Genomic DNA, 115,343 nt, shown 5'->3' with positions numbered 1-115,343 from the left:
TGCTCGCCTCCATCTCGCGTGCATACCAGTCGAAGAACTGGGTGGTCACGACGGTCTGGAGCCCGCACTGGCTGTGGCAGAAATGGAAGATGCGCTATCTGAAGGACCCGAAGGGCGCGCTCGGCGGCGAAGAGCAGGTGCACGGCTTCGCATCGAAGCAGTTCGCGACGAAGTTTCCCCGCGCCGATGTCTTCTTTCGCCACTTCAAGCTGACGCTGGCGGACGTGGAGTCCATCGAATTCGAAGGCAACACGACCAACGACTGGCCCGGCGCCGCGAAGAAGTTCGTCGAGGCGCACCCGGAAAAAGTAAAAGCGTGGCTCGAGCAGTGAGAGCCGCAGGCGCTTTCTTCGACCGATGCATCCACGAAGAAAGCGCTGCCATGTCTTGTCAGGAAGGTGTCGGAGTCGCATACATGAATCAAACAGCACGCTTTTTCGCGGAGACGCTTCAGGACCGCGATCCGGTCATTGCCTCGGAAATTACGCTCGAGACGCGCCGCCAGCAGACGCAGATCGAGTTGATTGCGTCGGAGAATATCGTCTCGGCAGCGGTCATGCAGGCTCAAGGGACGGTGTTGACCAATAAGTATGCCGAAGGATATCCGTCGCGTCGGTATTACGGCGGATGCGATCACGTGGATCGCATCGAATCGCTTGCCATCGATCGCGTCAAGGCGCTTTTCGACGCCGAATTCGCGAACGTGCAACCGCATTCCGGCGCGCAGGCCAACGGCGCGGTGATGCTCGCGCTGCTCGAGCCCGGCGACACGGTGATGGGCATGGCGCTCGATGCGGGCGGTCACCTCACGCACGGCGCACGTCCCGCGTTGTCGGGGAAATGGTTCAACGCGGTGCAATACGGTGTGAGTCCCGATAGCTATCGCATCGACTTCGAACAAGTCCGGCGCCTGGCCGAGGAGCATCGCCCGAAGATGATCATCGCGGGTTACTCGGCTTATCCGAGGGCGCTCGATTTCGCGAAGTTCCGCGAGATCGCCGATAGCGTCGGCGCATTGCTGATGGTCGACATGGTGCATATTGCGGGCATCGTCGCGGCGGGGCGTCACGAGAATCCGATCCGCTTTGCGGACGTGGTGACGTCGACGACGCACAAGACGTTGCGAGGCCCGCGCGGCGGCTTCGTGCTGACGAACAACGGCGACATCGCCAAGAAAATCAATTCGGCGGTATTTCCCGGCTTGCAAGGCGGGCCGTTGATGCACGTCATCGCGGGCAAAGCGGTGGCATTCGGCGAGGCGTTACGGCCCGAGTTCAGGACGTACATCGATCAGGTGTTGAACAACGCAGTCGCACTCGGCGACGCTTTGAGCGCAGGCGGCGTGCGTCTCGTCACGGGCGGAACGGACAACCATCTGCTGCTCGTCGATCTTCGCACGAAAGGTCTCACCGGCACCCAAGCCGAGAAAGCGCTGGAACGCGCGGGCATCACCTGCAACAAGAACGGCATTCCATTCGATACCGAGAACCCGACGGTGACATCCGGCATTCGTCTCGGTACGCCAGCCGGCACGACGCGCGGATTCGGACCGAGAGAGTTCGAGCTGGTCGGCGAGATGATTCTCGAAGTGCTGAATGCGCTCGAAAGCGATCCGCAGGGCAACGACGCCGTCGAACGTTCAGTGCGCAGCCGCGTACGCGATCTTTGCAGCCAGTTCCCGATTTACTCGCCGGCCGACGCGCTCGTCTGAGTCGAGTGCCGCATCGCCCTTAACCGAAAGTTCATAACCGAATCGAGAGAGAACACGATGGTCAGCTTCGAAGGAGTTCATGCACCGCTCGTCACGCCATTCACTGCGGACGGCGAAATCGATCATGCGCTGCTCGCAAGGCACGCGAAAGGACTCGTGGGCCGGCTAAGCGGCCTGGGTGTCGGTGGCACGACGGGCGAGTATTACGCGCTGACGCTGGACGAACGCGTGAAGACGTATCACACGGTCGTCGATGCAGTAGGCGGCAAGACGGTGCTCTCAGCAGGCATCAATGCGACGACGACAAAGGACGTGATCCACCTTGGTCTTGCTGCGAAACAGGCGGGCATGTCGGCGCTGCTGATGGCCACGCCTTACTACGCACAGCCGACGCAGGAAGAGCTTCTGTCGCACTTCCTGAAGGTCGATGACGCCGTCGATCTTCCGGTCATGCTCTATAACTTCCCCGCGCGAACAGGCACGGAAATCAGCGACGCGGTCCTGGAAAAGCTGCTCGAACGCCCGAATTTTCAGGCAATGAAAGAAAGCACGGGCGACATCGGGCATTTGCACCATCTCGCAACTCACTTCAAGGATCGACTCGTCCTCAGTTGCGGCATGGACGATCAGGCGCTCGAATTCTTCGCGTGGGGCGCCAAGAGCTGGGTGGGCGCTGCGGCGAATTTCATTCCCGAATCGCACGTCGAGTTGCTTGAAGCATGCACGCAAGGCGACTTCGTCAAAGGGCGCCAATTGATGGGCGCATTGCTGCCGGTGCTCGAACTGCTCGAGCGCAGCGGCAAATTCATTCAGTACGTGCGATACGGCTGCGAACTGGCTGGCCTGCCCGTCGGGAATGCGCGCGCGCCGCTCGGCACGCTGACGGACGAAGAGCGCAAGGCATTCGCATCCGTCGTTCAACCCTTGCTGCGCAACGCACAGTAACTCGTGAATCGTATGAGCTCCAAACTGGACTTCGGGCGCGTACCAACCCCCGACGGCGTGAATGGCTGGTGGGAGAGTCTTCCGCCCCCCGCCCAAGCGGCGAAAGTCGCCTCAAACCTTCAGTTCGATTGGGTCGTGATCGGAGGAGGCATTACGGGACTCTGCGCGGCCCGGCGTCTTGCGGAGCTTAGTCCCGATTCATCGATTGCACTGGTCGAGGCTGACCGGATAGGACGCGGAACAGCGGGGCGCAACTCGGGCTTTTTCGTGGACCTTCCGCACGATATCAGCAGCGAAAGCTATTCGCGCAGCGTCGAAGCCGATAAGGCCGACATACGCTTGCAGCGTCATGGTATCGACTATGTGCGGTCCGCCGTCATCGAACACAAGATCGATTGCGACTGGCGCGATGACGGCAAGTATCACGCCGCCGTCAACAAGCACGGCAAGGCGGCGCTCGAGCACTTTGCGAAGGGACTGGAAACCATCGGTGAAAACTTCGAACGGCTCGATGAAGCAGCGATCCAGTCAGTGACTGGCAGCGGCTTCTATAAGGCCGCGATTCTTACGCCGGGATGCAGCACGGTGCAGCCTGCCGCGCTGATGCGTGGACTCGCCGCTGCACTGCCCGACAACGTCAGGATATTCGAGCTAAGTGCAGTCAAAGGCATCGATTCCGGCGCGGGCGTGAAGACGCTTACGTTCGCTGAAGGAAAAATCGTCGCAAGGCAAGTGATTCTCTGCACGAACTCTTACGCTGCGACGTTCGGAAAGGACGCCAATGGCTTGCTGCCGGTGTACACCTTTGCATCCATGACGCGTGTGATGAATCGCGAGGAAGTCGCGCGGCTCGGCGGCCTGCCGTCGTGGGCGCTGATTCCGGCAGACCCTGTCGGGTCGACGGTGCGCAGGCTGATCACCGATCGTATCTGTGTGCGCAATCACTTCGCTTTCCGGCCGGGCGTAACTATTTCGGATGCCGATATAAGTAAAGCGAAGGCAATGCACCAGCGATCCTTCGACCGGCGGTTCCCGATGTTGAAGGACGTCGAATTCGAGTACACGTGGGGCGGCGCATTATGTTTGTCGGCCAATAGCGGATCGCTTTTCGGAAAGCGCGACGACGGTGTTTTCCAGTCGATCGGCTGCAACGGGCTCGGACTCAGTCGCGGCTCGTCGGCCGGAAAGCTGATCGCGGAATATGCGCTAGGCCAGTCGAACGAACTCGTGCAGCAAGTCCTGAAGCATCCGAGGCCGCGTCCGCTACCGGGCCGGCCGATTTCAGACATCGCTGTATCGACAGCCATTTGGTTCAAGGAACTTTCGGCAGGCGCCGAACTTTGATTTCGCGAGGTCAGACATGAGCACATACGAAGAATGGAAACAGATGGCGGCGAACGCATCGCTCGATGGCCTTGCGTTCATCGGCGGCAAGCGTTGCGCGGCGGCATCGGAAGCGACGTTCGAAACGTTGAATCCCGCGACGGGCAAAGTACTGACGAAGATTGCCCGATGCGAGCAGGCCGACGTGGACCGCGCGGTGATCGCGGCGCGCGAGGCTTTTGAAAGCGGGGTCTGGTCCAGGGCCGCGCCGTCGCATCGAAAGGCAGTCTTGTTGCGGCTCGCGCAACTCATCGACGATAACGCCGAGGAGCTCGCGCTGCTCGAGGCGCTCGAAGCGGGGAAGCCCGTTAGCGAGTGCATGGGCCTCGACATTCCCGAATCGGCAGCGTGCATCCGTTGGCATGCCGAAGTAACGGACAAGCGCTATGACGCACTGTCGCCCTCGGGCGCGGGTGTCGTGAGCATGATCACGCGCGAGCCCATCGGCGTCGTGGCGGGCGTGTTGCCGTGGAATTTTCCGGCGCTCATGCTTGCGTGGAAAATCGGCCCGGCGCTATCGGTCGGCAATAGCGTGATCATCAAGCCTGCAGAACAGACATCGCTTTCCACGCTGAGAATTGCGGATCTCGCTGCTGAAGCGGGGCTGCCGGCAGGGGTGTTCAGTGTGGTCACGGGCTTCGGCGAAGGCGCAGGCCAGGCGCTGGGCCTTCATCCGGATGTCGATCTCGTCGCCTTCACGGGTTCGACAGAGACGGGCAAGCGATTTCTTCGCTATTCGGCTGATTCGAATCTGAAGCGCGTCGTGCTCGAATGCGGCGGCAAGAATCCGCAGGTCGTCTTGCCCGATGTCGCCAATCTCGACCCCGTCGCGGAAAACGCGGTTGCCGCTGCATTCTGGAACATGGGCGAGAACTGCAGCGCGGGCTCGCGGATCATCGTTGCATCCAGCAAGAAAGCCGAATTGCTGGAGAAAGTGCTTGCAGTTCTTGACGGCTGGAAGACCGGTGATCCGCTCGACCCCGATGTCAAACTCGGTGCGCTCATTGAATCCGGCCACTACGACAAGGTGCTTTCTCACATCGAGAAGGCAAAGAAGGAAGGCGCAAACCTCGTGTGCGGCGGGAGGGCGGTTCAGAGCGAATCGGGCGGCTGGTTCGTCGAGCCGACGATCTTCGACAAAGTCACGCCAGAGATGAGCATCGCACGCGAAGAAGTGTTCGGGCCGGTGCTTTGCATCATCGAATACGACGATGTCGAAGACGCGGTGCGCATCGCCAACGACACATGCTATGGCCTCGCCGCGTCGCTCTGGACGGACAACGTCAATCACGCGCACAAAATCGCTGCGCGGATTCGAGCGGGCACGGTCACGGTGAATTGCTTCGGCGAGGGGGATTTGTCGACGCCGTTCGGCGGATTCAAGCAATCCGGATTCGGCGGGCGGGACAAGTCGGTTTATGCACACGACCAATACTGCGAACTCAAGACCACCTGGATCAAGCTTGAAGACTAGCCGAAAGGATGAACAAGAAGATGCGAATCGGATTCATTGGATCAGGCGGGATCACGCGCGCGGTCGTCACGGGTCTTTGTCATGGCGACGCGAAGCATGACATATGGCTCTCGCCTCGCAACGCAGAAGTGTCCGCGCAACTCGCGCAGCTCGACGATCACGTGCGTGTGTGCGAATCGAATCAGCAGGTGGTGGATGCAAGCGATGTCGTGTGCATCGCGGTCGTCCCGGATATTGCCGAAGAGGTGTTGCAGACGCTTACGTTTCGTCCCGGTCAGCTCGTCATCAGTTTCGTGGCGGGCCTGACGGTCGACCGTTTGCAGCGTCGCATGGGCGTCGAGGCAGAGATCGTTCGCGCGATTCCCTTGCCCGCAACGGCGCATCGAAGCGGCAGCACGGTCATCTACCCTCGCAACGCCGAAGCCAAAGCAATATTCGATGCGATCGGCGCGACAGTCGAAGTGACGGAGGAAGCGCAGTACGACCTGTTCTCCGTGGCGACGGCCACGATGTCGACCTACTACGGCTTCGTCGAGGCACAGGCACAGTGGCTTGCGCAGAAAGGCGTTCCTTACGAGGGCGCGCGAACGTTTCTCGCGGGCTATTACTCGGGATTGGCGAAGCTGGCTCAAGTTAGTCACGACTCGTTCGACGAATTGGCGAAGCAATGCACGACCGAGGGAGGCATCAACGAACTGATGCAACGGAAGCTGGAATCCGAGGGCTTCTTCGAGCAGGTCCGGACCGCAATGGACGCCGTTCAGAAGCGACTCATGAACGGTAGATAAGCGGGCGCTTTCGCATTGCTTTATCGGCGCGCGCTTCAGAGCGCGCGCCAGGGAGCGAACTCCCCATAAAAAGAGCTGCGCGGTAAGATAATGAAGGCGCCGACCTGTCGGCACAATCATCGAGCGCTATCGCTCGCCGCGCGACAAGAGGTTTCAGACCATGCAGAAGAAGCAAATCTTCACTGACCGGTTGCTCGCGCAAATGCCATCGCTGCGCGCCCTGAAATGCTTCGTGACCGCAGCGCGTTATGAGAACTTCACGCAGGCGGCCGAGGTGTTGTGCGTCACTCAGGCGGCCATCAGCAGACAAATCAAGGAACTCGAAGACTCGCTCGAAGTCGCGCTGTTCGATCGTTCGGGGAAACATATCGCGCTGACGGAGGCGGGGCGTCTCCTCTACAACGCGTCGTACCTGTCGATCATGAACATTGCGGAGACGGTAGAGACGGTGCGCCGCGCCGGCCGGTCCGCGCTGACCATCTGCGTGTCGCATACGTTTTCGGCATTGTGGCTCACGCCACGATTGCAAGCCTTCAGAAAACAGTTCCCGGATGTGAAGCTGCATGTGATCGTCACCGATCACTTCATGGAATTCGACAGGCTCATCGATCCCGACATCATCATCACGAAGAACCCGCCGCGCGAAGCGGAGTACGAAGTCGAACGCCTGTTTCATGACGTCGTGTACCCGGTCTGTAGCAAGCGCTTTTTCGACGAAGAGTATCGCGGCAGGAAATTGTCCGCGCTGGACTTGCTCGTTCATCCGACGCTTAACTTATCGCCTCTCGGGCGCACGCAAGTGTGCGAACACGTCGACTGGCGTGTATGGCGCAACTGGTTTCAACAAGGCGAATCCGGCGAGCGGCTGATGGAGACGGATCATCTGGAAAGCAATGACTATCGCTTGCTCGTCTCGCAAGCCGAGGAAGGCGAGGGCACTTTGCTTGGATGGCATCACCTCGTGCATCGGCAAGTGCAACAGGGCGTGCTGGTGCGTCCGGTGGAAGAAAGTCTCGTGTTCCGCGATCGTTACCACTATCTCATCACGCACAAGAATGCAGTCGAGCGCCCTGAATACAAGCTATTCCGCACCTGGCTCGTCGGCGAGGTCAAGGACATGATGGCGAGCTGGCGTGAAGACGCGGAAGAACGCGCGATCTCTTGATAAGCCCTTTCTCTTGTAATGCAAACGACGCCTATGACCGTTAAAGACATCGCCTTGGATGAAGCGCCGCCTGGCCGGCGGGTTCACACCGTCGCGGAAGACGCATGGACTCCCATGCTTATCGAGGGAAAGCGGCATCCCGGCTTTTCGATAATTCCCATAGTCGACGATGAAAGCGGCGCATGGACGAGCTACTGGATGCGGCTCGACGCGGGGGCGAGGTCATTGTTCCATACGCATACGTCGACAGAACTGCTGATCGTCATGGACGGTGTCTACACCGATCAGGACGCTACGGACTTCACTGCGGGCCAGGTGGTGACTTTTCCCGCAGGCACGTCGCACTGGTCGTATTCGCGCGAAGGGTGCACGGTGCTCGTCGTGACGAATAGTGAATCGGCGCTATAAGCCGAATGGTTTCCGTAAGGACGGCCGCTTCTGGTGCTTTTTGTCGGATGAATGCGAGGTCACGCACTTAAAGCGTGCGGGCGGTGAGGTACGGTAGCGCAACAGAAAACAGAACAGGTCAGTTGCGCCATGAACCTTGTCAAGATTGCCCCACACGAACTGAAAATCGGAACGCCTCTTCCATTCGCGGTTTATTCCGCAAGCGGCAAGTTGCTTCTCACTCGAGGCTATTGCGTGCGATCGGAAGGCCAGCGCGACAAGCTTCTCACGGCGGGCGGCTTTCGCGATGAAGACGCGTCGGCAGAACGCGATGATGCGACCTCCGCGCCGTCTAATCTGCTCATCTCGACTGCAAAGCACGAGGCGTCGGCAGCGGAAAGCGCCAATCCCCTTGCCAGCATCGCAGGCACATTGCCCAAGGTGATCGACGCGATGCAGTTGTCCCTTGTCGGGCAGACGCACGCACCGTTGCAGACGGAATACGTCGGCTCGATTGCTGGACAGGCGCTTTTGCTGACTTGCACGACCGGGCACGACTTGCTTCAACCGGGCGCGGAAATCGACTGCAAGGCGCTTCGCGGACGAAAGGTTTATATGTTCCGCAGCACCGTCATCGGGCGGAGCGAGACACCGGTAAGCCTTGTGTATCTTGCTCAACCCGACACCGTGCGCACGCATATCGTCCGAAAGCACGTGCGGGTCTCGACGGAACTGGCGGGAAGACTCATTCGAAACGACTGCATCGCGGCGGGGTTCGACGTGACCGTCGTCAACGTGAGTCTTGGCGGCGTTGCATTGAGCGCCGGCGATGCCGTTGTCAACGTGGGCGAGCACTTCAAGCTCGCGTTGCGTCTGCGCGCCGACGGCAAGCTGCATGCGGTCGTGTTGAACTGTATCGCTCGCAGTCTCAGGCATGTCGACGGCGCCGTGCTGGTCGGTGTCGAATTCAGCAATCGCACTGCGGACATAACGGCTTTGCTAAGGGCGCATTTGTTCGAAATGGCAACGGGCAGCGGGGCTGATTAAATCGTTTCGGTGCTTGGCGGGAATCGCGCGTCGTCAACATGCAATAGGCGCCTGCAGGTCCGGGCGCTGCATTAGCCGGGTTTGAACCGACTGGCGAGACGTCCGGGTTCGACTGCTGTCATCACGCGTCCACATCTCTCACCACAGACGGCGAGTTCCATCACGAAGTAGTTCTGCAGGACGAAGCCAGAGTCTCGGCTTCGAGCGAACGCTGGATAAATGCGCTTCGACATACTTCACTTCCTAGTGGGCGCGGCCCATTCAATAGCCGACATCCGAGTGAATCGGCTGCAACTAACTGTCTGCCGCTACAACCCACTTAAATACCGCGCGCTTGAATTGTTTAGCGATTCAAGCCTGCACTAAATTGGCTTCTTAGCCCGTAAGGAAATCGTCAAGTCAGCTTGATTTCTTAAGCGGCGCTACAATCCCGAAGCCTTGCAATGCACCGCCGCCGGTGCCATCGCGTCAAGCGGCGGTCGAAGCAATAACGAATCGACTCCGCAACGCATGTCGCCGCCAGGCCGTTGGCTGCCGCCCCACGCAGCCATCCATTTGCGCTACCGCTTACACCAACGCACAAGCCCGGAGCCGCTCATGACCACGCTTTCCATCAATGGCCAGTCGCATTCCGTCGATGCGCCGCCCGATATGCCGCTGCTTTGGGTGCTTCGCGATATCGTCGGCCTGACCGGCACCAAATTCGGCTGCGGTATCGCGCAATGCGGCGCTTGCACCGTGCATCTCGATGGCGTCGCCGTGCGCTCTTGCGTACTGCCGATCGCGGCTATCGGTGATCGCAAAGTGACAACGATCGAAGCTGTCGGCGCGACGCCCGCTGGAAAGAAAGTGCAAGATGCATGGAATCAGCTCGACGTCGTGCAGTGCGGTTATTGCCAGTCGGGACAGGTGATGTCGGCGGCTGCATTGATCGCGACGGTCCCGAATCCAAGCGATGCGGACATCGACGCGGCAATGGCCGGAAATATCTGCCGCTGCGGAACGTATAACCGCATTCGTGCGGCGATCAAGCAAGCAGCCAAGGAGGCGTGAGATGTCGCGAGGATTACTCGAAGCGGGACGTCATCGGGCTTCCAAAGGTTTTTCACGCCGCGCATTCCTGAAGTTCGGACTGACGGCGAGCGTCACGGCGAGCGGCGGATTTCTTATCGGCTTCAGCGTGCCGGCCGCGAGTCAGGATCAGGACAAAGGAAAGTCGGTGATCGGCGGCGATGGCATCGAGTCGCCGCAAGACGGTGTGTTCGCGCCGAATGCGTTCGTGCAGATCGACAAGAATGGCAAGGTCGTGCTGATCATGCCGAAAGTGGAAATGGGGCAGGGCGTCTATACCGCATTGCCGATGTTGATCGCGGAAGAACTCGAGGTGCCGCTCGACAGCGTCACGATCGACCACGCGCCGCCCAATGAGAAGTTATTCATGGACCCGCTGTTGGGCGGGCAATTAACGGGCGGTTCCACGTCGGTTCGCTATGCGTGGGAGCCGATGCGCAAGGCGGGCGCCGCGGCGCGCATGATGCTCGTTGCGGCAGCCGCACAGCAGTGGCAATGCGATGCATCGGCGTGTCGCGCGGAGAATGGGAAGGTCGTTCATGCAGCGGATGGCCGCAGTGCCGGTTATGGAGAGCTCGCGCAAGCGGCAGCGGCTATGCCGGTGCCCAAGGATATCAAGCTGAAAGACCCTAAAGACTTTCGCATCGTCGGTACACCGGTCAGGCGCCTCGATTCACCGGAGAAATCTAATGGCACAGCGGTCTTCGGCCTCGATGTGCGCTTGCCCGGGATGGTGTACGCGGTCATCGTGAATTGCCCGGTATTCGGCGGCACGCTCGCTTCCGTCGACGACACGCACGCCAGGAAAATTCCAGGCGTGCGTCAGATCGTCAAGTTCGATAACGGCGTAGCGGTCGTCGGCGATCACACCTGGGCCGCGAAGCGCGGGGCCGCAGCCCTTGCGATTCAATGGAACGAAGGCGCGGGTGCGAACGTATCGACTCGAATGCTCTTCGATGAGATGGCGAAGGCATCGGAAAAAACGGGCGCAGTCGCGCGCAAGGACGGCGATGTAGGCAAGGGCTTCGCCAATGCAAAGACGCGGGTCGATGCGGTGTATCAACAGCCGCTCCTCGCTCACGCGACGATGGAGCCTGTCAATTGCACGGTGCACGTGCGTCCGGACGGATGCGACATCTGGATCGGCACGCAAGTGCCCACGCGAATTCAGGGGGCCGGCGTTCTGGCAACCGGATTGCCGCCCGAAAAGGTCTTTGTGCATAACCATCTCTTAGGCGGTGGCTTCGGCAGACGGCTCGAATTCGATATGGCCACGCAAGCGCTCAAGATCGGCAAGCAACTCGGCGTGCCTGTGAAGGTGACGTACTCGCGCGAAGAAGACATTCAGCACGACATGTATCGTCCGTGCTACTACGACAAACTCTCTGCGGCGCTCGACGCAAACGGCAAGCCGATAGCGTGGACGCATCGCATCGTGGGATCGTCGGTGCTCTCGCGATTCGCGCCGCCTGCCGTGAAGAACGGGCTCGATCCGGATGCGATCGAAGTCGCGGCCGACCTCCCGTACGACCTTCCCAATCAGGTGGTCGACTATGTGCGTCAGGAACCGCGCCATGTGCCGACCGCGTTCTGGCGCGGTGTCGGGCCTACGCGAGGGACTTTCGTCGTCGAGAGTTTCATCGACGAACTCGCCGCGCAAGTGAAGGTCGATCCGGTTCAATACCGGCGCGATCTGCTAAACAAGACGCCCCGTGCGCGCAACGTGCTGGATGTCGCGACGCAAGCTGCAGGCTGGGGCAAGCAATCCATGCCACAAGGACAGGGACGCGGCGTGTCGGTGATGCACGCGTTCGGCAGTTACTTCGCGATGGTCGCGGACGTGACCGTCGACAAGGAGGGCGGCGTGCGAGTGAATCGCGTCGTCTGCGCGGTGGACTGCGGCATGGTGGTGAATCCGAATACCGTGGAGGCGCAGGTGCAGGGCGGCATCATCTTCGGCATCACGGGTGCGCTCTACGGCGAAATCACCATTAAGAATGGCCGCGTCGAGCAGAGCAACTTCACCGATTACCGCATGCTGCGCATCGATGAAACACCGCCTATCGAAGTGCATATCGTCAAAAGCACAGAGGCGCCGGGCGGTATTGGCGAGCCGGGTACGGCCGCGCTTGCGCCTGCCATCACGAATGCGATTCATGCGGCAACCGGCAAGCGGCTAAGGCAATTACCCGTCGGCAATCAATTGCGCAGCGCCTGAGGAGGCCAGTCATGAAAAACAAGTCTCTCAAGGTTGCGATGGCCGTAGCGACCGTCGCGCTGGCATCGGCTCCCCTGTTTGCGCGCGCCGATGCCGCCAGCGATGCGCTCGTTTCGCGTGGCGCTTATCTCGCGAAGGCCGGCGACTGTATCGCTTGCCATACCGCCCCGCGCGGCAAGCCAATGGCAGGCGGCTTGCCGATGATGACGCCGCTCGGCGCAATCTACACCACGAACATCACGCCGGATGCGGATACGGGCATCGGCCGCTATAGCCAGGAGGACTTCTCGCGTGCCGTGCGCGAAGGCGTCGCGAAGGATGGCCACAATCTTTATCCCGCAATGCCATACCCGTCGTACGCAAAGATCAGCGACGAGGACATGCAGGCGCTTTACGCCTATTTCATGCGTGGGGTATCGCCTGTCAAGCAGGCGAATCGTGAGCCCGGCATGAAATGGCCGCTCAACATGCGCTGGCCGCTCAAGATATGGAACGTGTTCTTTCTCGACAAAGGCGTCTATAAGGAAAAGGCCGGCAAGGACGTCGCGTGGAATCGCGGCGCTTATCTGACGCAAGGACTTGGACACTGTGGCGCGTGTCATACGCCGCGTGGCGTTGCATTCCAGGAAAAGGCACTCGATGAAAGCGGCGGCGCCTATCTGACCGGCGGCGTGCTGGATAACTGGTTCGGCTCGAATCTGACTGGCGATCACAACACGGGGCTCGGCCGCTGGTCCGAGCAGGAAGTCGCGACCTTCCTGAAGACGGGCGCGAACGCTCATGCAACGGCTTTCGGCTCGATGACGAGCGTCATCAACAACAGCACGCAAGCGCTCAGCGACAACGACATCGCGGCAATGGCGCGCTACCTGAAATCGCTGCCCGCAGCTGGCGGCAATGGCAATCCGCCTTATTCGTACGATCCCAAGGCAACCAAGGTGTCATTGGCACGGCCTGCGCCCAACGATTCCGGCGCACGCGTCTACGCGGCCTTCTGCATGCACTGTCATGGCATCGACGGCCGTGGCTTTGCACCGATGCTCGCGCCGCTTGCCGGCAACCCTAATCTGCTGGAAAAAGACGCGTCGTCACTCATCAACGTGACGCTCAACGGCACCGAGGATCTCGTGATCCAGGGCGTACCCGCGCCTTACCCGATGCCGCGCTATGCGCCGGTACTGAATGATCAGCAGATAGCGGACGTCGTGACGTTCATTCGCGGCGCATGGAACAACAACATGCCGGCGGTGAAGGTAGAGGACGTGGCGAAGATGCGGAAGTCGACGGAAGCGGCGCGCTGACGCGTGCCGCTTTTTTCCGGTCCGACGGCGTTCAAGAAGAAAAATCGATGACGTCGAGGTGGATCGAATTCGACGGATGCGCCAGAAATTTCCGGTGCACGCGGGCGCTGATGCGCTCGTAGCCATCACTTAGCGCTTTGAGCAGGCGCTCGTCGCTAGCCCCGGCGGGCGCCCAGAAACACTGCTCCAATGCCTTGCGCGTGATATTGCATTGAATCTCCCGTTCCCGCGTAAAGGTGACAAAGCTGACCGAAGCGCGGTCCGCCGAAATGGTGGCATTGATGGAGATCTTGGTTGTCATGATTCGACAGATATATCCGGTTCGCTTCATTTTATTTTGTCAGAATTCGGCGATTTTGCGCATCCTTCTTGCCGCGTCCAACGTGCGAAAGCAGGCACAAGTTGAACGTTTGCGAGCCCGCCCGTTAAAAAACGATCGTTCGTTATTCGGCTCGATGTTGAACGCCGTTGGCTTGAACTCGACAAAACACGGGCAAGAAAAACGAAACGAGACTTGCTCAGGTGTACTACTCTAGGAACCGACAACCGAAGCCGATCAGCAGGAGGAAGCATGAAGCATCCATCGCTGATGGACCCGTGGAGCCGTACTTTCGCCATGCTCGACGACGGTTCGCGCCGCCATGCTCAATGCAGCGACATGCGTGGCAGGCGCAGTGACGCTCGCGAGGCGCGGTCGGTGAGTATCCGGCTGCTGGAGCGTCTGAGTGAGTCGACGCTCGCGCTATCGTGGCACGACCCGACGTCTTTCAATTACTCGGAACAGGTCTGGGCGCTCTGCACCGCACGCAAGCGGGGCGTATGCGCGCTGAGCGGTCAGACTATCCGGCGCGGGCAGCCGGTCTATCGGCCACGACGGGTAGGCAGTTCGGTTCCGCTCAATAGCGGAGCGATGATCCTCGCGTTTGCGCTTGCGCCGTGCGAGCAGGAATCGCATGAGGAGTCCGACTAATGCTCATCGACAGCGGTCGCTTTGACGAATCGGATGGGCGCACTAAGCGCGCCATATGCCGTTCGGGTAAAGCGTTGTCATATCGAGTCGGAGCGTGCGGATTCTAAACGTAATCTTTTGCGCGATTACGTGTGCCAAACGCACGTCGCTCTAAGATGCCCCGTGGCAGACACGCGCGCATGATTCGATAACCAGGCATTCGCCTGGTTCATGGTGGCATTCCCAAGCGCTGCCCGTTAGAGACCACGGAACGTTGGGGAACAGAATGGCGACACTGAGTGAGTTGGAAACGCAGATCAGAAAGCTGCAGCGCCGCGCGGATACATTGCGTGAGAAGAGATCGCGGGAAATCATCGCGACTATTCAGTCGTTGATGCAGCAATACGGGCTGACAATAGCGGATCTCACCGCCGATGTCGAAGCGGGTGCTGTCAAGCGCGGTCGTCCGCTGGGCTCGAAGAACCGGGCAAAGCCGCAAGGTAGCCCGGTCGGCTCCAGGTTGCCGCCGAAATACCGCGATCCATTATCGGGCGCGACGTGGAGCGGTCATGCACGTCCGCCATCGTGGATCAAGAACGCAGCGGACCGCAGTGTGTTCCTCATCGACAAGCCGAATAGCAAAAGTGTCGCCAAGAAGGCTGACATGAAAGTGAGACGGTCATTCGAGTAATGGACTGCGCACGCTCGAATAACCACTCACGCGATCATAGGCGAGTCCCATCTGCAGCACTGCGAGGTCCATCTGTGCCGGTCCGATGATCTGCAGCCCGGCCGGCAAACCATTCGCGCCAAAGCCGGCCGGGGCGCATAGCGCCGGCAATGAAGCCATCGTCGCTGGAATTACCGCTTCCATCCAGCGATGATAACTATCCATAGCCCGGTCGGCGATCTTGTCGGGCCAATGGAGCGTTGCGTCGAACGGAAAGACTTGCGTCGCTGGCATGACGAGAAAATCATGGCGATTGAAGAGCGCGTTCAGTGTCTGATACCACGCGGACCTGTCGCGTGCGGCCCGCGATACGTCTTCGCCCGACAAACTCAAGCCCCGTTCGATTTCCCACACCGCTTCTGGCTTGAGCTTGGCCCGCTTGGCGTCATCGCGGTATAGCGGCGCATGACTTCCCGCGAAAGTAAAGCTCCGCAAGTCCAGCCACGCTTGCCATAAGCGCGCGAGATCGAAAGCCAATGTAATCGGCTCGACGATACAGCCTGCCGCTTCAAAATGCTTCAGCGCCGACGCACAGGTATCGAGCAAGCCGGCTTCCATCGGCAAATGGCCGTTCAGATCGCCGAGCCATGCAACGCGCGCGCCTCGCATATCGCGTTCTAGCGAGCGCGTGAAGTCGGCGGGCGCATCGCTTCTGCGCGAGAGTGGCGCGCGTGCGTCGAAGCCCGCTTGCCTCGAAAGCAATAAGCCGAGGTCTTCGACCGTGCGGGCAATCGGACCGACGACGCTGAACTGCTGAAAGAAGACATCGTCGGCTGGCGCATAGGGCACGCATCCTGGCGACGTGCGAAATCCGAATACGTTGTTGAACGCGGCGGGTGTGCGAAGCGAGCCCATCATGTCCGATCCATCGGCGAAGGGCAGCATGCGCAATGCGACGGCAACTGCCGCGCCTCCGCTGCTGCCGCCTGCTGAGCGCGAAGGATCGAATGCGTTGCGCGTGGTGCCATAGACCGGGTTATACGTATGCCCGCCCAAGCCGAATTCAGGCGAATTGGTACGCCCGACAAAAACCACGCCCCCGCGACGCATGCGCTCGTGAACGACGGCGTCCGCCTGACTGATCTCGCCCGCATAGATTGGCGATCCCTTGGTCGTCACCATGCCGGCAACGGGCAAGATGTCCTTGGGCGCTTGAGGGAAGCCGTGCAAAGGTCCGCGACTTTCTCCGCCCGAGAGTTGCTCGTCGCATTGTCGAGCTTTCGCGATGAGCGCATCGCGGTCCTGCATGGCGACGATCGCATTGACTTGCGGATTGAACCGATCGATCTGAGCAAGATAAGCCTGCATCACTTCGACGCACGATACGTCGCGCGTGTGAATCGCTTTCGATAGGGCGACCGCATCGAGTGACACGATATCGTTCATGGCCTTAGCGCTTTGCCGCGCCGAGTTGTGCATCAGGAGTCTGTCACGCTTCCGACGACGGCTTCTCGAAGGTAACACCAAGCTCGTTCGCCATGCGTTCCACCATACTGCGCAACTGTGCGACTTCATGCACGAGGCGCTTCTGTTCAGCTTTGAGCGCCTCGAATTCAGAGGGCGCGTAGGGCTCCGCAGCCGTCGATTCGCGCACGGGCGCATCGCTCACACTCGCTGCGCCGCAAAGAAGATGCATCCAGCGGCTTTCGCGTTCTCCGGGCGTACGCGGCAGCTTGACGACGCGGGGCGGATCGTTCGTCGCGAGTTCATCGAGAAAACTCTCCACCGACGATATATCCGCAAACCCATGCAGCCGTGCGCTGTTAGCGCGCAATTCGGCGGCCGTTTGCGGACCCCGCAGAAAGAGTGTCGCAAGCAACGCGATCGATTGACTCGGCAAGCCAAGCACGCGATTGATGTTGTGCTCGAAACGCGGCACGCGACTGCTACTGCCTTCGATCACGAGAGAGAGTCGCTTGAGCCCGTCGATGGTGGCGAGAACTTCGTCCTCGCTGACAGTCATCACCGGCGAGCGTGCTGTTTTTTGATTGCATCCCGCGGTCAGGGAGTTCAGCGACAGCGGATAAGTATCCGGCACGGTCTGCTGCTTCTCGACGAGCACGCCAAGCACGCGTGCTTCGAGCGGAGTCAGTTCCCGCAGGGCGGGGCGGGGTGCGGCTTCGGAAGGTGTATTCATCGTATTCGAGGGTAATGCGCTCAAGGTGCCTATCATACCGATGTGGCGACGCCTCAGATCGCCTGTGCACCGTCATGCGGCATACCCAGGGACTCGTTCGTGTGCAAACGGCCGGGCTGCCGCGCTCTTTCGGTGCAATACCGGCGCTTGCGATCAGCATTGTGTGAATTAAATACGCTGCCTGACGTGGCATCGATGTTGCTCTATCTGCTTTGGCACTGGGCTGCCCGCGCGAGCGATGCAAACTACGTATGCATCGCGCATGGAGGTCGCCTAAAGAAAGGACGCATGCAGCGTCGTCGGGCGCTTCGATTCATTGCGAGTGCAACCAGAATGACTAAACCAGAGGGATTGCGGTCCCCGGCCCGCACTTGATATGGAAGTTCGTCCATGACGCAAGCATTCTTCAACGAGATGTTCGAACGCAATGATCTGGAAGCCCGCGGAGTGCCGCCCTCGGCGTTCCGGGGTGTCGGCGACCCCCGGACGCATTACCGGGAGTTCATGGATTGGCTGAGCGCGCAAAGCGAGCAGCAGATCGACCTCAAGCGCGCGGAGGCAGACCTTAACTTTCGCCGCGTCGGCATTACGTTCGCCGTCTATGGAACGAGCGATCTACCGGGCATCATTCCCGAGCGGACCATTCCATTCGACGTGATTCCGCGCATCTTTCCTGCAGACGAATGGCGGGCGCTGGAGCGTGGTCTGAGGCAGCGCGTCAATGCGTTGAATCGTTTCATTCACGACATCTATCACGATCAGGACATCGTCCGCGCGGGCATTATTCCCGAAGCGCAGGTCGTCGGTAATGCACAATACCGGCCGCAGATGCGCGGCGTCGACGTGGCTCGCGACATCTATGCACATATCGCGGGCATCGATATCGTGCGGGCGGGGCAAGGCGAGTTCTACGTGCTCGAAGACAACCTGCGCGTGCCGTCCGGCGTGTCGTACATGCTCGAAAACCGCAAGATGATGATGCGGCTCTTTCCCGACCTCTTTGCGCGCAATCGCGTCGCACCCGTCGCGCATTATCCGGACTTGCTGCTCGACACCTTGCGCGCGGCCGCGCCGGCCGGTGTGGACAACCCGAACGTCGTCGTGATGACGCCCGGCATGTACAACTCCGCTTACTTCGAACACGCCTTTCTGGCGCAGCAGATGGGAGTGGAACTGGTCGAAGGACAAGACCTGTTCGTCGACGGCGGTCACGTCTACATGCGTACGACGCAAGGGCCGCAGCGAGTCGACGTCATTTATCGCCGCGTCGACGACGACTTTCTCGACCCGCTCGTATTTCGCGCGGACTCGGCCTTAGGAGTCGCGGGACTCATTTCCGCGTATCGGGCGGGCAAGGTGTCGCTTTGCAATGCAGTAGGCACGGGCATCGCTGATGACAAGTCGATCTACCCGTACGTGCCGGACATGGTGCGCTTCTATCTTGGCGAAGAGCCGATACTGAACAACGTGCCTACGTGGATGTGCCGCAAGCCCGATGATCTCAAGTACGTGCTCGCGCATTTGCCGGAGTTGGTCGTCAAGGAGACGCACGGCGCGGGCGGCTATGGAATGCTCGTCGGGCCTGCATCGACGGCCGCGCAAATCGCAGAATTCCGCGCAGTGCTCGAGGCGAATCCGGAGAAATATATCGCCCAGCCGACGCTTGCGCTTTCGACTTGCCCGACTTACGTCGAGACAGGCATCGCGCCGCGGCATATCGACTTACGACCGTTCGTATTGTCAGGCACGGAAGTACGCATGGTCCCCGGCGGACTGACGCGCGTCGCGTTGCGCGAGGGGTCGCTCGTAGTGAATTCTTCGCAAGGGGGTGGCACTAAAGACACGTGGGTGCTGGAACGCTAAGAACGCTAGCGCGCTAAAGGCGCATAGACCATCAAGACACAAAGCGAGTAAACCCATGCTTAGCCGCACCGCGGATCATCTGTTCTGGATGGCGCGTTATACCGAGCGCGCAGAAAACACCGCGCGCATGCTCGACGCAAATTACCAGCTCTCGCTCTTGCCGCAATCGGACGAATACGCGGAGCTAGGCTGGCGCGCGATGCTCTCTATTTCCGAGTTGAGCGGCAGCTATTCGGCGGTGCATCGCGGCATGAAAAGCCGCGAGGTCATCGACTTCATGGCGCGCGACATGACGAATCCCTCGTCGATCCTCAGTTGCCTGCGCGCCGCACGCGAGAACGCACGCGCGGTTCGCAGCGCGACCAACAGCGAGCTATGGGAAACGCTCAATACGACATGGCTCGACTGCCAGCGCCTGCTTGCGGACGGGATTCTCGATCGCGAGCCTTATACGTTCTTCGAATGGGTGAAGTTCCGGTCGCATTTGTCGCGCGGCGTTCAGCTCGGCACGCTCGTCAAGGACGATGCGTTCTATTTCATGCGGCTCGGCACGTTCATCGAACGCGCGGACAACACGGCGCGCATTCTCGACGTCAAGTTCGAAATGATGGAACAACGCGCCGATACGTCCGCGCAGCCCTTCGACTATCACCACTGGACAGCGGTGCTGGGTTCGGTCTCCGGCTTCGAGGTGTATCGCAGGGTGTATCGCGATGTCATCACACCCGAGCGCGTCGCTGGCTTGCTGATTCTTTATCGTGACTGGCCGCGCTCGATGGCCGCGAGCATCGCGGAAGTGGAGCAACTCGTCGGCCAAGTGACTAAGGGGCGTAGTTCGGACGCCGCTCGCTTAGCCGCGCAATTGAGCGCCGAGCTCAAGAACGGCGATATCGGCGCGATCCTGCAAGGCGATCTGCATGCCTATCTGGTGCATTTCCTTGCGCGAGTGAATGAACTCGCAAGCCGGATCAGCCGCGAGTTTCTCTTGCCTATTGCGCCGGAAATTCCCGAGACATCGGAAACGTCCGGGGCTTCGCAGACACAAACCCAGTCGCAGTCGCAAAGCGCGCCGAGTTGAACGTGCTATCAGCGCCGGGCCGCCGCTGCGACGACACGATGCACGAAACGCAACTTGTCGATGACAGGCGGCGCGAGCGCGAACGGATATCCATCCGGCATGCCGAGACTGCGATTCAAGCTGTTCAGCACATACGTGAGTGGAAACCAGCGATCCATGAGGTTATCGAACGAGGTTTCCTCCACAGGCGTCTGGTCGGTAAGCATGGGCTCGTGCGGACTGTCGGGTACGAGTACGAGTCCGCAGGACACGGCCGTATCGACCGTATCGACGATATGCAGATAGTGCGCCCACGTCTCCGCCCAGTCCTCCCAGGGGTGCATCGTCGCATAGGCGCTGATGTAGTGGTCGGCCCAGTCGGGCGGCGGACCTTTTTTGTAATGACGGTCGAGCGCAGCCGAGTAGTCCTGCTGTTCGTCGCCGAAAGCCGTGCGGAACGGTTCGATGCGAGGCGTTTCCGCGATCAGGCGATCAAAGAAATAGTGCCCTGTTTCATGGCGGAAATGGCCAAGCAGCGTGCGATACGGCTCGTGCAGCGAAGAGCGGACCTTCTCGCGATGCGCGTCGTCAGCCTCTGCAATGTTCAGTGTGATAAGGCCGTTGTTATGGCCCGTCATCACGCCTTTGCCTTCGGCGTCGCCTTCGAGGAACTGGAATTCGAGTCCGTGTTCCGGATCTTCCTGGCGAGACTTCACATCCAGCCCGAGTTCGTCGAGCGTATAGAGCAGGCGGCGCTTCGCGTTTTCCAGCCGATACCAGTAAAGGCGGTTATCGGGCGAGGTGAGATTCGGAATGGTGCTCGTCAATTGACAGGAACAACACAGCGTATCGTCGGACTCCGCAGGAATCATCCAATTGCAGACGTTCTCGACGGAATAGTTGTGGCAAGGCCTGAACAATGCGCCTTCAGCGAGCGGATGCAGGCTTTTCCAGCGACCGTCTTCATCCTCCTCGAAGGCGCTGATCTGACGCAGCTCGGGCACATATCCAAGGCGTGCGCCACACTTCTCGCAGTGAGTGTTTTCGAAGAACACGAGTTGATTGCATCGATTGCAATGGAAGGTCTTCATGTCGGGGATCGGAAGGAGGGATCGGGGCGAATGGTGCGGGGTGGGCCAGCGCGACCGTTGCAAGGAGCGTGCCGCGCGCGCCGTGCCCAAACCCGTTTGCAGCATTAATATTGACCAAGGAGTTGTTTGTGTCCATTCGCGTCGCGTTGAATCATGTCACGCATTACCGCTACGACCGCCTTGTCGGCCTTTCGCCGCAAGTGGTGCGCTTGCGGCCTGCACCGCACTGCCGCACGCCGGTGCTTTCCTATTCGATGCGCGTTGAGCCGGAAGAACACTTCGTCAACTGGCAACAGGATGCGTTCGCCAACTATCAGGCCCGGCTCGTTTTTCCCGAGAAGACACGGGAATTCAAGGTGACCGTCGACCTCGTCGCCGAGATGGCCGTCTACAACCCGTTCGATTTCTTTCTCGAACCGTCTGCGGAAACGTTTCCCTTCAGCTACGCGCCCGACCTGCTGCACGACCTCGCGCCCTACATGATCAAGCGTGAGCTGACGCCGCGCTTTGCGGCTTTTATCGAAAGCATCGACCGGTCGTCGGCGCGGCCTACGGTAAATTTTCTCGTCGAACTGAATCAACGCTTGTCGCAGGACATTCGTTATCTGATCCGCATGGAGCCGGGCGTCCAGACGCCGGAGGATACGCTTGCGCATGCCGCGGGATCTTGCCGCGATTCGGGGTGGCTGCTTGTCGAAACGCTGCGGCATTTAGGGCTTGCGGCGCGGTTCGTGTCGGGATATTTGCTGCAGCTCGCACCCGATACCAAATCGCTCGATGGTCCGAGCGGCGCCGAAGCCGACTTTACCGACCTGCATGCATGGTGTGAAGTCTTCCTGCCTGGGGCGGGCTGGATTGGCTTCGACCCGACCTCGGGACTGCTGGCCGGCGAGGGGCATATCCCCGTTGCATGCACGCCGGAGCCGGATAGCGCAGCGCCCGTGTCCGGCGCCGTCGAAAAATGTGAAGACGAATTCACTCACGCGATGTCCATCGAACGCGTGCTCGAAACCCCGCGCGTCACGAAGCCGTACAGCGATGACGAGTGGAACGCGGTGCTGCGCATGGGGGCGCAAGTCGATACGCAACTGGACGCATCCGATGTTCGCCTGACGATGGGCGGCGAGCCGACCTACGTCTCGATACGCGACCGCGATGCACCGGAGTGGAACACTGACGCCCTCGGCCCGACCAAGCGCGCGTACGCCGTGTCGCTCATGAACAAGCTGCGCGCGCAATACGGCAGTGGCGGCTTTCTGCATATCGGTCAGGGCAAGTGGTATCCGGGAGAGCAGTTGCCGCGCTGGGCTTTGTCGTTTTACTGGCGCGCGGATGGCGAGCCATGCTGGACAGACCCCGCGCTTTTCGCCGACGAGCGCCATCCCGCGAACTACACATCGGAGGATGCGGCCCGCTTCATCGGGCATCTGGCCGGCAACCTGTCGCTGAATGCAAAATACATTCAACCCGGCTTCGAAGACACGTGGTACTACCTTTGGCGCGAACGCCGTCTGCCTGTCAACGTCGATCCTTTCGACTCGCGCCTCGCCGATGAACTGGAACGCGTGCGCCTGCGCCGCGTCTTCGATGCGGGGCTGTCATCGGTGATCGGCTATGCGCTGCCGATTGCGCGCGCCGAAGCCGATGCTATGCATCCGGCACGGTGGACGAGCGGCCCGTGGTTCCTGCGCGACGAACGCATGTACCTGGTTCCGGGCGATTCGCCGATGGGCTACCGCTTGCCGCTCGATTCGTTGCCGTGGGTCGCGGAGGGTGACTATCCGTGGCAGCACGAGCACGATCCGTTTGCGCCATCGGTCCCGCTCCGACGGGCTGCCGAGCTTCGCATGCAATACGCCGAGTCGCATCCTGCATTCGGCATGCAACATGCGCAAGGCAGGATGCAATCCGAGTCCGAACCGGCGAACACGGACCGCATGCCTGAGCGCGGCGAGTCGGCGGCATGGGTTGCGCGAACGGCGGTCTGCGTCGAAGCACGCGATCCCGCGCGCGCTGCAGGCCCTAAGGTCGAGGAGCAAGCGCTGCGGAACGGAGGCGAGGGCAGCAAGCTCGTGCATGTCTTCATGCCGCCGCTGGCCGGTATCGACGAATACCTCGACTTGCTCGCGGCCGTCGAAGCGACCGCCGCCGATCTCGCGATGCCCGTCATCATCGAAGGTTATCCGCCGCCGCGCGATGCGCGACTGAAAGTGCTGCAGATCACGCCCGACCCCGGGGTGATCGAAGTGAACATACATCCGGCATCGAACTGGAAGGAACTCGTCGACCACACGGAGTTTCTCTACAACGCAGCGCACGAGTCGTATCTCAGCCCCGAAAAGTTCATGCTCGACGGGAGGCACACCGGCACCGGAGGCGGCAATCACTTCGTGCTCGGCGGCGCAACGCCCCCGGACAGCCCGTTTCTGCGACGCCCCGATCTGCTCGCGAGCCTCATCGGCTACTGGCACAACCATCCGTCGCTGTCGACCCTATTTTCTGGCCTGTTCATCGGTCCGACGAGCCAGGCGCCGCGCGTCGACGAAGCCCGCAACGATCAGGTCTACGAGCTCGAGATTGCATTCACCGAACTTCAGCGACAACTCGACCTGCTCGGCGGACGCGGCAGCGCGACGGTGCCGCCGTGGCTCATCGACCGCATTCTGCGCAATATCCTCATCGATGTGACTGGCAACACGCATCGCGCGGAATTCTGCATCGACAAGCTGTATTCGCCGGATGGTCCCACGGGCCGCCTCGGCCTCCTGGAACTGCGCGGCTTCGAGATGCCGCCGCATGCGCGCATGAGTCTCGTCCAGCAACTGTTGCTGCGTGCGCTCGTCGCCCGCTTCTGGCAGACGCCGTACACGGCGCGTCTCACGCGCTGGGGCACCGAGTTGCACGATCGCTTCATGCTCGGCACGTTCGTGCAAATGGACTTCGACGACGTGCTGACCGAACTGCGCGCTGCGGGCTTTGCGTTCGAGCGCAAATGGTTCGATCCGCATTTCGAATTCCGTTTTCCGCTTGTGGGTGAATACGTTGCCAACAGCATTTCGCTCACCATCCGCAATGCGCTCGAGCCGTGGCACGTGCTGGGTGAAACGGGCGCGATCGGCGGCACCGTGCGCTACGTGGATTCGTCCGTCGAGCGGCTCGAAGTGCGGGTCATCGGCTTGAACGACAGCCGGCATGTGGTGACGGTCAACGGCGAGCGACTCCCGCTGCAACCGACGGGACGCGCGAGCGAGTATGTCGCCGGCGTGCGCTTTCGTGCGTGGGGCCAGGCCCAGTCGCTGCATCCGACCATCGGTGTGCATGCGCCGCTTACATTCGATATCGTCGATACATGGGCCGGGCGCGCGATCGGTGGCTGTCAGTATCATGTCGCGCATCCGGGCGGTCGCAACTACGAGACGTTTCCGGTCAACGCGTATGAAGCGGAAAGCCGCCGGCGTGCGCGCTTCTTCGCGAGCGGGCATACGCCGGGACGTATCGAGACCGAGCCGCGTGAACGCAGCCTCGAGTTCCCTTTCACGCTCGATCTGCGGCGTACCTGAACGCAAGCACATTACCCCGACGAGACGACCTTGACGTTTCAATCGACACTGCCGTTCGACGCTTCCGCCGCGCGCATCGACCCGCTCGCGATGTTGCGTGCGTTGCCTGCTCGCGAGGGCCGATGGGACGAACTGCGCGATGCATCCGGCCAGTTGCGCGAGCCGTGGCGCCATTTCTTCGCACTGCTCGGCGAACAGGGCATCGCGCGCCTCGATGATGGCGTCGCCGCCGTGGCGCAACAGGTGCGCGACAACGACATCACCTATAACGTCTACGCAGACAATGGCGAGCCGCGAGCATGGTCGCTGGATCTGCTGCCACTCGTGATCGATGAAGACGAGTGGGCCATCATCGAACGCGGTGTCGCGCAACGTGCACGTCTGATGGAAGCCATCGTCGCCGATGTCTATGGTCCTCAAACGCTGCTTCATCGCGGGCTGTTACCGGGTGCGCTGGTGTACGGGCATCCGGGCTATCTGCGCTCAGTGAAAGGCTTCGTGCCGCCGAACGAGCGCTTTTTGCAGATCGTGGCGGTCGATCTTGCGCGTTCGCCATCGGGTGCATGGACGGTCATCGCGCATCGCACCGAAGCGCCTTCGGGACTGGGCTACGCATTGGAGAACCGGCTGATCGTCGCGAGTCTCTTCACCGAGCCATTTCGTGCCATGCGGGTGAGCCGCCTTGCATCGACTTATTCGCAGCTCGTCGCCACGCTCGCACAAGCCGCACGTGCAACCATGCACGGCGACGAAGGAGCGCGCAACGATGCCCCCCACATTGCGTTATTGAGCCCGGGCCCGTTCAGCGAGACCTATTTCGAGCATGTGTTTCTCGCGCGCTACCTTGGCGTGACGCTCGTCGAAGGCAAGGACCTGACCGTGCGTCAGGACAAGCTCTACCTCAAGACGCTGGCAGGGCTGTCGCGCGTACATGCGGTGCTGCGACGTCTCGACGATGCGTTCTGCGATCCCGTCGAACTGCGTGCGGATTCGAGCATCGGCGTGCCGGGCCTGTTGCAGGTGATGCGTGCGGGCAACGTGGCGATATCGAATGTGCCGGGCGCGGGGTTCACCGAATCCCCCGCGCTGAATGCGTTTCTGCCGGGCATCGCCGATGCCTTGCTCGATGAAGCCCTTCAGTTGCCGACCGTGCCGACATGGTGGTGCGGCGAAGAGGCCGCGCGCCGCGAAGCCTTCGAACGCGTCGATGATGCGTTGCTCGTGCCGACGTGGCCGGGTATGCAGGCGCATCATGCACCGGGCATCGAAGCGGGCGTGCAGAAGCTCGCGGACTGGCAAGAGCGCATCGAGCGTGCGCCCGATGCTTTCACGGTGCAACAAAGCTTGCCGTTCTCCTGCGCGCCGCGCTTTCATGATGGCGCGCTCGGCGCTCGCCCATGCGTGTTGCGAGCTTATGCAATAGCCGATATGGACGGAGCATGGCGCGTGATGCCCGGCGGCTTCACGCGTCTTGCAGGCGACAAACGCGCGACGGTATCGATGCAGCTGGGCGGCAGCAGTGTCGATACGTGGGTGCTGTCGAGTCATGCCGCGCCGCCCGCACCGTTGCGCCCGACGATAAAGCCCGGCGATTTGCGCAAGCATCGCATCGTGTCGAGCCGTGCCGCCGAGAACTTGTTCTGGGCGGGACGCTATGGCGAGCGTGCGGAAAACAACGTGCGCCTGTGCCGCCTGTTGCTCGGCTCCCTCGATACCAGCGATGCCGATGCCATGTTCAGCACGCTCGTCGAACTTGCGAGGCAATGCGGACTCATTCCGTCGATCGACACGCTTGCGCGCAGTTCGCCGCATGCGTTCGAACGTGTGCTCGTCGCGGGACTCGCGGAAAGCGCGATAGCGACGAGTATCGGCGGCAATCTCGCGGATCAGACACGCGCATGTGGCGAGATACGCGACAGGCTTTCCACCGATCACTGGCGCACCATCCTCGCATCGCGCAACGATTTCCGCGATGCGCTCGCGCGCCTGGGCCTAGCATCGCCGGAAGCGGGCTTCGATTATGACCGCGTCATGCTCGCCGGCGCGCTCGAGCATCTCGCGACGCAGCTTCTTGCCATCAGCGGCGCGCAAGGCGACCGCATGACGCGCGACGAAGCATGGCGGCTCATCTTCATCGGGCGCATGATCGAGCGCGTATCGACGATGGCGACGTTTCTGCGCGTGGCGGCGGAGCGCAACACGCTGGGTTCGCCCGCGGGCTTCGAGCTGCTCTTGCAACTCTTCGATAGCACGCTGACGTATCGCTCGCTCTATCCGGGACGCATGGAAGTGCCCGCGCTCATCGATCTGATCGTGGTGGACGAAACCAATCCACGCGGGCTTTATGGCGTCTACGCGCGCTTATGTGCGAAGCTCGATGACATCGCGGCTTCGGCAGGCGGGAGACGTCACGCCGATCTATCCGGAATCCTGAGCAAAGCCGACGCCTTGCCTCAGCTGGATGCACTCTGCGAAACGGCCGACGACGGCCGCTATGACAAGCTCGTGCGCCTGTGCAACGCGATGATCGCATCGGTGAGTACGGCGTCCGGCGAAGTCAGCGCCCGCTTCTTCAGTCACGCCAATACGCTTGCCGCGCAGGTCTCGTCATGATCCCGACGCTCGACGCCAGCGATAAATCGACGACGCTTGCAATCACGCATCGCACGATGTATCGCTATTCGACGCCTGTCGAGATTGCGCAGCATCTCGCGACCATTCGACCGCTGCATTGTCCGTGGCAGCAGGTGATCGCACATACGGAGCGCATTGAACCGCCGCCGTCGTATGTGCATAGCCGCGTCGATGCATTCGGCAATGACCTGCTTTACTTCTCGCTCGATGCCCCGCACGAACGTCTTTCGATGACGAGCGAAACCACGGTGCGCCTGAGTCCGCGATGGAACGCGCTCGATCCGCATGCGACGCCGCCGTGGGAAGAAGTCGCGCACGGACTGCGCTATCGTGCGGGCGCGGCGTTCCTGCCGCAGAGCGAATTCTGCTATGCGTCGCCCAACATCGCGATGAACGATGCACTGCGCAGTTACGCACGCGAGAGCTTTGCGAATGGCACGCCGCTGATCGCCGGCGCGATCGACCTCATGCATCGCATTCATGCGGACTTCGAGTACCGGCCTTCGTCCACTGCCTTCGATACGCCCGCCACGCGTGCGTTCGAACTGAAGCACGGCGTATGTCAGGACTTCGCGCAAGTGATGATCGGATGTCTGCGCGCGCTGGGCTTGCCCGCGCGCTACATCAGCGGCTATTTGCGCAACGATCCGCCGCCGGGACACCCTCGTCTGATCGGCTCGGACGCATCGCATGCGTGGGTGTCGCTGCATTGCCCGCAAAGCGGATGGATCGACCTCGATCCCACGAACGATGTGCTGGCCGACCTCGATCACGTGACGCTTGCGATGGGCCGGGACTACAGCGATGTGTCGTTGTTGCGCGGCATGATACTGGGCGGTGGCTCGCATCATGTCGACGTAGCGGTGAATGTGCTCGCGTTATGAACGTGCCACACATTAGGACGATGCGGCTCGGCATGCAAGGTAGACTTGCCCGCCAGCCTTAGTCGCCTAACCGTAGTGGAGAGACATGACGTGCAGACTAACAAGACGCTTGGCGTGATGATTTACGTCGACAATAGTGCGACCATGTTGCAAGAATTCGAGTGGATCTACAAGAGCTGGATTTTCAGCGGCAACTGGACCACGTCCGACTTGATCGTGGTTCATCATCCCGACGTTGCGCATGCGCTTCCTCTCGATGACGAAGGCATTGTCGGCGTGCCCTGTCTGCCTGTTGCGGTGCCGGGCAGCCCGTTCGAAGGCTACCACTTCATGAATTCCATCGGTTGCGTGTCGGGGCCTCATATCGATGACATCGCCTTGCGCTATCCCTTCCTGCTGCGCACCGACGCCGATGTGTTTCTGACCAGCAATCTTGTTGACTTCAGGCCAAGCTATCCGGTGCATGGGCGCGGTCACTATCACCGCAGGCCGGACTTCCGCGAGAAGATGCTCGACTTCTGCAAGCGGCATGGCGTGATACATCACAATCATTTCGGCTGCGGCAGTTCGCTGCTCGCGCAGTCGCAGCTGGTCGTCCCTTTCCTGCGGAGGCAGACGTATTGGTGCGAGAAGCTGCTGCGTGACTTCGGCGACGATCCGGCGAACTGGGGCACATGGCCCGACTGGTTTCGGGGGGTGTCGAGCATGTATGCGGCCGAGATTGCCGCAGCGGAAGCGGGCAACGCGTTTCTTCGCCTGGGACGCGAGCGCATTCTCGATGTAGAGAGCTTCTGCGACGAGAAGATCGACAGCCTCGTGTTCCACATTCATGCGGTGCATACGGACACTTATTTTTCGAAGTTCGAGTACCGCAACGGCGCGTACGATGACGTCGATATCAATGCGCTCGATATCAGCTACATTGATCAATACTGCCATTGGCTGGCGGCTACGCCTTTGGAAGACATCAAGCGCCGCGCCGCGTATCCGCAATAAGCGGCTACGCTTCAACTCTGCGCGCGCCGCAATCGCTCGCGGCTGTTGATGAGATGCAGGCGCATTGCGGTGCGCGCGGAATCGGCGTCATTGCGCTCGATGGCATCCGCAATCTGCTCATGCTCACGATTCACGCGCAGCAGGTAGTCGGCGTAGTCGTCGTGGGGTATCGCCGTGGCTGTCAGTCGCGTGCGCGGAAACATGCGCAATCCGAGATGCTCCATGATCTCCACGAAATAGCGATTCCCCGTTGCGTGCGCAATCTCGAGATGGAAGCGAAAGTCGGGCGACACCGTGTCTGCGGCGGTCCCGACGCTGCCCGCGAAATCGTCGAGCGCAGAGCGCATCCTCGCGAGCCTCGCGGCATCGCCCCGCATCGCCGCAAGCCCCGCGCATTCGGTCTCCAGACTGATGCGCAGTTCGAGGATGGCAAGCGCGTCCATCGAGCCGGCCACATCGGCGGGATCGAGTTGCAAGAGCGGCGATGCAGCCGCTTCGCACACGAACGTGCCGATGCCATGGCGCGTCTCGACGAGCCCGGCTGCCTGCAACCTCGACAGCGCCTCGCGCACGACAGTCCTGCTCACGCCATAGCGTTGCACCATCTCTGCCTCGGTGGCGATTCGGCTGCCGGCCGATAACACACGCGATTCGATCTGCGCGCGCAGCGCATCGACGAGTTGTGTCGTCAGACTGCGCCTCGCACCGGGCGCGGGTGAGACAGCATTCACGAAGGCGAACGAATCGGGCGGTGGCGTCACGGCGCTCCTGTTTGGTTTTGACAAGCGTTGACAAAACGTCCGGTAAGTGATGATATGCGCCATGTTGTGATATGACAACGTACAAGAACATGCGCGCAGGGTAATCCCTAGGCGTGAATGCAGGAGACAAAATTCGCATGGCATACCAAACGGACGCACCCGCGCAGGGTGGCGGCTTCACACGCTTGCTGTTGACGGGCGCGGCAGGCGGCATCGGGACCGCGATTCGGCGCCGCGTAGCCCAGTTCGCACAAAGCGTTCGAATCTCGGATCTGCCGGGCGCGATCTCGAACGAGGCCGCACCGCACGAGGAAGTCGTGCCCTGCGATCTTGCCGACCGCCAGGCAGTGGACGCACTCGTCGCCGGCTGCGATGCGATCGTCCATCTGGGCGGCGTATCGGTCGAGCGGCCCTTCGAGGAAATTCTGGAAGCGAACATCAAGGGCGTCTTTCACCTCTACGAAGCCGCGCGCCGTCACGGCGTGAAGCGCGTGGTGTTCGCGAGTTCCAACCACGTCACCGGGTTCTATCGGCAGGACGAACGGATCGATGCGAGCGCGCGGAAGCGGCCCGACGGCTATTACGGCTTGTCGAAATCCTTCGGCGAAGACATGGCGCAGTTGTACTTCTACCGCTACGGCATCGAGACGGTGAGTATTCGCATCGGGTCGGTGTTCCCCGAGCCGAAGGACCGCCGCATGATGGCGACGTGGATGAGCCATGACGACTTCCTCGAACTGCTGCGGCGCTCGCTTTTCACGCCTGACGTCGGGCACATGATCGTCTTCGGCATGTCCGCCAACGCGTACACATGGTGGGACAACCGCGAAGCCGCGCATCTCGGATTCACACCGCGGGACTCGTCCGAGCAGTTTCGCGAGAAGGTGGAAGCGACGCCGCCTCCCGCCGCCGACGACCCTGTCGCGGTCCTGCAAGGCGGCGTATTCACGACGATAGGTCCGTTCGATCCGCTGCCGCCGGTTTAATGCATGCGGCATGCAACATGATGAATGCCATGTAGCGTAGTCAGTCGTCATACGTCAATTGCGCTTAATGGTACAGCCGGTTTCCAGGGACATCGCTGCCATGTTTTCTCTCGACTTCTCTCCGTTGCTGCCGTACTGGCCGACGTTTCTCCTCGGCGCGTGGCTCACGCTCAAGATGACGTGCGTGGCCGTGTTCTTCGGCCTGATACTCGGCATGCTCGTGGCGTTCGCGAAGCGCGCCAGGGTGCCCGTGCTTTCGCGCGCGTGCATCGTCTATATCGAGGCGGTGCGCAACACGCCGTTCCTCGTGCAGATCTTCCTGTTGTACTTCGGACTTGCGAGTATCGGCTTGCGCATGCCGACCTTCGCAGCCGCCGCGCTCGCGATGACCATCAACATCGGCGCCTACGCAGCCGAAATCATCCGCGCAGGTCTCGAATCGGTGCCTCGCGGACAGATCGAAGCCGCCGAATGTCTCGGCTTGCCGAAGTGGCGAATCGGCTGGCATGTGATGCTGCAGCCGTCGATCGAGAAGGTCTATCCGGCACTCACCAGCCAGTTTCTGCTGATGATGCAGGCGTCCGCAGTCGCATCGCAGATTTCGGCTGAAGAGCTCACGGCTGTGGCCAATACCGTGCAGTCCGATACGTTCCGCTCGCTGGAAACCTACATAGTGGTCGCGGCGCTTTACCTCGCCTTGTCCTTGCTCATCAAGCTGATTGCCTGGGCAATCGGCGAGCATGTGTTCAAGCGCCGTCGCGCGATCCGTCTTGCAGCCAAACGCGCGGGCAAGACGCCGCCGGATCCGCAACGCATCGATACGGTCATTCCCGGAGGCGCGGCATGAGCGGCGGATTCACGTACTCGCACCTCGTCTATCTGGTGCAATCCATCGGCTGGACGCTTGCGCTCTCCGTGCTTGCGTTCGTGCTCGGCGGATTAGGCGGCTTCGTGGTGATGCTCGCGCGCATCTCGCCGCGCCGGTGGCTCTCGCGCGCGGCGCTCGTGTTCATCGAAGCGATTCAGGGCATTCCGTTGCTGATTCTGCTGTTCATCGTGTATTTCGGGTTGTCGGTTTATGGCTATCAGGTGCCCGCACTCGTCGCGGCGGGGATTGCGTTGATGGTCTATTCGAGCGCCTATCTCGGCGATATCTGGCGCGGCTGTATCGAAGCGATGCCACGGCCGCAATGGGAAGCCGCCGAATGCCTGTCGCTGTCGCGCTGGCAGAGCCTGCGGCTCGTGATCATTCCGCAAGCCATGCGCCTCGCCTTGCCGCCGACGGTCGGCTTTCTCGTGCAGCTCATCAAGATGACGTCGCTTGCTTCGGTGATCGGCTTCATCGAATTGACGCGCGCGGGCCAGATCATCAACAACTCGATCTTCCAGCCGTTCCTCATCTTCGGTTTGGTCGGCGTGTTCTATTTCCTGCTGTGCTATCCGCTCTCGCGCTGGAGCCAATCGATGGAGAACAAGCTCAATGTCAGCAATCGTTAAGGTCGGCGATATTCACAAGAGCTTCGGCTCCAATCACGTGCTCAAGGGCGTGTCCTTCGAAGTCAACAAGGGCGAGATGATTGCGGTGATCGGCGCGAGCGGCTCGGGCAAGAGCACGGCCTTGCGTTGCATCGACCGGCTGGAGACAGTGGATCAGGGGCAAATCGAAGTGTGCGGCATTCGTGTCGACGATCCCAAGGTGGACCTGCATCGCTTGAGGCGGGAAGTGGGTATCGTGTTTCAGAGCTACAACCTCTTTCCGCACCTGACGGTCGAAGAGAACATCATGCTCGCCCTGCGGCACGTGAAGAAGATGTCGCGCGACGAAGCGCGGCGCATTGCGCTCAGGGTGCTCGAGCAAGTCGGACTCGCGCAGAAGGCCGAGTCGTATCCCGAGCAGTTGTCGGGCGGACAGCAGCAGCGAGTCGCGATCGCGCGTTCGCTCGCCATGTCGCCCAAGGTCATGCTGTTCGACGAAGTGACATCCGCGCTCGATCCGCAACTTACAGGCGAAGTGCTGCGCGTGATGGAGGACCTCGCGGCGGACGGCATGACCATGCTGCTCGTCACGCATGAAATGGCCTTCGCCAAGCGCGTGGCGGACCGGATCATCTACATGCATCACGGCAAGGTCTGGGAAGTCGGCGATGGCGGCATGCTCGACGCCCCGCGCACGCCCGAATTGCGAGCGTTCCTCGATAACGGTCTTTAACCCCGCTTCAACTTCTGTACATTCATAACGACGGAGACACCACTTGAAAGCCAGCAAATTCATTGCACGCGCTGCCCTGGCAACCTTCATGTTCGCGGGCGCGGTGCATAGCGCGATGGCCGATCAACTCGACGACATCAAGAAGGCCGGCGTGGTTCGCGTCGCCATTGCGATGGGCACGCCGCTTTTCAGCTATGCCGACGAGAACCTCAAGCCTGCAGGCTCGGACGTCGACACCGCCGCGGCCCTTGCCAAGGATCTCGGCGTGAAGCTGGAGCTCGTGCAAATCACCAATGCGGCGCGCATTCCGACCCTGCAGGCCAAGCGCGCGGACCTGGTGATCGCCGATCTCTCCATTACGCCCGAGCGCGCCAAAGTGGTCGATTTCTCGACGCCGTATGCGGTCATCACGATCATCGTGGGCGGCATCAACAGCGCCAAGGTCAAGGATTATGCGGATCTCGACGGCAAGACCATCGGCCTCACGCGTGCAACCGTCAACGACACGCTGACGACGCAGCAAGCCAAGGGCGCGCAGATTCAGCGCTATGAAGACGATGCAACCCTCATCACGTCGATGGTGACGGGCCAGATCGATATCTTCTCGAGCACGCCGTCGAACCTGCAGGAAATGCAGCGCCGCGCGCCGCAACGTCACATCGAAATGAAATTCGAGCAGAAGAATTTCGATCTCGGCATTGCAATGAACAAGGACCAGCCGCGCCTCAAGGACTGGGTCAACAACTGGGTTCACACCAACATGCAGAATGGCAACCTGAACACGATTTACAAGAAGTATCACGGTCGTGACTTGCCGGATGCCGTCCGCAAGAGCTAAGGCGCTTCAGAAGCGGCGGATCATCCGCCGCTTCTTCAGGGAATCAGCCCTTGCGGGTGTAGCGCAGCCACACAACATCGCTCTCTAGTTTTTCGACTGACTCCAGCTTCAGATACGCCGGCGTTTGCCACTTTTCCATTCCCACTTCAAAGGATGACGGGTGGGCTTCGCGTCCGTCGACGAGCGGCATCAGCAGTACGCTTATTTCATCGGCTAACCCCGCATTGACGAACGCGCCCGAGACGTGGCCGCCGCCTTCCACGATCAACTTATCGATTCTTAATTCGCGCTCTAGCGTCTCGACGACATGCTCGAGATCGATGTCTTCTTTGCCGCCGAATAAGTACGATGCGCCGATGGATTGAGATAGGCGAGGTAGTCGTCCTCAACGGTTTCGGCGAGGACTTCGACGATATGCGAGTCGAGTGCCGTGCTGCTTTTCCATGCGACGCGTCCCTTGGGGTCAATGGAAATCGCGTATTGACTGGCATCGCGCGCGGCGAAATGATTGGTGCGCGCAATCGGCTCTTTAGCCAGTCCGCGCGGATAATCGCGGTCCTTGCCGTGCGATATTTCCTGCATTGTCACGCGCCCGCATGCCCAGGCGTCCGCCTTGAATGTCGCGGCGGTGTCTTCATAGCAGGGGGAGGCAAAGCCGAGATGCCAGCCGTCGGTGAGGCTGCGGCCGTCGACCGACGACATCATGTGGCAAACGATATGCATACGTGCTCCAGCGCCGAAAAAGTGGACGCTGGCGCAAAGCACATGCCCGACGCGCTACTTTTCTTCCTTGCTGTCTGGCGGAAGCGGCCCTTCCTGATCGATGGTGCTTCCCTGGCGCCAGACGTCCTTGCCCGCTTCGGACAACGCTCCGCTGCTTGCGTTCTTTCCCGCTTCGGTGCCTTCGACCGCCATGTCGCCGCCCGCCTGCTCCTGCGACGGCAATTTCTCCCCTTCGCGCGCTGAAATGCGATCTTCCTGCGACCTGCCTGCATGCGTGGACATAAGCCCTCCATGAAATTAACGATTCCGCGGAAGACGCAGCAAGCCGCAAGCCAAGTTCACATGCGAGCGCTTAAGAGACGATTCATGTCCGGGTTGTGGTCGATAGTTGTAGGCATTCAACCGTAAAGCGCTTCAAACATGACTTTCTTGTCGCCAATCGCGGAGCAGGCCGAAGACTGCTGCGAATACCATCCACCTGACGATGTTCGAACACTGCTGCTGCTATGGACCAAGCGCGCTCGCGAGGCGCAGATACGCCACTATGCAATGGCGGACCGGCTATCTGCATACGGAAGGCGGCTCGGGCTTGCCGTAATCGGAATGACCGCGCTCACGGGCACGTCGTCGTTCTTATCGCTTGTGACGGCTGCGGTTTCGCCCGAGTTACGCATCGTCGTCGGCATGGCGAGCATGGGTGCGGCCGTTATGGCTTCGTTGCAGACCTTTCTTCGCTATAACGAGCGCGCCGATCTTCATCGAAGAGCAGGCGCTCTCTATGGCGCGGTCCGGCGACGACTCGAAGCGATGCACGCGCAAGGCAGCAGCGGCGAGGCCGTGAGCAACACGTGCGACATGAGTGCCGTGCGCGACGAACTGGATCGCATCGCGCAGGCGGCGCCGCACGTCTCGCTCAACTCATCAACCGGCCCCATTCATAGTCGACGGCATCCGGACGCATCGGAAACACGCCGGCCCCCGGCGTGAACGTCAATTCGCCGAAATAGATTTTGTCGCCGGGTGCGTACAGGTCGACGCGCACATATTCGAAGCCTTCGGCGAGCGCGGTCGCAATCGACAGCAGCTTGTCGAAGTTGTCCGGCCGTGGCAGCGGCACTTCACTGCGTGCGTAATGGCCGATTGCAATGTCGAGGCGGTTCCAGTTGCCGTCGTACATGTCGCCGCGCGGATGCTCGCCGAAGCGATCCGAGATCAGCGCGGTAAAGACGGTCGGCTTGCGCTCGCCCGCGCGGAAGAAGCAATGCATCTTGATGTCCGCGGGCACGATGCCGGTCTGTTCGAGCAGCAGTTCCTCAAAGAAAATGCGCGGGCTGATGGTGCGGTAATGACGCTCGCGCGCCACGCGGTAGAAGTCCGTGGCGAGCCACTGCTGCGCCAGCGCATGGAGTTCCTCGAACGTGGTCTGCGACTTGTCGCGCACGAGCTTGACGAAGCCGCTGCCGTGATTCGCCTTCATCACGAAGCGATCGGGCAGGGCGTCGAAGACATCGCGCGTGAACTTGTCCGGAGCGGCATAGAGCTTCGGCAGATGCTCTTCGCCGATCTTGCTGCGAACGTAGTCGCGCACGGTCAATTTGTCTGTCAGATCGACGAACCTCGGGTCCGGATACAGGCAGCGGTAGAGAATCTTTTCGTTGAAGGTCTTTGGCGCTTTGATATTAGGAAAGCGGCCGACCTTGTGCAAATGGGCGATGCGCAAAAATACGCTATCGGGCAGCCAGTCCTTGGCGCCGTCGACCAACCTTTTGGAAAGCGACATTCTTTCTCCCGGATAGGACGCGGTGTGTCGTTGTGTCAGTGAGCGAACAAATGATACTTACGTTTGTAAAATAGGCAACGGTCTAGTTCCATGAAAATGCTTCCACTGACGCCGTGCGCGGTATCGCACAGACATGGACTGTTCGTCTGGGCTTGCGTGAAATGGACGTTCGTGCGTTAGGACCAGAGCCATCGAATGATGGTTGTTGTGCAGATCGTAGCCCATGACGGGGTTTCGCGGTCTTTAACACACGCGATACTTAATGTCGTTCCAGCGAAATGCGATCGATTGCTGCTTCGATACTGCAGTTGATCAATTCGACGAGTATCTCCATCAACGGGTTAATGGCAAGTACAGCCGTTGATTAGCGGAAATGTCAAGGACAACGATGAATGGCAGGAAAATGGCACAAACGACAACTTCCCGCCCAAACAAGATTTTCTTGCGCCGCTCCGCATGAAAACCCTTGACGGAATTTCGCAGCGCGAATAGAGCGCGCAAGGCTCCGGTCAATTTTGCGCTCGTTTCTCAATCCTCAACGATTGCACCGCGCGATTGGTCTCCGTCGGGCGTTTGCGTCGATTCCATTGCCGCGAAGGTTTAGCACACGTTATTTGAGGCAGCGTCCGTCCACTTAGGAGGACGCATCGATACAGTCGATTTACGGAGAAGTCCGTAAAGCGTTTTCACTCTTTTTTGACAAGCGTGTGAAACGAAATGACAATTCGTAAGGCTGTGTGCGGAGCCGCACATTGTGGACTATCGTGTGTTTATAGAGTTTGGCTCCAGATGCCTACGCCAATGAAACAACGATTGCCCGGGCTGCGCGGTAAAAAAGACTGAGAGCTTGGAAATAGCCCCACAAAAACGCGTGCGAGATTAGTGATGCTAACGATCGTCATAAAGCGGGAGGCGCGCGGCAGCGAGGCGGGCATTCGTGCGAACGTGCGGTTTCAGCGAGAAGACCGGTCGTTCGTTCTCATGTTGCAAAGGGCGGGACTTTGGTTCGTTGTCGCGATGATCGCGTCACTCGCGGCTGTCCTGCCACGTTTCGCCGAGGCTGCGTCGAGCGCGGCGCAAGCATCGCCCACGGAAGCCGCGCCCGCGAGCGACGGCAAGGTTCACATCCCGTTCTCAGCGCTCGGCGCATATCGGACACTCAGTCTGCGCGGACTCGAAGACGTGCGCACGGTCAACGTAGGCGTGAGGCGCGACCGCATCGTCAAGAGCGCGCGTCTGCGGCTCGTCTATTCGTACTCGCCCGCATTGCTGTTCCCGATGTCCCATCTCAAGGTGTCGATCAACGACCAGGTCGTCGCGACGCTGCGGTTCGCACCGGAAAGCGCGGGGCGGACCGTGACGCAGGACATCGAAATCGATCCGCGCCTCATGACCGACTACAGCGCGCTGCAATTGAAGCTGATCGCGCATTATTCGATGGAGCATTGCGAGGACCCGGGCAACACCGGATTGTGGACCGATATCAGTTCGAGCAGCGAGATCGTGCTCGATGAAGTGCCGATCACGCTGCCGAACGAACTCGCGCTTCTGCCCGCTCCGTTTTTCGACGAGCACGACGTCAATCCGTTGCGCCTCACGTTCGTACTGCCATCGAACGCGAGCGATGCCAGTCTGCGCACCGCCGCGGTGATTGCTTCGTGGTTCGGGTCCCTCGCGGATTACCGCAAGGCGCGCTTTCCCGTCACGCCCGACTTGCCGAAGAACGACCACGCCGTGATCGTCGGCCGTCTCGACGACTTGCCGCCGAACGTTCGTCCCGCCGGCATCAGCGGACCGGCGCTCGTCATCGCGGAGAATCCGGCCGCGCCCGGACACAAGCTGCTGATCGTGACGGGTGCGAATGCCCAGGATGTCGACAGTGCGGCCTATGCACTGGTGCTACGCACGCCGGGCCTCTCGGGGCCGGTCACGAACATCGGCCGCCGCGATCCCGAACCGGAACGCAAGCCCTACGACGCGCCGCGCTGGACGCCGGTCGACCGCCCCGTGCGGTTCGCGGAAATCGTCAAGCGTCCTGAACAATTGCAATCGCTCGGTGGTGCGCTTGAAACCATCAGCCTGGATTTGCGCGTGCCTGTCGACTTGACGTCGTGGAACGAAGTCGGCGCGCCGCTCGATGTGCGCTACCGCTATACCGCGCCGAGCGTCCAGAACAACTCCGCGTTGTCCATCGAGATGAACAAGCAGTTGATCAAGTCGTATCGCCTGACGCCGAACGGCGAGGCGGCCGGCGCGAAGTCGTCCGGTGCACGCGGCTCGACCGCCGAGCTCGAAGTGCCGGCCTATCAGCTCGTCGGCGATAACCAGCTCGATTTCCGCTTCAATCTCGATTCCGAAAAGAGCACGCTATGCGCCAGTGCAACCGGCAATCCGGCGCGCGCGTCCATCGATCCCGATTCGACGATCGACTTCAGCCGCTTCGTGCATTACGCGTCGATGCCCAACCTCGCGTATTTCGCCAACAGCGGCTTCCCGTTTTCCCGCATGGCCGATCTGTCGCAGACGGTCGTCGTCGTGCCTGTTCACCCCGCGCCTCACGAACTCGAGACCATGCTGACGATGCTGGGCCGCATCGGCAAGTGGACCGGTTATCCGGCATTGCGCGTGCAGGTCGCGCGTCCATCGGACACCGCGCGCCTGGCCGACAAGGACGTGCTGATGATCGGCGGTTCGCCCGCGACGCCGCTTGTGAGCGCCTGGAGCGAGTCGATCCCGCTTGCCGTCGATAGCCGCGTGTCCGATGTGAAGCGCGTCGGTTTCTCGAAGGCGACATCGCCGCAAGCCGGAGCCGGCGCGCTGCGCCTGAATCCCGACGCGGCGCTGTCGGCGGTGTACGGCTTCCAGTCGCCGGTCGCGAAAGGACGCTCGGTCGTCGCGCTGGTGGCGAGCGACGCCGCCCACGCGCGCGAGCTGCTCGATGCGTTCGACGATCCGCAACTCGTCGGCCTCATTCGCGACGACGTCGCCGTGATCCAGCGCGACAGCGTCGAGAGCGCGCGCATCGGCGAACGCTATGCCGTGGGCCATGTGCCCTGGCGCGACCGGGTGCTCGGCTTCGCGTCGCGGCATCCGGTGCTGCTCGGCATCCTCGGCGTGCTGGCGGGGCTGCTGCTCGCGGTCGGCGCGTTCAACTTGCTGCAGCGCCTGGCGCAGCGTCGACAGGGATTCTGACCGATGATCCGCCTCGTGTCCGCCCTGCGTTTTCGGCTCATCATCGGCGTGGCCGGACTCTGTGTCGCGCTCGTCCTCATGCCCGCCGCGCGGGTCGAAGCGGCCGAAGGCTGCGGCCCGTGGCCCGCGTGGGAGCAGTTCAAGCGCGATTTCGTGTCCGACGATGGCCGCGTGATCGATCCGAGCGAAGCCGACCGGCGCACCGTGTCGGAGGGGCAGTCGTATGCACTCTACTTCGCGCTCGTGGCGAACGACCGCGCCGCCTTCGACCGGATCATGCACTGGACCGAGAACAATCTCGCGCAAGGCGATCTGACGGGGCATCTTCCGGCATGGCTTTGGGGCCGCGCGAGCGATGGCTCATGGAGCGTGCTCGATTCGAATCCCGCCTCGGACGCGGATTTGTGGATCGCCTATGCGCTGCTCGAAGCCGGCGTGCTGTGGGGCGAGCGCACTTATTCGCTGCGCGGCGCGCGCCTCGCAGCCCGCGTGCTGGATGACGAGACGTTCCCCGTCGCGGGCGTGGGGCGGTTTCTGATGCCGGGCACGGTCGGCTTTCATCCGTCAGAGAACACGTGGATCGTCAATCCGAGCTATGCGCCTTTGCAGGTGCTGCGCGCACTGGCGACGCGTTTCCCGGCGGAGCGACGCTGGCAGCAGCTCGTCGATGGCAGCGCCGTCATGCTGAGGGACTCCGCCCCGCGCGGCCTCGCGCCGGACTGGGCGACGTATCGCGTGGGCCATGCCTTCGACCGCGAGGCGAGCGCAACGGACGATACGACCGGGTCCTACAACGCGATCCGCGTCTACCTGTGGGCCGGCATGCTCGATGGCGGCGATCCGCACGGCGCGGCCTTGCGCCGGCATCTCGTGCCGTTCGCGGACTTCATCGCGGCGCGCGGCGCGCCTCCCGAGAAGGTCGATGCCGCGACCGGCGCCGCCGCAGCCAACGACGGCAACGCGGGCTTCTCGGCGTCGGCGGTGCCGTTTCTCGTGTCGCTCGGAGAACGGGCGCTGGCGTCGGGACAGGCTGCGCGCGTCGCACGACTCAACGCGGACAGCGCGCCGGGCTACTACACGAGCGTGCTGTCGCTATTCGGCATCGGCTGGTACGAGGGACGCTATCGCTTCGCCGCCGACGGCACGCTCAGTCCCGCATGGAGCGCCACATGCACGCCTCGATGAGACAGGGCGCCTTCGGGGGCGCGGTCGCGGCGTTGCTGCTCGCACCGGGCGCGGGGCGGGCGTCGGGCGCATCGCCGCCTGGCGCGTTGCCCGAGGATGCCGGGCGCTTCTACGACATGTCGCGGATGTGGGCGGCGAAACATCGCGACGACCTCGCGCTGTCGCAGCTCCAGAAGGCGCTGCTGATCGCCCCGGACGATCCGATGCTGCTCGCCGAACAGATCCGCATTCTGTTGAGGCTGGGGCAGCCGGAACCGGCGAAGGCCATTCTCGACGGCATGCGCAAACGTTCGCCCGATGCCGTGGAGACGCGCTGCATCGAAGAGGAATACCGCGTCGCGACGACCGGCCGGCAGGAGATGGCCGGCATCCGCCTGCTTGCGCGCAGTGGCCGCGCCGACGAAGCGCTGCGCCGCCTGAAGGCGTTCTTTCCGAACGGCGCGCCGTGCGGCCCGCTCGGCGCGGAGTACAACAAGATTCTCGGCGCAACCGATGCCGGCCGCCCGCAGGCGGTGACTGCGCTGCGCCGCGCGCTCGCCGCGAATCCCGACGATGTCGATGCCGCGCTCGTGCTTTCCGTCCTGCTCAACGAACGCGCGACGCGCCCCGAAGCTGAACGCATCGCACATGCGCTCGTCGGTCGCGACGACGTGAGCCGCGAAGTATCGCTCGATGTCTGGCGGCGCGTGCTGAAGGCGGGATCGGACGAGCCGGTGTTCCTGCCGTCGCTGCGCGCCTATGTCGAGATGGTCCCCGACGACGATCAGATGCGCGAGCGCCTCGCCGGACTCGAAACGGCCGTCGATGCCCAGCAGCGCCTCGAACGCGATCCCGCGTACATCGCGCGGCAGCATGGACTCGCGGCGCTCGCGCAGGGCGATCTCGCGCGCGCGGAGCCGCTGCTCGTGCGCGCGGCGGCGGCCCGCCCGGACGATCCCGACGCCGTCGGCGGACTCGGGCTGCTGCGCCTTCGCACAGGCGATCAGGACGCCGCGCACGCGCTTTTCATGCGCGCGGCGGAGCATGCGCCGGACAACCGCAGCAAATGGGTCGGTCTCGCGCGCACGACCGAACTCTGGAGCGCGCTCGCCAAAAGCCGCGAGGCGCTGGCGAGCGGCCGTCCCGCCGATGCCGAACGCGCCGCGCGTGCGGCTCTGCGCATCCAGCCGAAGAACGACGACGCGCGCCTCTTGCTCGCGAACGCGCTCGTCGCCCAGCAGCGATGGACTGACGCAGAACCGTTGCTGCGCGGTCTGCTCGCGGCGCGCAAGCCGAATCTGGACGCGGTCGCGCCGCTGCGCGTCGTGTACGAGCGCACCGGGCGCACCGCCGAGCTGGAGAGTCTCTTCGATTCGCTGCAGCGCCGCGTCGCGTCGCCGAAGGAGAAGCAGGAGATCGCACAGATGCGCGCGGAACTGCTCGTCAAGCAGGCCGAGCGATTCCACGCCGACGGCCGCGACGGTCCTGCCGCCGATCACTACGAAGCCGCGCTGAAGCTCAATCCCGACGCCGCGTGGACGCGCTTCGCGCTGGCGCGGCTGTATCGCGATCTGGGATCGCCCGAGCTCGGACGCCGCGTGATGGAGGACGGGCTCGCGGCCAGTCAGGCGCCGTCGATGCGCTATGCCGCCGCGCTCTACGACAATTCGCTCGACGATGTCCGCAGCGCGAAGGCGCTGATCGCCCCCTTGCCCGAGAGCGAGCGCACCGACGGCATGCGCGAACTGGTCCGCAAGCTCGACGTGCACGAGGCGCTCGAAACGTCGCGCGAGGCGGCATCGCACGGAGAACGCGAACGCGCCGCCGCCGCGCTGAAGGAAGCGCGCGACAAGGCGGGCGACGATCCGTATCTGCTCGCCTCGGTCGGCGCGGCGTATATCGACCAGGGCGAGCCGGACCGGGGCGTCGTGTTGCTGCGCGACTGGATCGACGCGCACCCGGACGCCGCCGACGCCGACATCCGCCTGCGCTACGGCGATCTCCTCAGCAGCTCGCACCGCGACCGCGAATTGCAGGCCTGGCACTATGCGTTGCGAGAGCGCGGCGGGCTCAACAAGCGCCAGTTCGCGCGTCTGGAAGATCAGGCGTTGCGGCTCGCGCTGCGTCAGACCGACGAAGCGCTGGAAAACGACGACTTCGAGCGCGCGCGCAAGGTGCTCGCTTCGGTGAGCCCGGCCGGGCGCGCGGACCGGCGCTACACGCTGGAACTCGCGGAGGTCGAGCGCAGGCAGGGCAACTTCGCGGTGGCGCGCGAGCAGCTCGAACCGGTGCTCGCGAAAGCGCCCGACGATACCGAAGCGCAACTCGCGCTCGCGCGCGTGCTGGAAGACAGCGGCGAACGCGCCGAAGCGCTGACCGTGACGCGCCGCGTGCTGTCCCAGGCCCCGCACGATGACGTCGATACGCGGCTCGGCGCGGTGCGGCGGCTCGCATCGTTACAGGAGACGGACGAAGCGCGCGCGATCACGGCGGGCTTGCGGCAGGAGTATCCGCAGCGGCCCGACGTGACGGTGCAGGCCGGGCGGCTGGCGCAGCGCGCGTATCAGTTCGACGAAGCGGCGTCGCTCTACAAGACGGCGATCGCTCAGGAAACGGCGACCGGCCTTGCCGCCGATCGCGGCACGTCGCCCGCGCAGCGCGCCCTCGATCAGCTCGAAGCGCGCCGCGAACCCGACGTGGAAGCGGGCTTCCTGCTCGCCTACAAATCGGGCGATGCCGGCATTTCCAACTATCACGCGCAGCAGGTGCCGGTGTACGGGCAGGTGCCGATCGGCTATGCGGGGCATCTGTTCGCGCACGTCGACACCGTGCATCTCGATGCGGGCACGCTCCAGAATCCCGACATCGACAGCTATACGCGCAACACCTTCGGCACCTTCGCGGCGCGCTCGGCCGGCACGCCGCTCGTGGCGTCGGTGCATCAGCGGGCGTTCGGCGTGGCGATCGGGGCCGGCTATCAATCCGATGCGTGGCGCTTCGATCTCGGCACGACGCCGCTCGGCTTTCCGGTGCAGTACGTCGTCGCGGGTCTCCGGTATCGCTTCGAGACCGACAAGGCGAGCGTCACGGTCAGCGCGTCGCGGCGGCCGGAGACGGGCAGCGAGCTGTCGTACGCGGGCGCGCGCGATCCGGTGACGGGCGTCGTGTGGGGCGGCGTGCGGCGCGACGGCATCGACGTGCGCGGCTCGGTCGATATCGGCAAGGTCAATGTGTTCGCGAGCATCGGCGGCGGCGTGCTGACCGGGCACAACGTCAAGACCAATCAGGAAGTGACGGCGCGCGCCGGCTTCGCAGTGCCGGTCTACGAGCGCCCGGACATGCGCGTGTCGACCGGGCTCGTCGGCAATGCGTGGCACTACACGAACAACCTGCGCTTCTATACCTACGGACAGGGCGGCTATTACAGCCCGCAGCGGTATCTCGCGCTCGGCGTGCCTGTCGAGTGGACGGGACGGCGCAATGCGTTCACCTGGGATGTCGAGGCGGTCGTCGGCATGTCGTGGACTTACGAACGCGATTCGCCGTATTTTCCGATCGGCCTGCCCGCGTCGGCGAACGTGCAGGGCGGCGGCAACAACGTGTTCAGGGGCGGCTCGGGCGGCGGCTTCTCATACGCGTTTCGCGGCGTGCTCGAGTATCGGTTCAATCCGAAGCTGGTCGCGGGCGTGCGCCTTTCGATCGAACATTCTCACGACTACATGCCGAGCGCGGGCATGGTCTACGTGCGATACGACTTCGATGCCCGCAAGCGCGACACCGGCATGCAGACGCGGCCCGTCCGTCTTTATTCGAGCTACTAACGATAACTTCTACAAAACTGGGAGAAACCATGAACGACGCGACCTGTGCCAGTTACAGCCGGGCGACGAAGCGGCCGGCGGGATGGCTCGCCGGGCTGCGCGCCACGGTGCGACGCCTGCCGCGCGCGGGGTCCACGCAACGGCTCGTCATCGACGGCCTGCCGGAGAAATGGTCGACGCTCGCACGCGGCGCGGTGCACGGCATCTACACGACGCCCGGCACGCGCGCCTGCGATGCGCTCATCTGGAACACGGCGCGCAAGGCCGGTGCGGAACACGTGACGGTCGTGCGCGCGCTGGCCGGCGAAGAGATCGCCGCGCAACTGCGCGCGCGCGGCCTGTCCGCCGACGAACGCGCGCCGGGCTGGCCGCGTCATCTCAACGTGCTCGCGATGCCCCCGGACGGCGCCGCAACGCCGCTGCGCGCAGCCCTGCGTGCGCTGTGCAAGCGCGGCCTGCGCTCGCATTCGCTGTCGATCATCGAAGGCGCGGAGCGCTGGTTCAGCTGGGACGATCCCGCCGCGCTCGGCCGCGAGGGTGAATTTCTTGCGCGCTGGTGCGCGAAGCGCGCGGTCTCGATGATCCTCGTGTTCCGCGCGGAGCCGCCGGCGCGCGCGTATGCGAGCTCCGAGACGCTTCATGTGCGTTTTGCGGGCGTCGCGCGGATGGGCGAGCTGGCGGGCGAGTTGCGCTGGCACGTCGACTTCTGGCGCACCGGGCAGACGCTCGTCGCGAACGAGACCTGCGCGCTGCGGCTGAACGCGGCCGGCGCGCTCGTCGCGGAGCCGGAGTCGCCGTCGCATGGACGCATTCCGTCGAAGCCCTTCATCGACGACGAACACCGCGTCGTCATCCCGCGTGCGCTCGTGAACCCGGACGCGTGGTTTCCCGGCGACTGGGAGCTGCACGCGGACAATGCCTCGGTATTCGCGGCGTGCGGCGAGGCGCGGGCCGCATCGGTCTTCTTCACGCTCGACGCGCAGACATCGCTCGCGGAGCTATGCACGATGATCCACGCGCGGCGCTTGCAATGCGGCGGGGCGCTCAAGATCGCGGTCGTGGAACGCAGCGACGCCATCGCCCTGAATCACGAGCTTCTGCTGCTGCGCGTCGGCGCCGACGCGGTGCTGGCCGATCGCGATCTTTCCATCTCGCGATTGCTGTGCGCGCTGCGCTCGCTGCAGGGCCACGTCCACACGGGCGCGACCGTCGACGATCCCGCCGCCGCGTTCGCCGCCGCGCAGCCGGACGGCATCGCCGGTTATGCGCCGCTCGCGCGCTTCTGCGATCGCGTCGCCGCGGCGTTGCAACGAAGCGCGCCGCTCGCGCTGCCGCATGTGCTCGTCGAATTGACGCTCGGCCCCGACGTGTCGCATCTGGACGCGCTATGCGCGACGCTGTCGCGTCAGCCGGGGCGGCTCGCCACCGTCGACGCCACGCGCGTCTATCTGTTCCTCTTCGCGTGCGAGCCGCCCGACGCGCAGGAACGTCTCGCGCAAATGCTCGGCACGTCGGGCGCCGGTTTCTTCGCGGAACGCAGGCTGTACGCGGGCAGCGGCATCGCGCAGCAACTGGACGCGATGCGCGAACGCGCCCGCCGCGTCCATGCGCCCGATTACAGCGACGTGCTGCCGATCGCGCCGGCACCGATGCCGCGCGCGGCGGCCGGCGGCGGGACGCCGTCGCGGGTGCTGCACTGGGCTCCCGTCGCCGGCGCGGCGATGCCCGAGCGCGAGTTGCGCGAACCCCGGCGCGCGGAGCGCTGCACGCTGCCGATCCGTCGAGAGGTGGACGCATGATGACGATGCTCCTTGCGTGCGTCGGCGCGGGCGTCGCCATCGCGATACCGCTGTGTGTCATCGGGCATCGAAGGCGGGCCCGCAGCGAAGCGCTGCCCGAATTGCGGCTCGAACGCGTCGTCAGCGACACGCGGCTCGTGCGGGCCGAGGGCGGCCCAAGCACCGCGCCCGACGGGAACGGCCGATGACCGTGATCGCAGTGGTATCGACGGCGGGCGGGGCGGGGCGCACCACGATCTGCAGCGCGCTCGCGGTGCTGCTCGCGCGGCGGGCGCGTCAGGTCTTCGCGATCGAGCTGGATGCGCAGAACATTCTCGGCGCGTATCTGGGCCTCGAGGCGCTCGCGCCGCGCGGACTCGTTCACGCGCTGCTCGACAGCAGCAGCGACTGGCACGCCGAGTCGTTTCGCAACGACGACGGCGTCATGTTCGTGCCCTACGGCGCGCTCGACCCGGACGAGATAGCGCCGAGCGAAGCCGCGTTCGCCGCGCTGCCCGGCTGGCTCGCGGGCGCGCTCGGCGACATCGACCAGCGGCCGGATGCGGCGGTGCTGATCGATGCGGCGCGTTATCCGTCGCAGCAGGCCGAAGCGGCGATGCGCGCCGCCGATCTCGTGCTGTGCGTGACGACGCCGGAGCCGGCGGGATGCGTGTCGCTGGCGTCGTCGATTGACCGGATGCGGCGGGGCGGCGCGGCGTTCTTCATCGTCGTGAACCAGTTGCATCCGACGCACGAGATGCACCGCGATGCGCTGGCGTTGCTGCGCGCGCGCGTCGGCGACGGGGTGATCCTGCCGCAGCGGCTGCACCGGGATGCGGCGCTGCCCGACGCGTTCGCGCGCGGCGTGTGGGTTTTCGACGCCGCGCCGCATGCGCAGATTTCTCACGACCTGCACGGCCTGGCCCGCTGGCTCGACGGCTGGCTGTCCGCGCACGGCGAAACGGCTTGATACGACATGCAGCCAATCGACGACGCCCGCCCATCGCTACGTTCGAGACTCGCGAACTGGCTCGCGCCGCGCCTGGGTCTCGCCGATACCCGCACGCCCGCCGACTGGTTCGTGCGGCTGTTGTTTCATGCGCCGCGCCCCGGCCGCCGCGACGTGCCGCAGCTCGTGATCGCTGCGTTCGTCGCGCGGCTCGCAAGCGAATGGCGGATCGCCGCGCGTGCGCCGCTCTCCGTGTGGCTGTGGCGCGCGTTCGTGAAGCCCGCACGCGCGGGCGGCGTGGCGGCGTCGGTTAGGGCGGGCATGGCGGGAGCGGCGCTCGTGGGGAGAAGGGCGGCCGGCTTCGTGCATCGACAGCAGCGCAGCTTCGATGCCGCCATCGCGCGGCTGCCGTGGGCGCCGCTATCGTCGGCGCTGGAAGGCGCGAGCCGGGTCGCGGGCCGCGGGCGGCTCATGCTGCCCGTCGTCGTGCTGACAGGCGGCGCGCTCTTCGCGCTCGCGAGCACCGCGCCGCTCTCGACCACCGCGCAGTTGCAATTCGGCGCGGTGTCGCTCGCGGCGTCGCTGCTGATCCGGCGCATGCCCGGCCGGCTGCCGCTTCTGCTGCTGTCGTCGCTCGCGCTGCTGATGACCGCGCGCTATGCGTACTGGCGCGCCACCGCGACGCTCGATTTCCGCTCGCCCGGCGATACGCTCGTCGGCTACGCGCTCTTCGGCGCCGAAGCGTACACGTGGATGATCCAGTTGTTCGGCTTCATCCAGACGGCCTGGCCGCTCAAACGCCCGATCGTCCCGATGCCGCCCGATCCGGCGACGTGGCCGACCGTCGATGTCTATATCCCGACGTACAACGAGCCGCTCTCGGTGGTGCGTCCGACGGTGTTCGCTGCGCAAGGCATCGACTGGCCGGCGGACAAGCTGCGCATCTATCTGCTCGACGATGGCCGCCGCCCCGAGTTCCGCGCATTCGCGGAAGCGGCGGGCATCGAGTATCTCGTGCGCGACGACAATCGCCACGCGAAGGCCGGCAACATCAATCGCGCGCTCGCGCGCACGCACGGCGAGTACATCGCCATTTTCGACTGCGATCACGTGCCCGCGCGCTCGTTCCTGCAAACGACGATGGGCACCTTCCTGCGCGAGCCGAAATGCGCGATGGTGCAGACGCCGCATCACTTCTTCTCGCCCGATCCGTTCGAGCGCAATCTCGCGACGTTTCATCGCGTGCCGAACGAGGGCTATCTGTTCTATGGACTCGTGCAGGCGGGCAACGATCTCTGGAATGCGTCTTTCTTCTGCGGCTCGTGCGCGATCATCAAGCGGGCGCCGCTCGAAGAAGTGGGCGGGATCGCGGTCGAAACCGTGACCGAGGATGCGCATACGGCGCTCAAGCTGCATCGCCGCGGCTACACGACGGCCTATCTGCCGACCGTGCAGGCGGCCGGTCTCGCCACTGAAAGTCTCGCGAGCCACATCAAGCAGCGCACGCGATGGGCGCGTGGCATGGCGCAGATCTTCCGCATCGACAACCCGTTCCTTGGGCGCGGCCTGAACTTCTTTCAGCGCCTGTGCTACGGCAACGCGATGCTGCATTTCTTTTACGGCATCCCGCGCCTCGTCTTTCTGACGATGCCGATGGCCTATCTCTTCTTTCACATGCATTTCATCCACGCGCCCGCGCCGGCGATCGTCGCTTATGTGCTGCCGTACATCGCGCTGGCGAACGTCGCGAATTCGCGGTTGCAGGGCGGCTTCCGGCATTCGTTCTGGGCCGAAGTGTACGAGTCGGTGCTGGCGTGGTACGTCGCGCTGCCGACGACCATCGCCGTGCTCAGTCCGAAGCACGGCAAGTTCAACGTGACCGACAAGGGCGGACGGATCGATCAGGGGTATTTCGACTGGTCGGTGTCGCGGCCGTACATCCTGCTCGTCGCGCTGAATGCGCTGGCGCTCGCCGTCGGCTGCTACTCGCTCGTCGCGGGCGATCCGTACGAAGTGCCGACCGTGCTGATGAACATGCTATGGACCACCTACAACCTCGTGCTGCTCGGCGGCGCGCTGTGCGTGGCGCGCGAGGCCAGGCAGACGCGTGCGGATCAGCGTATCGCGATGCGCCTGCCCGCGACGCTCGTGCTCGCGGATGGACGCTCCATCGCCTGCACGACCCGCGACTGCTCGATGGGCGGCTTCGGCCTCACGCTGCCCGAGGGGCAGCGTTTCGCCCCGGACGAGTCGATGTCGGTGTGCGTGAGGCGTCCCGGGCAGGAGTTCAGCTTTCCGGTGCGCTCGGTCTGGCAATCGGGCACGCAGCTCGGCGTGAAGCTGGAACGACTCGATCTCGAAGCGGAGCGGCGGCTCGTGCAGATGACCATCGGCCGCGCGGACGCGTGGATCAAATGGCACGACACCGAGCTCGCCGACAGGCCGTTGCGCGGACTGCGCGATGTCGTCGGCGTCGGCGTGCGCGGCTACGGGCGGCTCGGACGCGATGCGGTGCGCGCAACGCGGGCGTGGGTCGCGGCGGCAAGGGCACGTTCATGAGCACGGCCACGACATCGACCGGAGCATGAAGCAATGGCGTTCTGGAATCTCTACTTCATCCTCAAGCTGTATCTATGGGCGACCGGCCATCTGACGCCGATCTGGTCCGCGAATATCGCGTTTGCGCTGGCGCTCGGCGCGACGTCGTTGTGGCGCGCGCGGCTCGCGCGCATCGCACGGTTTCTCGCGGCCCTCGCGATCGCGCTGCCGCTGCTGTACACCGAGGCGAAAGTGCCGCCGTTCTCGCGCCTTGTCAGCGAACTCGGCGCCATGCTGCACTTCAGCGCGGGTTACTGGCTCGAACTGGCGCAGCGCTTCGTGCCGCCGGCGCTGCTCGTGGCGGGCGTGGGCGCGGTCGCCGTGTACGTCGTGGTGAACCGCTGGGTGCGCGTGTCGACGCTCGTCATCGCGGCGCTCATCACCGCGCCGGTCTATGAACTCGGCCGCGCGATCCAGTTGCCCGGCACGGCGGGCGCGCCTGCCGGGACGTCACCGCAGGCGCTTTCCCAGGCGATGCGCGCGGGCAATGCAGCGGGCCAGGCGGGCGCGGCGGGCCACGAGACCGAACTTACGGCGTTCCGCACGGAAGAGGCGAAGCGCCGCGTGAGCTTCTCGCATCTCACGAACGATGCCAGCGCGCAGTTCGACATCATCGTGCTGCACGTGTGCTCGCTGTCGTGGAACGATCTCGATGTATCGAAAGCGCGAGATCATCCGATGCTCAGTCACTTCGACTACGTGTTCACCAATTTCAGCACGGCGGCGAGCTACAGCGGCCCGGCGGCCGTCCGCGTGCTGCGCGCCGCCTGCGGGCAGGAGCCGCACAAGAAGCTGTACGAACCCGCCGATGCCGACTGCTACCTGATGAGCGCGCTGGCTCGCGCGGGCTACACGCCGCAAGTGCTGCTCAATCACGACGGCCATTTCGGCGACTTCGGGCAGACGGTCGCGCGCAACATCGGCGCACCGAACGTGCCGTTCGTGCCGAACGCTGCCGCGCCGGTCCAGATGCGCTCCTTCGACGATTCGCCCATCCGCGAGGACTACGGCGCGCTTGCCGGCTGGTACGCGCAGCGCGCGCAGGTGCAGGGGCCGGTCGCGCTTTACTACAACACGATCAGCCTGCACGACGGCAACCGGCTGCCGGGCGTCGCGGGCACGAGCCTGCAGACGTATCCGCGCCGCGTGCAGAAGCTGATGACCGATTTCGACCGCTTCGCCGATCTCGTCGCGAGTTCCGGGCGGCGCGCCGCGATCATCTTCGTGCCGGAGCACGGCGCGGCGCTCGCCGGCGACAAGGACCAGATCGCGGGCCTGCGCGAAGTGCCGACGCCGCATATCGTGCACGCGCCGGTGGGCATCCGCCTCGTCGGATTCAGCGGGACGCATCCGGCGGCGACGGTCATCACGCAGCCGTCGAGCTTTCTCGCGCTTGCGCAACTGCTGTCGAATCTGGTCGCGCGCAGCCCGTTCCAGCCGGGCGCGGCCCTTCCCGAGTACGCCGCCAATCTGCCGCGCACGCGGATGATCGGAGAAAACGAGCAGACGGTCACGATCGGCACGGCGGAAGGCTTCTCGGTTCGCACGCCGGATGGCGTATGGGTGGATCAGCAATGAACGATACTTCGAACGAGCGCGACGACTGGCCGGAGAACGACGTCAGCGGTCTCGCCGAACGGCTGCCGGGCCTCGATCCGCAGACGTACTACGATGACGAAGCAGCGCGCGCGTACGACGCCGCGTTGCGCCGCTGCCCCGCGCTCGCGCGGCTGCTCGGACTTCCCCCGCCCGCAACCGGGCACGACCCGATTTCCTGACGGTGAACGCGATGGCCGCCACGACCCGAAGACAGTTTCTGCGTACGATGTCCGCGTGCGCGGGCGCATTGCTTGCACCGCCCGCGCCGCCGATTCGCGCAGCGCTCACGCTGCCCGCGACCGGCCACACCGGCACGATCAAGGACGTGGGGCACGTGGTGATCCTGATGCAGGAGAACCGCTCGTTCGATCATTACTTCGGCACCCTCGGCGGCGTGCGCGGCTTCGAGGACCCGCGCCCGCTCGTCCTCGCGAACGGACGGCCGGTGTGGTATCAGCCGGGCGCGTCGGTTTTCACGAGCGAGTATCGCAGCCGCGGCCTGCCGAACGACGCGCCGTATGTGCTGCCGTTTCATCTGGATTCCAAAGCGACGACCGAGTTCACGCCCGGCACGGATCACAGCTGGAGCACGGGGCACCTCGCGTGGAACGAGGGCCGCTACGACGCGTGGGTGAACCACAAGCAGGACCCGCTGACGATGGCCTTTCTGCGCCGCGCGGACCTTGCCTATCACTACGCGCTCGCGGACGCCTTTACTCTCTGCGACGCCTATTTCTGCTCCGTTCACGCCGATACCGCCCCGAACCGCCTCATGTTGTTCAGCGGCACGATGGACACGCGCAACCGGCTCGGACCGCTGCGCACCGGCCCGGGCTTCAGCGAACGCGACGCGACCGATCCGTACAGCTGGACGACGTATCCCGAGCGGCTGGAAGCGGCGGGCATCGAGTGGAAGGTGTATCAGGGCGGCACGGGCCTGCCCGGCGACGCCACCGACAACTACACGAATAATTCGCTGGAGTTTTTTCAGCGCTTTCAGGCCGCGCACAATGCGCCGGCGTCGCTCGTGCAGAAGGGCGTATCGCAGCACACGCTGCTCGAATTCCAGCGCGATGTCGACGAGAATCGCCTGCCTGCGGTGTCGTGGGTGATCGCGCCGAAGATGTATTGCGAGCATCCGAACGGCTGTCCCGCCGATGGCGCGTTCTATATCAACCGCATTCTCGAAGCGCTGACGTCCAATCCGACGGTGTGGGGCCGCACGGTTCTTTTCATCAACTACGACGAGAACGACGGCTTTTTCGATCACGTCGTTCCCCCGATGCCGCCGCAGACGAGCACGCAGGGTAACGCGGGCCTGGTGTCGCGCAAGCTCGTCGACAGTCTGGGCGATGAATTCGTCGATCTCGATGAATATCCGCGCCACAAGCGGCCGCTGATTCCGAACGCGGACCCGGGCGGGCGGCAACCGATCGGCCTTGGACCGCGCGTGCCGATGATCGTCGTATCGCCGTGGACGAAGGGCGGGTGGGTGTGCTCGCAGGTCTTCGATCACACATCGGTGCTGCAGTTTCTCGAGGCGCGTTTCGGCGTGGCGGAGCCGAACATCAGCGCGTGGCGCCGCGCGGTGTGCGGCGATCTGACTTCGGCGTTCGATTTCACCGTGAAGCCGGATGCGGCGAGCGGGCCGATCGGGCCGGTGGCGCGTGTCGGATCGAGAGGCGCGGCGATCGCGATACCCGATCCGCAGGCGATGCCCAGTTGCGAGCGCAACGCGCGGCGCGCGCGTGCGTTGCCGTATGCGCTTGCGATGAGCGGCCGCATCGCCGATGACTTGTTTCTCATCGACTTTCGCAATAGCAGCCGCGTGGGCGTGGCGTTCTATATCTACGACCGCGTGCGTGCCCGGAACGCGCCGCGCCGCTACACGATGGCCGCCGGCGATGCGTTCTCCGACTTCTGGCCGCTGCGCGATTCTCAGGGCCGCTATGACCTGTCGGTGTACGGGCCGAATGGGAGTCTCTTCGAGTTCAGTGGTTCTGCCGAGGGCAATGCGTTGCCGGAGGTTCAGCTTTCGGTCGATGCGGGCGCTTTGCTCGCGACGCTGCGCGTGACGAATCGTGGGCGGGCCGCGTGCCGGCTACGCGTGGCGAATGCGTATGACAGTGCGCCGGCGCGCGAGATCAGCGTGAGTCCGGGCGAGACGCTGCAGGATCGATGGGATGTGTCGGGAAGATCGGGCTGGTATGACCTGAGGGTGTCGTCGATCGATTTCGAAGGGTTTGCACGGCGCTTTGCGGGGCATGTGGAGACGGGGGCGCCGTCGATGAGTGATCCGGGGCCGGTTTAGGGTCTTGCGATGCAACGCCGATGGCGCGCGGCTACCGCGAATTAGGACTTTCCGGTTCCCCTAGCCCTTGATTCTTGACATTCTGTTGCAAGTTCAATAAGAACTTCGAAGTAATATGGCCGTTCTTCAGTTCTCTGAATGAAGTGATGGCCGATATTTTCATCAAGATCGATGGCATTTGTGGCGAATCGCAAGACGCCACTCACCGCCATGAGATAGAAGCATTTAGTTGGCATTGGACCGTGTCGCAGATTGCCAGTATGCATTCTGGCTCCGGTCGTGGCGCGGGAAAAGCGTCGATTTCAGATTTGCATTTCTCTCACGCAATCGACAGGACAAGCCCGAATCTAGCCAGTTATTGCGCGCAGGGGAGACATATCTCTCAGGTCAAGCTGACGATGCGCAAACCGGGTGGAGATCCCCTCGAATTCTATAAGATCATCATGTATGACGTGATTATTACCGACGTATCGCCTGCGGCAGGCGCCGGACAGACGATTGAACATGTGGCGCTCTCATTCGCCAGGGTAAGAAAGGAATATGTCGTTCAAAGCGAGAGGGGCGGGAGACAAGGGATAGTGACGACGATCATCGATGTTGAAAGGGAACCGCGTCGGTTAATAGTTGATTGGGCGCAGCCGAACGATGAACGATGAACGAATACGAATACCTGATCGCCGATACGACTCCGCCGAAATCCAATGTCTATCTCTACGATGGCCGAACGCTGACACCGCAGCAAATTTACGTGTGCGTGTTGATTCAAGAAACGCTCGATCACTTGGGAATTCAGGACGTAGAGGCAGTGATAGCGATCATCCTGGGGCGGCCCCTGTTGCCAACAAGAGGCAAGTTCCGGTTCGCCACCAAGGGAACCTCTCTTGCATCGGCGGTATGCCGATATCTATTCGACGTCGAGCTTCCATATCGACTTCCGACTCTCACAGGCTCAACCTTGGCGACGTTGAGATTGTCGTCTACCAGGCACCTTGGGGCATTCATAGGGCGAAAAGTGCCGTATGCAGGATGGGCTATCCTCGCTCACGATGTCATTGCCATCAACATCAAGGCGATTGCCCATTACAACCGTTTGGTTAAGCCAGAGGACCAGATCAATGACGCAACCGTCGGAAGTCTCGGCTGAATTGGAGAACTTCATACGCGCCCAGATGGGTATCCCATCGACGCGAGTAGTGAGTCCGTCGGATAGTCTCGAACGAGACCTGGGTCTGACCGGCGATGATGCCGCTTATTTCATGGAGGCCTACTTCGAGCGTTTCTCGATTAGATTAGGCGATTTCGACTTCACTCGATACTTCATGGAAGAAAGCTCGCCCGGCCCCTTCCTTCTGTTAGCAAGTCTGATGTCCAAACGGGTGCGGAGGCACTACCAACGGGAGCCTCTGACCGTTGCAATGCTTCAGCGCGCAATCGATATTGGCGCGTGGGATAGCGTGCGGGTTCGGAACTGAAAAGCCGCTGCAGAATCACCGCGTCGCATACGTCGCAGCCATCAACTCCAGATACCGGCGGCAATCCTCCACCGCGATTCGCCGCTCCGCGATCGCATGCGCTCCGGCAGCGTACGTGCGATCCCGCCGCGCAAGCTCGCCCTCCATCCCCAGGCCAGCCGCTGCCTCCAGATCGCGGATCGCGCCTTCCGTATCCCCGCGCTTCCGACGAAGCAAGCCCCGGTTCCGATATGCCAGCGCATCGCCGGGGGCGAGGCGGATCGCTTCGTCGAAGTCGCTTAGCGCGCCGTCCATATCGCCCTGATCACGGCGGGCGACCCCACGGTTGTTCAACGCATCGGCATGAGCGGGCGCGACGCGAATCGCTTCGTGCAAGTCCAGCAGCGCCCCGTCGATGTCCCGCCGCGCAAGCCGCGCGACGCCGCGATCGTTCAGCGCATCCGCATGAGCGGGCGCGAGGCGGATCGCTTCGTCCAGGTCGCTCGCAGCACCCGATACATCGCCCGCGTCGCGGCGCGCTCTTGCCCGGCGCGCGTAGGCGTCGGCGTAAGCCGGGTCGAGGCGAATCGCCTCGTCGTAATCGGCGAGCGCGCCCTCGATATCGCCGGCATCGGCCCGCGCCGCGCCGCGATTCGCATAAGCGACGGCGTGATCGGGCGCAAGCGCCAATGCAACATCGAAGTCGTTCAGCGCGCCTTCGAAGTCGCCGCTGGCGTGGCGGGCGTTGCCCCGGTTGCAGTGCGCGTCCGCGCGGCCGGGATCGAGACGCACGGCTGCGTCGAAGTCGCCGAGCGCGCCGGCGAGATCACCATTGCGCGCCCGGATGACGCCCCGATCGTTAAAAGCCGCCGCGAAATTGGGCAAGCGCGCGATTGCATCGTCAAGGTCCGCGAGCGCGCCCGCCGTATCGCCCGATTTCACGCGTGCGACACTGCGGTTGTAGTAGGCAACGGCGAAATCGGGCCGCAATCGCAAAGACTCGTCGAAATCGCCCAACGCATCGTCGACATGATCTTTCGCCATCCTGATGATGGCGCGATTCGCATAAGCCTCCGCCCGATCGGGAGCCAGACGGATGGCCGCATCGAAGTCCTGCAGCGCGCCGTCCAGATCGCCGACACGTCCGCGTGCAGCGCCGCGATCCACATAGGCTCCCGCCACGTCCGGCGCAAGGAGGATCGCACGGCTGTAGTCATCGAGCGCACCGTCGATGTCGCCGTCGTCGCTGCGCAGCGTGCCTCGGCTGTGATGCACGGCGGCATCGTCGGGGTCGAGGCGAACGGCTTCGTCCAGGTCACGCAGCGCATTCCGTCGATCCCCACGTTTGGCATGCAAAAGACCACGTGCGACATAGGCGTCCACAAAATGCGGTCTGATGCGGATGGCTTCGTTCAGATCCGCGAGCGCACCTTCCATGTCGCCGCTGCCGGCTCGCATATCGGACCGCGATACATAAGCCGAAGCGCGGCCCGGTTCGAGCCGCACCGCTTCGTCGAGATCGTGCAGCGCGCCTTGCGCGTCGTTCATCGCCAGCCGCAATTGCGCGCGGATTGCATGCGCATCGGCCCAGGCGGCATCGATGCGGATCGCCTCGTTCAGATCAGCGAGCGCGCCGGAGAGGTCGCCCCGCTCGCGGCGCGCGTTCGCACGGTTGAGCCACGCCACCGCATAACCCGGATCGAGCCGCACGGCGACGCCGTAATCGCGCAGCGCGGCTTCGATATTGCCCTGATCGCAGAGCACGTTGGCGCGGTTGTTATGCGCGACCGCATCGTCGGGACGGAAGCGGATCGCGGCGTCGAAGTCACGCAGCGCGGCGTCGAAATCGTCCTGTTGCACGTGCACGAGGCCGCGGTCGTGATAGGCGGCGGCATCGTCGGGGGCGAGGGCGATCGCGCCGTTCAGATCGGCGAGCGCGCCGTCGATGTCGCCGAGCTTCGCACGCGCATTGCCGCGTCGTGCCAGGGCGCGGGCATCGCGCGGACGCAGCGCGATGGCTGCGTCGAAGTCGCGCGCGGCGGCTTGCCAGTCGCCTTGCGTCTGCTGCGCGATGCCGCGTTCGACATAGGCATCCGCCAGCTTCGGCTGCGCGCGGATCGCTGCGTCGAAGTCTTCGACGGCGGCTTGCACGTCGCCCGTCTGGAGCCGAACCCGTCCGCGCTGCAATCGCGCATCGGCGTCGGCGGGCGCGATGCTTAGGCATGCATCGTAATCGCCAAGGGCCGCGTCCAGATCGCCGGCGGCTTGATGCAACTCGGCGCGGCCGCGATATGCGTGTGCGTGATCGGGTTCGAGACGGAGCACGGTGGCGAAGTCGTCGAGCGCGCCATCGGTGTCGCCCTTGCGCGCACGAACGCGTCCGCGCTCATACGAGGCCCGCGCGTTACGCTCATCGATGGCGATCGCGTGATCGAAGTCCCGCAGCGCGCCGTCCAGTTCGCCGATGCCCGCCCGCGCGATGCCCGCTTCGACGTACGCGCCGACGTGGTCCGGCGCGGAGCGGATCACATCGCCGAAATCCCGCAGCGCGCCCGCGACGTCGCCGAGCTGGCGGCGCAGGCAGCCACGGTCGATGTGCGCTTCGACGAATCCCGGCTGCAGGCGCAGGGCCTTGTCGTAGTCGAGCAGTGCGCCGCGTGCGTCGCCGCGAGCGCCGCGCACCTCGCCGCGCAGCCGGTACGCAGCCGCACAGTCCGGTTCCAGCCGGATCGCGCGATCGAGATCGCTCACGGCGCCGTCGAAATCGCCCTTCGACGCGCGCACGCGTCCCCGATGACGAAGCGCTTCGGCATCGCCCGGCGCGAGACGCAACGCGCGGCTCAGATCGACGATGGCGCCGTCCGCATCGCCCTTCGCGTATCGCACGAGTGCGAGCGCAACGTGAGCGTCGACGCACCCGCGATCGATGTCGACCGCGCGGCGATAGTCGAGCAGCGCGCCGTCCGGATCGCCGGCGGTCTCGCGCGCACGGCCCCGGCCGAGGCGGCCCGATAGATCGTCGGGCTCGCTGCGCAGGGCCGCATCGTAGTCGAGCAGCGCCGCGTCGGTCTGACCTTGCGCCATGTACACACGCGCCCTTTCGCGAAACCCGAGCGCGCTGAGCGGATCGAGCCGGATGGCTTCGCCGTAGCACCGCAGTTTGTCGTCGATGTCCGTCGCCGCGAAGCCCTGTTCGAAGCATTGCTGCGCGATCAGTTCATCGACCGCGACGGCGCGTGCCGAACGCGCGGCGGCGCGTTCGTTCAGCGCGGCGTCGTGCGCGAGGTCCATTCCTTCAGCCGGCAGCGGCGTGCGCCACGCATCGCGCGGCTGGAAGTGCTGACACCGGCGATGTATCTGCGCGATGCCTTCGTCGAAGCGATGCGCGTCGATGATGAGCGGTTCGTATTGCGCGAGCTTTGCCAGCTTGCCTTTGAGCCGTCCGGCGATCGCGGGCGATTCGAACGCGCAGCCGTCCGTGACGAGCGGAACGACGTGGCAGCGGGCGTCGAGGGCCGTCTCGATCTCGCGGCGCAACCGGTCATCGGGCCTCGATCGGTCTTCGAGCGCCGATGGCGTCAGCAGGACGACGAAGTGTGCGCAAGTCTGGATTTGCGTGCGCGCGATGCGTTCATAGGCGGTATCGGCGACGTCGAGGAAATCGAAGACCACGTCGTAACCGTGCCGCTCCAGATGCTGGAACATCGCGACGGCCCACGGCCGGTTGTTGCGGTGATAGCTGATGAACAGAGACCGCATGAGGCGCTCCATTGAGGACGGTCGTTCGATGAAACGGTCGCGTCGATGGCAAGCGGCAGTTGTGCGGAGTGTGCGCTTCGACAAGGCTTTTTTAGCAGCATCGACAAGCGCCGGCAACTCGGAGCGGTGCGGATAGGCAATGCCCGCCGCCTGCCGCGTCGTCCGCATTCACGAGGGCATCGACGGATAGGGAGACACGGCGTACCTGCCGGCAAGCGGCGCTGTCGGCGCATTGCGTGAACCCTCGGTGCGGGTTCGAACGATGCTCGATGGCGTCGAACAATCGCAATACGCGGCTCGCGGAACGGATTATGCGAGCTTGTCTGTCTTTCATGCGCCGAATGTGTTCTCGCTCCATGCCAGCCGACGTCGAATACAAAAGTCAGTCTTCCTCCGCTCTCCCTGCAAGCGTCGTCCTTGCGCGCGACTGGGCCGAGACGCCGCTCGGTCCGTCGCAGCACTGGCCGGTCGCGCTGCGTACGTTATGCGATGTCATCGACGGCTCCGCGCAGCCGATGTTCATCGTCTGGGGCCCGGAGCGCGTCCTCGTCCATAACGACGCCTACGGAATCATCCTGGCGGAGAAGCGTGCCGACGCGCTCGGCCGTCCGTTCCTCGACGTGTGGTCCGAGATCGAGCGTGAACTCGCTCCGCTGGTCGATCAGGCGTACGCGGGCATCCCCGTGCATATGGACGACATTGCCCTCACGATGCATCGCCACGGGCGTGCCGAGGAAGCGCACTTCGCGTTCTCCTACACGCCGGTGCGCGCCGAAGACGGGACGGTCGGCGGCTTTCTGTGCGTGTGTGTCGAGACGACGCAACGCGTGCTCGCCGAACGCGAACGCAGCGCCGTCGAGGCGCAACTTCGGGCGACGCTCGGGATCAAGACCGTCGGCGTCATTCGCTGGGACCGGCGATTCGGCCTTTCGGAAGTCAACGAGGGCTTTCTGCGCATGTCCGGCTTCACGCAAGACGAAGCGCTCGGCAAGACGTGGCGCGAACTGACGCCGCCGGAGTTCTGGCCGGAATCGGAACGCGCGGTGTCGCAGATATTGGGTACCGGCGAGGCCGTGCCGTACGAGAAGCAATACTTTCGCAAGGACGGCTCGCGCTGGTGGGGCCTGTTCGCGCCGGTTGCGTTCGGCGACGGCGCAATCGAGATCGTGCTCGACATCACCGAGCGCAAGGAAGCAGAAAAACGGCTGCGGGAGCGCGAGCAGCGTCTGCGGCTGATCGTGGAATCCGCGACGGAATACGCAATCGTCACCGCCGATTCGGATGGCCGCGTCACGACATGGTCGCCGGGCGCGGAACGCACTTTCGGCTATCGCGCGGACGAAATCATCGGCAAATCATGCGATGCGCTCTATGTGCCCGAAGACCTGGACGCCGGCATTCCCGCGCTGGAAGCGGCGCGAGCCCGCCGCGACGGACAGAGTTCCAATACGCGCTGGCATCGGCGTCAGGATGGCAGCCGCGTGTTCGTGAGCGGATCGACGAATCTGTTGCGCGACCCCGGCGGCGCGGAGATCGGCTTTCTCTACGTGATGCACGACGAAACCGAGCGGCGTCGCGCCGAAGAGGAACTGCGCGAGGCCGAGGAACGCTATCGCTTCGCGGCGCGTGCGACGAGCGACGCCATTTGGGACTGGAACCTCGCGAGCGACACGATCCAGTGGAACGAGGCCATCCAGGTGCACTTCGGTTTTGCGCCGGGCGTCATCCCCGGATCGAGCGCCTGGTGGAAGGAACACATTCACGCGCAGGATCGCGAGGCCGTCGTCGCGTCGGTCGAGGCCGTCATCGCGGGCGACCGCGATACATGGCTCGCGGAGTATCGGTTCGAACGCAGCGACGGCACATACGCCGACGTGCTCGACCGCGGCGCGGTGTTGCGCGACAAGGATGGCCGCGCCGTGCGGATGGTCGGCGCCATGCACGACCTGACGCGCCGCAAGCAGGCCGAGGCGACCTTGCGGCATCTCAACGAGACGCTGGAGGAGCGCGTCGTTCAGGAAGTGAGCGCGCGCCTCAAGACGGAAGAGGCGTTGCGTCAGAGCCAGAAGCTCGAAGCCATCGGGCAGCTGACGGGCGGCGTGGCGCACGACTTCAACAACCTGCTGACCGTGATCCGTGGCGCGGCGCAGATGCTTGCGCTGCCGAGCCTGCGCGAAGAGAAGCGCGCGCGCTATGTCAGCGCCATCGCCGAGACCGCGGACCGCGCAGCCAAGCTCACAAGCCAGTTGCTGACCTTCGCGCGTCGTCAGGCGCTCAAGCCAGAAGTATTCGACGTGTGCGAGCGCATCGGTTCGATCGGTGAGATGCTGCGCACCGTCGTCGGCTCGCGTGTGAAACTGACCATCGATTCGGCCTGCGACGACTGTTATGTCGATGCCGACGCGAGCCAGTTCGAGACCGCGCTCGTGAACATGGCGGTGAACGGGCGCGATGCGATGAACGGCGACGGCGAACTCGTTATCCGCGTGCAGCAGGCGAGCGCCGTGCCGAAGGTGCGCGGGCATGGCAAGGCGGACGGCGACTATGTGGCGGTCAGCGTCACCGACACCGGCTGCGGCATCGCGCTAAAAGACCTGGCGCAAATCTTCGAACCGTTCTTCACGACGAAGGAAGTCGGCAAGGGCACGGGCCTCGGCTTGAGTCAGGCCTACGGTTTCGCGAAGCAGTCGGGCGGGGAGGTCGATGTCAGGAGCGCCCCCGGACAAGGCGCCACGTTCACCATCTATCTGCCCCGCGTGCCGGCAGCCGTGGCGGGCGCGGCGCTCAAGAAGGCCGCGATCGAAGACGCGCGCGGTAACGGCTGCGTGCTGCTCGTGGAGGACAACGAGCAGGTCGGGCAGTTCTCGACCGATCTGTTGTCGGAACTCGGGTTCGAGACATCGTGGGCGTCGAATGCGGAGACCGCATTGCGGCTGCTGGAGCGGCATCCGGATCGATACGCCGTCGTTTTCTCCGATGTCGTGATGCCGGGAATGAACGGCATCGAGCTGGGAACCGAAGTGCGCAAGCGTCATCCGGACATTCCGGTCATTCTTGCGAGCGGCTATAGCCATGTCGTATCGCAGGGCGCCGAGCACGACTTTCAACTGCTGCAGAAGCCTTATTCGATCGATGAACTCGCGCGGGCCCTTCGACATGCGATCTCCAGCCGTTCGAAGTCAATCGGGCGAAGCGAATTTCACAAGGATCAGTGATGCACGATCTCCACGGTGTCAATGTGCTCGTGGTCGAGGACGAACGGGCGATCGCCATGCTCATGCAGGACATGCTCGAATTGCTCGGCTGCGGTGTCGTCGATTGCGTATCCACGTTGCACGATGCCTGCGCCCGCGCTCAGTCGGGCTCGTTCGATGTCGCTATCCTCGATGTGAATCTCGGCGGACATCCTGTGTATGCGGCCGCCGAAATCCTGCGCACGCGTGGCATTCCGTTCGTGTTCAGCACAGGCTATGGACACGGTGGCGTGAGCAATGAGTTCCACGGCGTGCCGATCCTGGCGAAGCCTTTCGCAATGACCGATCTCGAGCGCACTGTCGCGAGCGCCTTGGCTGCAAAGAGCGCGGACGGCGCATGAATAAGCCTGTCCGGCGGCGATTTTGTGACAAGACTTTTCTCCCGATGACCGATGGCTAGCTGCTTAGCGGTAAGAATTCACTCCGGCTTAACGCAGGGCAGACGAGTCATCGAAAGAGAATTCTTTCCGCCTGCATCCGCACGCGCGTCGTTCTTTCTCCTCTCGAACCGCTGCCTGTACTGTCAGTAGACCTGTCAAAGCTGACCGGTAAGGGTTAACGCGGCTTCTATTCTTCCTCAGACGCTCGAAGCGATCGGAAAAAACGCCCGCCCCGCGTTTTTTAGCTTCGTTCCAGTGTTCAGTCAAAAATCCCGATCCTAAGCCCCTCAAGCGTTAGCGGGGCATTTTGCGCGTATTCGATCGACCCAGACGTTTCGCAAGACTAACCAATGGTCCTTTGCGACAGTCAGTTTTTGCGGCCGATTTCGGTACGTTTGACGTACGAACTGACTCGGATTGGCGGAAAAACGACTAAGAATGACCGATTCCCTGTCAATCGTCTTAAAAAACGCGAACGTTTGTTCCGCGTTTGCAAACGTTTGCAGGAGTATTTCCCGTCTACGATATGAATAAAGCAACTGATTACTTTTTTCTTCGGCTGTTACATTCAGAAACGTCTCAGGGAGTTTTAGGACTTTATACTCCGGTCTCCTTAACGCAGACATGAATAAATTCCCGTGCCGTCGAACCAGCCCACCCGATCGCAGGACGAAACTTCCTTGTTTCCCGTGTCCAACCGCAACAACGCGCCCGTTTCGCGTAGAAGCTTCCTGTCTCTGATGATGGCAAGCGCCGGAAGTGCTGCATTGGCGGCATGCGGCGGCGGCAGCGAAACCATGTCTGCCGATAGCGTCGTGAACGCTCAGGCCGTCGCCAAGAGCGCCTCGGCGAGCGGAACCGTCATTCCCCCGGCCGCATCGATTACAGACAGCGCAGGCGCCGTGTGGACGCTCGTCGGCGGCCGCGTGAATCGCAATGGCGTCGGCGTATCGACCGGTTCGCCTGCCGCGCTCACCACCATCCTCTATTACAACGGCGCGATCTACGCGAAGAACTCCGCCGGTACGTGGTTCAAGAACGGCAGCCCGTGGCAGAACGTCGGTACGGCCGACCCGCGCGGCGTGGCGTCGGCGGCGGCTGCGGTGACTTCGGGTTCGAAGTTCTACGGCATCAACGGCCACCTCGCTTACGGCTCGGGCATCTACAAGACGTTGTCGGCGGCTGCTCAGCTCGCGATCCTCAAGGATCTCGGCGTGACCAACTATCGTGCTGACGTAGCCGATTCCGGCATGGCCAAGACCGTTGCCGCAGCGTTGACGGGCGCTTTCAAGGGCAGCGGCGTGTCGATCCTGCCGGTTCTGAATCCGCTGTCGGCCGGCTGGAATACGTCGCTTAGCGAAGCCTCGGCCTACACGCTCGGCTACAACCTCGCGACGGGCGTCACGACGCAGCTCAAGGGCCTCGTGTCGCACATCGAGTGCGGCAACGAACTCGACGTTCCGCTGAAGATCAGCGGCGACGGCAGCAGCGCGGCAAACTGGAGCGCCTCGGCGTGGCCGTCGCTGCGTGGCGTGCTTCGCGGCATGATCGACGGCGTGCGCGCGATCGACCCGTCGATCAAGTGCGGCGTGGGCACCGGCATTCCGCTGTCCTACCGCGCACTGCAAATGCTGTGGAACGGCGTGTCGCCGAACGGCACGACCAACGGCGTGAGCGGCGCCGCATCGCTTCGCTGGGACTTCACCTGCTATCACTGGTATGAGAGTTCGGGCGACATGCTGTGCGGCTGGCAGAACAGCAAGTGCTACGACGTGCTTCAGGCGCTGAAGGATTCGTTCGGTGTGCCGATCTGGTTGACGGAGTGGGGCTGGAACGCGCAGAAGGACACGATGGATCAAAAGAACGCGTACATTCCGAAGGCGCTGGCCGAGTACCGGTCGCTGAAGGACAAGTACAACATCGAATCGATCATGATGTACGCGGTCATCGACGACAACTACGGGCTCATCGCCGGCGATGGCGTCACGAAGCGCGCATCGTACGATGCGTTCAAGAACTTCATCAAGGCGAACCCGGTTTAAGCGGAACGCATTCGGCAAGCACGGAACTCAAACGCTCCGACTCTCTTCGAGTCGGAGCGTTTTTTTTCGCGCAGTCGATTACTTGGCCGGAATAAGATACTTCGGCAACGCGCCGAGCTTCCACTCGAAGCCTTCCTTGACCGTCACCGTCGATGTCGCGCCTTGCCAGTCGATCTGCTTGTACGTGCCAGGCGGCACCGGGACCGACGTGGGCACGGGGTCCGCGTCGACATCGCTTCGCCAGCCGACGATCACGCGGTCATCGCCGCCATACTGGAACACCTTGGTATCGCCGCTGTCGACGAGCGCGTGGTCCCATGCACGAGAGCCGATGTTGCGCATGAGCGTGGTCACGGCGACATACGACGGCTTCGGCGTGAGGTCGAGACGCACGAGGCCGAAGTTCGCTTCCTTGTCCGACGGCTTCACACCGTCATCGACGAAGTCGTACCACATCACCGTTTCCACCGCGTTGAAGCGCCGCGAGAGCAGGAACGTGCGCGCCGCATAAGCGGCCTGCTTCTGCTCCGAAAGGCCCGCTGCCGTCGGGCTCGACGGCCAGCCGATCTCCGTGATGTACACCTTGAGCTTTCCGATGTCCGGCCGCGGATGAGACTGCGCCATGTTTCGCAGATGCGGCCATACCGTCGGCACGTTCACGCGCGGCAGCGGCGATCCTTGCGCGCTGTAGCCGTGATCCGGGTCGTAGGGCGACATGTACGGATGGATGCTGAAGCCGTCCTGATACTCGATCGCACCGGCCTTGACGATCTGCGTGATGCAATCGCCGCCCGGCCCGCCGCCCGCGCCGCCGCCGCCGCACGACACGACATTCGCATCGGGGCTGACCTTCTTGATCGCGCTGTACACCGGCTTCAGCAGTGCGATGTAGTTGTCGTAGCCGATACGCTGAAACGCGGGCTCGTTCCAGATTTCCCACGTCTTCACGTCGTCGCCGTAGAAGCCGACGACCTTCTGCGCATAGCGCACGAAGAGATCGCGTTCCTGGTCCGTTCGCGGGAAGCCTTGCGGTCCCTTGAAGAGGGCAGGGTAGGCGCGAGCGTTGCCGTAATCGAGCACGATCAGCGGCTTGATGTTCATCCTTACCGCCTGACGCACGTAGCCGCCGTACTCGTTTTCGTTGCGCCCGAACTGAAACTTGCCGGGCGTTTTCTCGACTTCGCTCCAGTACAGTTCGTCGCGTATCCAGGTGAAGCCCGCCCGCTTGATGAGCGCAAGCACCGTCGCGGGATTGCCCTTGCGCTGGCCGAAATGCGTGGCGACGCCTGCATCCCTGAACGTGCCCTTGCCCGCAGCGAGCGCGGCGAGACTGACCTTGACCGAATCGCCTTCGCCGCCGCTCGCGGAGACGAGCTTCGCGTCCAGCACGTACAGGCCGGGGCCGGGCAAGGACACGTTGACCGTCGCTTGCGCGCCACCGTTGCTTCCTGTTGCCGACGCGCGATAGGTATCGACCGGCGTCTTCGCCAACTCGGCATTGTCGTCATAGCGATAAAGCGTGGCGACGACTTGCGCGCCTTCCGACGCGCCTCCCGCAAGTCTGAACGTGATGCGCTTGCTGCCGGCATCGTCACTGATGAGGGAGCCCGGCGCGTTCGATACCGTCAAGCCGCTGGCGGCGAACGCATCGTTGCTGACGACGAGTCCTGCGAACTGCGCGGCGAGCATCAGCGTGGCCGATGCGATGAGGCGCGGATGAATCGCGCGGCCTTGACGCGGGCCGCGCGGTAAGGCACGCATGGCCCGCGTCGTGCGAAGCACTGGCATTGAAACTCCTATGGAATGCGAACCTGTTTTGAACAGCGGTCATTCGCCTTCGATGACGCGCATCGGACGCGCGCGCGGAGTGCGCGGCGGCGCGAAGCGCCGGGCGCGGGTGAGTGCGCTGCGCGGTCCCTTGTGCCACGCTGCGAGCCGCTGCTCGGCGACATACGCCTGGAAGCGCGGCCAGTAAAGCAGCAGGTAGCCGAGCGGCACGAACGACGTGACCGTCGTGATGCTCACCGTCGACGATATCAACAGGAACAGCAACAACACGAAGCCATCCGATGCGGTGAACGCCACGACGCCGAACAGCAGGATCGCGCTGAAGAGGCCCATGTCCGCGATCGATGCAGGCAGGCCCGCGAACGGCACGCCCGCCACCATCATGTCCGCTTCGATGAGCCGGATGAACGGCAGATAGCGATAGTGCTTGAGGATCTCGGGCGCAGTGATGCCGGAAATGAGATCTTCGAGCTTAGCTTCGACCAGGAACGGATAACCGCCGAAGCGGTGACCGAACGTCTCCGATCCGAAGAAGTTGTGGTTCCCCATGTAGACCGACAGCGCCGTGATCGCCACCGCGAATGCGCAAAACACCATGAGCGGATGCGTCGCGCGCAGCGGCTTGCGGAAAGGGTAGAGCGCGGCGAACAGGAACAACAGCATCGACGACTTCGAGAAACTGATGATGAGGCCGAACACGTAGAGCGCGACGACACGCTTGTCGATGCGCTCGCTCGTCGCGAGATACACCACCAGCGATGCAACCAGCAGCGAAGAGAAGAAGCCTGCTTCACGCGAGAGCCCGGAAACGCGCGCGAAATAGAACACTTCGAAGAAGTTGGTGTACGCGGCGGTCGCATACGAGCCCCAGATCGCCTGTCCGAGTGCGCGCGGGCCGATAGCCATCGCGAGATCGCGGTTCACGTAGTACAGCACGAACTGCGCTGCCGCAAAGCCGATGTTGATGATCATCCACACGTGCAGATAGAAGATGCGTCGCTGCTTCGAATACAGCAGATAGCCGATGCATATTGCGATCGAGACGACCCGCACGGCTACCGTCGGCGAACCGATGAGACTGACCGCGACCGCGACCGCGAGCGGCCCGCTCCAGCGACGCGCAGTCGCTGCGAGAAATTTGGTGAAGCCCGGATCGAAGAACGGGATGAAGAGATAGAAGTAGATCGTGAAGCCCCCCACCTGCGGATTCAGAATCACGCAGGTGAAGAACATGTAGAACAGCATCGAGATCGTACGTGCGTACATGGGTCTCTCCGGACGCTAACGTCCATCGACTCGAATTGTTATGACGCCAATGGCAAGACCGCGCGCCGATGCTTCGGCGGCGGTCCGACTGCCTTGTCGAAAGGGGACGACGAGCTTAGTCCTCTTCCGTCGCCACGTTGGACATGTAGGCGCTTGCGTACGCATACGTGCGCTTCTCGCTGCGGCGCTTGGGAACCGCATTGAAAATCACGCCCGCGATACGCGCGCCCGTCAGGTCGAGGCGCTTGATGGCTTCCTGCAACTCGCCTTCGCTCTGCGCGCTCGGCCGCACGACGACCACCGAAGAACCCGCATTCGCGGCGATCAGGTTGGCGTCGCTCACGGCGAGGACGGCGGGCGTATCGATGATCACGAGGTCATAGCGCTGCTGCAGCAGATCGAGAATCAGCGGCAGACGCGGCGTCGACAACATCTTCGACGGATTCGCCGGGAAGCGGCCCGAAGTCATCAACGAAAGACCTGGCACATCCGTCGCGCGGATCGCCTGATCGAGCTGGATCTTGCTCGCGAGCACTTCTGCAAAACCATTGCTGCCGTGTTGCCCGAAGATCGAAGCGATGCGGCCGCGCCGCATGTCACCGTCGATCAACAGCACGTTCTTGCCCGTTTGCGCATGCAGCACGGCGAGGTTCGACGCGACAAAGGTCTTGCCGGTGCCCGGCGTTGCGCCGACCACGGCAAGCACGTTGTTCGGCGCGGGGCCGATATCGAGCATCAGCGATGCATGCACCGCACGCAATGCCTCGACGGCCATGTCCCGATCGCCGAGCGCAGACAGCGGGTGATGGCCGGCGTCATCGGCGGCAAGTCCCTTGGGATCGCGTTCGTCGCTCAGCACGCGCTGCGACGGGTCGCCGGCCAATGCGCCCGGACGGCTCTTGCCGGGCAGAAGCGATGCCTTCGACGGACGATCCAGACGCGCCTGCATCGGGCTGAAACTCACTGCACCGAATACCGGCAGGCTCAGACGGCTTTCAACCGAGTGCGGGCTTTTCACGCTGCGCGAAAGCTGATCGCGGAAGAACACGAAGAGGATACTTAGGACTACACCTGCAGCCGCACCGCCGGCAATGACGAGCGGGCGCTTCGGCTTCGACGGGTCCGTCGGATAGATAGCCGAATCGATCAGATGCACGTTGCCGATGGTGCCCGCACGCGTCACGGCGAGTTCGCTCGCCTTCTGGCGCATCGCGACGTAGATGTCTTCTGCGACCTTCGAATCGCGCGTCAGATCCATCAGCTTGCGCTCGGAGCCCGGCAGTTGACCGAAGCGCTGATCGAACGCCTGCTTTTGTGCTCTGAGCGTGGCGAGCTGCTCGTCGATGGTGCGCACTTCACGCGTGGTCGGCGCAAAGCGGGCCGCCGTCTGCGTGCGCTGCATCTGGAGCGTCGCGATTTGCCGTTCGATATCGAGACTGCCCTGAAGGTACGACGTTGCTTCCGTGCCGGGCTGCATCGAATTGGACGAGCGGCGGTAGCTGCTCAGCTCGGTTTCGGCGCGTTGCAGCTCGCGCTCGAGTCTCGGCAGTTCGCCCAGAATGAAGTTGCGCGTGACGCTCGCTTCCTCGCGATGCTGATCCACGTGCGCCGCGATATACGTCTGCGCGATGGCGTTCGTGATTTCCTGCGCGAGGCGGGGATCTTCGTTTTCGTACAGCACTTGAACGACGCCCGAGTCCTTCGTCGATTCCATCACCTTGAGGTTCTTGGCGAAGCGCGTCACAGCCTGATATTCGCTGAAGCGCGTGACGTTGAACTCGGTGCCGGGACGAGCGACGAGCTTGTCGATCATCAACGAGATGCCGTCAGCGTTCGCCGGGCGGCCAACGGTGCCGTGCAGGATCGAATTGCCATCCGGATCGACCAGCTCATACGCGCCTTGCGGCAGCACACGCAACAGCAGCTTTCTGTTTTCCAGGCGCGGCGGCACGTCGAGCTGGCTGACGTTCACTTCTTCGCCGCCCCATGCAAAGGAGCTGAAGCCGAGCACGGGCGACGAGGGCTGGCCGGGTGTCGCCAGCAGTTCGGAAATGCGGCCGGCAAGCGGCATTTCGCGCGGCGCGACCAACACGTCCTGATGGTATTTCTTGATGACCGGCAAAAGCACTGCGCGGCTCTGAATGATTTGAATCTCGGCGTCGGTCGGCAGCGTCGAGGGCACGACCTGCTGCTGGCCTTGCGTGTTGTTCACGCCAAGTGCGTTGGGGTTCGGATAGTCCACCTTGATGAGCGCATCGGTCGCGAACATCGGTGTGGCGAGGTAGGCGTAAGCCGTCGCCAGCGCCGTGATGCCGATGATGATCGACACAACGAGCCACGCGTTGTCGACGATGAGCTTCCAGAAGTCGCTCGCGGAGAACCCGTCGTCTCGACTGCGCACAGGGACTGGATCGATCCCAAGAACTGGTGTGTTCATTAGAGGGTTTCCTTATGGATTCGAATGTCGGTCCAAAAACCAGCGACGCGCGGTGCAAGGAATACCGTTCCCGCAATCGCACGGCCAGTAAAAAATTCCAACGTTTGCTAGAGAAGAAGAATGTTTGGGACGTCCAAACACCGGACAGCCCACCCGAAAAAGACAAAACTCGGGAAAACGCGTAGCCGTCGCAATACCGCCTACCTTCCAGCCTCGTCAAATTAAGGTACGTGCGATAACGCACATTACGAATAAAGGGACGTAGCAGTCGCAAAAAGTCTTCGTCGATTGCATAGTTGGGGTTGACGCGCATGAGCTTTTCCTTCAGAGCCGATGTTGCAGCGCAAAAGAAAAAACGAACGTGTAATCTCAACTCGCTGTTTGTAGAATCTGCATCAGCTTCTTCGCGGCGCCTTCCCATTTGAACTGCGCGGCGTGCGTCAGGCCGGCGCGCCGATGCTGCGCGCGCAACGCGTCGTCCGTCGCCATCAATTCGATCTTGGCCGCGATGTCTTCAACGGACGTCGCATCGCAATACATGGCCGCCTCGCCGCACACTTCCGGCAGCGACGCCTCCTTCGATACGATCACCGGACAGCCGCAATACATGGCCTCGAGCGGCGGCAAGCCATAACCCTCGTAGAGAGAAGCAAATACCAGGCAAGCCGCGCTGCTATAAAGCGCCTTGAGTTCGCCATCGGTGACGAAACCGGCCCAGATGACGCGATCCGAGTATGACTGCTGTGCCGAGTCGTTGTTCGCGAAGACACGCGGATTCGCGCCGCCTGCAATCACGAACTTGAAATCCTTGTCGAGATGGCCGAGCAGCTTCGTCGCGGCGAGCACCCTTTGGAGGTTCTTGCGCGGATCGAGACTGCCGACGAGGATGCAATACTTGTCCTTACCAAGCGCGAGCTTATCGAGAATAGATGGCTCTGCCGTGACACGCTCCATGTGATCGGCGCCCGGCCTGATCACTTCGACGCGCGACTCATCCAGGCCCAGGTGATGGCATATGCGCTCGCGCGAGAACCGCGAGACAGTGAGTATCAGATTCGCTTGCCGGCGCAGCACGGAAAATCTGAGCCGATACCACATCACGAATTTCTTGGAGAACCCGTGCGGCACGTCGTAGACGGCCATGTCATGGATCATCAGAAGGTGACGCCGCTTGAAGAGCGGGCCGGTATTGCACAGACTAATCAACGTGTCGCGCCGCGATTCGAGCGGAAGCGTGATTTGCTCCCACAGGTTGCCCTTGAGATTACGGGCGATGTGCGTGGTACGCGCGACCAATCCCAGATCGGTTGCGTCGGGGGGCACCAGCACGGGGAGTTCGGTCGGCGATGACGCGCGTGACTGCATGGCGCGCGTCAATTCATACGCCACGCGTTGCACGCCGGTAATACGCTGTGAGGCGAACTTGCCGTTTATTGCAAAGCCCATCGAGTGTCCTTGGTTTTTTGCGAATGCCTATGCTGCCTATGACGCGGACGCCGGCCTCGCATCGACAGGCGTGCGCCAACACACGCAGACGAACGAAGCAGCCTTTCTATCAGACGAGAATCGATTTGTCATTCGCATTCAACTCGCTTATGTGCGGTAGCGGACGCCCGAAAATCTTTTGTTATTCCGCGTGAATTTCTTTAGCGCAGCCGGGTCTCTCTCTGCCTGAGACTGAATGCGATGTAAGCAGTTTTCAGCCCGGACGACCGATCGTCTTATTTCGATCGCTCTATCCGGGCTTCGTTGCCGAAGCGGTGCGCATCGCTTAGAGTGTCGACTTTACAGCGCATCGTGAGGATGTTGCCATCGTCCGTCACTGCTGCCTGAAGCTCGCCACCGCATCGAACCCACGCGCGCTTTGCGCGTTTGGCATCATCCGTGCTAAAGGTCGGTGTCGCGTCGCTACCCTCGGATCATGCGTGCGGTCCTGTGCGATTGCATGCAGGCCGCGAGCGTATGCAGTGCCGTGCCTTGTCGAAACGACACTTTTGAACGTATGGGACAAGCAATGTCATTCGTCACGCGTGTGAACTCGATCGTCGGGGTCATCGCGCGCGCGCTCGATATCGTCCGCGTTATAAGCCTCTTTCTCGTCGCGACGGTCTCGATGTGGCTGTTCGAGAGCATGGAAAGAATGGTGAACCGCGTGAAAGGTAGTCGTCAGTAATTCAAGCGGCGTCGCGTTACGTCTGCGTTTTGCGCGAGCGGCGCTGTCGTTTGCAAACTCAACACACCATTGGCGGTCTGCCAAATCCGGAAGCGTCCATGTATCAGGAGAGACTGTGAAAGTTGCCATTGTCCACGACTGGCTCGTGGTGACCGGCGGAGCCGAAAAGGTATTGCAGCAGATCATCGACTGCTATCCCAACGCCGACATCTTTACCCTCGTCGACTTTCTGGAAGATCGCACCTGCCTCAGGAATCGTCCGGTCAAGACATCTTTCATCCAAAAGCTGCCGTCGGCAAGAAAGCGCTACCGGAGCTACTTGCCGCTCATGCCGCTGGCAATCGAGCAGTTCGATCTCTCTGGCTATGACCTGGTCATATCGAGTTCATACGCGGTCGCGAAGGGCGTCATCACCGGCCCGGATCAGTTGCATATCAGCTATATGCATTCGCCGATCCGCTACGCGTGGGACCTGCAGCACCAGTATCTGACCGAAGCTGGCCTCTCCAAGGGGTTCAAGTCAGTGCTAGCGCGCGGTCTGCTGCACTATATTCGCGGCTGGGATGCGCGCTCGACTAACGGCGTGGATCACCTGATCGCCAATTCGCACTTTATCGGGAGGCGCATCAAGAAGGCGTATCGCCGCGACGCGACGGTCATTTATCCGCCGGTCGATGTCAGCGCATTCTCGATGCGGTCGCAGAAGGAAGACTTCTATGTGACGGCGTCGCGCATGGTGCCGTACAAGCGCATCGACATGATCGTGAAGGCGTTCTCGATGACACCCGAGCGGCGTCTCGTCGTCATCGGCGACGGTCCCGACATGCACAAGGTTCGCGCGGCCGCGGGCCCCAACATAACGATCCTCGGCTATCAGTCGTTCGAAGTCTTGCGCGACCATCTCCAGCGCGCGCGCGCCTTTGTTTATGCTGCCGAAGAAGACTTCGGAATTTCGATCATCGAAGCGCAGGCTTGCGGCACACCTGTCATCACCTATGGACGCGGCGGTGCACTCGAGACGGTGATCGGCATTCCGCGCGAGCGCCCCACCGGTGTGTTCTTCAAGGACCAGACGCCGGCATCGCTGAATGAGGCAGTCACGCGCTTCGAGCGTAATCTGCATGCGTTCGATCCCCGCGTTTGCCGCGAGAACGCCGAGCGGTTTTCCAGCGAAATCTTCAAGGCTTCGCTGACGTCGTTCGTAGAAATGCGGGTCGCACGCTTTCAGTCAGAAGCGGCTGTAGACCGCCGGCCCATGCATCATGAGCTTGCAGTGCATGAGAATGCGGTTGCATCCGTCGAGCCGTTGGAGTGACAACGTTCCCGTCGGGCTGAACGATCAGCTGGCGGTCTTGGCAGTATCGATGAGTGATGTGGCGGCCACGGGCCTGAAGCCCGACGCGATTGCGGCCAGCGCATGACCGACAGTACGCGCGGCCAGCGGCACGTGAACGCCTGAGGACTGCTGCGTGCTCTCACAGCGTTCCCGCGCGGTGAGAGGCGTCTGTCCGTAAAAGCCGAGGAAAGGTCCCGCGTTCGCCTTTGCGCGGAGATACATGCGCGCTTTGTCCGTCAACGCGACGAGCATCTTTTGATCGATCTGCTCCTCGTGGCGTCGGAGCGTATCCAGCGCCGTGGACGCAACGGCCAGCGATTGCGCGAGCACCGGAAGCGCACGGCCAATGCCGACATCCAGCAAGCGAAGGACGCGCGGGAGGTCGCTCGGACTATCGGCAAGTTCACGGTTAGCGAGCAGAATGGCCGCGTCGGCCGATCCCCGCGCGCTTTGAAACAGGCTCACGGCATCTGCGAGCGTGAACCTGTCGCGCGCGCGAAGGCGAATGGCCGCATGAGCCAGCGCGCATCCTATTAGCGGGTCATCGCGTACGCTATTCCAGTCGAATCCGTTAGTGAGTTCCTCGGCAAGGCGCGGGGCCTGGACCATCTCATCCATTGCAAGAAGCGACAGCAGGGCGTTGCGGGGCCCTTCCGAGACACGCGAGACAACGACGTTCAACGGATAGTCGTCTTCGCGATCGCTTTTGCGCGGCGTAAGCAGCACCTTTACGTGACCGGCAGGAAGCGATACGAAGCACGCGGAAAGTTCAGGACCCACGATCTGCAATAGCGAGGGTTCGCGTGTCGACAGTTCGAACTGCTTTGCATAATCATTCGATCGATGCTCCGTGCTCACGAGTTCGGCAGGCCGCCAGGTGCCGAATTGCTGCGTCCAGAGCCGTCCCCAGACCTGGTAGGCACGCGTCTCGCTGAACGAAAGGCGCGATGCCTCCGCGAGATCGACATGCGCGGCTGCCCATGTAAGCCAGTCGGGGACATCGTCCGGAACGAGGTCGATCGTATGTTGAGCGAAACGTCCGATGAACGGAATGCGCCGTGTGATGTTCGGACCATTCATCGTGGCCACTTTTACGACCACCGCGGACAGCGCGCTGTGGCCCGGTCGCTCAAGACTCTCTGCTGATCTTCTCAGGACGCTCGCATCATCCGGCAATTCCACTGTCGTGGCGTGCTTCGTCGAAATAAGCACCCGTTCCACTGCCGACCCGAGCTCGCTCTTGACCTCCGCAGGCAATGCGACGTCTTCCTTATCGTCATCACTCAACGATGCGAGACTGAGGATAACGACTCGGCTCATGACATGAGGCTCTTCGAAATAGGAAGGAGCATAGTAGTTCAAATGAAACGCTTTTACTATGAGCAATGTCGCCCGCACGCGCGGTGCAACGTGCACGGGAGACGCGACTTCATTTCTTCAGGACATCCGGGCTAGGCGCCGATGCAGCGTCGAATGCGTCAGCCGAAGGAATGGGAAGTGTCATCACGCGCTGCGCCTGCGCATCGAACACTTCGCGCGAAAAGCGGCGGCGAAACTCTTGCGCAATGGATGCGACCGGCACTTCCCGCGCGGCGAAAACGCGCTCGACGAAGGCATTGTGATCGCCCGGCGAAAAGAGCAGTGCGTTCGGCAAGTAGGCATCCAGCCCCGACACGCGCGCGACGACGATAGGACGCTCCGCGAGTATCGACTCGATCATGACGAGTGGCACGCCTTCGAATGCGGAGGGCAGTACGAGCGTATCGCTCGCGACGATATAAGGAAGCACGTCCGTCTTGCGTCCTAATATGCGCACGCATTCCGACAACAACGGGCTTGCTTCGACCATCGCAGCCAGTCGCCCGGAATCCGGTCCTTCACCAATGATGATCACGATGGCGCGTTTGAACGCGGCCGCATGGCGTTCGATCGATTCGAGCAGAAAGTCGTGCCGCTTGTGCTCGAAGTCGACGCGTCCGATATGAGCGATGATCGTCGTGCCGTCGTCGGGCAGGCCGAGCATCGCCCGCGCGTCTGAGCGCGTGAGTGTCGAGTGACCGAAGCGGGAATCGACGTAATTCTCGAGAATCATCGTGCGCGCGTTTGGTGCCAGAAAGCGCAGCTTGGCGCGCAAATGCTCGTTCAAGGTGACGTATTCATTCGGCATGCGATACACGCCGCGCTTTGCGAGCCACTTCGCTTTGTCGATAAAACGCGTGGTTTTAGGGCAGTCGTCGACGAGCGGCAAATAGCTGACGCTGCGTGTCCCGGACAAACGCGCGGCAAACAGGCCCGCGAGGCCCGAAACGATGGTGCCCTGAGCGACCAGCAGCTTATGCAGTCGCAGGTCGCGCAGTATGGCCGCTGTCGAACGTGACATGCGAAGCATTGCCCAGAGATTGCCGCGTATGGATTCGGCGGTATAAGGAAGGGCAATCGTCTGCACTTTGCGGTGATCTCTCGCAAGGTCGGCCACGTAGCGAAAGAGTGCCGGATTGTCTCTCGGCACAAAGATGTGCAAGGCATCGATGTCCGCGCTTTGTACAAGCGCGAGCATGAAGCGCTTGAGCATCTCTTCGTGACCGCCGTTTATGCCCGAGTCGCAATAGATTCCGACCTTCACGACGTTCTCCCTTTGTGCGCGCCTCGATGCGCGTCTTCCCGGCCGTTCTGTCGATACGGATCAACTCGTCTGTGCATGAAGACCTTTGCGACCGCTTGCTGTCGATGTCGAAGAAACATCATTGGCTGGCGCCTCATGAAGCTTAGGCAAGAAAGGACCGAAATATTAGAGCGTAATGGTTTCAAAAAGGTCTCGCGTTGGCCACCAGCGATTCTGATACGAGTTTCGAAGCCCGGAGCGTGCTGCAAGAGCATTATTGGGGCCACCTGGCAGGAATGGCTGCGCCTTTCCATCCCGACGCGCCGTATCAGAGCAACGCACGTGTGTTCAGCTTACATTCTTCCTGCTTCGAACGCTTGAACGATCGTTCGCAGGGCTATGGATTGTACCGGCGAGGAGAGTATTTTCGGCTATCTAACGGTGCATCGGTGTGCTAACGTCGCTTGTCAACTGTGAACCGTGCCGCCGACAGCGAGGCCGCACTGGCCCGATCGGCGCTGTCCGCAAGGCAGCCGGCAACTTGTATGAAGTGACGTTTGGATTCGTTCTGAACCGCGCCCCGGCACACTCGCCGTCAGATATGACCATGGATGAGCAGGAAGAGTTGCGGTCCCTTTACTCCGTGATCTGCCCTCGTTGCCAGAGCGTCTCGCAAGCGGGTGATATCGCGTGCCCGTACTGCGGGGCCGATCGACATGGAGCCGTTCTCACACGAGCCGACGAGCCGCTCGCGCCGCACGAGGAATTCGTGCAGGCGGAACTGCCTGCTTCGTTCACAGTGGGCAGTGTGAGCGTGCCTGCAACGAAGCGAAACCGTACGGCAGTGTTTGCGGTGGTCCTTGGCGTCGTCGCTGTATCTTACGGACTCGTGCGTGCCCCCTCGCACGAGAGCGCGCAAATATCGGCAGTCGATCAGGTGAGCGCCACAGGAGCCGTGCGGTCCGCAGCATCGGTCAACCGTGCAGCGCTGTCGGGCAACGACCGTGCGATGCAAACGGATACATCGCTGCGAGTAGTAGCTTTTGGCGTGCCAGTTCGATCGCCACTGCCGCCGTGCGAGGTGGAAGGCGCGGCAGCGTTCGGCCTGAGGATGTTCTGGTGCGACGCGCTATCGCTTGGGCGTCCGGTTCTGCCGCTCGGCATGAACACACCGGATAATGCGGCGGCTGCAGCGCTTACATCTGCACGGAAAGACGTCGAGTCGAGCGGTACGACGAAGAGTCGGCCCTCGACAAAATCTGAACGCAACGAATCACGTATTTACGCAAGTGCTAAAGAAAAGGAGAGCGGGAAACGGCTTGCCGGGTCACGAAAAACCATGGCGTGCGGTCACAAAAAGAGCGAAGCATGCAACGCGAAGTCGCCGGTTCGAGCATACGCGGCTGGAGAAAAGCGGCAACGCGCGCCTCACGTTGCATCGTCGGCCAGAAAGAGAGAGAACGTCGAATCCTTTCGGGGGTCGAGCATAGGCGCGAATGCCAGCAATCCCGCAATGACTTCAGCTGGCAGCTGGACGCCGCCTACCAATGCGGAACCGATCATGGCCACGGGCCAGGCGGAAAGCGGAGCGTCGTCTCAGGGAGTGAAAGCACCCAGGGGCCGCGGAGAAGCGCACTGAGATGTGCGCATATCGTTCAGTATGGCGAACGAAGCGTGATTGCGGAACCTACACCACCTCGCCGCTTACTTCTTCGCATATCTGCCGGCCACGAATCCGAGCAAAAGCCCGACTACGAGGACCACAACGCCAAGTCCCCATAACGTCAGAAGCTCCGAACGATCAAACGTGAAACGGGGCGAAACAACCGCTGCGACCTCGCGTGCATCGACTTGCGTCATTCGAGGAATTTCAGCAATCCCATAGACGCATATCTCTCCGCTCGGCAATGAGCAAAACCGGTCAGCAGGGCATTGCTTCAAAATCTTCTGCGGCGCGCCATCGCCGCACACCGCTCCTGCGCCCTTCAGCACTCGGAGCGTCACGTCGGGATACTTGGTGATTTGTTCCGGCATGAGATGGCCGCCTTCGTCGAACGAACACGGACCATCATCAATACGCCGTCGAGGCTAAAGATGCAACGAAAAATGCGCCTGCCTCAGGCTGCGAGTGCCTCGTCAATTTCGTCGATGTCCGCCACCGATCGCATTGCAGCGGCATGCTCGCGAATCAGCTTATAGACCGTTTCGCCCGGCACCGTTTCGGATTCGAGCAACTGATCGGCAATCGCGCGCAACACCGGCTCGTTAGCTTTCAGCAGCGAGAAGCACGCATCGTTCAGGTCGTGCAGAAGCTCGTTCGCATGCTCGATCGCCGTCTTGAGTTGCAAGCCTGCGACCTGCTGCGGCAGGGCGGCCAGACTGAAGAGATTGCCGTCCGTGTTGAAGCCGAATTTGGAAACCATATCCAGTCCGATTCGCGACGCTTCCTGCAAGTCATGCGCAGCGCCACTCGACGCTTCTTTGAATATCAGCAGTTCCGCATTGCGTCCACCAAGCAGCACCTGAATTTCGTTGCGCATCTCCGTTTCTCGATAGAGATGCTTGTCTTGCGTCTTGGTGATGAGCGCCACGCCCAACGCGCCACCGCGCGGCAAGATCGTGACTTCTTCGAGCACGCCCGTATTCAGCAATGCCGCGACGAGTCCATGACCCGCTTCATGAATGGCAATGCGCGTGCGTTCATCGTCTGACAACGCGCGCTCAGCACCGTTGATGTCGCCGATGCGCGCGATCTTGACCGCTTCGACGAAGTGCTCCGCGGCCACTTCCTTTTCGCCTGCCTTGCGCGCGACGAGTCCCGCCTGATTGACGATCATCGCGAGCGTGGCCGGAGAAAGGCCTGTTGTCAGACGCGCGAGCTGTGCGAAGTCGATGTCGCCAGCCTTTGTTTTCAGGTTTGCCCCATAGAAACGCAAGATCTTCTCGCGGTCCTCGATATCCGGCAGCCGCACTTGAATTGTTCTATCGAAGCGGCCCGGGCGACGCAGCGCTTCGTCCAGATTATCCGGGTGATTCGTCGCCGCGACGATAATTACGCCTTCGTTGGATGCAAAGCCATCCATTTCCGCAAGCAATTGATTGATGATGCGGTTGCTCTCCGTTTCGACCGGTCCGCCGCCCGTGTCCGTGCGCTTCCCCAGGCCGTCTGCTTCGTCGATGAAGATCACGGTCGGCGCGTTCTTGCGCGCGAGCTCGAACAAGTGCTTCACCTTCTGAATGCCGACGCCATAATACTTGGCGCTGAAATAGCTGCCCGTGATCGCAATGAAGTTCGCACCGCACTCGCCGGCGAGCGCCTGGGCAAGCCGTGTCTTGCCGACGCCGGGGCCGCCGGTCATCAAGATGCCGCACGGCGCGCGCACGCCCATGCCGGTGAATTGCGCGGGCTCCGTGAGCCACGCGCGAACGTCGGCAAGCGCGGCCTTTGCCTCGCCCGCGCCGATGACATCGTCGAAGCGCATCGTCGGTGACTTGGCGAGCAACTGCGCGCCGCCGCGCATTTCGCGGCGCATGAACCACAGGAGACCGCCGACCATGAGTACCGGCAAGAGCACGCTGAGCACATCGCGCAGACGGTCGAAGCTGTCGGTCCAGCGCGCCATTCCAGTCTGTACATTTGCGTCCGGCAGCCAGATGAGCTGGTAAGGCGCCTTGGCGCCTGACTTTAGATCGCCAACCAATAATGCGTTGGAGAATGAGCCGTTATGGTCGGCTACGAAGTATTTCTCGCCGCTTTGTGTGGACACCAGAATGGCGTCGCGACTTACACCGATTGCCGTGACCGCATTCGAGCGCATATCTCCCGTCAGTTGGGACACGTCCTTCTCGCGGTGCGTCCAGGGCGTCGCGTCTGTGCGCATCTCACTTGCAACACCGGGCAGCGCCAATGATTCATGTTGCGGCAGGGCCGCATTGTGACGCCAGATCAAAGCGGTCGCGGCGGCGGCCAGTGCGGCGACGGTCAAGCCATATACGAAGAAGCGGCCAAAGCGTGACCGCAAAAGATTCCTTACCGGTTTCATCTGGCAAATCCTGGACGGGTCGCGCCCGGCGGCCCTTTGATCTAAGCCGGAGCGCTTGGCGTCCGGGTGTGTCGGAATGCTTCGGTGGTGGGATGCCCGCCGTGCTCGGCTTGACGATTGACCTTGAACCGCTAGGGAGAAAGTTGCTTAGTGCATTGCCATTTTAACGGCAGACGGTGCGTGTTCTTGATTGAGACGCTGGAAAGCGGTAATAGCTACGCAAAACTCACTGCAGTCATGCGCCTTTGCACACCGTCGTCGAGAATAGCACAGCATTTAAGCGCGTTCCACGCGGTAATTAGTGCAGGTCCGGCGTGCACCCTCGAAGCCGCCTCCAAGCTGGATTCGGATCGCGCGTCTCCGCGATTTCCCTATGTTACGATCGTAACAACACTGCGTTAAACTGAGATCAACCTATCAAAACGTGTTGTGCGTCGTCCGTGCGCAACTACAGGATCTCATGGTGGAAACAGCTTCGAAGTCCGTCGTCGCATGGCCGGGCAAAGCGCAAACTCACGCGAGCGCTCGAAATCCGGGCGTGCCTTTTGACCTCGCGTGGCTGGATGGACTGCGAGTGAATCAGTCGGCTGTCTCGCGCAGATCATCCACGCTCGGCACACGCCGCACCGTCAAGAAGGACGCGCAAGCCGCGTGGCTGCTCAAAGCCATTACGTGTATAGACCTGACCACCCTGAGCGGCGACGATACCACCGCGCGTGTCGAACGCCTGTGCGCTAAAGCGCGCCGTCCTTTGCGCGACGATCTGCTCGATGCGCTCGGCATGTCGGCTCAGCCGATTACGACAGGCGCGGTCTGCGTCTATCACCGCTTTGTCAGAGCGGCCGTCGATGCGCTCGAAGGCAGCGGCATTCCAGTGGCGGCCGTGTCCACCGGCTTCCCTGCCGGACTGAATCCTCATGCACTCAAGCTGAGAGAAATCGAAGCATCCGTGGCGGATGGCGCTAAGGAAATCGACATCGTCGTGACGCGCGAGCATGTGCTGACAGGAAACTGGCAAGGGCTTTATAGCGAGATGCGAGACTTCCGCGCGGCTTGCGGCGATGCACATGTCAAAGCCATTCTTGGCACCGGCGACATTCGCACTTTATCCAATGTCGCTAAAGCGTCGATGATCTGCATGATGGCCGGCGCGGATTTCATCAAGACTTCGACCGGTAAGGAAAGCGTCAACGCCACGCTCGACGTATCGCTCGTCATGGTGCGCATCATTCGCGAGTATCTCGCGCGCACCGGCGTAGCAGTCGGCTTCAAGCCAGCAGGCGGCGTCTCTACGGCCAAGTCCGTGCTTCAGTACCAGATACTGATGAAGGAGGAGTTGGGACGCGCGTGGCTCGAGCCGGAGTTGCTGCGCATCGGTGCTTCCAGCCTGCTTGCCGATATCGAACGGCAACTCGAACACCATGTAAGCGGACGCTATTCGGCGTTCAATCGTCATCCGGTCGCTTGAATCAAGCACTCAAACATAAAGCCTCATGAGCGTAGCCGAATACTTCTCTTCAATGGAATACGGACCTGCACCGGAAGACGATTGCGCTGCGCGCGCATGGCTCGACGAACACGCCGGCCGCTTCGGTCACTTCATCAACGGCGCGTGGCGCAATGGCGCCGATGACGAGCGCTTCGATTCTCGCGAACCGGCGACGGGTCGCGTGCTCGCATCGGTCGCGCAAGGAACGAGTGCGGACATCGATGCCGCCGTGCAAGCCGCGCATGAGGCGCTAGAGTCGTGGCAAGGCATCGGGGGAGCCGGGCGAGCTCGGCATCTTTATGCGTTGTCGCGTATGGTTCAGAGACACAGCCGTCTCTTTGCCGTGCTCGAATCGCTCGACAACGGCAAGCCGATTCGTGAGTCGCGCGATATCGACATCCCCCTCGTTTCCAGGCACTTTCTGCATCACGCGGGATGGGCGCAACTGCAAGACAGTGAATTTCCGCATTGGGCTCCGCTTGGTGTCATCGGGCAAATCGTTCCCTGGAATTTTCCGCTGCTGATGCTCGCCTGGAAGATTGCGCCTGCGCTTGCGCTCGGCAACTGTGTCGTGCTTAAGCCTGCGGAATATACGTCGCTGACTGCATTGCTTTTTGCCGAGCTTGCGCATCGCGCAGGCTTACCCAAGGGTGTGCTCAACGTCGTCACGGGCGATGGCCGCACGGGCGCAGCGCTCGTCAAGCATCCGCGTGTCGCCAAGATCGCATTCACGGGTTCCACCGAAGTCGGCCGCCAGATTCGCGCGACGACTGCGGGATCGGGTAAGTCGCTTACGCTCGAATTGGGCGGCAAGTCGCCGTTCATCGTATTTGACGATGCCGATCTGGATTCCGCCGTCGAAGGCGTGGTCGACGCGATCTGGTTCAATCAAGGCCAGGTGTGTTGCGCAGGTTCGCGTTTGCTCGTTCAGGAAGGCATAGAGGCCCGGTTCATCGACAAGCTCAAGCGCCGCATGGAAACATTGCGCGTGGGGTCCTCGCTCGATAAGGGCGTCGATATGAGCGCTATTGTCGATGACGTGCAGCTCGAACGCATCTGTGCGCTCGTTGCCAGGGGAGAAAGCGAAGGCTGTGCGATTCATCAACCGTCGCGCCTTGCGTTGCCGGAAGGCGGCGCATACTTCCCGCCGACGCTTATCACGAATGTCGCTCCCGCTTCGACGCTCGCGCAAGAGGAGATATTCGGCCCTGTGCTCGTGACGATGAGCTTTCGCACGCCGGAAGAAGCGGTCGCGCTGGCAAACAACACACGCTATGGCCTCGCCGCCAGCGTATGGAGCGAGAATATCAGCCGCGCACTGGATGTCGCCCCGCGCCTGCAATGCGGTGTCGTATGGATCAATGCGACGAATCTCTTCGATGCGGCCGTAGGCTTTGGCGGTTATCGCGAATCGGGATTCGGCCGCGAAGGCGGACGCGAGGGCATATACGAATATCTCAAGCCCCGTGCGTGGGCCAGGCTGCCGATACGCGAAGAAGCGAAAGCGCTTCCGATAGAGTCGGGTCCGGTAGTCGACACGGGCAACGTCAGTGCAATCGACCGCACCGCCAAACTCTATATCGGCGGCAAGCAGGCACGTCCCGACAGCGGCTACTCGCGCTTCGTGCGCGCGCCGTCGGGCGCGATCGTCGGGGAAGTGAGCGACGGAAGCCGCAAGGATATTCGCGACGCCGTCGCTGCGGCGCGAGGCATGACGAAGTGGGCAACCGCGACGGCGCACAATCGCGCGCAGGTGCTTTATTACCTTGCGGAAAATCTTAGTGCGCGTTCAGAAGAATTCGCGCGGCAACTCGTATTGCGTGCGGGCTCGAGCGAGCGCGACGCCAAGCGAGAAGTGGATGCATCGATTGCGCGCTTCTTCACGTATGCTGCATGGGCCGACAAGTTCGATGGCGCCGTGCATGCGCCGCCGCTACATGGCGTTGCGCTTGCCATGCATGAGCCGCTTGGCGTAATCGGTATCGTGTGTCCGGACGAAGCGCCTTTGCTTGGCTTCGTTTCGCTGATTGCGCCTGCCCTTGCGCTGGGTAATCGCGTAGTCGTGGTGCCGAGCGAGACATGTCCGCTCATGGCGACCGACTTCTATCAGGTCGCGGAAACGTCGGACGTGCCGGGCGGGGCGCTCAACATCGTTACTGGCGATGCTAAGACATTGGCGCAGACGCTTGCGAAGCATGACGACGTCGATGCGCTCTGGTGCTTTCATGGCGCGTCGCTGTCGGCAATGGCCGAGCGCGAGTCGGTCGGCAATCTGAAGCGAACCTTCGTCGACCAGGGGCGCGTCTTCGACTGGCACGATGCGTCGAGCGAAGGCTTGCCGTTCATGCGTCAGGCGATACAAGTCAAGAATATCTGGGTGCCGTACGGGGATTGACGGGAGCATTCATTTACAAAGATCAACGGGCGTAGATTTCGAATGAGACACGTCCACGCATGGAGGAGACGCTGTGCTGAAGAACATTGATCCGCTGCTTAACGCTGACATTCTTTACGCGCTTGCCGCTATGGGTCATGGCGATGAATTCGTGATTTGCGACGCCAATTTCCCCGCCGATTCCGTCGCGCGTCAAACGGTGCTTGGCAAGCTGTTGCGTGTCGATGGCGCGACTGCGCCGCGCGTCGTGCGTGCGGTTCTGTCGGTAGTGCCTCTCGATACTTTCGTCGACGATCCCGCGGGCCGCATGGAAGTGGTCGGCGATGCATCCGCGTTGCCCGCCGTGCAGCAGGAAGCGCAACGCGAAGTGAACGAGGCCGAAGGACGCGCGCTCGATTTTGCACCTATCGAACGCTTTGCTTTTTATGAGCGAGCCAAGAAAGCCTATTGCGTCATCGCGACAGGCGAAGCGCGCGGGTATGGCTGCTTCATCTTCAAGAAGGGCGTGCAGCTTGCACCCGATGCACCGCAAGGGGTTGCATGATGAGCGGCAGCGTCGTCATTCTCGGCATCTACGTGACTGACCTTGCGTTTCGTGCGCAACGCATGCCTTTGTTAGGCGAGACGGTAGCAGGCTCCGCGTTTGCAATGGGACCTGGCGGCAAGGGCTCGAATCAGGCGGTCGCGGCTGCGCGTGCCGGGGCGGACGTGATCTTCTGCACCCGCATCGGTAACGATGCGTTCGGCAAGATCGCGCAAGAGACATGGGCGGCGGAAGGCATCACGTCGCGCGCCACGGTCGTCGACGAAGTGGCTACGGGCGCTGCGCACATCTATGTCGATGAGATTACGGGCGGCAATGCGATCATCGTCGCGGCAGGTGCGGCAGGCACGCTCGGCCCTCAGGATGTCGATGCCATCGAAGCGGATATCGCGCGTGCCGCCGTATTCGTTACGCAACTCGAGCAGCCTATTCCGGCCGCACGGCGCGGACTCGAACTCGCGAGGAAGCACGGCGTGACAACGGTATTCAATCCTGCGCCCGCGTTGCCGCTTGCCGACGACATTTTTCCGCTTTGCGACTACATCACGCCCAATGAAACAGAGGCGGCCGCATTGACCGGCATAACGGTTTCATCCGTCGACGATGCCCGGCGCGCAGCGACCATTCTGCTAGAGAAAGGCGCAAGCGCCGCCATCATTACGTTGGGCGCGGCAGGAGCACTTCTACACACTGCGAATGAATCGGTGCTCGTGCCGGCCTTCGATTGCGGACGTGTCGTGGAAACGGCAGGCGCGGGCGATGGTTTCACCGGTGGCTTCGCAGCCGCCCTGGCACGCGGCGATAGCCCGATCGAAGCCGTGCGCTTCGGCTGCGCCCTTGCAAGCATATCGGTGACGCGCGCGGGCACCGCGCCTTCCATGCCGCGCCTCGACGAAATAAATGCGCTGCTAGGCGAAAGGAGCGTTGTTCAATGAAGGCGTCGAAGTGGCTCGCCGACCGGCAATTCAATTTTCTCGTCGGCGTGAATCTGCTTGTGATCATCGTCGCGACGTGGCTTTCGCACGGCCAGTTCCTCGATATCGACAATCTGCAGTCGATGGGCGGCCAATTGCCGGAGCTGGGCTTGCTCGCACTCGGCATCATGCTTTCGATGGTGTCGGGAAATGGCGGCATCGACTTGTCCGGTGTGGGGCTTGCGAACCTCTCCGGCATGGTCGCGGCGATGCTCTTGCCGCAGTTGATATCCGCCGATGACTCGCCCGCGCTCTATACCGCCGTCTTCGTATGCATCGTCGTGGCGATGGGCCTGATCGGTGGCTTGCTCAACGGTGTCGTCATCGCCAGGTTAAGACTTACGCCTATTCTATGCACGCTCGGCACTCAGTTGCTGTTTACGGGCATTGCGGTCGTGCTGAGCAATGGCGCTTCGGTGCGAGTCGAATATGTCGATCCATTGTCGAATATCGGGAACGGCGTCTTTCTGCAAGTGCCCATTTCGCTCTGGATCTTCATCGCGGCCGTTCTCTTGCTCGGCTGGATTCTCAAGCGCACGCCGTTCGGCTTGCGGCTGTATCTCATGGGCACCAATCCCAAGGCTGCGTTCTATGCCGGCATTCCGCGCGCGCGGATGCTGATTCTTACTTATGGCATGTGCGGTGTGCTCGCATCGCTAGCCGGTCTCATCAGTGCAACGCACACTTCCAGCGCAAAGTGGGATTACGGCAATTCGTATCTTCTGATCGCTATCCTGATAGCGGTGATGGGCGGCGTGAACCCGGCAGGCGGCTATGGCCGCATTGTCTGTGTGTTTCTCGCGGCGACCGTGCTGCAATTTCTGTCGAGCCTCTTCAATCTGCTTGGCGTCTCGCAGTTCTTCGGCGATTGTGCCTGGGGCTTTCTGTTGCTGGCGTCGCTTGCTTTCGCGGGTGGCGAACGCGTCCGCGCCATCTTTGGCATCGGCGGCGCCGCGCCAGGCACCAAGATTCCACCGCCCCCCGCATCGACAGGACGTTGATATCTGCCGCGTGATTGCTTCAAAAGACCAATCGAAATCTATTCGAAACATAAAGGAGACAGCGCAATGAAGCTCAGGAAATTCGGCACGGCTCTTACGGCAATCGCGCTTGCCGCAGGCGCCATTGCAGCCGCGCAGGCTGCGACTAACCAGACCATCGTCACCGTTGTCAAGGTGACCGGCATCAACTGGTTCAATCGCATGGATGACGGCGTCAAAGAGTTCGGCAAGGAGAATCCGAACATAAGCGTGTATCAGACAGGCCCCGGCCGTGCGGACGCCGCGCAGCAACTCAAGATCATCGAAGACCTGATCGCCAAGAAAGTGACGGCAATCGCAGTGGTTCCCTATGATCCGCCGACGCTCGAGCCCGCATTGAAGAAGGCAATGGATCGCGGAATCAAGGTCGTTACGCATGAAGCCGACAACGCCAAGAACACGATGGTCGACATCGAGGCGTTCGATAACACCGCCTATGGCGCGGGCCTGAACGAACGGCTTGCGAAGTGCATGGGACAACAGGGCAAATGGGCCGTGCTCGTCGGCTCGCTCGGCAGCCGCTCGCAAGTGCAATGGGCCGATGGCGGCATCGGCAATGCCAAGGCCAAATATCCCAAGATGGACCTGGTCGAGCCTAAGCTCGAAACCAATAACGACGGCGAGCGCGCTTATCAGGTCGCCAAGGAAGTGTTGCGCAAGCATCCGGACCTGACTGGTTTTCAAGGCTCTTCGTCACTGGATGTGATCGGCATCGGGCGCGCGGTGGAGGAAGCCGGCAAGGTCGGGAAGATCTGTGTCTATGGCACCGGCTTGCCGACGGAAGCAGGCAAATTCCTCGAGAGCGGCGCGATCAACGGCATTGCCTTCTGGGATCCGAAGCTCGCTGGCATTGCGATGAACAAGGTCGCGCAGATGCTCATCGATGGCAAGTCGGTGGAGAACGGCGCGGATCTCGGCATTACCGGCTATAACAAGGTCACTGTGAGCAAGGGACCGGGTAAAGGCGTGATCGTGCGCGGCACCGGCTGGGTGGATGTCGACAAGACGAACTACAAACAATATCCGTTCTGATGTAAGGCTTGCGGCGCGTGTTCTCAAGCCACGCGCCGCGCGAATCATTACGCCATGACCCAAGAGACACCGCTCCTCGAAGTCGTCGATATTCATAAGCGCTTTACCGGCGTCTATGCGCTGCGCGGCGTGACGCTCGCATTCCAGCGCGGGCAGATCTATCACCTGCTTGGCGAGAACGGCTGCGGCAAGAGCACGCTCATCAAGATCATCTCGGGCGCGCAACCGCCCGATCAGGGCGAACTCGTCATCGAAGGCGTGCGCCATGCACGGCTGTCGCCGCTGGAGGCTTTGTCGGCGGGCATCGAGACCGTGTATCAGGACTTGTCGCTGCTGCCCAACATGAGCGTGGCCGAAAATGTCGCGCTGACATCGGAACTCGCCGAGCACGCCGGAAAGCTCGCGCGCACGTTCGATCGCCGTGCGCTTGCCGCAACGGCTGCGCGCGCGCTTGAGGCCGTGGGCCTGCCGGGCGATGCAGCCTTTCAGAAAACATTGATCGAACAGTTGCCGCTTGCCACGCGCCAGCTCGTCGCGATTGCGCGCGCCATTGCCAGCGAAGCGAAGTTCGTCATCATGGATGAACCGACGACTTCCCTCACACAGAAGGAAGTGGACAACCTCATTGCAGTGCTTGGGAAGCTGCGCGCCGAAGGCGTTGCAGTGTTGTTCGTCAGTCATAAGCTCGACGAGTGTTATGCCATTGGCGGCGAAGTCATCGTGCTGCGAGACGGTCAGAAGATGGCGCAAGGTCCGATTGAAAATTACACGAAAGCGCAGATCAGCGAGCTCATGACGGGCAAGCATTTGTCGACGGAGCGTTATCGCGACGATGGCGATGTCGGCGCATCGCAGGTAGTGCTCGACGTAAAAGGCCTGGCACGTAAAGGACAATTCTCCGATGTGTCGTTTGCTTTGCACAAAGGAGAAATACTCGGCGTAACCGGGCTGCTCGATTCCGGACGCAATGAGCTTGCGCGCGCGCTGGCGGGCGTGGCGCCCGCGGATGCGGGCAGTGTGACGCTCGACGGCATGCGCGTGCGCCTGCAATCTCCCGCTGACGCGAAAGCGCAAAGAATAGGCTATGTACCGGAAGACCGCCTGAATGAAGGCTTGTTTCTCGACAAGCCGATACGCGATAACGTCGTCACCGCGATGATTTCGAGCCTGCGCGACCGCTTCGGCCAGATTGATCGCAAGCGCGCGCAGGCACTTGCCGAGCGAACCGTCGAAGACTTGCAGATCGCAACGCCCGATGTCGACAAGCCAGTGCAATCGCTTTCGGGCGGCAATCAGCAGCGCGTGCTGATCGGGCGCTGGCTCACCATCGATCCACGCGTACTCATTCTGCACGGTCCTACCGTAGGCGTCGATGTCGGATCGAAGGACATCATTTACCGCATCATGCAGCGGCTGTCCAAGGAAGGCATCGGCATCATTCTGATCAGCGATGACTTGCCCGAACTGCTTCAGAACTGCGACCGCATTCTGATGATGAAGAAAGGCCGGATCGCCAATGAGTATCGTGCGGACCGATTGAACGAAGCCGATCTTTACCACGCGCTACTTTCCGAGGCAGCATGAGTATGAGTGAATCCGTTCGCCGCGCCGGCAGCGAAAACATGACGGCACAGTCCAGCGAAGTGGCGCCGCGTGTGCGCAAGGGCAATCTCTATGCGCAACTGATGCGCAATCCCGAATGGTTCACGATGGGATTGATCGTCGTCACGTGTCTCATCGTGGGCAGCCTCAATCCGCGTTTCTTTCAATTCGCGACCCTGTTCGACATGCTGCATTCGGCGACCACGGTATCGCTGTTTGCACTGGGAACGCTCGTGGTGCTCGCATCCGGCGGCATCGACGTGTCTTTTACTGCGATAGCCGCATTGACGATGTATTCCATCACCAAGGCGGTATTCGCCTGGTGGCCCGAATGCCCGTTTGCGCTGATCCTGCTCGCCGGCGCGCTCGGCGGCGTGCTGCTCGGCGTAGTCAACGGCGTGCTGGTACATCGGCTAAAGGCGCCTTCGCTGATCGTGACCATCGGCACGCAGTATCTGTTTCGCGGCTTGCTGCTGACCTTCGTCGGTACGCAGTTCTTCATGAACATTCCGCATAGCATGGATACGTTCGGCCGCTTGCCGCTCTTTTTCTATCACACGGCCGATGGTTTGCGGGCAGTGTTGCCGGTGTCGGTGCTGGCGCTCGTGATCGCAGCCATCGTCACATGGTGGCTGCTCAATCGAACGATGATGGGCCGTGGCGTCTATGCGATGGGCGGCAGTCTTGCCATCGCCGAACGTCTCGGCTATAACCTCCGCGCAATTCATCTCTTCGTGTTCGGTTACACCGGCCTGCTTGCGGGCGTGGCGGGCATCCTGCACGTATCGACGAACCGGCTGGCGAACCCATTCGATCTCGTCGGCACGGAGCTGGATGTGATCGCTGCCGTCATTCTGGGCGGTGCGCGCATTACCGGTGGCACAGGGACGGTAATCGGAACGCTGCTCGGCGTCGTGCTCGTCACGCTGATCAATAGCGTGCTGATACTGGTGGGCGTGCCGAGCACATGGCAGAAGGTCATTATCGGCGCGTTCATTCTCGTCGCAGGGACGCTTTTTGCGTTAGGGCGCCGGCAATGATTTCCTAGGCGCGTATGTGCGGCGTCTGTCCGTGCTCGGTGATGATGGAATCGAATTCGGACAGCTTGGAGAATCGTACTGCCTTCACCTTTCCGAACTTGCTCGAGTCGACAACCAGGTGCCGTTCAACGGCGCTGGCCATCGCAGCCTGTTTGATTGCGACTTCATGAAAGTTCCAGCAGGTGACGCCGCGCGCCTCGTCGACGCCGCCTGCGGACATGAATGCCTTGTTGATGCCCATGCGCCTGAGCGTTTCCACGCTCTCATCGCTGGCAAATGACTCCGACGAAGGCACATAAACTCCGCCTAGCAAAATCATTCGAACATTCGGCTTGCGCCGCAGAATTTCCGCCACGTTGAGGGAATAACACACGACCGTCAGATGCATGTCGGCGGGAATCTGACGCGCGAGCGTAGTCAGCGTGGTCCCGCAATCGATGAAGACCGTCTCGCTATCGACGAGCAGATGCGCCGCATGTCCAGAAGCAATGGCTTTTGCTTGTGCGAAGTGGTCCTGTTCCTCATCGATGGTATAGCCCGCGGCATTCGGCAAATCCGCGGCGCTGACGATGTAACCGCCGAGATACGTGAACTGACCGGGATTCGCCGCGATGTCGCGGCGCACCGTCATTTCGGATACGCCGAGCAGTGCCGCCGCATCGCGCAGGCGCATCACGTTTTGTTTTTCCAGCGCGCCGCTAAGCGTGCGGAGGCGGTCGGTCTTGGCCATCGAATATGCGTTCTTGCAACGCGTCGCCGCGATGTTAGGTTTCGGTCGTTAGATGAGAAAATTATAACAATGCAAGGCGCAAGGATTTGCGCCGTTAATCAGCGTCCCGGGTAAATACCGAGTGAACTCTAGGCTGCTGCTTCGTGCGCTTCGAGCATCACCGATAGCGTGCCTGATTCGCTCTGAACGCCTGCATCCAGATTGATTTCGTGAGGCGTCATCTTTGCAATCGCTCTTAGCAGACGAGGGGAAAATGTCGCGCCAAAGAGCGCGATGGCGTCATCCCGTTCTCTCTCGTTTGCATTCGCAAGCGCGCGCAGTTCCGCCAAAGGCAAGCCGACAAACAGCTCGATGCGGTAGGGCGGAGCGTCCGGTTCGGCCGTCGTCGCCGGCGATTCGGGACCGCGCACGCGCAAACCCGGTTGGAGATGATTCTCCAGCTCCATCACGATTTCATAATCCGCCTCCGCTTCTAGCGACGTGCGCGCTTCGCTTTGCAGAAATGGCGCAATCGGTTGAAGCCGGGCGAGTTCTTCATCGGTCAACAGCATGGCAATTCTCCTTGAACGAGGTCGGGGCAAACACTTAAGCCAGTTGCTTGCCCGGTACGCGATGGCTTCGCGACCCATTCAACAGGAAAAAATGACAGGTCACGCTTGATGCGAGCCGAAGAAGTCGGCGATAGCGTCATTCACCGCGCTTGCGGCATCGCGGTGCGGGGTATGACCGCAATGCGGCAGCTTCACAAGTTGCGCGTGCGGGACCTGCACCTTGATTCTGTCGATTTGTTCCATCGTTGCGTATTCGTCCTCTCGGCCCTGAATTGCAAGCAGCGGTCGCATGATCGATCCAAGCTCGTCTGCGATGTTCCAGTGACGAAAAGCAGGATTGAGCCATGCATCGTTCCAACCATAGAAGGCGGAGTCCACATCTTCATGGTATTGCATCAGCTTCGCGCGCAAGCCGGTGTGTTCATAGGCGTTTCTCGTTTGCGTGATGGCATCGACAGTCGTCGGTTCGACGAACGTATGCGGCGCGAGCACGGCTGCGCCAGCGAGCGCTTCGGGGAACGCGCTCGCGTAGAGCAAGGCGATCGAGCCACCGTCGCTGTGTCCAACGAGCCACATGCGCGCGCGTTCGGCGTCGTCTATGCCGATAGCATCGAGAAACGCAGGCAGCACTACTTGCGCTTGATGATGCAGGAACTCGACCGGCCATCTTTCGGCCGGGGAACGCGGTGTGGAGCGTCCATAGCCCGGACGCGAATAAACGACGCCACGGCACCCGAGCCGATCACAAAGGGACTGCGGCCAGTCCTTCCATAGCGCGATGGAGCCCAGGCCCTCATGCAGAAAAAGGACGACAGGCGCGTCAGAACGATCAGCGTTGATCCATTGATATTCGATGCTTAGCGGATAAGAGCCGCAATTCAACCGGGCAAACTGCACTTGACTGTTCATGGCGTATCGGGCCTCTGGATACGCGCAAGGTTAGCAGAGACCACTTAGCCCGGCGCAGTCGCTGCAAGTTGCGCGTGGACATCGTGCGCGAGTTCGAGCATGACCTTTCTATCGATACCGCCGGACACCGCATAGCCGAAGTCGCCGTCGACCCAGTAGAACACGCTCACCGGGCCGTCCTGATACAGCTTGAACGCAGTCGTGTTGGCGTCGGTCTTGCGTTGCGATATGCAGAGCGTCACGCGCTCGCCTTTCGCGTCGCGGTACATGAACTGCGCCATCGGGCCGTCATCGCCGGCCAGAATGCGACCGCCCATCAACTGAAAGCCGCTTTTCGTCAGCATGGGTGGATGGACATCCGTTCCGAGCTTATTGGAAAGGTACTGAACGAAGTCGTGCTCGCGGTCTTTGCCGATTTCACTCGGGCGATCCACCGTCGGCATATAGACGACATGCGCAAGCGCGGCTTCCCGCGCCATCGCTTCGTTCGTGTCTGCGCTGGCCGCATTAAGCTGAGACGAATTGGTCCACGAATGATACGAACTCGTGCCAAAGCCGATGGCGATGCCGAGCACGAGCGTCGCAGCCAATGCGGCGAATCGTGGCCAACCGGCGCTTCCCCATGCGCGCCGTTCGCTCTTTAGCGCGCGCAACCTGGCCGGCACCGGCTCATTGAGGACCCGGTCATAGCGCTCATGAAACATGTTGTTGAGCGAGAAATAATCGCTTACGCGTGCAGCCAGCGCCGGATTGAGTTCGATCGCGCGTTCCACTTGCTCACGGCGCTCGGACGATAACGCACCATCCACGTACGCATGAATTTCTTCTTCGCTGACTGCAGTCGGTTGCTCGCTCATCGCACCACCTTCAGTTTCGCTCCGGGCTGCGCGCCCGCCATCAGTGCCCGCAGTCGTTCCCGGCCACGCGAGAGCCGCGACATCACGGTGCCAACAGGGACGTCCAGCGCGCTTGCTACTTCCGCATAGCTCATTTCTTCGAGGCCGACGAGCAATACGACCTCACGCTGTTCCGCCGGCAGGCGCTGCAACGCATAGTCGAGATCGCGGACTTCGAGTGAATGTAATTGCCCGCCCGATGCGGCCACTTGCGCTTCACCGAACGCTTCATCGTCGACGGAAACATGGACAGCGCGCGCCGACGCCTTGCGCACCTGATTGACGAAGACGTTATGCATGATCGTGAAAAGCCAGGCGCGCAGATCAGTGCCGGATTCGAACATGCGGCTGCGCGAGAGCGCGCGTTCGAGCGTGTCCTGTACGAGATCGTCCGCAAGTTCACGATTGGTCAGCAGCGCCCGCGCATAACGCCGCAAGCGTGGCACGTGTTCCATTAAGTCATTGCGGATATCCATGCTCGATCCGTCGCTCATTGCACCGCGCAGCCATTTCCAGGCGTGCTCCTAGGAGAAAGAACAGGCGCGTCGGCATTTTATTCCCGGCGCATGCGACTTTTTTGTCTAAACGATGTGCGTCGTCGTGCGGCTTGCGATGGCGGACGTATGCCGCAGTTGATCGACGGTCAGTCGTATTGCGTCGATCAATGCCCGCGCGGCCGGCGAGGGCGTGCTGCCGGCGCGCACCGTCAGGCCGATATCCCGCCGGGTGTTTTGCATCGCAATGTCCAGCACGACCAGTTGCCCCGCCTCGCACTCATAATGCAATTGCTGCGCCGATACTGCCGCGAGCATGTCCGTATGCGCGAGCAGTCCGCGAATGACGGCCAGATCCGCGGTTTCGACCGTCGGCATGGGTGGCTTTAGCTTGAGCCGCTTGAACTGCGCTTCGAACATGCCGCGCGCGGGCGCATGGCTGCGTGGCAAAACCCATTGCGCCGAACTCAATTCCTTGAGCGTCAATGCTCGCACGCCCGCTAAAGGATGATCTCTTCTCGCGATGACGACCATGTCTTCGGACATCAGCCGTTCGTTCGCGAGGCCGCTCGATGCATCGTTTGCCCGGAGCGCGCCCAGCACGAAGTCGATATCGCCCGCTCGCAAGCCGGCGACAAGCGGTTCATAGGCGCTCTCATCCGTTGCGATGCGTACGCCGGGATATTGGGCAGCAACGCGTGCAATCGCGCCGGGGAGGATCAATGTCCGGCCGAGCGGAAGGGCGCCGACCGTCACATAGCCCTGAATGGTCCCGCGCAAGGCGGCAAGGTCGTCAGGAATATGACGCAACTCATTCAGCGCGCGACGCACGTGCAATACGAACGTCTCGCCTTCGCTCGTCAGCAGAAGCCCGCGCGGGCTGCGATGAAACAACGGCATGCCCGCGCCCGTCTCCATGATGCGGATCGCGCTGCTCACTGCGGGCTGACTCAGGCCGAGCGTCTGCGCGGCGCTCGGCATGTGCCGGTGACGCGCCAGTGCGGAAAACAGCTGCAGCCGCCGCGTATTCAACAGAAAAGCGGGCAACGCATTACCTGATGTCGAGCGCCGGCGCGACTGCCGCGCCGCGCACCACTGGGCGAGTGCTTCCAGTTCGGAGAATATGCGTTCGCATCGCAGGAGGACGGCGCGTCCGGCAGGCGTCGGCAACATGCCCGACGGACGGCGCTCCAGCAGCGTTTCGCCCACCGCTGCTTCGAGTTCCTGCAGCGAGCGGGTGACGGCCGACTGCGCACGGAATAGCGCGGCTGCAGCGCGGGTTGCGCTGCCGGTCTGCGCAACGAGTCTGAACGCGCGCAGGTACGCGAGATTGAGCAGTTCGCGGTTGTCCATTTGGACCGAAGAAAAAGTGACGTCCGGGCCATCAGTTTAGTTTATCGGACGCGCGCTTCTTACAGGACGGCAGTGAATCAGTCTTCGATTGTCCCATGCACACCTTGCTCGCCGCGCTTCCAGTAAGCGGACGCACGAATGCGTCGCTTGTCGATGCCTCGCTCGTTGCACAGCACCTGACGCACTGCGCGCATGAGCGTCGCTTCGCCGGCCGCCCAGACATAGCCTTCGCCGTCCGGCAGAAAGAGTTCACGCAATGCGAGCAACAGCGCGTTCGAATGCCCGCTTTCGCTGTGATAGCACCACTGCGCATACAGATCGGCGCGACTATTCAATTCGATGCGCGACGATGCGTCGGCCACTTCGATCAGCGTGGCTGCACGTGTGCCTTCGGGCAGTTCCTCCAGGCGACGCGCGATGGCGGGCAGCGCGGTTTCATCGCCGATCAGAAGATGCCAGTCGAAGTGCGCCGGCACCACGAATGAACCCCGTGGCCCGCCGATGCCGAGATACTGCCCCGGCGACGCCTGCGACGCCCAGGCCGTCGCCGGGCCGGCTTCGTGCAAAGCGAATTCAATATCCAGTTCGAGCGCTTCGCGATCGAAACGGCGCGGCGTGAAATCCCGCGCGATCGGGCGAGGCTTTGCGGGATCGAACACCGGGCCGTCCGGACCCGCTTCGGGCACGACGGGCATTGTCTCGCCGGGTTGCGGGAAGAAAATCTTCACGTGGTCGTCGAAAGACGCGCTTTCGAAGTCGGCAAGTGCTTCGCCCGTCAGCGTCACGCGCACGAAACGGGGATTGAGCGCATGCACGCGGCTGACTTGCAGCAAACGGAACCTGAGCGCATGGCGCACGCGTGTGACTTGAAGATCGGCACGGTCCGGCTGCTCTCTGAGAGAAGCATCGTTCATCGGGTAGTCCTTTACGCTTGCGGGCGTGCATCGCCCTGTTCGATTTCGGCCGTCGCGCGCGAGAGAATCTCCGCGATTCGGCGTTGTTCGTCTTGCGATGCGTCGGTGCGCAAAAGCAAAGCGCGCTTCAGCGCCCTGCGCGCGGCGATGAGTTCCGGCGCCCATCCTGAACCGGCTGCTGCTTCTTCCGGCTCCTCGCCGGCATAGGCGCGGCGTACAAGGTCCATCTTGCGTGCGAAATGCAAAAGTCTTGCAAGCATCAGGTCGACGCGCTCGCGATTCGTCGCGAGGTATTCACGGCCCGCGTCGGACAGGGCGTAGCGCTTGCGATTGCCTTCCAGTTCGACAGTCGCGTAACCCAGTTCTTCCAGATAGGTCAGGGCGGGATAGACCATGCCGGGACTCGGCGTGTAAAAGCCATTGGAACGGTCGGCCAGTGCCTTGATCAACTCGTAGCCGTGTCGCGGCGTTTCCTCGAGCATTGCGAGGAGCAGCAGTTGCAGGTCTTCCGACGAGAATTTGCGACTGCGCGGCATGCCGCCCATGCCGCCCATGTCGTCGTGGCCATCCCCGAAGCCACCGAGGCCGCCCGGGCTGCCCGGGCCGCCGCCGAAACGTCCGCCGCCGTGCCGATGCCGGCCGGCCATTTCTCGGTGCTCGTGCGCGTGGTGCGAATGGTGGAAAGCCGATTTGAATTCAGAATGCAGATGAAGATGGTGTCCACCCGGCGTGCGCGGGTGGCTCAAGTCGCGAGGTCGCATGTCGATCGTCCTTGAATTATCGTAAAACATATCTAAAGATATATATCGTAAGACTGTCTGTTAAGGAGTTTCGGCGTGCGCCTACAATCTCGGGTCTCTCATCAAGCGGATTTCGCACATGACTCAATTCGTCCCCGTCGCACTGGAGCACGCCAGCCGCCTCATCAATCACGGACCGACCGTCCTTGTCACGAGTGCTCACGGCGATCGGCGCAATGTCATGGCAGCCGCCTGGTCGATGCCGGTGGAGTTCACCCCGCCGCGTATCGCCGTGGTAATCGACAAGACCACTTACACCAGAGAACTGATTGCGGCGAGCGGGTCGTTCGGCGTGTGTGTGCCGGGCGCGGCTTTGATTGACCTTGCGTATGCCGTGGGAACGACGAGCGGCCGCGACATCGACAAGTTCGATGCCTTCGGGATTGAAGCGACAACGGGGCCGGTGTTGGGGATGCCGCTCATCGAGAACGGCTGCGCGGCCTGGCTGGAATGCAGGCTAATCAGCGAGCCGCATACCGAGCAGGCTTACGACACCTGTTTTGCGGAAGTCGTCGCTGCGGCAGCGGATGCGCGCATATTCGCGAACGGACACTGGACCATCGACGAATCGAATGCATCTCTGCACACGATTCATCATCTGGGCGCTGGCAAGTTCGTGCGGGCGGCGCAGGTGCGGCAGGCCGTGCCGATGCCGCGCTGATATCGGGGAAAAGTTAGCGATCAGGGCTTGCGATTAGGCTCGGCTTCGGTGTCGGTGCCCGTCTTGCCGTCGCTGCGGTTCGTCACTGCGCCCGTCTCGTCGAGTACATCGTCGAGATCATCGCTGTCGGCATCTGTCGACTCGTCATCTGGTGTCGACATCATGTGAATAAACGGCGGTACGGAATCGAGGCTTGCGAATTGCATAGTCACGGTGTTCTCCCAGTGGTGACGTTGAGCGGCTATAACAGCTTGGCGGCCGCCTTGAATCGACGCTTCTGTTCCTTCTTCAAAGCACGCAGCGCTCTTTCGGCTGCGGCGCCATTGATCGAGGATGAACGATGTTGTTCGAGCAAGCTGCGCGTCGCGACGACATCGTTGAGCGCGCCAAAGCGCTTTTGAATCTGCTTGAGCTTCTTTAGCCCTCTGCGTTGCTTTTCTCCGATCAACGGCTCGAAGAATTCCACGAGATAACGCACTTTCTTTCCCGTCTTGCGCACATCATGGAACGACTCGTAGTCGTTGCGTTTGGCTTTAGAAGCAGCTCGCATGCGCTTCTCCAACTGCTTCTGAGCCTTGGCCACGCGTTTCCTCGCGAACTTGACCAGCGGCGTTCGCTTGGCCGCCGTGTTCAATTCGCGATTCGCCTCGCTTACGGCTTCGCGCAGCACTTGCTTTACATTGGCGTGAGACAGCGTAGCCAGGCTTCGCTCGGATGCTTCCGCACGATCTTTTCTGAATGATTCCGCCGCGTCCCGGTCACCCGTCGCTTCAACGAGTTGAATCAGGATGTCCCAATCGCGCGTATTGCCAGCGGCGTTAGCAAGAAACTTGTAAATAGCGCGCTGTTGGGCGCCGAATTCGGCATCGAGAATCGGACCATATGCCCAGATGAGCGTGCGCAAGCGACGAAGCGCAACCCGCAGCTTATGCAGCTTCTCCGCATCGGCAGCGGCTTCCAGGGTCGCGGCTTCGGCGATAGCTTCGCCAACGAGCGGTCCAGCGTATGCAGAGAAGCTGGTTTCCGCGCTGTCGTCGCGATGGGCGTGAGGGTCCGCGTCGGTTTTTTTCATATCGTTGCGCCGTGAATTGGACTTCACCAAAGAGGCAAATTACGTACCGACGCGGCGCATTCAATCACTTGTCATTGAAGTTTCACGCACAGCGCTGAATTACGCTTCCTCGCGCTGCGCATCCGCTAGCACTGCCGCTTTCGCAAGCACGTCTTTCGGTCCGGGCTTGCGTCATCGCGCCGAACCCGCGCACACGACCGATCGATCGCGATATGAAAAAACGAAGAACCTTGCGCGCAGGGCGACACACGCGGTCGGCACGCGCGTTGCTCTCTGCGAATAAATCGACGGTGACCGACCCTGCTCACAGGCTTCGGGGCAGGCGAGACTGCTTGGTTCATCACGCTACCATCGACGACACATCACGGACCACGAACGCGCAACAGGCGGCAATAGGACGGCAGAGACAATCATGGATCTCGATTACAAGCAGTTTCGCATCGAGGCCTCGTGCCTGAACGAGGGCGGCCGGTACTATGCCCGTGCGAAGATATTCCGCGGCTCGCGGGACGCAGGCACGAGCGAGGAGGTGAAGTGGTCCGGCGATATCGGTGACTATCGAAGCGAGGCCGAAGCCGTCGATGCAGCCCAGCAGTGGGCCATGCGCTGGTGCGACGAACAAGCGGCGTGAGTCGACTGACGCGCATGTCGTTCGACATGCCTGGACCTGTCCGTTGTCCGCAGCCTTCGCTCGGTGCGATAGCTGCATTGAAGCTCCTCGAAATGCCGCAGGCATAGCCGCTGCTCTGACCGCGAGGCGTTAGCCCGACTACGAGGAGCGAATGTCGTTCTGGCGACGTCGATGCCAGTGCGACCACGCTGAAGCGCCGTTAATCCCGCCGCCGCCTGCCTGCTTATAGCCCCGTCATTCCCAGAAAAACGTTGCAAGAACTTCAAGATCACATGTCAGGAACAGAAGACAAAACACCGGATGTAGAGGGAGGCGGGCAGAGTGTCGGCATTCCCGCTGCCGGCGAGCTGGACAATCATTCGTTCACGCCGACAGGCGCATCGGACAGGCAACATTGGCAAGCGGGCTATGTATCCAATCCTGGCCTAGATGATCGCAGCGGCGTCTTCTTCGCCGCCGTGGAAATGACGCGCATGCCGATGGTCGTCACCGATCCGAGGCTGCCGGACAATCCCATCGTGTTCGTGAACGGGGCCTTTCTGGACCTCACGCAGTACACGGAGGACGAAGTCATTGGCCGGAACTGCCGCATTCTGCAAGGAAAGGATACGGACCCCGAGACCGTCGACGAGATTCGGGAGGGCCTGCGCGAGCAGCGTGCGGTGGCCGTCGAGATCCTGAACTACAAAGCCGACGGTACGCCGTTCTGGAACGCGCTCTTTCTCGGACCGATATTCGACAAGGACAACAACCTCGTCCATTTCTTTGCATCGCAAATGGACATTACTCGGCGGCGTGTGTCGGAGCAGGCGTTTCGACAGGCTCAGAAAATGGAGTCGATCGGGCAGTTGACCGCCGGACTCGCGCATGACTTCAACAACCTGCTGCAAGTCGTGACGGGGAACCTGGAACTGGCCAAAAGAAGAATCGAAGGTCACGGCGATGCGCTGCTGGAAACGCTGATCGACAACGCCAAGGGCGCGGCCGAGCGTGGCGGCAGACTCACTCAACAGCTTCTGACGTTCGCGCGCAAGCAGCAGCTCGCGCCGAAGAGCGTGAACCTCAATACGCTCGTGCTCGAATTCAGCGACATGCTCGCGAGCACGTTAGGACGACATATCGATCTTCGTCTGGACCTCAAGCCCGGTCTGCCTGTAACGATGCTCGATCCCGAGCACCTCGAGATGGCGCTGCTGAACATATTGATCAACGCACGCGACGCGATGCCCCACGGCGGCAAGGCTACCGTCGCGACATCGATCATGTCGCTGGGAACGGGATCGGCCGAAAGGCATCTTCCAGCGGGCCGGTATGTGATTCTGTGCGTTCACGATGAAGGCACGGGCATGGATGCCGAAACGTTGCGACGCGCCGCCGAGCCTTTCTTCACCACGAAGGGACCCGGCACCGGCCTGGGCCTCGCCATGGTCCACGGATTCATGCAGCAGTCGAACGGGAGGCTCGAAATAGAAAGCACCGTCGGGAAGGGCAGTATCGTCAAGATGATATTTCCTCTGGCTGCGGACTGATACGAATATCGATGAAGCACATTCTTGTTGTCGATGACGAAAGCTCCATCACTCAAGTGATGAAGTTATTTCTGGAGTGGGAGGGCTTTCGGGTCAGCGTCGCGCACGATGGCATCGAGGCCCTCGAGGTCGACGAAAGAGATCCGGCGGACGCCGTCGTGACCGATCTCACCATGCCGCGCATGAACGGCAGAGAGCTGATCGAAAGACTGGGCGCGCGACGCCGCGATATCCGGACCATCGTGGTTACCGGCTGGGCCGGAGCCGAAGACCTGACGAACGTGCATACCACCGTCATGCGCAAGCCCGTGGCGCTCGACAAACTGCGCGCCTGCCTCTCCGATATGCTCGATGCGGCGTCCTAGAGACTCGACTCAATGAGCCGTCGCTGCAAGCAGGTCTTCGGTATGCACCATCAATTCGCGCACTTGCCGCAGCATCGCGTATTGATCGAGCACGCTCCGCCACCGTGGCGCTTCGAGCAATGCCTGCCAGACGGACTCCAGCGCGAACGGGTCCGCGTGCTGTTCGTCGATCAATGCGCTCGCGTAGGCGAGGCTCGCCGGTGCGGACAGGAGCTGCATCCTGCTCGCCGCGTTGAGCAGTCGCGCAGGTTCATCGGCGGGGGCGTCGCAGCAATAGAGGACGATATCCGCAACGCCGTCTCCTTCCACAGGCAGCGCGTGCAGTGACGCGCCATTCAGGCGCACGACACCCTGCTGCGTTTCGAATGAGTAATCGGCGGTGGCGTCGGCGCTGGCCAGAAGGCGCAGACCCCGCAGGAGCCGTGCGAAATCGGTCGATGCCGCATCGACGGAAGCCTTTGCCTCGATCAGAAAGCACACGTCCCACACCGCTGCTTCGTCGGGCGACGATGCACACCGCAATAGCACGGCGTCCCATTCTGTCTTCGCGTGCTCGTGACTGGCGCGAATCGATGAAGGAACACGCATCGATGTGACGACGCGATATGACGCCGGCGCTTCTTCTTCATTCAATCGTCGGGCCAGTGCATCGAGCGCGCGGGCAGCGAGTGCTTCAACGTCAGCGCCGCGCTGCTTCGCGGCAACTCCTTGCGCGGCGGCCGCAGTGCTTCCGGAGCGAGGACCCTGCTGGTTCCACAGCGACTCGTATCGGCGAACCGATGCATCGGCCTCCAATGACCGAAGCGCTCGCAGCCGCGCAAGCGCTCCGTCGCTTAACAACTGCTGCACGCGCGGCTTGATGGGATCATCGTCAGGCAGATCGAGCAGACGGCGTGCGTCGTCTTCTGCCCGCTCCCACGACGATGAAGCCGCCGACGCATGCAATTCAGCCAGCCATTCCCGTTGCTGTCCGGGCGCCATGCGTTGCAGCCTTGCTGGATGCGCGATGCCATTTACGGCAGCGTGAACGAATCGGCGATCGCGCTCGGCCTGCGCGGACAGCGACGTGTAATCTCGCACGGTCGCTTCACGATGCCGAAGCAACATCGCCTGAAAAACGGCATCCCCGGTCCGCGGATGAATCGCAGCCGCGATCATGCGCGCGAGCGAATCGAGGAAGCGCTGCTTGAGTGGCCCGTCGGGCGCAGCGCCGCCCGCCGTCGCAATACGCGCCTGTTCGATGACGAGCGCAAGCGCCGTCTCGGGACTGAGCGCATGAGTATCGGGCGAAAGCACGTCGAGTTTCGGCAAGCGATAACGACGCGTAACGGCGTTCAACGTCCGGTTGAGCAAAGAAGCGTTGTGTGGCATGGCGTTCCATCGGTGCAAGCGCGCATGTTATCCGAACACGCGGATGCGCCCTGCATCACTTGATGAGTTGCGGCGCTTCGCCACGGCTCCCCGCACGCCTTCCGCCAATCATCTCCGCAAGCCAGCTGACGACGAGCGCCGTGTAGGCGCGCTGACTGCCTTCATCGGACAGACCATGATCCGCGCCTTCGATCACGCGATACGTCAGCGAGTGCGATTGCAGAAACGCCTGCAGATAGCTGGCGAGCACCGCATGCGGCACGGTTTCGTCATGCTCCGATTCGACCAGCAGCACATCGCCGCGAAACTCGGAGGCCGCACGCAATGCACGGTTCTCGTCGGCCTTGACGATGCGCCTGCGATACGCCGCAAGATCGTGTTCCTTGTGAAGCGCGCGCTTGGGCGTCGTCCATCCCTCGTCGAGATAGAGCGCCGGCACGCGAAGCCCCAGCCAGCGCACGGGGCGCAGTGATGTCGCGATCGACGCGAGATAGCCGCCATAACTGCTGCCGACGATGGCGATCGACGTCGCATCGACGAGTGGATGCGCAACGAGCCTGTCGTATGCCGCGAGCACGTCCTTGAGATTGGTTTCGCGCGTCACCGTCTCCTGTTCCTCTTTCGTGCGCGCGTGGCCGGTCAGATCGAAGGTGAGGCACACGCAGCCGAGCGACGCCGCCTGCCGCGCGCGCTCCATGTACTGTTCCTGATCGCCGCCCCAGCCATGTACGAACAGAACGCCTGGAATCGCGGTCTTGGGCGTGACGAGCGTGCCGTCGAGATAGCCGCGTTCGACGGGAATCTGTATCTGCTGCCGGGCTGCTGTCATGCACTCGCTCCTTTCATGCGCGGGCCGGGTTCGACCGTGAAGAACTTGGTGACGCGCCCCGAATGTGCGTCGATGCCCTGATAGACGATGACCGCGTTCGCCGGAACCTTTACGTCTGCGCCATACAGTTCGACGGTGGATGCCCGCACGCTCGTCAACGCGGGATCGTTCGCGAACGCGCGCAGCGCTCCGATTTCCGCGCCGCTCGCGCCGCCGATTCTCCACGACTGTTCAAGCACGCCGCGATGCCGATGCCCGCTCTCGTCGACGCCCGATGCGACGTCGTAATTCCTTCGCGATGCGATGAAGCCCGGAAACGCGCTGCGAATGGCGGCGTGGAATGCGCGGGCGCATTCCACGGCGGCGCGCGTTTCGTCGGGCATCGGCTCGCGTAACAGGGCGTCGAGCGTGCCCCGCACGACGACGAGATCGGAACCGCCATAGACCGCATGACCGCGATTGTTTCGCGTCAGCCGCTGCACGCCGTAGTAGCTCGCACGATGTGCACGCACGTGAATTTCGCCGACGCTGAACGTCGTGATGTCGCGCAAGTTCCGCTCCAGCACGATGCCTTCCGTGCGGAGCGTGTCGTCGCCAATAGCGTTCAGGTGCGCCTCGAGTTCGGTTTTGTCGACGATGACCGCCTGTCCCGTACCGCCGATGCCCGAAGGCCGCTTCAGCCGTACCGATCCGTCTGCCAGAAGTTGCGCGGTGGCAGCGCGTGCATCGGCGCCCGTGAAGGCGGAGAAGCCGGGCAGCACCAGATCGCGCACGCTTTCGCCGAGCAAGTCTTGCCATCCTTCGGGCTTGACTTGCGCTCCCGGTGGCAGGCCGTGCACTACGACCTTCGTTCCGACGAACGGATACGGCACGACGCCGCCGAAAAGATCGTCGCCGGTGACGATGCCGAGACGATCGGCGATGCAGACGGGCAGCGTGTCATCGGGAACGAAGTAGCGTTGCGGCGGATACGTGCGTGCGGCGTCGAATTCGACGCATTCGGATGCGCCCAGCAGCAGCGCAAGCTGACCGGCAAGCGCGCGTTGCGTGGCGCGCTCATGCTGCGATCGCGCGGCATGGCCGTCGCGGTGGAATACCACCACGATCGCATGCGGTTCGGTTGACGGGGTGTGCATTCGCGCGTCCTCCGCTGGAAAGCCTTCTGTCGTGTTTCGAACGCCTTGCAATCGGCCTGCTAAACACCTTGCGAGCAAGGTTCGTTCCGGTCGGCCGATTGATCTGGGTCAAACGCATCGACGGCAGATAGCGCACGATGGAAGCGACGCAATGGAGGAAAACACGATCATGGGTCTCGGATTGCAGATCGCCTATCGCGGCTTCGCCGGCTCGCACGCCGGGGAATGCGCAGCGGAAATGGAACTCGTGAGGCTCGAAGTCATGGCGAGCGATATCGTCGACTGTCACCTGGCGGTGGAGGCGTATCGCGATCGGGCCGGAAGCCGCGTCTTCGATGCGCGTCTCGACCTCATCACGCGTGGCTACGACCTGCTGCCCGTGGAACGCGGGACGAACGCCGAGCTCGGCGCCGCGATTCACAGCGCCTTCGACAATGCGGTCAGGCTGTTGCAGCAACGACGCGTGCCGTCTCCGGCGCGCTGAAGCACATGGATTGGATGACTTCACTTGCTGGTCATGCAGACAGGTCGGTCTCGCGGCAAATACGTCGGATACCGAATCACATAACGTCGATGCGTCGCATCCGACTAGCCCGCCGGAGAGGGTTGCCGATTCAGTGTCCCCGCTCGCTCGCCCTATGCAAGCTGCGCCGCGCCAGCACGCTGATAAAGAGCGTGCCGCTGACGAGCGCCGCCAGATACACGCCGGCCATCATCCAATCGAATCCGTTCACAGTCATTCTCCTTTCGGCCAGGTCAAGGCCCAGCGCCACGGCAGTGAGCCAGGTGAGTCAAATAGGTCTGGCATGTATAACGGCAGCGGCGCGCCGAGGTTTAGCCGGCGACTGCCTGAACATCGACATACGGATTCTTCGCTTTCAGTGCACTTTCGCGGTGGAAAATACGTTGATGATCACCACGCCCAATACGATAAAGCCGAGACCGAGGACGGCAGGCGCGTCGAGCCTCTGACGAAAGACGAAAAAGCTCACCGTCGAAATCAGGACGATACCCAGTCCGCTCCATATCGCGTAAGCCAGCCCGACCGGAATCGTTTTTAGAACGATCGACAGAAAATAGAAGGCGCCAAGGTAACACGCAGCCATGGCCAACGTAGGCACGAGCTTCGTGAACTGATCGGATTTCTGCAGGCAAGTGGTGCCGGCAATCTCGAGCAGGATCGCGATGAAAAGGGCTGCGTAGGCCGACATCTTGTCGTTCAACATGATGGAGGGGAGGTGGCCTTCCTCGCTCAGTGCTCGGCCAGGTAGGCTTTCACCGCAGGCAGTCCTGGCTTGCCATCGAGCGTGGTCACGCCGGAAAGCCAGTTGTCGAGCACCGACGGATTCGCTTTCAGCCAGGCCAGCGTCGCCTTGTTGCGGTCTTCCTTGTCCATGATGCGCGTCATGATCTGGTTTTCCATGGAAGTGGTGAAGCGAAGATTCGCGAATAACCTGGCAGCATTCGGGCATCGTGCGGCGTAGTCGCTCGGCTGTACGGTGTACACCTTGGCTTCGCCGTAGTTCGGTCCGAAGACATCGTCACCGCCGGCCAAGTACTTGATCTTCATGCGGACGTTCATCGGATGCGGTTCCCATCCAAGAAAAACGATCCACTGCTTGTTCTGCACAGCCCGATTCACCTGCACCAGCATCCCCGCCTCGCTCGACTCGACGAGCTTGAACTTGCCGAGGCCGAACTGATTGGTCTTGATCATCTTGTCGATCAGCCCGTTCGCTTCATTTCCCGGCTCGATGCCATAAATCTTGTACTGGAGTTTATCCGCGTTCCTGGCGATATCCGCGAAGCTCCGGATTCCCGCGTCATAAACATAGTCGGGGACGGCCAGCGTGTATTTCGCGCCGGTCAGATTGGGGGGATTGACCACCTTCAGCGATCCGCCCTTCACGAACGGTTCGATGACCGAATCCATCGATGGGGACCAGTAGCCGAGGAAGGCGTCGATCTGTTTCGCCTTGACGCCGGCGAAGGTGATCGGCTCCGATGCGATGATTTTCGATGGCGCGTAGTCGAGGCCCAGCAGGACGTTGGTGGCGAGGCCCGTTGTCGCGGCGATGTCGGACCATCCGATGTCGGCCATGCGGATGGCGCGGCACGCGGCGGGATCCGCCGCATGGGCGCTGACGCCGAAGCTGCTCGCGATAGCGATCGAACACATCATGCGGGCTGTGAACTTTCTCATCGGTACTCCCAATCAATGGTTTATCGAGCGTGCCTACGTTGCATGGAAACGGGGGCTACGTTACCTTCGGATCGAACTGCCGCTGGTCCGCGAAGACCCGGTCATCGCGTCTGGCCGCAACGTAGTAGGGCGTTTGGCGCTTTTCGAGCGGCTTGATGCCGCGGATGCGGTCCGCGATCTTCTCGGCCATCATGATCGTCGGCGCGTTGAGGTTGCCAGTCGTGATCTGCGGCATGATCGACGCATCCACCACGCGCAGGCCCTGCATCTCATGAACGCGGCCTTCGCCATCCACCACAGCCATGTCGTCATAGCCCATCTTGCATGAACACGACGGGTGATAGGCGGTCTCGGCCCTGGCGCGCACGAATGCGTCGAGTTCGGTATCGCTCGCGGCGTCCGCGCCGGGATGAAGCTCTTGTCCACGGTAACGCGCCAGTGCGGGCTGCCGCATGATGTCCCGCGTGATGCGAATCGCGTCGCGGAACTCTCGCCAGTCGAGCGGATCGGCCATGTAATTGAACAGAATGCTCGGATGTGCATTCGGATCGCGCGACTTGAGCTTCACGCGTCCCCGGCTCGGCGAACGCATTGATCCGACGTGCGCCTGGAATCCATGCATCCTGATCGGATTCGAGCCGTTGTAATTGATCGCGACAGGAAGGAAGTGGTACTGAATATTCGGCCACGGGTCGTCATCGCGCGTGCGGATAAAGCCGCCTGCCTCGAAATGATTCGTCGCGCCGATCCCCGTCCCGTTGATGATCCATTCGAGCCCGATGGCCGGCTGATTCCACCATTGCAGGGCAGGGTACAGCGTCACCGGTTCCTTGCATGCATACTGCATGTACATTTCGAGGTGGTCCTGCAGGTTCTCGCCGACGCCCGGCAGATCGTGCACCACCGGAATCTCCAGCTCTTTCAGCCACGCAGCGCGACCGACGCCCGAACGCTGCAACAACTGAGGCGAAGCGATCGCCCCGCTGCACACGAGCACTTCGCGCCGCACATTCGCGGTCGTACGCTGGCCGCGATGCAGATACGCAACGCCGATCGCACGCTTGCCCGAGAAGAGCACGCGGTCGGTGGTGGCATGCGTGACGATGCTCAGGTTCGAACGGTGCTTCGCGCGGTCCAGATAACCACGCGCCGTGCTCGCGCGTCGTCCGTTAGCGGTGACGGTGCGATCCATCGGCCCGAAGCCTTCTTGCCGATAGCCGTTGAGATCGTCCGTGCGCGCATAGCCCGCCTGCACGCCGGCCTCGACCATCGCGGCAAAAAGGGGATTGTTTCCCGGTTTGCTCGTGGTCACATGCACGGGACCATCGCCGCCGTGATAGTCGTTCGGGCCGATGTCGCGTGTCTCCGCCTTGCGGAAATACGGCAGGCAATCGAGGTAGCTCCAGTTTTCGAGGCCCGGCATCGACGCCCAGTTGTCGTAGTCCAGCGCATTGCCGCGGATGTAGCACATGCCGTTGATCAGCGACGATCCACCCAGCCCCTTGCCGCGTCCGCACTCCATGCGGCGATTGTTCATATGCGGTTCGGGCTCGGTTTCGTAAGCCCAGTTATAGCGGCGCCCCTGCAGCGGATACGCAAGCGCGGCCGGCATCTGCGTGCGAAAGTCGAAGCGGTAGTCAGGACCGCCCGCTTCGAGCAGCAGCACGGTCACGTCCTCGTCCTCGGTCAGGCGGGACGCGAGCACATTGCCCGCCGATCCCGCACCGACGATGATGTAGTCGTATTCCTTCGCGCTCATCGAAAAGGCCCTCAAAACACGGGTTGATAGGGTCCGAGCTCGACCTGGACCGATTTGATGCGGGTGTAAGCGTTGAGCGTCACGATGCCGTTCTCGCGGCCGATGCCCGACTGTTTGTAGCCGCCCACCGGCATCTCGGCCGGCGACTCGCCCCATGTATTGATCCAGCAAATGCCGGCGTCGAGCCGATGTATCACGCGATGCGCGCGCGACAGGTTCTCGGTCACGACCCCCGCTGCCAGGCCATAGGCGGTATCGTTCGCGCGCGCGATCGCCTCGTCTTCGTCGTCGAAAACGAGGATGCACATAACCGGGCCGAAGATTTCTTCCTGCACGATGCGCATGTCGTCGCGGCAATCCGCGAACACGGTCGGCTCGACATAGTGGCCGCGCGCCAATGCGCCATCGGTCGGACGTGTGCCTCCCGCGACGAGCCGCGCGCCTTCGCGCATGCCGATCTCGATGTAGCCGAGCACCTTCTGCAACTGAGCCGCGCTGACGAGCGGGCCGAAGTTCGTATTCGGATCATCGGGTGCGCCAATGCGAATGCGCTTCACACGCGCCCGAATCAGGGCTTCGAACTGCGCGGCGATATTTCGTTGAACGAACACACGCGTGCCGTTCGTGCATACCTGCCCCGAGCTGAAGAAGTTCGCGCTCATCGCGATATCGGCTGCGCGTTCGAGGTTCGAATCGTCGAACACGATCAGCGGCGACTTGCCGCCGAGTTCCATCGTCACTTCCTTGAGCGTCGATCCGCCCGCGCGGGACATTACCTTCTTGCCGGTCTCGACGCCGCCCGTGAACGATATCTTGTCGATGCCGGGATGCTCCGCGAGCATTGCGCCGACGCGGGCATCGCCCTGTACGACGTTGAACACGCCGTGCGGGACGCCTGCCTCGACGTAGATTTCCGCCAGCTTGAGCGCACTCAAGGGCGTGATTTCGCTGGGCTTGAAGATCATCGCGTTGCCTGCCGCGAGCGCCGGCGCAGACTTCCAGCATGCGATCTGGATGGGATAGTTCCACGCCCCGATGCCTGCGCATACGCCTATCGGCTCGCGCCGCGTATAAACGAACGACGATTCGCGCAGCGGTATCTGCTCGCCTTCGATGGCGGTCGCAAGACCCGCGTAATACTCGATGACATCCGCGCCCGTGACGATATCGACGGCGCGCGTCTCGGAGATGGGCTTGCCGGTATCGAGCGTTTCCAGTGCGGCAAGCTCGTCGTTACGTGCGCGTAGCAGGTCCACCGCGCGGCGCAGGATGCGCGAGCGCTGCATCGCGGTCATCGCGGCCCACTCGCATTGTCCTGCTCGCGCGGCCCGAACCGCACGATCGATATCGGCCTGCGACGCCTGCTGCACCCGTGCGAGCGTTTCGCCCGTGGCGGGATTGCGCGTGTCGAAGGTTTCGCCGCTGGTCGCATCGACATATTCGCCGCCGATGTGAAGCCGTTGCTCTTCGAATGCGGACATCGCGTGCGTCTCCTGAATGCGTGGAAATGAGATCAGCCGCGTGGCTGAATCATCATGTCGATGTAGTCGTACGAGACCCGCAGGGCGGTCTTCGTGTCGAAAGGCTCGCCCGCGAGGGCGCCGCGCAACCAGAGGCCGTCGATCAAGGCCGCGAGTCCGGTCGCCGCGCGGCGGGCAGCGGCCCGGCTCAGCACGCGCGAGAATTCCGCGCACAGATTGGAGTAGAGACGCCGCGTGTTCACGTACTGCAAGCGCCTCAACCGGTCCTTGTGCATGCTTTCCGACCAGAACGCGAGCCATGTTTTCATGACCGGCCCGTTGACCTGTTCGACGTCGAAGTTCGCGGCGACCACCGCGCGCAGCTTCGAGCGTGGATCGGCCTTCGCGGCCTTGCGCCGGCGCGAGGTGCCTTGCCACAGCGATCGAAGCACATGGCGCATGGTGGCTTCGAGCAGGCCGTCCTTGTCGCCGAAGTAATGGCTCACGATGCCCGTCGAAATCTCGGCGCGTTGCGCGACCGACGCGAGCGTCGCTCCTGTGAGTCCGAGCTCGTCGATGGTGAGCAGGGTGGCATCGATAAGCTGTGCGCGGCGCACTTCCCGCATTCCAAGTTTTGGCATGGACGTTCGACTTCGAAAATGACGCAGAGGGTTTTGACCGTGCAAACCATCCTACGGGTTTTATATTGAACGGTCAATCAACAAAAGCGCGGCGCGTGCATGTCCTGGCGGCGAGCAAAGAGACGTCAGACGAGCGCGTCGCACTCGTCGAGCAGCCAGTCCTGAAACGCGCGGACGGCGGCTGACGGTTCGCGTCGCGTGAGCAGCACGTAGCCGCGATCGGTGACGAGCGGCGTATCGCGGAGCGCGACGAGCTGACCGGTGGCGACGAGTTCATCGATCAGCGGCGACCAGCCAAGCGCGACGCCCTGGCCCATGACCGCGGCGTGGGTCACGAGCGCATAGCTGTTGAAGGTAAATGCGCCGTGCGTCGGCGGGGCGGGTTGTCCGTGCGCGTCGAACCAGGCGCTCCATGAGAGCCATCGTTCGGGCTGCGTGCGTTCGACATGCAGCAGCGGCAGCTTCGAAAGGTCCGATGTGTCGTGCGTTGCAGCAAAGGTCGGGCTGCATACGGGCGTCACGCGTTCGGGAAACAGCTTCACGGCGCGGCGCGATCCCCAGTCGCCATGCGTGTCGCCGAACACGATGACGACATCCGCAAGCTCGCCCGATGCGCTCGGCAACTGTTGCGACGTGATGATGGTCACGTCGACATCGGGCATCAGCGACTTGAATTGCGGCAGGCGCGGCATCAGCCAGTAGGTGGCGAAGCCGAAATCCGTCGACAAGGTCAGGCTGCGTTGCGTGTGCCGCGTGCGGATATCGGCTGCGGCCTGGCGGATCAGATCGAAGCTCTCACGCACGGCCTCGAAGAGACGCGCGCCGTCTTCCGTCAACGTGACGCCGCGATGTCCGCGCTCGAAAAGCGGTGTTCCGAGCGCTTCCTCCAGTTGCACGACGCGCTGGCTCACGGCTGGTTGCGTCGAGCCGAGTTCACGCGCTGCCGCCGTGAAGCTCGCGAGCCGCGCGGCGGATTCGAAGATCAGCAGCGCCTGCATGGGCGGCAGGCGGTCTTGTCGCGGCATAACCGCTCCTTATGGGCGCATAACGAAATGCCGTCTTCACAGACGCAAATGGAACGGCAATAGTGACGTTGCGCGAACATCCGAGGTCCGCGCGTTCGCTGCACTGGATTCTATTCGAGGCTTGCTCCATGCATGAGACGAAACAAAATATCCTTGTTCTGATGGCCGATCAACTGACGCCGTTCGCGCTCGCGGCATACGGCAATCGCATGACGAAGACGCCGCATATCGATGCGCTCGCGCGTGAGGGCGTGGTCTTCGAATCGGCGTATTGCGCGAGTCCGCTGTGTGCGCCGTCGCGCTTCTCCCTGCTCGCGGGCAAGCTGCCCTCGAATATCGGCGCTTACGATAACGCCGCCGAGTTTCCCTCCGAGACGCTGACATTCGCGCACTATCTGCGTGCCGAGGGTTATCGCACGGTGCTGTCGGGCAAGATGCATTTCTGCGGCGCGGACCAGTTGCACGGCTTCGAGGAGCGCCTCACCACCGACATCTATCCTGCGGATTTCGGCTGGACGCCCGACTGGCAGAACTTCGAAGCGCGCCCGTCGTGGTATCACAACATGAGTTCCGTCATCGATGCAGGCCCGTGCGTGCGGACCAATCAACTCGATTTCGATGACGAGGTCATTTTCACCGTCCGCCAGAAACTCTTCGACATTGCGCGGGAGCGGCATGCGGGCAAGGATGCGCGGCCCTTCATGATGGTCGCGTCGCTGACGCATCCGCATGATCCGTATGCGATCCCGCGCAAATACTGGGACATGTACCGCGAGGAGGACGTGGACATGCCGCTTCATCGCGATTCGCTCGAGGCGAGCGATCCGCATTCGAAGCGTCTGCGCCATGTGTACGAAGCCGATCGCACGCCGCCGACGGACCGGCAGATCCGCAACGCACGGCGCGCGTATTACGGTGCGGTGTCGTACGTCGACGATCAGTTCGGCGCGATTCTCGAAGCGCTGGAACAGGCCGGACTTGCTGACGATACGACCATCGTCGTCACGTCGGACCACGGCGAGATGCTCGGCGAGCGCAACCTCTGGTACAAGATGACGTTCTTCGAAGGCGGCTGCCGCGTGCCGTTGATCGTGCATCGGCCGGGGCGCTTCGACGCGCATCGGGTGAAGGAGTCGGTCTCGCATCTCGATCTGCTGCCGACGCTCGTCGAGATAGCGCGCGGCGAGTTGCCGGCGCATTGGCCGGACGCCATAGACGGGCGAAGCCTCGTGCCGCATCTTGCGGGAGGCGGCGGCCATGACGAAGCCATCGGCGAATATCTTGCGGAAGGCGCGATTGCGCCCATCGTCATGATCCGGCGCGGGGCGTACAAGTTCATTCACTCGCAAGCCGATCCCGACCAGCTATATGACGTGCAGGCCGATCCCTTCGAGCGAACGAATCTCGCGCGCGACGAGCGGCATCGAGCGACGGTGAGCGCATTTCGCGACGACATTGCACGTCGCTGGAATCTGGAAGCGCTGCATCGCGATGTGCTCAAGAGTCAGCGCCGCCGTCATTTCCACTTCGCATCGACGACGCTCGGCGCCATCCAGTCGTGGGACTGGCAGCCTCGCGTCGATGCGAGTCAACGCTACATGCGCAATCATATCGACCTCGACGATCTCGAGGCGATGGCGCGCTTCCCGGCTGTCGAACACTGAAGCCGCACGACGATCACCCTGCCCAACCAACAGGAACGCAGATGAAAAAAGCCTTGTTTCATGCGCTTTTCACCGCCTCGCTCGGCTGCGCGGCGTCGCACGTGTTCGCCGCCGATCCGCCGTCGTGCAAGCAAGTACGCATGGCCGATCCGGGCTGGACCGACATCGACGCCACCAACGCGATGAGCGGCATCGTGCTGAAGGCGCTCGGCTACAAGCAGGACGTCGCGAACCTGTCGGTGCCGATCACGTATCAGGGATTGAAGAAAGGGCAGATCGACGTGTTCCTCGGCAACTGGATGCCGGCGCAAGCTCCGCTGGTGAAGCCGTTCGTCGAGGAGAAATCCATCGATGTGGTGCGGCCGAATCTGTCGAATGCGAAGTTCACGCTCGCCGTGCCGGATTACGTCGCCGCAGCGGGCGTGCATTCGTTTGCGGACTTGCAGAAGAACGCGGACAAGTTCGACAAGCGCATCTACGGCATCGAGCCGGGCGCGCCGGCCAATCAGAATCTGAAGAAGATGGTCGACGAGAAGGCTTTCGGTCTCGGTGACTGGAAGGTGGTCGAATCGAGCGAGACCGGCATGCTGACGCAAGTGGAGCGCGCGATACGCGACAAGAAGTTCATCGTCTTTCTCGCGTGGGAACCGCATCTGATGAACACGAAGTTCAGGCTCGCCTATCTGGACGGCGGAGATCGCTATCTTGGCCCGAACTTCGGCGGCGCAACGGTCAACACCGTATCGCGCAGCGGGTATGAGCAGCAATGTCCCAACGTCGGGCGTCTTTTCAGGCAGATGGCGTTCAGCGTCGACCTGGAAAACGGCGTGATCGCCGACGTGCTGGACAAGAAGAAAGCAATCGGTACGGCGGCCACCGACGCGCTCAAACGTCACCCCGAGCTTCTGAAGACCTGGCTCGACAACGTGACGACGGTCAGCGGCGGCAATGGACTGGAAGCCGTGCGGAGCGCACTGGGCGTGAAATAGGCGTGACACACCGTTAGTATCCCTATCCTATTCATTGCGGTGCGTCCCATGAATCGAGCAGTCGCAGTTGGGCAGATTTGTGTCGCAATCAGTCGAGCCGCCGCGTATATGGCACCTTATTTTTACGTGTCGCCCCACAACAAGAGGACACGCTCATGAAAAGAAAGCCATACGCCGCACGCCGTTCGTCTTTGATGACCGCATTCGCACTCGCCGCAGGCGCCGCCGTTGCACCGGGCGCCGCGCACGCACAAAGCAGCGTGACGCTCTACGGCATTCTCGATGCGGGCATCACCTACGTGAACAACACCGGCGGCTCGCACGTATTCAAGTTCGATGACGGTATCTCGTACGGCAACCGTATCGGCTTTCGTGGGGCCGAAGACCTCGGCGGCGGGCTGCAAGCGGTATTCGTGCTGGAATCGGGCTTTCACGTCGGAACGGGACGCTACGCGTTCGGCGGTGCGGAGTTCGGGCGTCAGGCGTACGTCGGCTTGAAGAGCAATCAGTGGGGCCAGATATCGTTCGGTAATCAGCTCGATATGACGGAAGAGTTCGTGTATCTCTACAACATATCGGCCTGGGCGAGCGGCTATGCGATTCACCAGGGCGAC

Annotated in this window: 98 protein-coding genes (2 of these 98 cut by a window edge); 60 read left to right on the top strand and 38 right to left on the bottom strand. The window is 62.0% G+C overall.

The annotated features are described in order from the left end of the window. From P9220_RS22840 to P9220_RS22785, 12 genes are all read left to right on the top strand, one after another. Positions 1-332: the end of a glycine betaine ABC transporter substrate-binding protein gene (locus tag P9220_RS22840; protein WP_309767919.1), read on the top strand. 544 nt of this gene lie to the left of the window's left edge; only the last 332 of its 876 coding nucleotides appear in the window; its start codon lies off the left edge, out of view; the stop codon is at positions 330-332. 83 nt (positions 333-415) lie between these two features. Next, entirely contained in the window at positions 416-1,711 is a 1,296-nt protein-coding gene (gene glyA / locus P9220_RS22835) for a serine hydroxymethyltransferase (protein WP_309767918.1), read from the top strand. Positions 1,712-1,768: 57 nt separating this feature from the next. Then, the gene (locus P9220_RS22830; protein WP_309767917.1) at positions 1,769-2,656 is read left to right on the top strand and encodes a dihydrodipicolinate synthase family protein; all 888 of its coding nucleotides are present in this window, start codon (positions 1,769-1,771) and stop codon (positions 2,654-2,656) included. 12 nt (positions 2,657-2,668) lie between these two features. Then, complete coding sequence (locus tag P9220_RS22825; protein ID WP_309767916.1) at positions 2,669-4,000, top strand: FAD-binding oxidoreductase; 1,332 nt, start codon at positions 2,669-2,671, stop codon at positions 3,998-4,000. A gap of 16 nt (positions 4,001-4,016) precedes the next feature. Further along, a complete protein-coding gene (locus P9220_RS22820) occupies positions 4,017-5,513 on the top strand; it encodes an aldehyde dehydrogenase (protein ID WP_309767915.1) in 1,497 nt (498 codons plus the stop codon). Positions 5,514-5,533: 20 nt separating this feature from the next. Beyond that, complete coding sequence (locus P9220_RS22815) at positions 5,534-6,301, top strand: pyrroline-5-carboxylate reductase (protein ID WP_309767913.1); 768 nt, start codon at positions 5,534-5,536, stop codon at positions 6,299-6,301. A 160-nt stretch (positions 6,302-6,461) separates the two neighbouring features. Continuing rightward, positions 6,462-7,466, top strand: coding sequence for a LysR substrate-binding domain-containing protein (locus P9220_RS22810; protein WP_309767911.1), 1,005 nt, complete (start codon positions 6,462-6,464; stop codon positions 7,464-7,466). A 114-nt stretch (positions 7,467-7,580) separates the two neighbouring features. Next, positions 7,581-7,874 carry a cupin domain-containing protein gene (locus tag P9220_RS22805; RefSeq protein ID WP_309767909.1) on the top strand — a complete coding sequence of 98 codons (294 nt, stop codon included), beginning with the start codon at positions 7,581-7,583 and terminating at the stop codon, positions 7,872-7,874. Positions 7,875-8,108: 234 nt separating this feature from the next. After that, a complete protein-coding gene (locus tag P9220_RS22800; protein WP_309767908.1) occupies positions 8,109-8,900 on the top strand; it encodes a PilZ domain-containing protein in 792 nt (263 codons plus the stop codon). Positions 8,901-9,497: 597 nt separating this feature from the next. Further along, positions 9,498-9,953 (top strand): 2Fe-2S iron-sulfur cluster-binding protein, encoded by a 456-nt coding sequence (locus P9220_RS22795; protein ID WP_309767906.1) that lies wholly within the window; start codon positions 9,498-9,500, stop codon positions 9,951-9,953. Position 9,954: 1 nt separating this feature from the next. Beyond that, positions 9,955-12,189 (top strand): xanthine dehydrogenase family protein molybdopterin-binding subunit, encoded by a 2,235-nt coding sequence (locus tag P9220_RS22790; protein ID WP_309767904.1) that lies wholly within the window; start codon positions 9,955-9,957, stop codon positions 12,187-12,189. An 11-nt stretch (positions 12,190-12,200) separates the two neighbouring features. Then, positions 12,201-13,490, top strand: a complete 1,290-nt coding sequence (locus P9220_RS22785) for a cytochrome c (RefSeq protein WP_309767903.1) — start codon at positions 12,201-12,203, stop codon at positions 13,488-13,490. Between the two features lie 31 nt (positions 13,491-13,521). On the opposite strand, the gene P9220_RS22780 is transcribed toward P9220_RS22785, so the two are convergent. Then, the gene (locus P9220_RS22780; RefSeq protein WP_309767900.1) at positions 13,522-13,791 is read right to left on the bottom strand and encodes a DUF1488 family protein; all 270 of its coding nucleotides are present in this window, start codon (positions 13,789-13,791) and stop codon (positions 13,522-13,524) included. A 270-nt stretch (positions 13,792-14,061) separates the two neighbouring features. Between P9220_RS22780 and P9220_RS22775 the strand changes: the two genes are divergently transcribed. Together P9220_RS22775 and P9220_RS22770 are read left to right on the top strand one after the other, a co-directional pair. Further along, positions 14,062-14,460, top strand: coding sequence for a DUF3331 domain-containing protein (locus tag P9220_RS22775; RefSeq protein WP_309767898.1), 399 nt, complete (start codon positions 14,062-14,064; stop codon positions 14,458-14,460). A 265-nt stretch (positions 14,461-14,725) separates the two neighbouring features. Next, complete coding sequence (locus P9220_RS22770) at positions 14,726-15,130, top strand: H-NS histone family protein (protein ID WP_309767897.1); 405 nt, start codon at positions 14,726-14,728, stop codon at positions 15,128-15,130. On the opposite strand, the gene P9220_RS22765 is transcribed toward P9220_RS22770, so the two are convergent. Both P9220_RS22765 and P9220_RS22760 read right to left on the bottom strand, forming a co-directional pair. After that, positions 15,119-16,555: an amidase gene (locus tag P9220_RS22765; RefSeq protein ID WP_309767895.1), complete on the bottom strand. Its 1,437-nt coding sequence runs from the start codon at positions 16,553-16,555 to the stop codon at positions 15,119-15,121. The two genes, P9220_RS22770 and P9220_RS22765, sit on opposite strands and share 12 nt — an antisense overlap. Before the next feature lie 43 nt (positions 16,556-16,598). Beyond that, entirely contained in the window at positions 16,599-17,306 is a 708-nt protein-coding gene (locus tag P9220_RS22760) for a YceH family protein (protein WP_309767893.1), read from the bottom strand. Positions 17,307-17,696: 390 nt separating this feature from the next. Here P9220_RS22760 and P9220_RS22755 point away from each other — a divergent pair, with 390 nt between their 5' ends. Next, the gene (locus P9220_RS22755; protein WP_309767891.1) at positions 17,697-19,169 is read left to right on the top strand and encodes a circularly permuted type 2 ATP-grasp protein; all 1,473 of its coding nucleotides are present in this window, start codon (positions 17,697-17,699) and stop codon (positions 19,167-19,169) included. Positions 19,170-19,224: 55 nt separating this feature from the next. Then, positions 19,225-20,247 (top strand): alpha-E domain-containing protein, encoded by a 1,023-nt coding sequence (locus tag P9220_RS22750; RefSeq protein ID WP_309767889.1) that lies wholly within the window; start codon positions 19,225-19,227, stop codon positions 20,245-20,247. An 8-nt stretch (positions 20,248-20,255) separates the two neighbouring features. Here the strand turns inward: P9220_RS22750 and P9220_RS22745 are convergent, their stop codons facing one another. Then, the gene (locus tag P9220_RS22745) at positions 20,256-21,317 is read right to left on the bottom strand and encodes a putative zinc-binding metallopeptidase (protein WP_309767887.1); all 1,062 of its coding nucleotides are present in this window, start codon (positions 21,315-21,317) and stop codon (positions 20,256-20,258) included. Positions 21,318-21,445: 128 nt separating this feature from the next. Between P9220_RS22745 and P9220_RS22740 the strand changes: the two genes are divergently transcribed. The 4 genes from P9220_RS22740 (at position 21,446) to P9220_RS22725 (ending at position 29,391) form a co-directional block, all read left to right on the top strand. Further along, positions 21,446-24,877, top strand: coding sequence for a transglutaminase family protein (locus P9220_RS22740; RefSeq protein WP_309767886.1), 3,432 nt, complete (start codon positions 21,446-21,448; stop codon positions 24,875-24,877). A 30-nt stretch (positions 24,878-24,907) separates the two neighbouring features. Next, on the top strand, positions 24,908-27,490 hold the full coding sequence (locus P9220_RS22735) for a circularly permuted type 2 ATP-grasp protein (protein WP_309767885.1): 2,583 nt from the start codon (positions 24,908-24,910) through the stop codon (positions 27,488-27,490). Further along, a complete protein-coding gene (locus P9220_RS22730; RefSeq protein WP_309767884.1) occupies positions 27,487-28,395 on the top strand; it encodes a transglutaminase family protein in 909 nt (302 codons plus the stop codon). Before P9220_RS22735 ends, P9220_RS22730 begins: the two co-directional genes overlap by 4 nt. 90 nt (positions 28,396-28,485) lie before the next feature. After that, positions 28,486-29,391 (top strand): hypothetical protein, encoded by a 906-nt coding sequence (locus tag P9220_RS22725; protein ID WP_309767883.1) that lies wholly within the window; start codon positions 28,486-28,488, stop codon positions 29,389-29,391. A gap of 11 nt (positions 29,392-29,402) precedes the next feature. On the opposite strand, the gene P9220_RS22720 is transcribed toward P9220_RS22725, so the two are convergent. Beyond that, complete coding sequence (locus P9220_RS22720; RefSeq protein ID WP_309767882.1) at positions 29,403-30,152, bottom strand: FadR/GntR family transcriptional regulator; 750 nt, start codon at positions 30,150-30,152, stop codon at positions 29,403-29,405. 137 nt (positions 30,153-30,289) lie between these two features. Between P9220_RS22720 and P9220_RS22715 the strand changes: the two genes are divergently transcribed. The 5 genes from P9220_RS22715 (at position 30,290) to P9220_RS22695 (ending at position 34,185) form a co-directional block, all read left to right on the top strand. Then, positions 30,290-31,138: an NAD(P)-dependent oxidoreductase gene (locus tag P9220_RS22715; RefSeq protein WP_309767881.1), complete on the top strand. Its 849-nt coding sequence runs from the start codon at positions 30,290-30,292 to the stop codon at positions 31,136-31,138. A 100-nt stretch (positions 31,139-31,238) separates the two neighbouring features. Beyond that, on the top strand, positions 31,239-31,985 hold the full coding sequence (locus tag P9220_RS22710) for an amino acid ABC transporter permease (protein WP_309767880.1): 747 nt from the start codon (positions 31,239-31,241) through the stop codon (positions 31,983-31,985). Then, entirely contained in the window at positions 31,982-32,635 is a 654-nt protein-coding gene (locus P9220_RS22705; protein ID WP_309767879.1) for an amino acid ABC transporter permease, read from the top strand. The genes P9220_RS22710 and P9220_RS22705 overlap by 4 nt, the downstream gene beginning before the upstream one ends. Continuing rightward, positions 32,619-33,347, top strand: a complete 729-nt coding sequence (locus tag P9220_RS22700; RefSeq protein WP_309767878.1) for an amino acid ABC transporter ATP-binding protein — start codon at positions 32,619-32,621, stop codon at positions 33,345-33,347. Before P9220_RS22705 ends, P9220_RS22700 begins: the two co-directional genes overlap by 17 nt. Before the next feature lie 43 nt (positions 33,348-33,390). After that, complete coding sequence (locus tag P9220_RS22695; RefSeq protein WP_309767877.1) at positions 33,391-34,185, top strand: transporter substrate-binding domain-containing protein; 795 nt, start codon at positions 33,391-33,393, stop codon at positions 34,183-34,185. Between the two features lie 43 nt (positions 34,186-34,228). Here P9220_RS22695 and P9220_RS22690 read toward each other — a convergent pair whose 3' ends face one another. Genes P9220_RS22690 through P9220_RS22680 form a run of 3 tightly spaced genes read right to left on the bottom strand, consistent with a single transcriptional unit; the run spans position 34,229 to position 35,190 of the window. Continuing rightward, positions 34,229-34,453, bottom strand: a complete 225-nt coding sequence (locus P9220_RS22690; protein WP_309767876.1) for a dihydrofolate reductase family protein — start codon at positions 34,451-34,453, stop codon at positions 34,229-34,231. Positions 34,454-34,476: 23 nt separating this feature from the next. After that, on the bottom strand, positions 34,477-34,908 hold the full coding sequence (locus tag P9220_RS22685; RefSeq protein WP_309767875.1) for a hypothetical protein: 432 nt from the start codon (positions 34,906-34,908) through the stop codon (positions 34,477-34,479). Positions 34,909-34,962: 54 nt separating this feature from the next. Then, positions 34,963-35,190, bottom strand: coding sequence for a hypothetical protein (locus tag P9220_RS22680; RefSeq protein ID WP_309767874.1), 228 nt, complete (start codon positions 35,188-35,190; stop codon positions 34,963-34,965). Positions 35,191-35,328: 138 nt separating this feature from the next. Between P9220_RS22680 and P9220_RS22675 the strand changes: the two genes are divergently transcribed. Continuing rightward, the gene (locus P9220_RS22675) at positions 35,329-35,895 is read left to right on the top strand and encodes an SLATT domain-containing protein (RefSeq protein ID WP_309767873.1); all 567 of its coding nucleotides are present in this window, start codon (positions 35,329-35,331) and stop codon (positions 35,893-35,895) included. Here P9220_RS22675 and P9220_RS22670 read toward each other — a convergent pair. Beyond that, a complete protein-coding gene (locus P9220_RS22670) occupies positions 35,822-36,688 on the bottom strand; it encodes an ATP-grasp fold amidoligase family protein (protein ID WP_309767872.1) in 867 nt (288 codons plus the stop codon). The genes P9220_RS22675 and P9220_RS22670 overlap by 74 nt on opposite strands. Before the next feature lie 259 nt (positions 36,689-36,947). Further along, positions 36,948-37,034: a hypothetical protein gene (locus tag P9220_RS27105; protein ID WP_404980320.1), complete on the bottom strand. Its 87-nt coding sequence runs from the start codon at positions 37,032-37,034 to the stop codon at positions 36,948-36,950. Positions 37,035-37,705: 671 nt separating this feature from the next. Here P9220_RS27105 and bcsB point away from each other — a divergent pair. The 13 genes from bcsB to P9220_RS22605 all read left to right on the top strand — a co-directional run bounded on the left by bcsB (position 37,706) and on the right by P9220_RS22605 (position 55,572). Then, complete coding sequence (gene bcsB, locus P9220_RS22665) at positions 37,706-39,880, top strand: cellulose biosynthesis cyclic di-GMP-binding regulatory protein BcsB (protein WP_309767871.1); 2,175 nt, start codon at positions 37,706-37,708, stop codon at positions 39,878-39,880. Between the two features lie 3 nt (positions 39,881-39,883). Beyond that, the gene (bcsZ, locus tag P9220_RS22660) at positions 39,884-41,065 is read left to right on the top strand and encodes a cellulose synthase complex periplasmic endoglucanase BcsZ (protein ID WP_309767870.1); all 1,182 of its coding nucleotides are present in this window, start codon (positions 39,884-39,886) and stop codon (positions 41,063-41,065) included. Then, entirely contained in the window at positions 41,050-44,865 is a 3,816-nt protein-coding gene (locus P9220_RS22655) for a cellulose synthase subunit BcsC-related outer membrane protein (protein WP_309767869.1), read from the top strand. The genes bcsZ and P9220_RS22655 overlap by 16 nt, the downstream gene beginning before the upstream one ends. A gap of 29 nt (positions 44,866-44,894) precedes the next feature. Further along, a complete protein-coding gene (locus P9220_RS22650; RefSeq protein WP_309767868.1) occupies positions 44,895-46,664 on the top strand; it encodes a BcsE family c-di-GMP-binding protein in 1,770 nt (589 codons plus the stop codon). Further along, positions 46,661-46,852 (top strand): hypothetical protein, encoded by a 192-nt coding sequence (locus tag P9220_RS22645; protein WP_309767867.1) that lies wholly within the window; start codon positions 46,661-46,663, stop codon positions 46,850-46,852. Before P9220_RS22650 ends, P9220_RS22645 begins: the two co-directional genes overlap by 4 nt. After that, the gene (bcsQ, locus tag P9220_RS22640) at positions 46,849-47,613 is read left to right on the top strand and encodes a cellulose biosynthesis protein BcsQ (RefSeq protein ID WP_309767866.1); all 765 of its coding nucleotides are present in this window, start codon (positions 46,849-46,851) and stop codon (positions 47,611-47,613) included. Before P9220_RS22645 ends, bcsQ begins: the two co-directional genes overlap by 4 nt. A 6-nt stretch (positions 47,614-47,619) precedes the next feature. Then, complete coding sequence (gene bcsA, locus P9220_RS22635; protein ID WP_309767865.1) at positions 47,620-50,151, top strand: UDP-forming cellulose synthase catalytic subunit; 2,532 nt, start codon at positions 47,620-47,622, stop codon at positions 50,149-50,151. A 33-nt stretch (positions 50,152-50,184) separates the two neighbouring features. After that, on the top strand, positions 50,185-51,768 hold the full coding sequence (bcsG, locus tag P9220_RS22630) for a cellulose biosynthesis protein BcsG (RefSeq protein WP_309767864.1): 1,584 nt from the start codon (positions 50,185-50,187) through the stop codon (positions 51,766-51,768). Next, positions 51,765-51,968: a hypothetical protein gene (locus tag P9220_RS22625; protein WP_309767863.1), complete on the top strand. Its 204-nt coding sequence runs from the start codon at positions 51,765-51,767 to the stop codon at positions 51,966-51,968. The genes bcsG and P9220_RS22625 overlap by 4 nt, the downstream gene beginning before the upstream one ends. Positions 51,969-51,979: 11 nt before the next feature. Further along, on the top strand, positions 51,980-54,100 hold the full coding sequence (locus P9220_RS22620) for a phosphocholine-specific phospholipase C (protein ID WP_309767862.1): 2,121 nt from the start codon (positions 51,980-51,982) through the stop codon (positions 54,098-54,100). Positions 54,101-54,246: 146 nt separating this feature from the next. Further along, complete coding sequence (locus P9220_RS22615) at positions 54,247-54,756, top strand: Hcp family type VI secretion system effector (protein ID WP_404980308.1); 510 nt, start codon at positions 54,247-54,249, stop codon at positions 54,754-54,756. Continuing rightward, positions 54,753-55,244: an STM2901 family protein gene (locus P9220_RS22610; protein WP_309768263.1), complete on the top strand. Its 492-nt coding sequence runs from the start codon at positions 54,753-54,755 to the stop codon at positions 55,242-55,244. The genes P9220_RS22615 and P9220_RS22610 overlap by 4 nt, the downstream gene beginning before the upstream one ends. Next, entirely contained in the window at positions 55,147-55,572 is a 426-nt protein-coding gene (locus P9220_RS22605; RefSeq protein ID WP_309768249.1) for a DUF1493 family protein, read from the top strand. Before P9220_RS22610 ends, P9220_RS22605 begins: the two co-directional genes overlap by 98 nt. A gap of 15 nt (positions 55,573-55,587) precedes the next feature. Here P9220_RS22605 and P9220_RS22600 read toward each other — a convergent pair whose 3' ends face one another. Next, positions 55,588-59,310 (bottom strand): tetratricopeptide repeat protein, encoded by a 3,723-nt coding sequence (locus tag P9220_RS22600; RefSeq protein ID WP_309767860.1) that lies wholly within the window; start codon positions 59,308-59,310, stop codon positions 55,588-55,590. Between the two features lie 356 nt (positions 59,311-59,666). Between P9220_RS22600 and P9220_RS22595 the strand changes: the two genes are divergently transcribed. The 3 genes from P9220_RS22595 (at position 59,667) to P9220_RS22585 (ending at position 64,986) form a co-directional block, all read left to right on the top strand. Continuing rightward, the gene (locus P9220_RS22595; protein ID WP_309767859.1) at positions 59,667-62,525 is read left to right on the top strand and encodes a PAS domain S-box protein; all 2,859 of its coding nucleotides are present in this window, start codon (positions 59,667-59,669) and stop codon (positions 62,523-62,525) included. Next, positions 62,525-62,905 (top strand): response regulator, encoded by a 381-nt coding sequence (locus tag P9220_RS22590; protein WP_309767858.1) that lies wholly within the window; start codon positions 62,525-62,527, stop codon positions 62,903-62,905. The genes P9220_RS22595 and P9220_RS22590 overlap by 1 nt, the downstream gene beginning before the upstream one ends. Positions 62,906-63,741: 836 nt before the next feature. After that, a complete protein-coding gene (locus P9220_RS22585) occupies positions 63,742-64,986 on the top strand; it encodes a glycosyl hydrolase (RefSeq protein WP_309767857.1) in 1,245 nt (414 codons plus the stop codon). 78 nt (positions 64,987-65,064) lie between these two features. On the opposite strand, the gene P9220_RS22580 is transcribed toward P9220_RS22585, so the two are convergent. The 4 genes from P9220_RS22580 to P9220_RS22565 form a co-directional block, all read right to left on the bottom strand. Further along, positions 65,065-66,747, bottom strand: coding sequence for a cellulase family glycosylhydrolase (locus tag P9220_RS22580; protein WP_309767855.1), 1,683 nt, complete (start codon positions 66,745-66,747; stop codon positions 65,065-65,067). Positions 66,748-66,813: 66 nt separating this feature from the next. Further along, positions 66,814-68,040: a hypothetical protein gene (locus P9220_RS22575; RefSeq protein WP_309767853.1), complete on the bottom strand. Its 1,227-nt coding sequence runs from the start codon at positions 68,038-68,040 to the stop codon at positions 66,814-66,816. A 115-nt stretch (positions 68,041-68,155) separates the two neighbouring features. After that, positions 68,156-70,477, bottom strand: a complete 2,322-nt coding sequence (locus P9220_RS22570) for a polysaccharide biosynthesis tyrosine autokinase (protein WP_309767852.1) — start codon at positions 70,475-70,477, stop codon at positions 68,156-68,158. A gap of 369 nt (positions 70,478-70,846) precedes the next feature. Then, positions 70,847-71,923, bottom strand: a complete 1,077-nt coding sequence (locus P9220_RS22565) for a glycosyltransferase family 1 protein (protein WP_309767851.1) — start codon at positions 71,921-71,923, stop codon at positions 70,847-70,849. Between the two features lie 568 nt (positions 71,924-72,491). On the opposite strand from P9220_RS22565, the gene P9220_RS22560 reads away from it, so the two are divergent. Further along, positions 72,492-72,650 carry a hypothetical protein gene (locus P9220_RS22560; protein ID WP_309767850.1) on the top strand — a complete coding sequence of 53 codons (159 nt, stop codon included), beginning with the start codon at positions 72,492-72,494 and terminating at the stop codon, positions 72,648-72,650. Positions 72,651-72,765: 115 nt separating this feature from the next. Continuing rightward, the gene (locus P9220_RS22555) at positions 72,766-73,965 is read left to right on the top strand and encodes a glycosyltransferase family 4 protein (RefSeq protein WP_309767849.1); all 1,200 of its coding nucleotides are present in this window, start codon (positions 72,766-72,768) and stop codon (positions 73,963-73,965) included. Between the two features lie 24 nt (positions 73,966-73,989). Here P9220_RS22555 and P9220_RS22550 read toward each other — a convergent pair whose 3' ends face one another. The 4 genes from P9220_RS22550 to P9220_RS22535 all read right to left on the bottom strand — a co-directional run bounded on the left by P9220_RS22550 (position 73,990) and on the right by P9220_RS22535 (position 80,631). Next, positions 73,990-75,306, bottom strand: coding sequence for a hypothetical protein (locus P9220_RS22550; RefSeq protein ID WP_309767847.1), 1,317 nt, complete (start codon positions 75,304-75,306; stop codon positions 73,990-73,992). A gap of 109 nt (positions 75,307-75,415) precedes the next feature. Continuing rightward, positions 75,416-76,609, bottom strand: coding sequence for a glycosyltransferase (locus tag P9220_RS22545; RefSeq protein WP_309767846.1), 1,194 nt, complete (start codon positions 76,607-76,609; stop codon positions 75,416-75,418). Between the two features lie 1,683 nt (positions 76,610-78,292). Next, positions 78,293-78,622 (bottom strand): hypothetical protein, encoded by a 330-nt coding sequence (locus P9220_RS22540; protein ID WP_309767844.1) that lies wholly within the window; start codon positions 78,620-78,622, stop codon positions 78,293-78,295. Positions 78,623-78,705: 83 nt separating this feature from the next. Then, positions 78,706-80,631, bottom strand: a complete 1,926-nt coding sequence (locus P9220_RS22535) for an AAA family ATPase (RefSeq protein ID WP_309767843.1) — start codon at positions 80,629-80,631, stop codon at positions 78,706-78,708. Positions 80,632-81,091: 460 nt separating this feature from the next. Here P9220_RS22535 and deoC point away from each other — a divergent pair, with 460 nt between their 5' ends. The 8 genes from deoC to P9220_RS22495 all read left to right on the top strand — a co-directional run bounded on the left by deoC (position 81,092) and on the right by P9220_RS22495 (position 90,747). Beyond that, positions 81,092-82,099: a deoxyribose-phosphate aldolase gene (gene deoC, locus P9220_RS22530; RefSeq protein ID WP_309767841.1), complete on the top strand. Its 1,008-nt coding sequence runs from the start codon at positions 81,092-81,094 to the stop codon at positions 82,097-82,099. 25 nt (positions 82,100-82,124) lie between these two features. Continuing rightward, complete coding sequence (locus P9220_RS22525; RefSeq protein WP_309767839.1) at positions 82,125-84,515, top strand: aldehyde dehydrogenase family protein; 2,391 nt, start codon at positions 82,125-82,127, stop codon at positions 84,513-84,515. A 73-nt stretch (positions 84,516-84,588) separates the two neighbouring features. After that, the gene (locus P9220_RS22520; RefSeq protein WP_309767838.1) at positions 84,589-85,059 is read left to right on the top strand and encodes an RbsD/FucU domain-containing protein; all 471 of its coding nucleotides are present in this window, start codon (positions 84,589-84,591) and stop codon (positions 85,057-85,059) included. Continuing rightward, on the top strand, positions 85,059-85,994 hold the full coding sequence (gene rbsK / locus P9220_RS22515; RefSeq protein ID WP_309768248.1) for a ribokinase: 936 nt from the start codon (positions 85,059-85,061) through the stop codon (positions 85,992-85,994). Before P9220_RS22520 ends, rbsK begins: the two co-directional genes overlap by 1 nt. After that, a complete protein-coding gene (locus P9220_RS22510; protein ID WP_309767837.1) occupies positions 85,991-87,034 on the top strand; it encodes an ABC transporter permease in 1,044 nt (347 codons plus the stop codon). The genes rbsK and P9220_RS22510 overlap by 4 nt, the downstream gene beginning before the upstream one ends. Positions 87,035-87,100: 66 nt before the next feature. Then, a complete protein-coding gene (locus P9220_RS22505) occupies positions 87,101-88,105 on the top strand; it encodes an autoinducer 2 ABC transporter substrate-binding protein (protein WP_309767836.1) in 1,005 nt (334 codons plus the stop codon). Between the two features lie 54 nt (positions 88,106-88,159). Then, a complete protein-coding gene (locus tag P9220_RS22500) occupies positions 88,160-89,689 on the top strand; it encodes a sugar ABC transporter ATP-binding protein (protein ID WP_309767834.1) in 1,530 nt (509 codons plus the stop codon). Next, a complete protein-coding gene (locus P9220_RS22495; protein ID WP_404980309.1) occupies positions 89,686-90,747 on the top strand; it encodes an ABC transporter permease in 1,062 nt (353 codons plus the stop codon). Before P9220_RS22500 ends, P9220_RS22495 begins: the two co-directional genes overlap by 4 nt. A 4-nt stretch (positions 90,748-90,751) precedes the next feature. Here the strand turns inward: P9220_RS22495 and P9220_RS22490 are convergent, their stop codons facing one another. The 8 genes from P9220_RS22490 to P9220_RS22455 all read right to left on the bottom strand — a co-directional run bounded on the left by P9220_RS22490 (position 90,752) and on the right by P9220_RS22455 (position 97,355). Further along, entirely contained in the window at positions 90,752-91,477 is a 726-nt protein-coding gene (locus P9220_RS22490) for a DeoR family transcriptional regulator (RefSeq protein ID WP_309767832.1), read from the bottom strand. Positions 91,478-91,605: 128 nt separating this feature from the next. Further along, a complete protein-coding gene (locus P9220_RS22485) occupies positions 91,606-92,028 on the bottom strand; it encodes a hypothetical protein (RefSeq protein WP_309768245.1) in 423 nt (140 codons plus the stop codon). Between the two features lie 99 nt (positions 92,029-92,127). Then, positions 92,128-92,937 carry an alpha/beta hydrolase gene (locus P9220_RS22480; RefSeq protein WP_309767830.1) on the bottom strand — a complete coding sequence of 270 codons (810 nt, stop codon included), beginning with the start codon at positions 92,935-92,937 and terminating at the stop codon, positions 92,128-92,130. 44 nt (positions 92,938-92,981) lie between these two features. Further along, a complete protein-coding gene (locus tag P9220_RS22475; RefSeq protein WP_309767828.1) occupies positions 92,982-93,794 on the bottom strand; it encodes an anti-sigma factor in 813 nt (270 codons plus the stop codon). After that, positions 93,791-94,309, bottom strand: a complete 519-nt coding sequence (locus tag P9220_RS22470) for an RNA polymerase sigma factor (protein WP_309767826.1) — start codon at positions 94,307-94,309, stop codon at positions 93,791-93,793. Before P9220_RS22470 ends, P9220_RS22475 begins: the two co-directional genes overlap by 4 nt. Positions 94,310-94,414: 105 nt before the next feature. Then, entirely contained in the window at positions 94,415-95,680 is a 1,266-nt protein-coding gene (locus tag P9220_RS22465; RefSeq protein WP_309767824.1) for a LysR family transcriptional regulator, read from the bottom strand. A gap of 77 nt (positions 95,681-95,757) precedes the next feature. After that, positions 95,758-96,594 (bottom strand): siderophore-interacting protein, encoded by an 837-nt coding sequence (locus P9220_RS22460; RefSeq protein WP_309767823.1) that lies wholly within the window; start codon positions 96,592-96,594, stop codon positions 95,758-95,760. An 11-nt stretch (positions 96,595-96,605) separates the two neighbouring features. Further along, positions 96,606-97,355 (bottom strand): PadR family transcriptional regulator, encoded by a 750-nt coding sequence (locus P9220_RS22455; protein ID WP_309767822.1) that lies wholly within the window; start codon positions 97,353-97,355, stop codon positions 96,606-96,608. A gap of 118 nt (positions 97,356-97,473) precedes the next feature. Here P9220_RS22455 and P9220_RS22450 point away from each other — a divergent pair, with 118 nt between their 5' ends. After that, on the top strand, positions 97,474-98,055 hold the full coding sequence (locus P9220_RS22450) for a flavin reductase family protein (RefSeq protein ID WP_309767821.1): 582 nt from the start codon (positions 97,474-97,476) through the stop codon (positions 98,053-98,055). A gap of 20 nt (positions 98,056-98,075) precedes the next feature. Here the strand turns inward: P9220_RS22450 and P9220_RS22445 are convergent, their stop codons facing one another. Both P9220_RS22445 and P9220_RS22440 read right to left on the bottom strand, forming a co-directional pair. Next, on the bottom strand, positions 98,076-98,261 hold the full coding sequence (locus P9220_RS22445) for a hypothetical protein (protein WP_309767819.1): 186 nt from the start codon (positions 98,259-98,261) through the stop codon (positions 98,076-98,078). 35 nt (positions 98,262-98,296) lie between these two features. Further along, entirely contained in the window at positions 98,297-99,127 is an 831-nt protein-coding gene (locus P9220_RS22440; RefSeq protein WP_309767818.1) for a CHAD domain-containing protein, read from the bottom strand. Between the two features lie 412 nt (positions 99,128-99,539). Here P9220_RS22440 and P9220_RS22435 point away from each other — a divergent pair, with 412 nt between their 5' ends. From P9220_RS22435 to P9220_RS22425, 3 genes are all read left to right on the top strand, one after another. Continuing rightward, positions 99,540-99,758: a hypothetical protein gene (locus P9220_RS22435; protein WP_309767816.1), complete on the top strand. Its 219-nt coding sequence runs from the start codon at positions 99,540-99,542 to the stop codon at positions 99,756-99,758. A gap of 272 nt (positions 99,759-100,030) precedes the next feature. Further along, the gene (locus P9220_RS22430) at positions 100,031-101,287 is read left to right on the top strand and encodes a PAS domain-containing protein (RefSeq protein ID WP_309767815.1); all 1,257 of its coding nucleotides are present in this window, start codon (positions 100,031-100,033) and stop codon (positions 101,285-101,287) included. A gap of 11 nt (positions 101,288-101,298) precedes the next feature. After that, positions 101,299-101,652, top strand: coding sequence for a response regulator (locus tag P9220_RS22425; RefSeq protein WP_309767813.1), 354 nt, complete (start codon positions 101,299-101,301; stop codon positions 101,650-101,652). 9 nt (positions 101,653-101,661) lie between these two features. Here the strand turns inward: P9220_RS22425 and P9220_RS22420 are convergent, their stop codons facing one another. Genes P9220_RS22420 through P9220_RS22410 form a run of 3 tightly spaced genes read right to left on the bottom strand, consistent with a single transcriptional unit; the run spans position 101,662 to position 104,988 of the window. After that, positions 101,662-103,023 (bottom strand): 3-deoxy-D-arabino-heptulosonate 7-phosphate synthase, encoded by a 1,362-nt coding sequence (locus P9220_RS22420; RefSeq protein ID WP_309767812.1) that lies wholly within the window; start codon positions 103,021-103,023, stop codon positions 101,662-101,664. A 55-nt stretch (positions 103,024-103,078) separates the two neighbouring features. Then, on the bottom strand, positions 103,079-103,852 hold the full coding sequence (locus P9220_RS22415; protein ID WP_309767811.1) for an alpha/beta fold hydrolase: 774 nt from the start codon (positions 103,850-103,852) through the stop codon (positions 103,079-103,081). After that, positions 103,849-104,988 carry a DUF3182 family protein gene (locus P9220_RS22410; RefSeq protein ID WP_309767810.1) on the bottom strand — a complete coding sequence of 380 codons (1,140 nt, stop codon included), beginning with the start codon at positions 104,986-104,988 and terminating at the stop codon, positions 103,849-103,851. The genes P9220_RS22415 and P9220_RS22410 overlap by 4 nt, the downstream gene beginning before the upstream one ends. A gap of 151 nt (positions 104,989-105,139) precedes the next feature. Here P9220_RS22410 and P9220_RS22405 point away from each other — a divergent pair, with 151 nt between their 5' ends. Next, positions 105,140-105,472: a hypothetical protein gene (locus P9220_RS22405; RefSeq protein ID WP_309767809.1), complete on the top strand. Its 333-nt coding sequence runs from the start codon at positions 105,140-105,142 to the stop codon at positions 105,470-105,472. 394 nt (positions 105,473-105,866) lie between these two features. On the opposite strand, the gene P9220_RS22400 is transcribed toward P9220_RS22405, so the two are convergent. The 6 genes from P9220_RS22400 to P9220_RS22375 all read right to left on the bottom strand — a co-directional run bounded on the left by P9220_RS22400 (position 105,867) and on the right by P9220_RS22375 (position 112,076). After that, complete coding sequence (locus P9220_RS22400; RefSeq protein WP_309767808.1) at positions 105,867-106,214, bottom strand: multidrug efflux SMR transporter; 348 nt, start codon at positions 106,212-106,214, stop codon at positions 105,867-105,869. Between the two features lie 26 nt (positions 106,215-106,240). Continuing rightward, positions 106,241-107,170 carry a choline ABC transporter substrate-binding protein gene (locus tag P9220_RS22395; RefSeq protein WP_404989570.1) on the bottom strand — a complete coding sequence of 310 codons (930 nt, stop codon included), beginning with the start codon at positions 107,168-107,170 and terminating at the stop codon, positions 106,241-106,243. Positions 107,171-107,246: 76 nt separating this feature from the next. Next, positions 107,247-108,950 carry a choline dehydrogenase gene (gene betA, locus P9220_RS22390; RefSeq protein ID WP_309767806.1) on the bottom strand — a complete coding sequence of 568 codons (1,704 nt, stop codon included), beginning with the start codon at positions 108,948-108,950 and terminating at the stop codon, positions 107,247-107,249. Between the two features lie 11 nt (positions 108,951-108,961). Beyond that, positions 108,962-110,431 carry a betaine-aldehyde dehydrogenase gene (gene betB / locus P9220_RS22385; RefSeq protein WP_309767805.1) on the bottom strand — a complete coding sequence of 490 codons (1,470 nt, stop codon included), beginning with the start codon at positions 110,429-110,431 and terminating at the stop codon, positions 108,962-108,964. Positions 110,432-110,463: 32 nt separating this feature from the next. Continuing rightward, positions 110,464-111,051, bottom strand: coding sequence for a transcriptional regulator BetI (betI, locus tag P9220_RS22380; RefSeq protein ID WP_309767804.1), 588 nt, complete (start codon positions 111,049-111,051; stop codon positions 110,464-110,466). A 125-nt stretch (positions 111,052-111,176) separates the two neighbouring features. Beyond that, the gene (locus P9220_RS22375) at positions 111,177-112,076 is read right to left on the bottom strand and encodes a choline sulfate utilization transcriptional regulator (protein WP_309767803.1); all 900 of its coding nucleotides are present in this window, start codon (positions 112,074-112,076) and stop codon (positions 111,177-111,179) included. A 128-nt stretch (positions 112,077-112,204) separates the two neighbouring features. Here P9220_RS22375 and betC point away from each other — a divergent pair, with 128 nt between their 5' ends. The 3 genes from betC to P9220_RS22360 all read left to right on the top strand — a co-directional run. Beyond that, a complete protein-coding gene (gene betC, locus P9220_RS22370) occupies positions 112,205-113,740 on the top strand; it encodes a choline-sulfatase (protein WP_309767801.1) in 1,536 nt (511 codons plus the stop codon). A gap of 41 nt (positions 113,741-113,781) precedes the next feature. Beyond that, positions 113,782-114,729, top strand: a complete 948-nt coding sequence (locus tag P9220_RS22365; RefSeq protein WP_309767799.1) for a choline ABC transporter substrate-binding protein — start codon at positions 113,782-113,784, stop codon at positions 114,727-114,729. 155 nt (positions 114,730-114,884) lie between these two features. After that, positions 114,885-115,343 carry the 5' end (the start) of a porin gene (locus P9220_RS22360; protein ID WP_404989567.1) on the top strand. It continues 708 nt past the right edge of the window, so the window shows 459 of its 1,167 coding nt (coding positions 1-459); the start codon lies at positions 114,885-114,887; its stop codon lies beyond the right edge, outside the window.

Origin of the sequence: Caballeronia sp. LZ016, assembly GCF_031450805.1 — a bacterium.
GTDB lineage: Bacteria > Pseudomonadota > Gammaproteobacteria > Burkholderiales > Burkholderiaceae > Caballeronia.
Note: the sequence above shows the minus strand (reverse complement) of the source record. Positions and strands in the feature narration are given on the sequence as shown.

Excerpts from the sequence above, each read along its gene's own strand:
- glyA (WP_309767918.1), top strand. The coding sequence starts at position 416 with ATGAATCAAACAGCACGCTTTTTCGCGGAGACGCTTCAGGACCGCGAT.
- P9220_RS22830 (WP_309767917.1), top strand. The coding sequence starts at position 1,769 with ATGGTCAGCTTCGAAGGAGTTCATGCACCGCTCGTCACGCCATTCACT.
- P9220_RS22825 (WP_309767916.1), top strand. The coding sequence starts at position 2,669 with ATGAGCTCCAAACTGGACTTCGGGCGCGTACCAACCCCCGACGGCGTG.
- P9220_RS22820 (WP_309767915.1), top strand. The coding sequence starts at position 4,017 with ATGAGCACATACGAAGAATGGAAACAGATGGCGGCGAACGCATCGCTC.
- P9220_RS22815 (WP_309767913.1), top strand. The coding sequence starts at position 5,534 with ATGCGAATCGGATTCATTGGATCAGGCGGGATCACGCGCGCGGTCGTC.
- P9220_RS22810 (WP_309767911.1), top strand. The coding sequence starts at position 6,462 with ATGCAGAAGAAGCAAATCTTCACTGACCGGTTGCTCGCGCAAATGCCA.
- P9220_RS22805 (WP_309767909.1), top strand. The coding sequence starts at position 7,581 with ATGCTTATCGAGGGAAAGCGGCATCCCGGCTTTTCGATAATTCCCATA.
- P9220_RS22795 (WP_309767906.1), top strand. The coding sequence starts at position 9,498 with ATGACCACGCTTTCCATCAATGGCCAGTCGCATTCCGTCGATGCGCCG.
- P9220_RS22790 (WP_309767904.1), top strand. The coding sequence starts at position 9,955 with ATGTCGCGAGGATTACTCGAAGCGGGACGTCATCGGGCTTCCAAAGGT.
- P9220_RS22785 (WP_309767903.1), top strand. The coding sequence starts at position 12,201 with ATGAAAAACAAGTCTCTCAAGGTTGCGATGGCCGTAGCGACCGTCGCG.
- P9220_RS22780 (WP_309767900.1), bottom strand. The coding sequence starts at position 13,791 with ATGACAACCAAGATCTCCATCAATGCCACCATTTCGGCGGACCGCGCT.
- P9220_RS22775 (WP_309767898.1), top strand. The coding sequence starts at position 14,062 with ATGAAGCATCCATCGCTGATGGACCCGTGGAGCCGTACTTTCGCCATG.
- P9220_RS22770 (WP_309767897.1), top strand. The coding sequence starts at position 14,726 with ATGGCGACACTGAGTGAGTTGGAAACGCAGATCAGAAAGCTGCAGCGC.
- P9220_RS22765 (WP_309767895.1), bottom strand. The coding sequence starts at position 16,555 with ATGAACGATATCGTGTCACTCGATGCGGTCGCCCTATCGAAAGCGATT.
- P9220_RS22760 (WP_309767893.1), bottom strand. The coding sequence starts at position 17,306 with ATGAATACACCTTCCGAAGCCGCACCCCGCCCCGCCCTGCGGGAACTG.
- P9220_RS22755 (WP_309767891.1), top strand. The coding sequence starts at position 17,697 with ATGACGCAAGCATTCTTCAACGAGATGTTCGAACGCAATGATCTGGAA.
- P9220_RS22750 (WP_309767889.1), top strand. The coding sequence starts at position 19,225 with ATGCTTAGCCGCACCGCGGATCATCTGTTCTGGATGGCGCGTTATACC.
- P9220_RS22745 (WP_309767887.1), bottom strand. The coding sequence starts at position 21,317 with ATGAAGACCTTCCATTGCAATCGATGCAATCAACTCGTGTTCTTCGAA.
- P9220_RS22730 (WP_309767884.1), top strand. The coding sequence starts at position 27,487 with ATGATCCCGACGCTCGACGCCAGCGATAAATCGACGACGCTTGCAATC.
- P9220_RS22715 (WP_309767881.1), top strand. The coding sequence starts at position 30,290 with ATGGCATACCAAACGGACGCACCCGCGCAGGGTGGCGGCTTCACACGC.
- P9220_RS22710 (WP_309767880.1), top strand. The coding sequence starts at position 31,239 with ATGTTTTCTCTCGACTTCTCTCCGTTGCTGCCGTACTGGCCGACGTTT.
- P9220_RS22705 (WP_309767879.1), top strand. The coding sequence starts at position 31,982 with ATGAGCGGCGGATTCACGTACTCGCACCTCGTCTATCTGGTGCAATCC.
- P9220_RS22700 (WP_309767878.1), top strand. The coding sequence starts at position 32,619 with ATGTCAGCAATCGTTAAGGTCGGCGATATTCACAAGAGCTTCGGCTCC.
- P9220_RS22685 (WP_309767875.1), bottom strand. The coding sequence starts at position 34,908 with ATGCATATCGTTTGCCACATGATGTCGTCGGTCGACGGCCGCAGCCTC.
- P9220_RS22680 (WP_309767874.1), bottom strand. The coding sequence starts at position 35,190 with ATGTCCACGCATGCAGGCAGGTCGCAGGAAGATCGCATTTCAGCGCGC.
- P9220_RS22675 (WP_309767873.1), top strand. The coding sequence starts at position 35,329 with ATGACTTTCTTGTCGCCAATCGCGGAGCAGGCCGAAGACTGCTGCGAA.
- P9220_RS22670 (WP_309767872.1), bottom strand. The coding sequence starts at position 36,688 with ATGTCGCTTTCCAAAAGGTTGGTCGACGGCGCCAAGGACTGGCTGCCC.
- bcsB (WP_309767871.1), top strand. The coding sequence starts at position 37,706 with ATGATCGCGTCACTCGCGGCTGTCCTGCCACGTTTCGCCGAGGCTGCG.
- bcsZ (WP_309767870.1), top strand. The coding sequence starts at position 39,884 with ATGATCCGCCTCGTGTCCGCCCTGCGTTTTCGGCTCATCATCGGCGTG.
- P9220_RS22655 (WP_309767869.1), top strand. The coding sequence starts at position 41,050 with ATGCACGCCTCGATGAGACAGGGCGCCTTCGGGGGCGCGGTCGCGGCG.
- P9220_RS22650 (WP_309767868.1), top strand. The coding sequence starts at position 44,895 with ATGAACGACGCGACCTGTGCCAGTTACAGCCGGGCGACGAAGCGGCCG.
- P9220_RS22645 (WP_309767867.1), top strand. The coding sequence starts at position 46,661 with ATGATGACGATGCTCCTTGCGTGCGTCGGCGCGGGCGTCGCCATCGCG.
- bcsQ (WP_309767866.1), top strand. The coding sequence starts at position 46,849 with ATGACCGTGATCGCAGTGGTATCGACGGCGGGCGGGGCGGGGCGCACC.
- bcsA (WP_309767865.1), top strand. The coding sequence starts at position 47,620 with ATGCAGCCAATCGACGACGCCCGCCCATCGCTACGTTCGAGACTCGCG.
- bcsG (WP_309767864.1), top strand. The coding sequence starts at position 50,185 with ATGGCGTTCTGGAATCTCTACTTCATCCTCAAGCTGTATCTATGGGCG.
- P9220_RS22625 (WP_309767863.1), top strand. The coding sequence starts at position 51,765 with ATGAACGATACTTCGAACGAGCGCGACGACTGGCCGGAGAACGACGTC.
- P9220_RS22620 (WP_309767862.1), top strand. The coding sequence starts at position 51,980 with ATGGCCGCCACGACCCGAAGACAGTTTCTGCGTACGATGTCCGCGTGC.
- P9220_RS22615 (WP_404980308.1), top strand. The coding sequence starts at position 54,247 with ATGGCCGATATTTTCATCAAGATCGATGGCATTTGTGGCGAATCGCAA.
- P9220_RS22610 (WP_309768263.1), top strand. The coding sequence starts at position 54,753 with ATGAACGAATACGAATACCTGATCGCCGATACGACTCCGCCGAAATCC.
- P9220_RS22605 (WP_309768249.1), top strand. The coding sequence starts at position 55,147 with ATGTCATTGCCATCAACATCAAGGCGATTGCCCATTACAACCGTTTGG.
- P9220_RS22600 (WP_309767860.1), bottom strand. The coding sequence starts at position 59,310 with ATGCGGTCTCTGTTCATCAGCTATCACCGCAACAACCGGCCGTGGGCC.
- P9220_RS22595 (WP_309767859.1), top strand. The coding sequence starts at position 59,667 with ATGCCAGCCGACGTCGAATACAAAAGTCAGTCTTCCTCCGCTCTCCCT.
- P9220_RS22590 (WP_309767858.1), top strand. The coding sequence starts at position 62,525 with ATGCACGATCTCCACGGTGTCAATGTGCTCGTGGTCGAGGACGAACGG.
- P9220_RS22585 (WP_309767857.1), top strand. The coding sequence starts at position 63,742 with ATGTCTGCCGATAGCGTCGTGAACGCTCAGGCCGTCGCCAAGAGCGCC.
- P9220_RS22580 (WP_309767855.1), bottom strand. The coding sequence starts at position 66,747 with ATGCGTGCCTTACCGCGCGGCCCGCGTCAAGGCCGCGCGATTCATCCG.
- P9220_RS22575 (WP_309767853.1), bottom strand. The coding sequence starts at position 68,040 with ATGTACGCACGTACGATCTCGATGCTGTTCTACATGTTCTTCACCTGC.
- P9220_RS22570 (WP_309767852.1), bottom strand. The coding sequence starts at position 70,477 with ATGAACACACCAGTTCTTGGGATCGATCCAGTCCCTGTGCGCAGTCGA.
- P9220_RS22565 (WP_309767851.1), bottom strand. The coding sequence starts at position 71,923 with ATGGGCTTTGCAATAAACGGCAAGTTCGCCTCACAGCGTATTACCGGC.
- P9220_RS22560 (WP_309767850.1), top strand. The coding sequence starts at position 72,492 with ATGTCATTCGTCACGCGTGTGAACTCGATCGTCGGGGTCATCGCGCGC.
- P9220_RS22550 (WP_309767847.1), bottom strand. The coding sequence starts at position 75,306 with ATGAGCCGAGTCGTTATCCTCAGTCTCGCATCGTTGAGTGATGACGAT.
- P9220_RS22540 (WP_309767844.1), bottom strand. The coding sequence starts at position 78,622 with ATGCCGGAACAAATCACCAAGTATCCCGACGTGACGCTCCGAGTGCTG.
- P9220_RS22535 (WP_309767843.1), bottom strand. The coding sequence starts at position 80,631 with ATGAAACCGGTAAGGAATCTTTTGCGGTCACGCTTTGGCCGCTTCTTC.
- deoC (WP_309767841.1), top strand. The coding sequence starts at position 81,092 with ATGGTGGAAACAGCTTCGAAGTCCGTCGTCGCATGGCCGGGCAAAGCG.
- P9220_RS22525 (WP_309767839.1), top strand. The coding sequence starts at position 82,125 with ATGAGCGTAGCCGAATACTTCTCTTCAATGGAATACGGACCTGCACCG.
- rbsK (WP_309768248.1), top strand. The coding sequence starts at position 85,059 with ATGAGCGGCAGCGTCGTCATTCTCGGCATCTACGTGACTGACCTTGCG.
- P9220_RS22510 (WP_309767837.1), top strand. The coding sequence starts at position 85,991 with ATGAAGGCGTCGAAGTGGCTCGCCGACCGGCAATTCAATTTTCTCGTC.
- P9220_RS22505 (WP_309767836.1), top strand. The coding sequence starts at position 87,101 with ATGAAGCTCAGGAAATTCGGCACGGCTCTTACGGCAATCGCGCTTGCC.
- P9220_RS22500 (WP_309767834.1), top strand. The coding sequence starts at position 88,160 with ATGACCCAAGAGACACCGCTCCTCGAAGTCGTCGATATTCATAAGCGC.
- P9220_RS22495 (WP_404980309.1), top strand. The coding sequence starts at position 89,686 with ATGAGTATGAGTGAATCCGTTCGCCGCGCCGGCAGCGAAAACATGACG.
- P9220_RS22490 (WP_309767832.1), bottom strand. The coding sequence starts at position 91,477 with ATGGCCAAGACCGACCGCCTCCGCACGCTTAGCGGCGCGCTGGAAAAA.
- P9220_RS22485 (WP_309768245.1), bottom strand. The coding sequence starts at position 92,028 with ATGCTGTTGACCGATGAAGAACTCGCCCGGCTTCAACCGATTGCGCCA.
- P9220_RS22480 (WP_309767830.1), bottom strand. The coding sequence starts at position 92,937 with ATGAACAGTCAAGTGCAGTTTGCCCGGTTGAATTGCGGCTCTTATCCG.
- P9220_RS22475 (WP_309767828.1), bottom strand. The coding sequence starts at position 93,794 with ATGAGCGAGCAACCGACTGCAGTCAGCGAAGAAGAAATTCATGCGTAC.
- P9220_RS22470 (WP_309767826.1), bottom strand. The coding sequence starts at position 94,309 with ATGGATATCCGCAATGACTTAATGGAACACGTGCCACGCTTGCGGCGT.
- P9220_RS22465 (WP_309767824.1), bottom strand. The coding sequence starts at position 95,680 with ATGGACAACCGCGAACTGCTCAATCTCGCGTACCTGCGCGCGTTCAGA.
- P9220_RS22460 (WP_309767823.1), bottom strand. The coding sequence starts at position 96,594 with ATGAACGATGCTTCTCTCAGAGAGCAGCCGGACCGTGCCGATCTTCAA.
- P9220_RS22455 (WP_309767822.1), bottom strand. The coding sequence starts at position 97,355 with ATGCGACCTCGCGACTTGAGCCACCCGCGCACGCCGGGTGGACACCAT.
- P9220_RS22450 (WP_309767821.1), top strand. The coding sequence starts at position 97,474 with ATGACTCAATTCGTCCCCGTCGCACTGGAGCACGCCAGCCGCCTCATC.
- P9220_RS22445 (WP_309767819.1), bottom strand. The coding sequence starts at position 98,261 with ATGCAATTCGCAAGCCTCGATTCCGTACCGCCGTTTATTCACATGATG.
- P9220_RS22440 (WP_309767818.1), bottom strand. The coding sequence starts at position 99,127 with ATGAAAAAAACCGACGCGGACCCTCACGCCCATCGCGACGACAGCGCG.
- P9220_RS22435 (WP_309767816.1), top strand. The coding sequence starts at position 99,540 with ATGGATCTCGATTACAAGCAGTTTCGCATCGAGGCCTCGTGCCTGAAC.
- P9220_RS22430 (WP_309767815.1), top strand. The coding sequence starts at position 100,031 with ATGTCAGGAACAGAAGACAAAACACCGGATGTAGAGGGAGGCGGGCAG.
- P9220_RS22425 (WP_309767813.1), top strand. The coding sequence starts at position 101,299 with ATGAAGCACATTCTTGTTGTCGATGACGAAAGCTCCATCACTCAAGTG.
- P9220_RS22420 (WP_309767812.1), bottom strand. The coding sequence starts at position 103,023 with ATGCCACACAACGCTTCTTTGCTCAACCGGACGTTGAACGCCGTTACG.
- P9220_RS22415 (WP_309767811.1), bottom strand. The coding sequence starts at position 103,852 with ATGACAGCAGCCCGGCAGCAGATACAGATTCCCGTCGAACGCGGCTAT.
- P9220_RS22410 (WP_309767810.1), bottom strand. The coding sequence starts at position 104,988 with ATGCACACCCCGTCAACCGAACCGCATGCGATCGTGGTGGTATTCCAC.
- P9220_RS22405 (WP_309767809.1), top strand. The coding sequence starts at position 105,140 with ATGGAGGAAAACACGATCATGGGTCTCGGATTGCAGATCGCCTATCGC.
- P9220_RS22400 (WP_309767808.1), bottom strand. The coding sequence starts at position 106,214 with ATGTTGAACGACAAGATGTCGGCCTACGCAGCCCTTTTCATCGCGATC.
- P9220_RS22395 (WP_404989570.1), bottom strand. The coding sequence starts at position 107,170 with ATGATGTGTTCGATCGCTATCGCGAGCAGCTTCGGCGTCAGCGCCCAT.
- betA (WP_309767806.1), bottom strand. The coding sequence starts at position 108,950 with ATGAGCGCGAAGGAATACGACTACATCATCGTCGGTGCGGGATCGGCG.
- betB (WP_309767805.1), bottom strand. The coding sequence starts at position 110,431 with ATGTCCGCATTCGAAGAGCAACGGCTTCACATCGGCGGCGAATATGTC.
- betI (WP_309767804.1), bottom strand. The coding sequence starts at position 111,051 with ATGCCAAAACTTGGAATGCGGGAAGTGCGCCGCGCACAGCTTATCGAT.
- P9220_RS22375 (WP_309767803.1), bottom strand. The coding sequence starts at position 112,076 with ATGCCGCGACAAGACCGCCTGCCGCCCATGCAGGCGCTGCTGATCTTC.
- betC (WP_309767801.1), top strand. The coding sequence starts at position 112,205 with ATGCATGAGACGAAACAAAATATCCTTGTTCTGATGGCCGATCAACTG.
- P9220_RS22365 (WP_309767799.1), top strand. The coding sequence starts at position 113,782 with ATGAAAAAAGCCTTGTTTCATGCGCTTTTCACCGCCTCGCTCGGCTGC.